We start from the raw sequence: 115,343 nt of genomic DNA, 5'->3' as shown, positions 1-115,343 counted from the left end.
CTTCGGCGAGCCGTATCGAGGGCGCTTCCAGGTCGGAGGTGTGGTCAGCCCGCAGGGCGCCGGCTAGCACCATCCGCGCGGCGACTACCAGCCTACTGCGGGCCACTGTCGAAATCTTGATCGAGAGTCGGTGCATGGATCCTTCGTTTGCAGTGGTGCCCGTGCCCTGGCGGAGGCTTGAGACTCAGGCTCGTGTGCAGATCGGTGGACTGGGCGTGGTGCTGATCGCGGAGATCCTCGACGGCCCACAACATCCGATTGAGGTCCGGTTCGTGGCCGTGGCCGATGCGGCGCGGATCGCGCACCTTCGACTGCCGGCAGCAGCGAAGCCTGCGCTTGCCGTCCCTGGCGGCCTGCCGGCCGGGACCGTTCTTGACGTGTTCACCGTCGAGGGGTTCCGCAGGTTAGGTGTCGCCCGCTCGCTGTGGTCGCATGCTTGTGCCACCGCGACCGCCGAACATTGGGCCTTTCAGCCGCGGCACTCTGCGTCGCGCACGCCCGAGGGAGAGCGGTATGCGAAGGCAGTCGGTGGCTTTGTCCCGCCGCTGGCTAGCGCTCGCTACGTCGAATGTCCGGATGGCGTCGACCCATCGAGCGCTCTCTGGCGCGGTCGCCTGCATCTGAACTTGGAGGCTGCCCGAGGTTAGGGCGTCGTCGTCAGCAGGCACCTGATGCTCCGCATCGACTGTGAGGTTGGGCTAAGAGCGGTCCTCGGTTAATGCTCGCGGCGGCAGTCGAGCAGCCGCCCTGGGCCGCTCGACCCGCGCGTGGCGGTCGGCTTGGGCAGCTGAGATCAATCGTCGATTTCACGATGGTGAGACACGCCGACGTCGTTCTGTTCGACGCTCTCGACTTTAGGAGCGGGTGGCCGTGCGGTTTCGCTGGGAGGTCGCGGGAGGATGTGGTTGACGGTGTCGCTGAGTTGTTCGACGCGCCTGGCGATCTGCTGCACGTAGCCGAGCACCTCACGGGTCAGCTTCTCAGCAGCGGGTGCCCTTGCGTGCTCGGCTTGCGCGACAAGGCTGTTCAGGATGGCGCCGACCTGGTGTTCCGTTGGCGCGGCGGAGTACAATACGGGTGAGGACATGGGCTGGGCTCTTTGGCTCAGGTTGTGGGGGTCGCGTTCGCCATCTGGTGGAGCGGCCCCACTCGCGTTGAGGCGCAGTTCGGTGCCGGTGCTCGCTTCGAGGATGGTGGCGACGTCGGCTATCCGGTTCCACCATTGCGGTTCGTCGGTGCGGATGGCGCGGCCTGCGGACCATGCGACGGCGTCAGCCATCCACAGTCCGGGGTCGTTGCGCCCTTCGACGTGGATGAGCCGCATTCGGTGGCTGATGGCTCCCTGTTCGAGGAGTCGGCGGTAGACGCGGATGTCGTTGCGGTCGATGCTGGGCAGCCGACTGCCGGTTTCCCGAGCGTTGCGCCACTCTGCGGGACTGCCCCGGGTTTCCAGGTACACGTCGCGGACTCGTTGGTCGTTGAGGTGGCGTAGGAGCCGTTCGGTGCTGAGTTGTCGGGCGTGTTCGCGTTGGCCTTCCAGGTGTGCGTGTACGTGGCGTGGGTTGTTAGGTACGGCGGCCGTGTTGCCTGGGTTGATGGGTACTTGGGCGGAGACGACGGACCAGCCGGCGTGTTCGGCAACGACGTCGAGCATCGCTTCGATGGTCCCGACGTGTCCTCGGTGGTACAGCGCGGTCGAGTGGTAGCCGTCGTGGATGCCGGCGGCTCTTGTCGCGGCGGCCTCGGCGGCGGGGACGCTGTCGTGGTCGATGATGACGGCGGCCATCAGGTAGGCGCCGGGGCTGTTGCGTTGCTGGAGCCAAGACTCGTCGACGAACGCGGTGGGATGCGTGGCCATCAGTCAATCTCCGCTTCCTCTACGGTCGCCAGGTCGCGGGTAGTGGTGCGTTCCCGGGCGGCGGTGGCTTGCTCGGGCAGGTGCTCGGTGATGGGTGTGACGTGTGGCTGCGGCCGGGTTTCGTCGATGGCTCGGACTCGCGCTGTGGTGGTGGCGATGGCGTCGGCCAGGGTGGTGCGGCGGGTTGTGGTGCGGCGGGTTTGTTCGGCTGCGGCGGCGAGTCCGGCGTAGCGGGTGGGCAGGGCGCTGGTGTACCAGCGGCTCCAGGTGCGGTGCCGGGATTCGAGGTCGGTGACCCGCGCTTGGCGCTGGTCGATGACCTCGCGCAGGCTGGTCAGCTTCGCGCGCAGGCTGGCGGCCCGGCCGGTGGCAGTGTCGATCCGCTGTTGGGTTTCGCGTTGGGCGGTGAGGATCCGGGTGCGCGATGGCCCGCGTTGCCACCAGCGGGGGTGCAGCTGTTGGGCGTGGGCGGTGGCGCGCTGGCCGGCGGCGTCGACGGCGGTGAGGAGGAGGGCGAGGTCGTGGTGGCGCTGTTCGACGTCGGTGAGGGTGAGGTGCGCGTCGCGCAGTTGGTCGGCGACGTACGGCGGCGCGGCGTCGTCGGCGGTGCGTTGCGCGGTGATGAGTCGGGTGAGTTCTTGGTCGTCGGTGGTGGTGAGGCGGCCGGCGAGGGTGGCGGTGCCGACGACGACGCGGGCGCGGTGCCATGCGTTCCACCGGGCGATGTCACTGGTGGAGGGTTCGGGGCCGATGGGGTGCTCGCTGGTGAGTTGGTATCGGTCGCGGTAGGTGACAACGACCTCGGCGCGGGCTAGCCACTGGTCGCGGCCGGCGGTGTCGTTGGGGACGTCGCCCAGGGCGCGGGCCCAGGCGGGCTGCTGCTCGGCGGCGAGGTCGGCCAGGGCGCGGACGCGGCGGTCGCAGATGCCGGCGACCTGGCGCAGGGCGTCTCCGATGTCGCCGGTGAGGTCGGCGGGCATGCGGTCGGTGTAGGTCGCGGCGAGTTCTGGTGTGGTGGCGATCGTGGGGTCGGCGGTCGCGCGGCCGATGATGCGGTCGATGCGCCAGGACAGCACCGCGGCGATGTCGTCGGCGGAGTCAATTTCGCGGGGCCGGATGGCGCGGCGCAGCACGTCGGTGGGGTTGTGGCCGGCTTCGCGCATGGTGGTGAGGCGGGCGATCAGGGCCGGCAGCGCGAGGTCCCGGGCGAGCCGGTCGGCCAGCTGCCGTCCGCTGATCTGCCGGACGATGGCGAGGTATTCGGGGATGCGGGCGCGGGCGGACAGGTCGTCGTAGATCGGCGTCCAGGCGTGCAGCGCGTCGACGTCGGCCCAGAGGTGCTGTTCGGTCTCGGTGGCGGAGTGGTCGGGTGTGGCGCGGCGCATGATGTCGGCGAGGACAGCGACGCGGGCGGTGGGGGGCTGCGGTGGGGTTCCCTCGCGGGGGTGGTCGTCGGTGACGACGTACGCCTCGTTGAGGGTGGTTCCGCGGGTGAGCATGACGTAGAGGCGGGCCAGGGAGGTGTTGTCGTCGACGACCGCGCGGGCGGTGTGCACGGTCTGGCCTTGGACGGAGTCGACGGTGAGGGCGTAGGCGAGCTGGACGTGCTGCGCGGCGTACGCGGCGGGCAGCAGGGCGGTCGCGGTGGTGCGGAGGTTGGTGACCTGCACCTGGCCGGCGCGGTTGATGGCGTCGACGCGCCATTGGTCGCGGTTCGCGACGTAGGTGCTGCCGGCGCTGATACGTCGGTCGTTGCGGCGGGTGACGATGATGTCGCCGACGCTGGCACGGTTGCCGTCGCGCAGCCGCACGGCGGGGCCAGCTCGGACGAGGCCGGCATGGATGAGGATGTCGCGGGCGCGACGGGCGATATCAGCTGCTTCGTCGCCGGTCTCGACGAGCATCATGCTGCGCAGACCGCCGGCCATATCGCCTGCCCACCGGTCCAGCATCTGGCCGACGAGCTGCGCCCGGTGCCCACCAACGAGCCGGCCCCGGCGGTCGTACTCGGCAAGGACGGTGAGGTCGCCGCCGCGCAGTCGCAGCGACGCCGCTCCTTCCCACGGTTGGGTGAACCGGTGGACCTGGGAGAGGTGGGTGGTGGTGCCAAAGCTGTCGAGGTAGCGGAACAAACCGCCGGGCCCGATCGCGGAGATCTGCTCGGGATCACCGACGAGGATGAGTTTCCCGTTGACCTTGTCGAGGAGGGTGACGAGACGGGCGAGGTCGTGGCTGGAGACCTGCGATGCCTCGTCGATGATGACCCACTGCCCGGGGCGGAACTGCCAGTCCGCGGCGGTGGTGCCGGAGGGCGGCCGGTGTTGGGCGTGCAGCCACCGGGCGATGTTCTCGGTCCGCAACACCTGCCCGTCGGGCGAGGCGGTGGCGTCGGCGAGCAGCTGCGCTGCGGACTGTCCGACGGTGAGGCCGACCACCGGCACACCGCTGTCGCGTGCGGCGGTAACGACGGCCCGTTGCAGGTAGGTCTTGCCGGTGCCGGCGGGCCCGACGACGCCGGTGACCCGCCGGTCGTCGCCGACGAGCCAGCGCAGCGCCGCCTCCTTCTCGGGAGACAACCGCAGGGCCGCTGCGGCGGAGGTGATCGCTGCCGCTGGGGCGGGGATGGCTCCGCGGCGGCCGGCGTAGGTGAGGACTTCCTTCTCGGCGGCGAGGACCGTGTGGGTGGTCATCTGCAGGTCGCGGTGCCGGGTGTATTCGCTGTGCCGGTCGCTGCCGCGCAGCAGGCTCGGCCCCCACTGCACGAGCGCCGGCGGTGTGAGAACGCGCAGCCCGGCCAGACCATCGGCGATGGCCCGGCCGGCAAGCGTTTGCACCCGTTGCCAATCGGCCTGCGGTGACTGGCCGGGGGTGATGTCGAGGACGCGGCCGATGGCCAACTCGAGATGTTCGCGGCCGAACACGGCCCGCTCGCGACCGAGGTTGCGCACGGCACGAGCGAGAGCGAGACGCACGTCGCTACGCACGGCCGCGTCGACGACGCGGTCGTGTTCGGCGGCGGGGACACCGAGCTGAGCGGCGACCTCACGGAGCACTGCTTCGTCGACGCCGTCCGGATGTAGCCGGTCCGCGCGGCGAAGGACCCGCCGCGCGGCGACGGCGATGTCGTCACGGGCGGCGCCGGTGAGGACGAGGCGTACCTGCCCGGCGGTGTCGAGTCGCGCAGTACGGTCCTCGGCCTGCCACCGCTGCACGGCCTGCTGGGTGGACTCGGCGCCCTTGTGCGGCCGGCGGGTCCGCAACGTCGCATCCTGCGCGCGGCGACGCCACTGCGCGGCCACGGATCGCGTCGCCGGAGCCTGCCTGTCAGTGCGGCGGTCCATCTCCTCAGTGATCGCGCCCCGCCGCTTACCGAAGTGACGCAGCGACGCCTCGCTGAAACCGACGATTTCACGGATACCGGAGTCACTCCGCGCGCCGAAGCTAACCCCGAGGCGGCGGTGAAGTTCGACTTCCACCGCGCGTTCGTAGGCGACCCGGGCGCCGACCGTCGCCCGGTAGAAGGCCCTGCCATCGAGGGACAACCACTGCGGATCGCCGTCCGCGGTCACCGTCTGGACCTTGCTGGAGACGACGACGTGCGAGTGCAGTTGTGGGTCACGCTCGCGGCTCATCCGGTGGTCGAAGACCAGCGCCGCCAGGCCCGCGGTGTCGAGTTGGCGGACGCCGCCCGCGCCGGCGCGGGCGAACGCACCGTGGCGCTGGAGGTGATCGAGGAGCGACCGCACCCCGGCGTGGTGCGCGGCCATAACATCCTGCTTGACCGCGTCGTCGCCGAACGCCCACAGCAGCGATACGGATTTAACGGGGGAGACGGTGACGTCGTATGCGGATACGGCCCGCCGCTCGGGCGCGTTCATGATGTCGTGCCATACCTTGTCGCGCTGCTCCATCGTGGCATCGGCGGGCAGGTGCGCCAGCGCCCGCTGGACTGCCTTCTCGCGGTACTCGTCGGTCATGGGCCTGTAGATCCGCCATTTCTGCCCGAGCCGATAACCGGCGAGCGGGTGACGTCCTTGGCCGATGAGGTACCGCATTTGCCGCTCGTTGACCCAGCCGGAGGCGCCAAGGACGGCGGCGCCCTTGCCGGCCCACCAGCCGGGGCTCTCTCCCCGCGCGGTGTGGTTGATGTAGTAGGGCGTTGGCCCTCCGTCGTCCAGCGGGCGCAGGTCATGGCGGCCAGCGGCGACCTGTTCGATGACGTAGCGGTAGCCGTCGCCGGGCGAGATGCGCGTGACGGACAACATGGCTCGACCGTAGAAGATCAACTTTGGAATGGCGATGGAGAATGCAAGGGGGTGTATCCCCCGTAAGCGAGCAAGAAATGAAGCGGTAGCCGTTTGGGCAGGCCGCAGCGTGCGTGGCTGAGCCTGAACGGTCGGGCGGGAAGATGATGAACTGCGGCCAGCATCGAACGAATAGACGAATTGGCGGGGTGCGTGATCTGGTGAGCTGCCGGGGGTGGTCGCTACGGTCGGGGAATGGCGAGTAAAACGGGGAATGATGCGACCTTGGCGCTGCGGCGGCGGCAGGAATTAGAGCTGCGCGCGGTGCGGGCGGTCGAGCAGGCTGCCGGAACGGTGCAGGATGCGGAGCAGCGTCGGCGTGAGGTCGTCGCGCGGCTGGATCAGGAAGTCGCGACGGCTGCGGCGGAACACGGGTTGGCCGTGGTGGTCCTGGCGACGGTGCTGCGCGATGACAGCCTGGCGGCGGACTTGACCGGGGTGGACGTGGCGCGGGTGCGGGCGTTTCGGCGTGGCGCGGATGGAGCGGCGGTGCGCGCCCGGATCGCTGAGTTGGGCGAGGTGGTGCCTCGTCGTCGGCGGACGGCTGTCCCGGTGCCCGGGAATGCCGGGCCGGCTTCCGCTGGTGATGTCTCAGGCGGTGCGCCGTCCTGAGGTGGTGGTGCTGGCCGGTCCGGGTCTAGCCCGGACCGGCCAGCGTTGCGGGCACCGTGGTTAGGTCCAGTCGAGTCCGCAGCCGGTGCAGACGAGAACCGTTCCGTCGGCGATCCATTCCATGAGTTCGTCGTCGGTGGCCGTGCAGTGCTCGGGGATGGCGGCGGGCCAGTTTCCTTGGATGACCAAATGGCCGGGGTAGACCCATCCCCGGGTCTGGCTGCCGTGGAACTTGACGGGCGGCCCGGGGTGCGGGTCGACCAGCGGCAGCGTGGCGCGGTGGCGTAGGTCGGTTCCGGTGAGGTCGGTTGGGGGTAGGGGCGGCAGATTGTTGTGCACGGCGCGGCGGTACCGGGTGAAATCCTTGAAGGTGGGCGAGGCCAGTTCCGCGCGGTCGATGAGCGCGAGCGCTTCGTAGGGCTCGCCGGCCTGGTGGTGGTGCAGGGCGGCGCGTAGGTAGGCGTCGGCGCGCGCGTTGCGTTCTGCCTCGCGGTTTGCGCGTTCGGCGCCGGTGGTGCGCGGCGCGGTGAGTGTGTCGGGGTGGGCGTCAAGGTGAGCGGTTACAGCGGCCCAAACTCTGGGGCGGCCGTATTTGTTGGTCAGCGCTTCGAGGTGGCTGTCTGCGATGTGGCGGATGGCTTCGTTCTTTCCGCCTGCGACTGGGCTGTTGCAGTAGTTGGGTGCCCAGTCGTCGCAGGCGTGGGCGATGGTGACGAGTTCGGGGCGGGTCAGCCTCATACCGGGTGCCTTCCGTGTGGTGCGATGGTGTGTGCTGCGGGATGCGGCGGGGTTAGCGCGCCGTCTTGATCTGTTGTGTTTCTGCTGGGCTGAGCAGGTAGGTGGGGAGTTGCGGCACCTGTTCGCGCCATGCGCGGTAGAGCCGGTGTGTGCCGTCGATCAGCAGCGGGGCGGGCTGCTGTTCGGTGATGGGGATCTGACAGACGATCACTGGTGTGGTGAGGTCGGTGGTCATGGCGTAGGCCCGGTTGAGGCTGTTGTTTGTCGGCCCGATGAGGTTGGTTGCCCAGGGGTTCGGGTTGTCGAGGTGGCGCAGGCCGTACGCGTTCGCCCAGGCGGTGACGTTGAGGGGTTGGGGCGCGCGGGGGGCTGCTGCGATCAGCGCTAGAGCGGCGTTGATGTCGAACACCCATGGTCCGAAAATGAACCGCTGTCGTGGCCGGTCGCCGGTCATGGCTTGTTGGCCTTCGCGTTGACTCGGGTGTAGATGGCGACGCAACGAAGGATCAGTTCGTGTGATGGCAGGGTGAGAAGTCGTTGCCGTTTGTCGTCGCGGATGTTGTCCCAGATGAGGACGGTGACGCTGGCCGACCAGATGTCGACGATCACGCCGTTGATCTTGGCGTGTTGGCGGTTGGCGACGATCTGGCGCAGGGTGTCGATGAGCGTGGCGTCGCCGGTTGGGTGGGTGGCGTCATCGGGTCGGCTGGCCTCGGGTAGCAGGGTGTAGCAGTCCTCGCAGGTGTAGTAGCTGCGTGGCGGGTGCTCGGTCTCCCATCGCTGTACGTCTGCGGCGGGTATGCCACAGACGGATTGGCGTGGGTCGCGGGGGTGGCGGATGTGCGGATTCATTGGGCCTTCCGGGCGGCTCGGCGATGAGTTCTGTCTGGGGCGCGCAGGGTGAGGGGCGGGAGCGGTAGCCGGCGGCGGCGTGCTCGATGCGCGTCGACGCCGTCTCGCGTGCGGTGCCCGGCCGGCGGGATGCCGGCCGGGCACCGGGGCTAGGCGGGCTGGCCTAGGAGGTAGTGCGGTCGCCCGGTGAAGACCCATGCGACGTAGTCGGCCAGCCATGCGGCGGCGCGTTGCGTGCGGTGGAACGGGAAGCGCTGGGGCTGGGTGATGTAACGGATGCACGCACGCCATAGGTCCAACCAGAGTTCGGCGAGTCGGGCGGCGGCGCGCATCTGGTGGTGACGGTTGACGCATCGGTCGCATCGGTCGTGGCGTGCGTGTTGGGCGATTTGGACGGCGGCGGCTCGGACCGTGCGCGGCGGGTAGGCCGTCGCTTCGGGGCCGGCTGGCCATGCCGGGACGTGGTCGCACAGGTCGAGCAGGGTCAGCGCGACGGAGACGGTGCGGGTCGCGCCGTCGAGCAGGGTGTAAACGTCGCGCCGCCGGTCTGTGGTGGGCAGGGTGCGTAGCTTCATCGTCGGCGCGGTGAGCGCGGTCATCCGAACTCCTTTAGGGGTGGGGCCGGTGGTCGGGTGGGGGTTGCCCGGCCACCGGCCCGGCGTGGGTTAGCGGCGGTAGGTGCGGCGGTGGCGCTGGGGGCCAGGGGCCGGCACGTCGGGGATCTCGTCGTGGTGCGTCTGGAGTGGTTCGCCGGTGCGCTTGGCTGCGTACATCGCGCGGTCGGCGCAGCGCAGGAGTTCCGGGAGGCTGATGCCGGCGGGGGCGTGGGCCACGCCTGCGGTCACGGCCAGCCGGACGGTGCGGCCGGTAGCGTCGATGCAGGCGCTCGCTATCGCGGCTTGCGCGGCGACTGCGTGAGCGGACCCGGTGCGGGGGTCGGCCGTGGTCACCATCAGGAATTCATCGCCACCGAGACGACCAGCGATCACGGGTAGTGCTTTGAGCTGGCGGGCGGCTTCGATGAGCGCTTTGTCTCCGGCGTCGTGGCCGTGGCTGTCGTTGATGGCTTTGAAGTCGTCGAAGTCGAGTACGGCGATGGTGACCGGGCGGCCGGCGTCGAGCTGGGTTTGCAGGTGCGCCAGGATGGCGCGGCGGTTCAGTAGCCCGGTGAGGTCGTCGTGGCTGGCGCGGTATTCGGCGATGGTCAAACGGGTGTGAAGCGTGGTCAGGGCGCGGCGCTGACGGTGCGCGAGCAAAAGCACAGCGAGGGTCAGGGCGACATTGAACGTGGCGAGGGTGTAAACGAGCATGGCGGGGCCTTCCGGTGAGGGCACCTGGGCGCGTCGTCGGCGAAAAATGGCCGGACGCGTGAGGGAATGTGGCAGGCGTCGCCAGCGGCGGCCGGGGCGCGGAATCTCTCCGGCCGCCGCTGGCGGTTGCGTGTCAGCCCTTGGTCACCGGGGCGAGGTAGACGTTCGGGTACCGCTCGATGTCGACCGAGTCGGCGGTGAGGTTGACGGAGCGGGACTGTTCCGTGTTTCCGCCCCTCGTGTCGAGGTAGAACCGGCCGTATTCGGTCCACCGAACCGTGTATTCGGTGGCCGCCCAGTCGATGCCGTTCAGCTCGTAAGCGGCGGCGGTGATGATCTGGTTGGCGCAGTCGGGGCTAACCGGGTGGGTCTTGCTGAGAACCAGGTGCAGGAAAACGATGACGATGCGGCGGTTGCGCTCCTGGTTGTCCTCGATGGGGAGGATGCCGCGCATCGCCTCGGTGGTGAGGCGCAGGTGCGCGAGGTGGCGGGCGCGAACGACTCGGGTGAGCGATTCGACGCGGTCGGCCTGTTCGTAGGTGGCGGGCAATTCACCCATCGTGCTGCCTTTCGTTGTGGGGTTGTTGGTTGTGTGGTTGGGGGCTGCCGTCCCCTCCCTCACATCTATAATCATACAGCATTAAGGGTTGAGCTGTCTATCTGGGAGCCGTTTCTCTGCGATTGGTTTTCGTCAAGATCACCCGGCGGACCGTGCCGGCCGCGATCAGTCCTGCGTGTTCGTCACGTCACGGCCCAACCCCTTTTTCGGCCGCCGGGGGCGAGCTTGCTCGCCCAGGTGTCGGGCGGCGGCAGTCAAATCCGACGCGGGGGTTTCGAGGAAAAGATCATGCGGTTTGTGCATGATGTTTTCTGAGCCCGCGGCGGATTTTACTTCCGACGTTCGACACCGATAATCCCGGCGCAGCCGGCGGCCGAAAAGGGGTAGGGCAGCGCGGCCGTAGGCCGCTCCGGCAATGTCTTGGCCCTGCGCCGGCCTTGAGGCGCGAGGGTGACTGGGCGCGGAGTCGGCAGGGCGGGCCGGACTCGGGGCGAGCGTAGCGAGCGTCCGGACCGTCCGGTGCTCGCGGGAGCAACGGTCGCCACCACCACGAACCGAGGACCCAAACGGGTTGCCTGAAGGCTCAGCGGCGGAGGCCGCCGACTGTTACTGCGTGCGGGTGCGGTGGTTGTTAGCTGTGCCAGGCCGATTAGCGGCGAGGCGTTGTGTCGGTGGTGGCGGGTTGGTCGCCGGCGCAGCCGGCGGCCGTGCAGGGTTGGGCAGCGCGGCCGTAGGCCGCTCCTGCAATGCCTTGGCCCTGCACCGGCCTTGAGGCGCGAGGGGGGCGACCGCGCACGCGGGTGGCAGCCAGCCCGGATGGATGACAGGCGCTGCGAGTGCCCCGGCCGTCCGGTGCTTGTGGGAGTCGGGGTCGCCGTGGCGGTAGATCGGGCAGGTGAACGGCGAGAGCTTCGGTGGCGGTCAGGCGGCGCGCTGTGTGTGGATGTCGATGGTGATTCGGTGGCTGGTTTCGGGGCCGCGCTCGACGGTGATCGTGGTGTGTGGTCCGGTGATGGCGACGACGGGCGCGGCCTGGTCGCCGGTGCCGATGACAACGGGTGCGGTTAGGTGCCGGCCGATGAGCGGTAGGGCGTGGGTGAGGTCGTCCAGGACGCCGGAGGTGGGTTGGTATGGCTGGCTGGGCATCGGGTCTCCTGCTGTTCGGGCCGCTGGGCGTTGGGCCGGGGGACACCGGCAACCGCCGGTGTCCCCCGTGGTTAGGCGGCGTCGGGTACGGCGGTGAGGCGGGGCGTCGGGGCGGGCATGGTGCAGGCGCTGCATCGTCCGCCGTCCCAGGTGTGGGCGGCGGGCGGGTCGGCGGCGGGGCAGGGTTGGTGTTGCAACTCGGTCAGGGTGGTGGCTGCGAGGCAGCGCGGGCACCGTCGCCAGGTTGCTGCGGGCGGGCCGGTGACGATTGAGGTGCAGGTGGTGCAGCCGAATCCGGCCTGTCGCAGGGCGTGTCCAATGGCGTCGGCGTGGTCGATGGCGCGCCGTGCTGTGGCGTTGACGCGGCTCCAGTCCTCGCTGGCGCGCAGGCGTTGCCATTCGGCGTCGGTGAGGCTGAGAGGGCTGATCCGGGCCTGCGCTTCGGCGCGGCCGATCAGGTAGCCGGTCCAGCCATAGGCGCGAGCGAAGGCGATGAAGACGTCGCGGGCGTCGGCTTCGGTGAAGGTGCGGGGTAGGCGTACGCCGTGGGGCAGTCCGATGGGTTTCTGCATGGTCCCTCCTGCGCGTGGGGTGCGGCCGTGAGGTGCGGCGCGGCAGCCCGGGTCGGCGTGCTCGATGCGCGCCGACCCGGTCTCGGGCCGCGAGGGGCGGGCGCCGAATGCTCGGTGCCCGCCCCCGGTGGGGTCAGCGGTGGGTGAGGGTGAGCAAGCGGCGGTGCGCCTTGCTCTTCAGCTCGTCGGCGCTGCCCTCCATGACGGCGGTCGCGCGGGCGGCGAGGTTGTTGCCGCGCAGGGATCCGGTGGGCCGGATGGTGGTCTTCCAGTCGGCGAACTCGGTGATGGCGCGCTCGGCGGCGTATGCGGTGCGGCCCAGGCGGGCGGCGTTGGTGTCGTAGAGGTCCGTCAGGAGCTCCACCCGCTTGGCGTGCTTGTTGCGGGTGCGGACGGGCGCGTCCTCGTCGGGGGTGGCCCACAGGTCGCCGATCACCTCGTGGAACTGGTCGATGGCGAGATTGGTGCGGGCGAGGGCTTCCTCTTCGGCGGCGAAACTGTCGAAGTATTCGACCGACAGGCGCAGGGTGCGGCGGGCCTCTTCGATACGGTCGCGGGCGTTGCGGGTGTGGCGCACACCCCAGCGGGTGACGGCGTCACGGACGGCGAATCGTTCGGTGTTGCCGCAGACGGGACGCCACGGGGTGACGACGACCTGGAACAGGCTTGACCCGTCGTGGCTGTTGAGTGCGACGATGAACGGCAGGATCTCGTCTTTGACGCCTTCGGCATCGATGATGACGGCCTGCGGCAGGCGCATGGAGACGAAGACCTTACGGCCCTCGCGCACCGCTCCGGCGGACTCCCACGTCACGGCGTAGTCGTTCACGAGGTCCTGAAGAAACTCGAAGTTCTGACGGTTCTGAAGTACCTCGTAGCGGGCTCCGACCACGCCCAGGGCGGCATTGGTGTCTTCGCGGATGTTGACGAACTGGTCCGGCACGATGCGGGGCTGGTCGGTGGGGTTGGCCTGGTAGAGCACGGGGCGGCGGCTGACGTTGAAGTTGATGCCGCCGAGGGTGAGCACGTCGTCGATGTCGGTCGTGCCGCCGGGGATGACGTTGCCGAGCTGGTGCCACGCGGGCGTGGTGGTGTAGAGCGCGACCTGTCCGGTCGTGACGTCCAGGCCGTGTTCGGGCAGCAACTCGCCCTGGTTCATGACCAGGACTTCGCCGTCGTCCCAGCTATCGGGGTCGGTGACCTGGTAGCGGCCGTTGCCGAGGTTGCGCAGCTTGCCGTCGGCGACCTGGCGGTCGATGCCGGCCTGCTTGTCGGTGGCCCGGTTGATCTGCGCGATGCGCTCGTCGGCGAACTTCTGGTTGACGTCCGGCAGTGCGAGGGTCGTCATGACTGGTGGGTGCCTTTCGTTGTGGGGTTGTTGGTTGTGTGGTTGGGGGCTGCCGTCCCCTCCCTCACATCTATAATCATACAGTATAAGGGCGTTTAGTGCGAGTCGGCATTGGGACGGTGGTAGCGGCTGTTCGCGCTCGCGGGTAGGTCGATCACGAGGGCGGTCGCGTTGTCGGTGCTGCCGGCCTGGCGCGCTGCCCGTATGAGGCGGGTGGCGGCGTTGCGGGGGCTCTCGTGCACGCGCAGAATTCGCGTCATCGCGTCGGGGGAGAGTTGACGGTGCACGCCGTCGCTGCACAGCAGCAGTCGGCCGACCGGGTCGAGGATGCGGACGCTGGCGATGTCGCCCCGTCCGACCGAGGCGCGGACGGTGTTCTCCGCGCGCGGGCCGATCCACTGGGCGGGCATGCCGGTGTCGCGCATGTGCTGCGCTTCGGTGTGGTCGGTGGTGATCTGCGTCAGCGTGGCGGCCTCGTAGGCGTACGCGCGGGCGTCTCCGCACCAGGCGATGTCGAAGCCGCCGCCGTTGGCGGTGTCAATCGGCGCGGCGACGACGGCAAGCGCGTTGCCCTCCTGGCCTGCCGGGGCGTGGTCGTAGTGGCGGTGCCAGATGGTGCGTGCGGTGTGCAGCCCGGCGGCGGCTCCGCCCGTCGCGGCGGCAGCCGCCGCCGACCATGCGGCCGTGTAGGCCGCGGTGGCCGGCTCGTAGTCGTCGCCGATGCCGTCGGTGACGCAGAAACCCTGCCGGCCGGTGCTCGGGTCGCGGTAGACCGCGGCGGCGTCGGCGTGAACCTGGCGGGGGCCCTGGTCGTAGGCGATTGCGGCTGAGTGCAGGAGGTTGTCCGGGTGGCGGCCTGCGGCGTCGGCGCAGTCCACGCACAGGTGCGGCCAGCGGCGTTCGGGAATGTGGAAGAACCATTCAAGCCCGCAGGCGATGCAGCGGGTCATGTTCTTCTGCCAGGTGTCGTCCCATCGGATGTAAGGATCGCGGTCAATGTTGACGTCCATGTGACGTGGCCTTTCCTTCTCGTGTGAGCGCGGGTCGTTTGGAGTGACGCTATAATCATACATTATTAGTCGGGATTTGAGAATGAGGATGGCCAAGGTGCTTTTTGGGCTGGCGGCGGTGCGACGCTGCTGCGCTGGGGCTTCGCACCTACGTCCGACTGTCGTCCCGTCTGCCGTCGACCCAACACCTGTGGAGTAGGTCAGGGGCAGGGTGACAAGGTGGAGCGCCCGACCGGACGAACGACCTTGTCGCCCTGCCCCTGACCTACTCGGCTTGCCTTGGGTCGATGGCGGGCGGGACGACAGTCCCTCCCCGCGTGAACCTGCAACTTTCGGTCGATCACCCGGAGCCCGAGCGCCCCCGCCGGAGGCGCTTGTGGACCGACGCGCCGCTTGTTGTGCGGCGACAGCGCGCTGTTCGGCTCCAGTGGGGGTACGGCGCGCGGCCGATCGGCCCCGGTGGTGGCTGAGGCGCGCGGACCGTGATTCTTCGGAGTCATCCGTCGCCGATTCGAGGTTCATCAGACGCCGCCCGTCGCGACGTATTTACGTAGCTGTCGAGGACCGCCAGGCCGTGCCACCGACGGAGTTTGTCGACGACCGGGGCAGTGTCGATCACGACTTCGGATCGTCGTCGGTGGGCAGGTAGGCCAGGCGCGCCCTGACTTCACCAATGGCTTCGGCCCCGGCGGCGTCCAAATCCAACTGGTACGGCAGGTCGGGTGCTCCACTACCCGACCCGGCCGCACGGCGTCGAGAGGGGGCATCGTGACACTGACCCGCGGCGTCGTGAGCCTGTCGCTGGTGACCGTGTTCGCCGGCCCCCTGCTGGCCGCCGCGCCCGCCCTCGCCGCGCCTCAGCCTGCCGCCGTCGCTCTCGCTGCCCCTCAGCCTGCCGCCGTCGCTCTCGCTGCCCCTCAGCCTGCCGTCGCCGGTCTCGTCGTGCCCGAGCGGGCTGTTGCCGTCGCGGTCGCGCCGCAGCCGGGGGGGCCTCACCGACGCCGGTGGTGGACATCTTCGTCGAGGTGAGCCCCAGCACGGTGCAGCCTGGCTATCTGGTCGGCATCCGGGCGTGTTGTCGGGACAACTCGGTGGGCGCCACCGTGGTCTCCGACGCCTTCGGGGCGGTCGGCGTGCAGCCGCAGGGCGGAGTGCTCACCGCCGCGCCGATGGTGCGCGAGCGCACCCGCCCCGGCAACTACCGGGTCAAGTTGGAGTGCCGGGACGGCGAGACCGCTTCGACCATGCTTCAGGTGGTCAAGAAGATCCCCGTCCAGCCCAGCCGTGGTCCGGCAACCGGCTTCGGTGGGAGCAGCGGCGGGATGACCGGCAAGCTGCTGCTGCCCGGCGGCGCGGCACTGACCATCACCGGGCTGATCCTCGCCGTGATGGCGTTGCGCCGGCCCCGAGCCGTGACGCGTCGCTGAGCCCGCCATGACGATCTTCCGCCCCACGCCGCCGCCGGCCGGTTCACGCCCGCCGTTCGCTGGCCGCCCCGCCTCGCCGCCCGATGACGCTCGGCTGTCCCTGGACGACGGTTGGCCGGGCTCCGACGGCCCGCCGGATGCCCAGCGCCCGCCAAATCGCCAGCGCCCGCCGGATCCCGACCGCCCGCCGGATCCCGACCGCCGGTCGGTGGCCGCGCGTCCGCCGACCGCCGTCGCCCCCCGGCGTAGTCGTCCCTCCGGCCGCGACCCGGACACCCGGTTTCGCTGAACCCGGGTGGATCAAGCGAGGGAGGCGCCGGCGGGTCGGGCCGGCGTCAGCTCAGGAAGGCCAGGAGCTGGCGGGTGGTCTCGTCGGGGGCTTCCTCCGGGATGAAGTGCCCGACCGGGACCGGTTCGCCGCGTACGTCGTCGGCCCATTCCCGCCAGATCGCGAGCGGGTCGTCGTAGAGCTTCGCGACCTGGCCCTCCTAGCTCCAGAGGAACAGCACCGGGCAGGCGATCTTCCGTTTGCCTCGGTCCGCCTCGTCCTGCTGGTAGTCCAGCGTCGCGGCGGCGCGGAACTCCTCGCAGATCGCGTGCACCGTGGCGGGGTCGCTGAACTGTTTGACGTACGCCGCCCGTACCTCGGCCGGGAAGGCGTCCTTCACCTTCGGCCAGGTGTCGAGCATGAAGTCGACGAGCACCGCGGGCACCGCCTTGATGAATTCCTCGGGCACCGGCGCTGGTGCCGCCAGGAAGGACCAGACCCAGTAGGAGAGGCTGAACGTTTTGTCGGCGCGGTTGTAGACGTCGCCGATGGGCACCACGTCCATGACGGCCAGCCGGGTGACCGCGTCCGGTGCGTCCAGCGCGAGACGGTACGCGCAACGCGCCCCACGATCGTGGCCGACGAGTCGGAACTGCTCGTAGCCCAGAGCGCGCATCACCTCGACCTGGTCGCGGGCGATGGCCCGCATGCCGTACGGCTCGTGATCTGCGGTGCTCGGCGGCTTACCGCTGTCGCCCCACCCCCGCAGGTCGGTGGCGACGACTGTGTAGTTCTCGGCGAGCCGTGGCGCGACCTGGTGCCACATGAGATGCGTCTCGGGGATGCCGTGCAGCAGCAGAACGGGCGGCCCGCTTCCGCCGCGACGTCCGTGGATCGTCGCGCCGGGCGTGTCGATGTCGAATTCCTCGAAGCCGTCGAACATGGCCAGAAGCCCCCCGGACCTTGGGACGCGCCCTGAGCGAACGGCGTGGAATGGCAGCTAGGGCGACTGGTGGCCAGCTACCGCTCAGGCCGCCTCAACGCTATCAACGGAGACATCCGGCCCGGTGCGATTCGGCTCTAGGCGGCATCCTCGGCACACGAAGAGACTGTCAAAGCCGCGGGGGGCCTCCCCTTGGCGCACCTCACCGTCCCGGGCGGTCCGTGTCTGCGGGCCGGTGTTGGGCTCGTCCGTGTCCGAGAGGTCGGCGGGGAGGTGGCTAGGGCTGGGGGACGTGCAGCGCGACCTCGAACTCCAGCAGGCTGGCGCCGCTGGAGACCGGGGGGCGGGGCTTGTCGCCGAGGGCGGTGGCGTGGGCGGCGCGTGCGGGTGGGACACGAATACCACCAGCAAGATTATCAACTATTGGGTGTACAGACCATGATCGTTAGCGTCTTGTCCGCCAAGCTGAATGGCAACATCGAAGTAGTGAAGGAGATTGTCAACAACCTAGGCGTTGCCAAGTTCAATCATCGTCGCTTCCCGACAGATACGGCCAGCATTCGTGTCACTGAGTACGGTCTAGCCGACATAACAGAAGGTCTAGACATGGTTCTTTACGAACCACACGTCAACAACAGCGACGAAGGTCTGACGCACTGGGATCGAATCGTCGCCTGCAAAGAGCGCATCGCGCCGGAAGCTGTGCTCACTCCGGAAGAGATACGCCTCAAGTTCGAAACCGTCGGTATCTCGGAGGACTGCTACCCAGCAGACGGGACCGACCCCGTAACCACAATTCTGGGGATGTGCACAATAGCGAGTCTAGGGGAGTAGCGGGTTCTGCCTTCGTCGTACAATGTCCGAACGGGGGAACGCCGATGTTGCGACCGTGCGAGATAATCCAGGGATGCCCGAACGTCCAAGGTGGTATAAGCGGATCAAGCTTGTCGGCTTCCTGTGGAAGAAGTGGTCTGAGCGCAAAGCCAAGCCCGAGAAAATCTCAAAGCCTCGCACCTACAAACCTATCCACCTTGCGACTTTGCTAGTTCTTGCTGTTTTCGCTCTTGCGATAACAGGTGTCGCTGCGTGGTTTATGTGGAATGCCGCTCAGGTTCCGGCGAGATTTACGAACTCGCCGGACCTAGCAGTCCGAGCGGCCCAACTTCGGGTTGACGTTATCCGGAACATTCTCGCCGTTGGTGCCGGTGCTGGCGGCCTCATCGCACTCTTCGTGGCGTTGCGCCGGCAGTACGTGAAAGAACGTGTTGACCACACTGATCAGGAGCACAAGAACCGAACGGCGGAAGATACGAAGCATGATGCGGCGGAACGCCGAGTAACAGAGCTTTATACCAAAGCGGCCGAACAATTGGGCTCTGAAAAAGCACCTGTGCGTATGGCCGCTCTCTACGCCTTGGAGCGTATGGGCCAGGGTAATCCCGAACATAGGCAGACGATCGTCAACCTGATATGCGCCTACCTGCGAATGCCGTTTGAGGTGCCAGCAGGTTGGCCTGAACTTTTGCCTAACGCGGCTTCTGATCAGGTGGAGCGTTATCAAGAACTACAAGTGCGGATGGCCGCCCAAGACATATTAAATCTTCACTTCGAGCACCCCTTCCATTTGCACATCGGGACAGCCGATTATAGACAACCCCCGGATAGCTACTGGGGGGAGTTGAACCTTGACTTGGCCAGGTCTGTCCTTGTGGATCTGTCGCTAGCATATTGTGTCTTCCGAGATCTGAACTTCCGTGGAGCACACTTCGTTGGCTCTTCGACTTTTACGGGACTCGCTACGTCCGGAACAGCAAATTTTGCAGAGGCTACATTCGATGGGTTTTCGGACTTTACTTTTGCACGCCTTAGTGGCTCGTTTAGCGACGCGACATTCTCTGGCGCTGTGCGCTTTGATCGAATCGATGTAAGCTGGTTTCTGACATTTCGCCGTACTGTATTTAAGGCAAGCGCGCAATTCGATCGATTGAGGGGAGAGGTTCCCTACCTGCTAGGTGCTCGGGCCGTTATAGATGGCTTTGATCAACATTCTTGGCCCCATGGGTATCAGCTAGTTCCTAATGCCCACGACGCTGAGATGGGGGATCTTCACTGGATTGGTGACCAGGAGAATGAGGAAGGGGCGAAGGAGCCTCTACCGTCCCCAAGGTACGTAGATATTCTGCCACACGCTCAGGCGCTAACTACTTTCGACCCTGATTTGCCCGAAGGTGTCCGCTGAGGCGAGTGTCTTACTGCCCCCAAGGGGGTTAGGGCTTGATATCTTCGCGGACGTACACGCCTCGACCGGGGACACCGACCACTAATCCCTGAAATTCTAGAACCCTAATACCCTTCTGAACCGTAGTTACCGCAAGCGCCCGGCGCCTCCGATATGCAATCCAACCGATTCCTGCTGAGGCCAGGCTCAACATCGAGACGACGGATAGCAGTGCGATGAAGATCCAGGTGAGGCGAACGACCCAGACGATGAGGTTAGATTCTGCCGCTGCTTCGCTGCTGTCGTCGAGAACATACATCGGGAACACCGCAAAGATGCTGACGAGGACAAGACCGACGACACCGCCGATAACGAGCTTGCGCAGGAGGAGCCGGATGTCCGCAGTGTGGTCAGGATGGTAGATGCGGCGCATCGTTCGAGTATCCCAGGGTTCGCAAGCCCTGCAGCGGCTCTCCGTCGCAGGATGGTCGTGCTACGCCACGGTGATGCCGTCGCTGCCTCGAGTCAGGACGCCCTCGCTACGGAGCTCGGCGATCGCGCGTTGGATGGTGCTCATGCTGACGCCGTACTGGGTGCTCAGCGCGTTCATGGAGGGTAGGCGATGCCCTGAGGTGAAGGTGCCCTCGGAGATGTCCTGCCGGATCGCGGCTACCACGAGGCGGTACTTGGCCGCAGTCGGGCCGGTCTCCTCGGTACGCACACGCGGGCCCGCCCCGGCACTGCGGCCGGGACGGCTGTTGATCCACTTCTCGACCCGCCGGCGCGTCCAAAAGCGGGTGACGCCGCGCGTCCGAGCAGGCTCTTCAAGGTCAGGACGGGGCAAGTACCCGTCCTCGCCGCGCTCCCAGGCTCCTTTGCTCATGTCCACATACTTGGACCAGGGGCCGGCCGTGGCGTCGATGAGTGCACGAAACTCGACGGCGGAGATCATCTCGTCGGGGTTGCCGTCGAGCGTGATCGAATGGACGCGCGCCCGAGCGGCTTCGGCGATGCCTTCGATCGTGGCGGCCAGTTCGTCGAGGGGATACAACAGGACGCCGTCGGGACCTTTGACTGGGGCGGGCCAGCCGGATCCGTCGGCGCGGCGCTGTGGGCTGGTCTGGATCGTGATGGTGTGCTCGCTGCGACCGGTGAACTCGGCTGCGCCGGCGCGGTCGGTCATCCGGCGTCCGTCGACAACCCGAATTCTCACGTCTGTTCCTGCTCGGGTGGGGGGCCAGAGTGTGCGGCGGCCGGGGATATGCACCCGCGGACGGGTGCCAGCAGCACCCCGGCCGCCAACCAACAACCTCGACAACGAGCGAGTGCTCGGCGTGAGATTGGTGCCGAGTGTAACAGCGGTGCACCTCGGCGCTCTCCTGCTGCCGTGGGTGTCCGATGCGGGTGTCATGGCTCTCCTGCTGGGTTGGTGGCGGGGCCGACCACCCCGCCCGTTGGTCCGATTTGATTGCTGCCTGACGATGTTGACGTCGACCCATGAAGGGCGAGTCACCCGGCGGTGGCCTGCCCCTCGTGGTTCCGATGCTGTTGGCGGCGCTGCTCGGTTGCTCCGCCGGTGAGCGCGGGGGATCCCGGCCTCTCGACTGGGCGGTGATCGCTCGGCGTTGAGCGGGAGCGCTGCGGCATGGGCCTGGCCGACCGTCACGACGTGGGACGTTCCGGTCACCGGCCGGCTCGGATCCGATCCGGCCGTCTGTCTATTCGTCAGCCTGGTCGCTGACGGCGATCGGCTGCCCTGCCCGCCCCGAGCGGCTGCGCGGGGCGGGGTGGGTGCCACGTCGGCGAGGTTGCGGCGCCGGCCAGCCGGGCTGGTCGACGTCGCTATAGAAGAGGCCCTCGACGCCAGAGCTCAGCGCCGACTTGCCAGCGGTGATGGTTCGTAGACCCGAGGCGCGCGGGTGGATCCGGCTGACGCAATGTGACCGCCTGCCGGGGACAGCTGCGTGTTTGAAACGGGCAATGGGCCGCGTGGGTCAGGGTCCTTCCGTGGGCGGCCAGGCAGAGGTCGGTAGGCGGGTTCGCCCTGCGCGACGATGTGGCGCTCGGGTTGCTGCCGTTGAGGCGCTAGATCTGGTAAATGTCGTCGCCGCCGTTGTCGACCTCGACGGCGAGTTCGGTCGGCCCGCGCCCCTCGTTCTCGATGTGCACGTACAGCTGGGGGCCGGTCCTTCGGGTTTGCCGGGGTCGCGCGCAGGCGGACTAGGACCGAGATGCCGGCGAACTTCAGGACATACCTGTCGCTGGCGTCGTCGCTGTCCGGATCGCGGTCGAACACGAGCACTTCGGCGTCGCGTGCCGGGAAGGCCTGGGGCATTGGTTGCCTCGCTTGGGATGGTGGGTGCTCGCGGTGGATGATCGGGGGCTTGAACAGGTGATCCGCGAAGCGTTCGCGGGCGAGTTAATGATCATTTATCGGTTGCCGGCTGGTGAGCGGGTGTGATTGAAGCGGGCTGCCGGCGTCGACGAGCTGGGTAAAAGACGATCCGCGATTCCTCGTATCGCAAACCCAGGCTCCGGAAGTAGGCGATGACCAGGTCCAGGCCGGCCTCGCTGCGGCAGGATGACGGGCTGTTGTCGAGGATGATGGTTCGCCGCTCCCCGGGGTCCTGTCCTCTCCACCTGCCGAACCAGGATCGGTCGATGGACAGCAGGCGCGACAGGCCGTGGAACTCGTCCTCGGTCAGGTCGACCCTGATGTACCGCTCGGTGACGGTGCCATCGAGGTGAAGTCGTTCCCACTCCTCGTCACCGCGCCACAACCCGAGTCCATCGAGGTCGATCCCGATGACGGGATGCCCGTCCAGGAGCAAAGTGACGGAGTCCTCGCCGGAGATCGATGAGGCGTGCTCGGCGTGGCCATTGCGCTGCACTACCAGCGAACGCGCGGGTCCGACGCCTGGTTCCAGGGCCGGGTCTGGCATCGGCGGGACGGGCGCGGGTACTGAGGGCCCCATCAGTTCCAGCTCCAACAGTGTCTCCATGCCGACGAGATTGTGGTCGTCCTGGCTGGTGGGGAAGCGCCACGGTGCCGCGTCGTACGCCCCGGTGAGACAGTTCTCGATTTCCTTGATCCCGTGGTGCCAGGCGGGCGCGACGCCCAACGCATGGGCGTCGGGATGGTGGCGGTAGCCGGTGGCCTCGTCGTACCAGAGCAGGGTGTCGTCGGCGTCGCGGACGGCGACGAGAGCGATGACTGCGTCGAAGGTGATCGGCATATGCCCCTTCGACAGCAGGGCGGTGCGCGCGCTGGGTAGGTGCGCGCTGATGAGATGAGCGGCGAGTTCGCGCAAGTCGTGGGCGTATCGGCCCGACGATCGCTCCAGTCGGAGCCGGGCGTCAGCGATGGCCCCGGTCACTGCTTCGTTGGCGTCGGATTGCGGGTGCGTTGAACGAGTGTTGGCGGCCACGATGGTGTTCCTCACGTAAGGTGACGGTCCGCCGCCACGGCGACTGATCAGGCGTGGTGAAGCGTGAGGGCGAGCCGGTGAGGGCGCCCGGACCAGCCGGGCACCCTCACCTTCGTCATGCGGCGGCGCGGTCCTGAGCTGCCGGCTCGATCGACTGATCGTCGGACCTCTGGTGCTGGACGGTCACGTCGGGCAGGGATCGGGCGGGCACCGTCGTCAGGTCGTCCTCAGCCGGGCTTTCCGCCTGCTCGCCATTGGGCACGAGATGCAGGCGCGGCGTGGCGTCATCCTCGTCATCCTCGTCTTCCTCGTCGCCGTCTTCCCCGGCGTCCTCGTCCTCGCCTTCCTTGATGTCGCTGTCGGCCTGATCGGTGGGCTTCGGCGTCAGCAGGTCGCGTAGTTCACTCTCGGCATCCGACAGGCCGTAGCCGGCATCAACGAGCCGGTTGAGCCAGCTCAGTGCCACATCGCGTCGGAAGCGGTACCGGGCCGCGTGGAAGTCGCTCAGGTTGCCCTCGTTGGCGGCGACCCAGCGACCGACCAAGAGGCGGATCAGTCGTGCCTCGCCCGCGTCGTTGACGTCGATCTTGTCCGGATCGATACCGACCAGCCCAGTCAGCAGCTCGTGATCGTCCCGCGCCCCGTTGATCAGCGTCGGATTCGTCAACGCAGCGCGAAGAGCGTAGACGTACAGCGCCTTGGCGGCCTTGGCGTTGCCGTACGTCTCGACCACGAACCTGCGGCGCAGTTCACCTGCGGTCTGCAACGCCACGAGGAAGGCCGTGGCCTTGGCAGCCTCGCTCTCCTTTCGTGCCACGTCGGCGGGGGAGACGTACGTGTTGTACACGCCGCTCCGCTGGAAACCGTGCGCGTCGGGGTTGAGGCAGATCACCACAACCGCAGCATCGTGCCCGGAGGTGTCGATGAACGCGGCGAAGCCGGGCTTGTTGCGAACCTCGGTGTCCTTCAATGATTCGCCCTCGGGGCCGCGCAGGTCCTTGATGGCTGCCTCGCGGCTGCTGTGCGGGAAGCCCTTCGGCTTGCCGACGACAACGACGCCGGCCTTGTCCAGCTCCGCGCGCAGCGTCTTGGCGATTTCTGCGACCCGACGCTTGCGCTTCTCGTTGGCGATCTGGTGACGCAGTCCCCACGCGCTGCCGCTCTTCTTGAGGATCCGATCGAGCGCGGCCTTGTCACCATCGAACGCGGCAATCTCTGCGGCATCTTCCAGCGTCAGGTCGCCGTTGTCGACCGCGCTCTGGATCTGCGCTCCCTGCTTAGCGAGCGTCAGTGATCCTTCGACGAGAGCCTTCTTTCGTCCGGTCCGCTTCACGATCTGCTCGGTGGTCCACCCTTCCAGGGTGAGCTGCTTGAAGCCGTCAGCCTCTTCACTGGCCGTAAGCGCCTTACGGTGCAGGTTCTCCTGCAACATCGAGGCGATCTGCTCGGCGGTCAGCCCGGCCATCGCGTCGTGCACCAGCACCGGCACTTCCATCGCCATGGGCGAACCCAGCTCGATGGCTTCGATGGCGGCGGCCCGACGACGCTGCCCCTGCGTGATGTAGATGATGCCGTCCCCGCCCGGAACCCCGAGCAACGCCTGAAGGACGCCGCTCTCTGCGATGCCATCGCGCAACTCGGTCAGGTCGCCCAGATCCTTGCGGATCTGGTGGGTAGGAATCCGCAGCTCCCGAGGGTCAGCCCACACCAGGTGCGGGCGAACAGGACGCTCCGGGTCGTCCGTCTGGGAACTGCCCGACTCGGGGCTGTCCTCGGTCTGCGTGCTGCCCTGGGAATCGGAGCTTCCCTCCGGCTCAGGGCGGTCCAGGATGCCGATCGCCTGATCCAGGCCGAGCGCTTCCGGCCGCACCAGTTCGGTCTTGGTCTCCATCTTGACGTGTCTCCCTCGTGGTGAGCTTGTTGGCCACAAACCCCGGGCTGCTGTCCGGTGCCTGTGCTCTAATCATACAGTACCAAAGGGAGGGTCGCAAGCATTTACCTTCGCGTACTGTCGCTCTCCGAGTGCCCGTGGCGAGAGGCAGGATTTTCAGTAGGACGTCGGGTCCTGACGGCCGTAACGCTTGCTCTGGCCTGCTCGTCGCGTTGGGCCTGCACTGTCGCTTGCCAGCCGAGGGGTTTTGTTCCCGCTTGATATCCCAACCGGGTCGCCGTCGAACTTTGTCCTTCATGAGCCGCTGAGGCGGCAGTGAAGTCGGGTTTGGAGTACCGTCAACGGGACGGCGCTGCTCGTTCCCCCGTGCGAGCAGCGCTGCTCTCTGCCCGGCTGCGGGCTCGGGGCGGGCTTCTCAACGCGATGGCTGCGCAATCGTCGCCGCCGATCCATTGTGTCGTGAGGCAACTGGGCTATCGGCCTGCCGAGCCAGCCAATGGATGAGGCTCGCTAACTCTCACCCCTCGGCTGGGCGAGGAGGTACAGCGCTGTCGTCGAGCCAACGGTCACACCCAGCAGCAGTGCACGGACGGCGTAGGCGCGTCCAATGAGTTCGAGTGAGCGTCGCGGGTGCGGTACTGCTTGACGGTGGCGTCACCGTCGATGCGAGCTGCGACGACGTCCTCGGTCCTCGGCGGCGCGAGCCTCCGGCCATCTGGTCCAGGTCATCCTCGAAGAGTCTGTGTACACGTCCGGCGTGAGGGCCACCGATAGCGTGCCCGAGCATCCGCAGCATCCTCGTCATGTTGGCGTCAGGACCGGGGCGAACCACCGGCTACCACTTGACGCGTACCCGAGGCTGTAGGCGCACCCTTTACCCTCGGTGCCCCACCCATTAAGTCGCCCTGCGATCGTATTCCGCCAGGGCAGCCGGCGACATCACCGCGCGGCCCTACTCGTGGGACAAGACGCCGCCCGTTGCCATGCCCTTGTCCTCGGTGTCATCGAACGACGGGCGGGCCAGTACTTCAACTCAGCGGTCGTCGTGGCCGGCGGTGCGCTCCTCGGCGTCTACCGCAAAACCCACCTCATGCCGGGAGAATCGCTCTTTACTCCAGGTCAGGACTACCCAACCTTCGAGGTTAATGGCGTGCGGTTCGGCATCAACATCTGCTCTGACACACGGGTACCTGCTGCGGCCGCGGCGGTGGCGGCGCAGGGCGCGCAACTGCTCCTCGTCCCAGCGCAGAACATGATGCGCCGCGCCTCCGCCCTGCGGTGGAAGGACCGGCACGCCCCGATCCGCGCCGCCCGGGCCCGGGAGAGCGGCATGTGGCTGGTGTCAGCTGACGTCATCGGTGAGCGTGGCGCGGACCGGATCGGCTACGGGCCGACGAACATCATCAGCCCGCAGGGCGAGGTCGTAGCGCAGGTCGCGCGGCGATGACGCCGGGCATGGCGACCGCCGACATCGGACGCTGTGAGCCGCCGGGTCAGGCCACGTGTGGGCGACGCTGTCGCTGACGCCGGTTAGAGCCCGAGGCGATCCCCGGGCGAACGCAGGTGCCCTAGTTAGGTGATCCGCCATCCGCTGCTCCAGCAGGGGAACTTCGTCGTGAAGACGTCGACGTCGAGGTTCAGGGTGTGGGCGGCGGGTGCGAACAGCGCCGCGTACTCGGCGTCGGGGGAGAAGAGGGTCCAACGGTGCCTTCGGGCGTCGAGCACGAAAAGCAGACCCCAATGGGCAGTGTCGCTGGCGGCTAGTTCCATCAGTTGCTTCCGCAGGCTGGCGGGAACGTGGGCGTGGTCGAATCGACCATAACCGACGATCATCAGCGGGAACTGAGGTCGGCCACGGTACAAGCCGCGTAAGTTCGGCACCACTGTCACTCCCAGTACGCTCGTGGCTGCGCGAATCGTCCACGCGGCGCGAATAGTCGATGCGACGATGCCCGATCCGCGTCCCATAGCCGCCAACCGAGCGGTGAAGGCATTCCGCAGTCGTGGACTACCGTCATTCCCTACGGCAAGCGGGGGACCGGGACTTGGTCGAGCCGGACGGGCCCCCCGGGCAGATGAATCAGCACATCGCTGGTGGTTTCGTCGACGCCGATCGGAGCGTCGCCGATGGCATCGAGCAGCGCCGTTAGGCGGGGGAAGGCGGTGGTCTGCCGGATGCGATCGGCGGCTCCTGCATCGCGGAACGCCTGTACGGCCATCGCGGCTAGGTTGACGGCGCCGCGCCGATACTGGACGTCGTTTCGGGCCAGCAGCGGCCCGCTCAGCAGCCTATCCCGATGCTCGGGCCGGACCGGCTGGTACTCGATGAGCAGGTCAGCGCGTTGGACGGCGAAGCTGGTCTCGCCGTCACGCAGCGCCTGCCGGTTCGGCTCAGGGAGCCGCCCGATGACCGGACCTTGTCGCAGTGCCCGGACCTCCGGTACCTGCTCGATGGTCGGATCCACCAGTCTGTCGTGTTCGGGCAGTAGCAGGATGGTGTGCCCGACCAGGGTGGTGTCGTCGTACCAGCTCGGCTCGTCGGTCGCGTACCGGGTACGACCGCCGTCCGGGTCGTGGATCACCACACCGACCGGCAGGATTTCGGCGGCAATCCCGAACTGTTGGTAGGCGTACCGCAGCTGCGTACACGCGTCGATGCACGCGTTGGCGCGCTGCCCCTCGGCCATCTTGATCCAGAGCAGGGGCAGGAACTGGATGGCGAGCAACTCGCCAGAGCCCTGCGTCAGCAGTGCCGGCAGGTGATCGTCATGCAGGGTCAGGGTGCCCGGGTCGAACGGCGTCCTGCTGCTGTGTCGTGGTGCTGGCACCCGACCGGGCCGCCGATTCGCGCTGGTCTTCTGATGCCGGACGAACGTGCGTTCACCCGGGTCGGGGCGGATCTCGGCGTGAACCCCGAGGACCACCCACGGGTCGAACCCGCTGTCACGCTCCAGCACGTCGAAGCCGTGGCTGCGGTAGAACCGCTCCAGCTCCGGGCTGTCGGCCATCTGCCCATACGTGATCATGTAGCCGCAGTGGGCGTAAATCTGCTGGCAGCGGTGTAGCAACGCACTGCCGATCCCGCGACCGCGCATCGTTTCGTCGACCGCGATCGCCTTGATCCGCACCATCCACATCACTCCGGCCATCACCAGCTGGAACAGCTGCTGACTGCCCAACCCTGCCTGCCGTTGATGCTCGACCAGCTGCTGGAGCACACCACCCGGCGGGTATGCGACCACCGCTCCGACAACGCCGCGCTGGTCGTGCTCGGCCACCAGCACCAGCGTCGCCGGCGGCAACAGCCTCCTCGGATCCATGGCCTGCGGGCCGGTGAACTTCTCGGCCATGTATCGCATGAACATGTCCGGACCGCCGTCCAAGCCGGCCCGCAACGCCGCCCCGCCGATACCGGCGTCCACGTCGTCGGCGACCTCGTCCTCGAGACGGACACCGGCCAGCGCGGTGAGCCGACGCACTGCGGCCATATCCGCGCCGCGGGCCAGCCGCACTCGCACCTGCTCGGTCACCGGCCAGCCGTCGACCAGGCGCTGCCCGGTCAGGTCGGTGACCCTGTCCGCCGAGGCGGACAGTCGTGTTGCTGGAATCGGCCGGCGAATCGGTTCCCTGCGCCGAGATCGGCTGCTGCGCTTGACCACGAGCAAGCTCCCTCCACCACAACAAACTGCCAGGAGTGACCGTACCGTCGCTGTACGACATTGTTCGATGGGTGGCGCCTGGTTCGGCGCCACTGTCACCTCTCGGTGCGGTTGTGGCTGCGCGGATCGTCCACGCGCCGCTGTCGGTAGATGGCGCCGTCGCGGGCGGTGACGCGCCAGGGGCGGGCGTGGTGTACGGCGATGCGCAATTCTTGGGCGTCACGGTCGAGCGTGGCGCAGACCATGTCGGCTGTGCCGTCGGGTGCGCAGCGGGCGAGCCAGCCGCCGTGCGGGCCGATAATTCCGGCGGGCATGGCGGTGCTGCATTGCGCGGGCACCGAGACGCTCATCCACTGGCTCATGGTGGCGGCGTGGCCCTGGGCGATCACGGCGAACATCGGGTCTTCGGAGAAGGTGGAGAACAGGACGCAGTCCACGCCCCTGTGCAGGTAGTCGAGGAACAGCTCCGGGAAGTTGATCTCGATGCAGAGTGCCAGGCCCAGCTTGAATCCCGCGATGTCGAGAACGGTTGGTGTGAAGCCGGGGGTGTAGAAGGTGGTGATCTCGGTGTGGGAGAGGTAGCGCTTGTCGTAGCGGTCGACAATGCGTCCCTGGTCGGAGATCACGTACAGGCTGTTGTGCGGACGGTGCTCGCCGCTGAGTCGGTGGTTGCTGCCTAGGACCACCCACAGGCCGAGTTCGCCCGCGAGCGCGGCCGTCGTTTCCAGTTCTCGCCGTAGCGTTGTCCAGTCGACGTTCCAGCCGGCGAAGTGATCCTTGGCCTGCCCGGCGTAGCCGGAGAGGGCGCCTTCGGGGAACTGCACCAGGTGGGCACCTTGCTGATGCGCGCGGCGCATGAGCGTACGGATTGCGGTGCCGTTGAGCGTGGCGTCGCAGGTGACCGGCGGTTGGGCGGCAGCGATCGTGAGAGTGGACGGGTTGTCCGTTCGGAGGGCGGCGGGCATTCGGAGTGAGCCTCCTGGCGTTGATCGTGGGTGGTCAGGTGAGGACTCGGACTTGGGGCCAGCGGTGGGCGGGGCGTTGCCGCGCCAGTCGTTGCGCGGATACGACCTGGCTGACTCGAGTCGGGTTGCGTTGCCAGATGCCGTCGAGAAGGTGATCGAGTCCGTGGGGTGCGCAGACAGCGATGTGCCCGTCGGCGTCGAGACGGATCGCGACGGCGGTGGCGTATTCGGGCCAGGTCGCGACCGCGTCGGCGATGCTCCGTAGCGCGGGGACGGGGTCGCCTCCGAATCGGGCGGGGTACCAGGTGTGCACGGCGGCCTGGTTCTTCGCCTCCCACGGCGGTCCCGGCCACATCGTCGCCAGACGGCCGGTGGCGTGCTCGTCGTTGGCCCGGGTCAGGTCGGTGGGGTCGAAGAATGCCACGTCGATGTCCCGGACTTGGGAGAAGTCGAATCCGTGCCCGTAGCGTTGGTCCCACACCAGGTCCCTGAGGACACCAGCGCCGATCCAGGCGTCCGGTAGGCCCGAGTCCCGCACGGTGCGCAGCGCCCGCATCAGCGGCTGGCTCCCGCCGACCAGGCCGCGTAACTCGTCATCGCGCATGCCCTCTTCACCTCCGACAGGTCCGGGTTGATCGAGGTCGGGTCAGCTGCGTGGGTGCGGCACCCAGCTGGCCGTGGGCAGTCGTGGCTGCGTGCTGGCTTGGATGTCTCCAGGCAGCTGCGCGGCGTCTGGGTGCGGTGGCGCGGTGTTGGTGTGCTGCTGGTGAAGGCGGTGTGCGAGGTAGTCGCTCAGCGAGGTTGCGTGTGGCACGTCCGGGTCGGTGGTGGCGCCGGAGGGGGTGTAGTGGGTGTGCCGTAGTGGGGCCACGAACTCGGGCAGGGGCGCGCCGGCTTGCAGAGCGGTCGTGATCGCCGTGGACAGCGCTTCGGTTAAGCCGGCCAGGGTGGAGCCGTGTTTGCCGACGCGCAGGTCGACGTGGGTGAGCTGACCGGATGACGTGGCCGTGGTGAGGCGTCCCGTGGTGCCGTCCAGCACGAAGTCGGTCGTGGTGCCGGTGTAGCGGCGGGGTGCTCGCCGCTGCGGGTTGTCATCGCTCATTCTGCGTTCTCCCTGGGTGTGGTGGCGGTGGCCGTGACGGCGGTAGGCAGGTCGGTGCTCGCGCTACCGGAACGACGTGCCGGTAGGCGACGTCCGCTGGGCGGGTTGGCGTCGGCGGTCATGGGCGGGCTGTTCGGGGTTGTCTTCCACGGCAGGAACGCGGCGCTGGTGAGGGTGAGGGCGGCGGTTGTTGTGAGGGCGGTGCGGGGGCTGGTGGCGGCGGCGAGGATGCCGGCGGCGGCGATGACGATGGGTTGGGTGAGTTTGCTGGTGATGGACCAGGCGGTCAGGACGCGGGACAGGCAGTGCTCGCTGGTGTGGTTCATGCGGTAGGCGGCGAAGGTGGGATTGAACGTTCCCGCCGTGAACAGCAGGAGTGTGTCGGCGAGGGTGATGATGATCAGGCCTGGTGTGCCGGGCGGTGCGAGGGGGATGAATCCCATCCAGAGGGTGCGGGCGACGCCGGTGGTGAGCAGAACCGTGCGCAGGCCGTATCGGGTGGTGAGGGGGCCGGCGGTGAGGGAGCCGAGGATGCCGCCGAGGCAGGGGAGTCCGAGGGCCAGGCCGTACTGCCAGGGCGCGAGGTGTAGGTCGCGGAGCATGAACACCGCGATGATGGGCGTGCTGGCCGTGATGGCGCCGCCGAAGATGATGGCGTTGACGAACAGGGCTCGCAGGCCAGCGTGGTGAAGGATGTGCCGCCATCCTTCGATGGCTTCCCGGCCCCGGCTCGGGGCGGGTTGCCGCGTTGGTGGCGGCGGTTCGGGGCTGCGGAGGCGGCGGATCCCGAGCGCGGACATCAGGAAGCTCGCGGCGTCGACGGTGATGGACGCGGTAGCGCCGAGCCAGGACACGAGGACACCGCCGATGGGTGAGCCGAGGCTGTTCGCGGTCCACTGGGAGGTCTCGAATCGGCTGTTGGCGGTGACACGTTGATCGACGGTGACCAGGTGTTTCAGGTGTGCGCCGCTGGCGGCGCTGAACACGATGGTGCCGGCGGTCTGCACGACGGCGACGACGCACAGCTGCTCGTACGTCAGGGCGCCGATCGCGGCGGCGACGGGGACGCTGGTCAGGGCCGCGCAGCGCAGCAGGTCGGCGCCGATCATCACAGGCCGTTTGCGCCGGAACTCCACCCAGGGACCCAGGGGTAGGACGATGGCTGCCGAGGCGAGGCCGGAGATCACCGCGAGCAGGGAGATCTGCAGAGCCGTTGAGTCCAGCAGCAGGATCGCGACCAGCGGCAGCGCGCCTGCCCCGACGGCGGATCCCAGGTGGCTGACCGAGTAGGCGCCCCACAGTCGGTGGAAGTCACGGCTCAGCGGGGGAGGTGCCGGTGAGCCGCCCGCGGGGCCGCGGTGGGCCCGCGTGCTGGCGGGCGTCCGGTTCAAGCCCATCGCATCAGCGCTTGAACGTCGTGGCGTGCCTGGTTCTGTAGCTGTCGCAGGTGGGCGAGTCGGGACGTGGTCGGGTCGCCTGCTGGCAGCGCGGTGTGCAGGCGGATCTCTCGGCAGGTCAGCAGGAGCAGGTTGACGGAGCAGGCCGTCGTGATGTCGGCGGTTCGGACGCGTTCGGCGATCGCGGCGGTGAGGGTCGGGCTGGCCGCGGCGCCGACGATGTGCAGCAGCGCGAGGTCGTAGCTGGGTAGGTAGCTGCCGGTGTGCTCAAAGTCGATGAGGGCGCAGTGCCCGTGGTCGAGGAGCAGGTTCGCGGGTAGGGGGTCGCCGTGTGCGGTGACCCGATGCGGGCCGAGTTGGTCGACGAGGGTGTGCAGGGCGTACTGGTCGGCGTCGTCGAGGAGCCCGGCGGCGTGTTCGGCGTCGATCCGGCCGTGGTAGTCGACAGGCTGCGGTAGTGGCGGTGCTGGCGTCCAGGCGGCGAGGGTGTTGAGGGTGTCCAGGATCAGCTGTGCGGTGGCCGGGCTGACGTCGCGAGTGAGGTGGCGTTGGTCGTCCAGGCGCTGTCCAGGTAGCTGCGTCAGGACGGTCAGGCGGGCATCGGCGTACAGGACCCGCGGCACGCGCACGGGGGGCGGCTGATCGGTGAACAGCTCGTACATGCGCAGTTCGTGCTGGCGTCGGCCTACCCAGTACGGGTCGTCGGTGGTCAACAGCTTCACGATCACCGGTTGGCCGTTGCGGCGGCCGGTGGCGACGACGGCCTTGTCGGTGCGGTGCACAACCCGGCCGGTGCCCACCCGTGCGGCAGCGGCACGGGCGATCAGCGCCGCGTACACGTCATCCGTCCCGTCCGCCACGAGACCGGCACTGCCTGCGCTGGCTGTCTGGGATGAAGTCATGGGACGGCCGGGAGCAGGTCGTCGTCGCGGCCGGTCAACGGCAGGCCGGCGGCGGTGGCGATGCGCTCGATCGCTTGCTCCAGGGTGGTGGTCTCCGGCAGGACGAGTTCGTCGGGCCAGCCGAGGACGTCGCCCGGGGCGTACACGCCGAGCATCGTGTCGGCACTGAACTCCTGCGCCTCGGGACGGGTCTGGTGTCGGCGCAGAGTCTCCGGCCACGACACGTCGAGGTACACGAACAGGGTTCGGCCTCGGTGCGTGTCGCGCAGTTCGGTGAGCATGCTCCGGTACCGGGCGGTGTGCATGATCCCTTCCAGGATCACGTGGTAGCCGTGATCAAGACAGAAACGGACGTTCTGCGCAATGAGCGTGGGCGCGAGACCACCTGGCTTATCGCGTTCCCTCAGAAGGATCCGCCTAATATGATCTTGGCCGACGAGGGCGCAGCCGCGGCCGTGCCGATACCGCAACTCGCGGGCAATGGTGCTCTTACCGGAGCCGGAGTTCCCCCGGAGGCAGATCAGGATCGGCAGCTCCGTGTTGCTCATCGGTTTGTCTCCGGCCAGGTGATCGCGGTCAGCGTGTGGCGGCGGGGCACGAGCAGCCGCAACCGTTCGGTGTCGGGCAGTCGTGTGCCGGCCGGGTGCACGGTGATGTCCGGGCCGGTGCCGGCCCGGTACTGCTGGTCCCAGGCCACTGTCAGGTCCATCAGATCGTTGGTCAGTCTGGTGGCGTGCGGGCCGAAGCCGTGCCCGCCGAGCTGCCACGTCGTCGTGTCGTGGCGGCGCATGGTCAGGTAGGCGAGGCTGTCACTGGTCAGCAGGGTGGGGCAGAAGAAGCGGTCCTGTGGATCCAGCAGGCCGGCGGTGCGGTCCCGATCGACTCTGAGTACGCCGTACGGGCGAGGTTGACTGGCCAGCCACAGGTGCAGGCCCTCGAGGTAGGTGCCCATGCTCATGTCCAGGGTCACCGGGAAGGACACCTCAACCCGTGGTCCATCAAGGGCAGTGCGGAGGGCCTCGGCGTTAGTTGTGGTGGTGTCGTCATCGAGGGTGAGAACGGCGTCGTCGCCGCGCAGCGTGACCCGGTGGGCCGGGTTCCGGCCGTGGCCTTGCATCGCGACGAAGCCGCACTGCACGGACGCTGTCGCGGCCAGGTGGTCACCTGCGGACTGCAGGGTGAGGCAGCGGGTGTTGCCGCGCATCCGCAGAGGCACCACCAGCTTGCCGGCTGGTGCGAGCTGGTCGGTCCACGCGGGTGGGAGGTCACTGGCCTCGACCGTGACGAGCACCGCGTCCCACAACCCGTCGGCGGGATGGCCGTGGACGCCATCGGCGTGGACCACCTCGACCTGTGTGTAGCCGGCCCGTGCCAGCGCCTCTTGCGCGTGGGTGACGACCTGCCCGTCGATGTCGACGCTGACGACCGTTCCGGCCGGGCCGACGACCTCGGCGATCAGCGCGGCGTTGTATCCCCCTGAGCCGATTTCGAGAACCCGGGCGCCGGGCCTCAGCCCGGCGGTCTCCAGCATGTACGCCTGCAACCACGGCGCGGAGATCGAACTGGTCGCCTTTCCGTCCGAGCCGCGTCGGGTGACGACAACATCATTCGCATACGCGCTCTCGATGCTGGTGCCGGCCGGAGCGAACAGGTGCCGCGGCACCGCGGTGAACGCCGCCGCCACCTCCGGTCGGGTAATCCAACCCTGACTGCGCAGCTGGTCGACCAGCTGCCGGCGAGCGTCCTCCGCCGTCAACGTCTCGGTCGTTCTGCTTTCAGGTGCCACGAGGACATCTCCTCCCTCGAACGAACATCAGGTAAGCAGCCGGCCGACCGCGACGAGTACCGGCCCGTTGCTGGAATGCGGCAGGTCGAGATCAGCAGACCGGTGCGCCTAGCGAGTCGGCCTGTCGACACGCGCCTGGAGGCGTACTCGCTGACGCGGCGGGCTAGCGGTGAATTCCTTGGGGTCAGAGGGCATGCGGGCACCGTAGAACTCCAGGCAGCCAACACGCCTGCAACGCCACGCGCCGACAATGTCGGCACATCGCGACACCAACTCCAACACCCCCACCTTGACCACGTCCGGCGACATCTGATGGTGCTACCCGCCACATGATGCGGCGACTGTCGGCCCGGAACATGTCACAGCGAGCCGCTACGGTGACTGCTCACCGTGAGCGCTCAACCCAGGCGTGGTGGCCGATGGGCGACAGCGACGACGTCGACCGGCTCGCCGGAGGTGCCGCCGCCTTGACAGTCAGCAGCCGACAGGCGCACACGTCAGCTCACCGTGTCTGAGCAGGCGACCCGGTAGAAAGTGTGCTCGGGCTTCCACCCACAACGGAGGCGAGTCGTGGCGATCAACAACTCGGACGTCTTGGCAGCCTTGTCTGCCTACCTCACGTCCTACCCCCACGAAGCCGCGTCGCTGTCGGTGCCGACGCGGCTGTTGTCCGAAGGAGCGAACGTCGCCTCTCGGTCTCATCTGCCCATGCACGTGACTGTCGGTGCGCTTCTGGTGCGCGGCGGCGCCGAAGTACTGCTTGTCGATCACCTCGCCTACGGGATACTGCTCCAGCCTGGAGGACACCTGGAGCCGGCTGATGCCGCGCTGATCGGCGCGGCGATGCGGGAGTTGGTGGAGGAGACCGGCGTTGATCCCGCCGGTATTGTCCCGACCTCGCAGGTGCCGGCTTATGTCGAATACGGGCAGGTTCCAGCGCGGCCCGATAGAGGGGAACCTGCACACTTCCATCTCGACTTCGGATTTCCGTTCGCGACGGCGTCTGCTGATGTAGGTCTGATTCAGGAGTCGGAGGTGCGAGGTGCCGCTTGGTACCCGCTGGCCGAGGCCGAGCGGCTTGTCGGCCGCCGCATCGCGCGGGCGGTGAGTGCGCCGGCTGACAGGTTGGCCAGGCCGGGTGACGTTTGCTCCCCCCGAACCGCCGCTGAGCTGACGCACCCCGGGCCCCTTCACCCAAGCGCGGCTGCGCTGGGCTGAGCCGGAGACGATGCTGGCCGCTGGCGTGCAGCCGTGGTCGGAGCTGCCGATCTGGATCCCGGACGGGTCACCGGTGCGGGGACTACACGAGACGAACGCCGATCGGGCACACGCGGCGGGGCTACGCTGCCGCCCGGTCACGCAAACCGTCGCCGACACCTGGGCCTGGCTGAACTCAACGCCGGACGTCCCGAACGCCAGCGGCCTCGACCCCGCCCGCGAAGCAGCCCGCCTGGACCGAACCGCCGCTTCCTGATCCACGAGGCACGGCCTAGTCGTCGGCTCCGGGTGTGCTGGCCGCGCCGCTCTCGAACTGCTCCGTGTCGCAGGCCATCGTCATCAGTCGGTCTCTGAGGTCGTCCGCTGTCTCACCGGTAGACGGATTGGCGCGTCCATCCTCGTCGAACTCGTACTTCAGGAGGCTCGCGCTTTCCGCCGTCGCCGGGCCGACCGGTCCGAGGCACGGTACGGCAAGAATGGTGGCCGTGACCGGTGTGTCGGGACCGGCAGCCAGGCTATCCGCCGTCACCGATGGATTCCAGCGTCCGGTGAACTGGCCGTTCTTGTCTGTCGGCCCGGAAGCGACCCATCGGATCGGGCTTCCGCTCCGGAGCGATTCAGGCGGAAGCGCGAGTGCGATCCCGATCCACGCGGCGTGGTCGGCCTGGGCGGCGAAGGAGATCTGGCCGTCGTCGCCGATGCTCGGAGTGACCGTCACCCGCGCCGGCATGGCATTGCCGTCCCGGCAGACCTCGTCTCCCAGGTATCTGAGAGCTCTGTTGGGGCTCTGTGGCTTGACGTACGCGAAGGTCATGAACCTCGGGTCGACCGGCTCACCAGAGAGCCCACGCGCTATCCACCGGCTGGGGCCTTCGGAGTGCTGTGCTGACAGCAGCCAGCGAGTTTCGACCCACGGCTTGGCGACCGGATCGGTGACCGGGTCTCCGACGCAGTACCCTTCGAACCCGACCATGCAGTTGCTTTCGAACCTGTCCGTCTGCGGAATGACAGTCCCGGACCGCTGCGAGTCGTGTTGCCGATCGGCCCGGTGGTCACCCCCGGAATCGGACGTTGTGCGTCTGGGCCTTTCGGCACGGCGATGCGGTCAGGTTGGCGGGCGTGGACGGGGCAATCAGGTTCAGTAGGGAGGTGAGCAGCACCGGGACGCCGATGACCGCGGTGGCGGTGGTCAGCAGGTCGTTGAACGGGACGTTCCCTTGCGTCTTGTCCTCGGACTTCTCCTGCTGCTGGTTCAGGCGGAATCTCGTGAATCCGATGCTGACGACGAAGACGGCACTCACCAGGAGGTCGACGAGAAATACGCGATCCGAGCCGAACAACCAACCCTGGTGGACGAGGAAAACGCGCAGGGCGCCGAGTGCGGCGGCCAGGACCAGTGCGTGTATCAGTAGGCGTGACATGCCCGACGTGGAACTTCGACCCCCGGCCGACCGTCGAGCACGGATGCGCTGTGCGAGTCGATTCACGCAGAAATGATGTCAACGTGAATGCGAGCCGACTGTCGAGTTTCGGATTCCCGACACACGCCTCGGCCCCCGTCACTCGATACCGCCCTCGGTCGTTGCGGGCGGCCTTCTTGGGCTGTGGATCAGCGGTGTTGCTGCCAGGGCAGCACCACCTCGCGGAGCACCAGTTGGATTGCCGCAACTGCCGGGACCGCGACCAGCGCGCCGATCACCCCGAACAGGGCCACCCCGAGCAGTGCCGCGACGATACGTGCTTGAGGCTATTCAGCCCGACCCGCCAGCTTGAGCGCTGCTGGTACCGAGACGGATTCGGCGAACCGGTCGACCATGTGCAGGCACTTCGCTGGTATCTGGCCATGCTCAACGTCGGCAGCGGCGACGGCATCCATGAAGCGCACGAATCGTGCTACGAATGACTCCCAACGAAATCCACGACGCCGGCCGGCTCTCAGACCGGCTGCTGGGGGCAGACCTCTTCGTAGAGCTTCAGACCCCTCATAGCGCGGTGTCCAAATGACCGATCGCCGCGGCAGGGCCGGCATAACCCGGACTGCTGTGTCCTTGCCCCCCACGCGTATCCGGATCTGTCGCAGGTGGTGCGCCGCCGACAACACGGCTGCGAGGCGAGCGTGCCTAGACTCGAAGTGGCCGCTGACCAGGACCGCCCGAGCCAAGTAGTTCGCTAGCGAGAACTGCTCTGGGTCGGTTGAGAAGTCGATGAAGTCGCTGGCCGCCATGAGCCAGGTATCGGCCGATGAGCCGAGCTACCGATCTTGGCCGGCGGTAGGACAGGATGTTGGCCCGAGTCGGCTTCTAAGTGAAGGTTCCTGTGGCGATTTCCGAGAGAACGTTGAAGATCGTCTGGTCGGAGGCCGGTGGCAAGTGCTGCATCTGCCGCGTGCTGGTGCTGACGCCCGGCACTGAGGACGACGACCCGTCGGTCTTCGGCGAACTGGCCCACATCGTGGCGAAGAGTCCTGGAGGTCCCCGAGCCGGCGGCCTGGACCCGTCGAAGCTCGACACCCACGAGAACCTGATGCTGCTGTGCAACAAGCACCACAAGCAGGTGGACGACCAGCCCAACCACTTCACCGTGGAGGAGCTGCATCAGATCAAACGCGATCACGCAGCTTGGGTGGCGTCGGAGTCCAGCGCCCCGGACAACATGAAACTGATGCGGGACCCTACGTATCCGGTGCCGAAGAAGCTGAACATCATCGCCACTGGACACGCCCTCTGGCCGATGATCCAGGAGTGCGTGGCGACCAGCTACATCATCCCCGACCGTATGCCAGATGAGGACGAGGACCTGATGGTCGAGTTCCTACAGGTGGTCAGGGACTACGCCGACATCCACGACGATCTTCACACCGTCCGTGAGCACCGCGATGCCGCCAAGGCCCTGGGCGAGTACATCAGCCAACTTGCCGAGCGCAACTACTTCGTTGGCGCGTACATGAGGCGGCTTCTTCTAATCGGAGGGGTATCCAAGGAGGGCTCGCCGTGGCCGGAGCTCCACATCGAGATTCACGCTGGCGACCAGGCCCAGATCGTGGACAAGGACGGCAAGCCGATGGGTGCCACGGCTGGCGCTGTCAGCCGCGAGGTCGGGCGTGTGATGTTCCTGCGATGGCTGGAGCAGTACAGCGTTGAGCATCCGGGTGATCCCGCGCCGCTGGCCGAGTTCTTCGGAGAGGAGCCACCTTCCGGACACCCGGAGGTGCTTTGGCGGGATCTGATCCGCGGCCTGCGCAACGAGGGCCTGATCCTCTGCTTCGAGAGCCTGGAGTTCTGGTCCAGCAGCGCCACGCTCACTGACAAGGGCAGAGCAGACCTGGAGTCGCGTCAGCCGTAGAGATGTCCGGAGACGCGTCAGCCTGCGCGCCGCTGACTTCATTGCTGGCGACGACTTCCTCCTGGTCGCTGGCGACGATCTCCTACTCCGCAGCGACGGCGGATCGGACCTGGCCGATCTCGCCGCTGCCCGGGCCGCCGCCGGAGTACCGGCCGCGCTCGCCGCCGCCACGGTGCCCGGCGCCGAGGCCCACCGCTACGGCATTCTGGCTCCGCGAGTAGCCGAGGGTCATCAGCTACTCGATCAGCTGCTGGAGAAGCCGGACGACTACGGCGAGCCGACCGCCTACATCAACATCAGCCGCACTCTGCTGCCCACTGACGCGATGGCCTACTTTCAGAAGCTGACCCCGGCCCCCAACGGCGAGTACCAGGCCACCGACGCTGTCTTCGCCTTCGCCCGCGACAACGACGTACTGATCCACCCCGTCACCGGTGAGTACCACGATTGCGGCAATCCCGCTGGCTGGTTGGCGGCCAACAACGCCGCAGCCCAAGCGATCGTGGCCTCTGGGCCGCACGCCTGATCACGATTCAGCCAACCGCGCCAACACCTGCGATGCCAACTCCGCTACCGGCAGCGCACCATCGAGCACCATCGTGTCAGCCGGCAACAAGCCGACAGCGGCAGCGCAGCGGTCCACCTGCTCCAGCCGCCACGTACGCACCTGCGCATCACGAGCGGGGTCATCCGGCCAGATCGACTGCGCCTCAATTCGAGCCTGTAGGACGCGGATGGGCACGTCGATGAAGAAATGGTCGACGCCCACGTTGTGGGCGCGCAGCCGGTCGAAAATTTCCTCAAGATACGACGGCACCACCACGGTCATCGGTACCACGAGCGTGCGTCCGTACTCCTCCAGTAGTGCTATAGCGGTGTCCGCCACGCTACGACGCCACACGCGCAGATCCTGGAAATCGCCGCTCGCGGGCAGCGGAACTATCTCGCGGACCATGAACCCCGGCAACTCCGCATCAAACATCAACAGCCGAGGATCCTCCGCAGTCAACCGCTGCGACAGAGTCGTCTTCCCCGCGCCGAACGCACCGTTGATCCAGATCACCCGCATGTACCGCTCCTCACGCGCCGGTGGTTCACGACTCAAGAGCCCGGTGAAGAACACTCCCGCTGCTCGGCGTCCGCCGAACGGTCTCCGTGAGACGCTCGGCAGCCTGGGCTAGGCAGGGGGTGGTGGCCGGTTGGGTGGTTGTCCCGGGCCCGATGGTGTTGCCGTTGCTCGTCTTAGCGCTGGCGGTCCACCCCCGGGGGCGGGTCTGGGTCGGGGTCCGATGGGCGGGGCATTTCGGGGCCACTGGCGTCCATGCGCAGTAGGGTCTCGATGCGGGTGATCCGGAAGTGGCGCCCGAGCACCGTGACGTTGTCGACGGGATTGGTATCGAGGTTGTCGGCGGCCTGTTGGTAGGCGACTGCCTGGTCGTCGGTCAGCCGCAGCAGGCGCGGCTCGATGTGGCGCAGACCGAAGGCGATCTCGTCGCGGGCCAGCTGCGGTGTGGCCACCGCGCGACTGTAGGGCCGCCACGACCCACCGATAGATTCAGCGGCGGCGTAGCGGGTCGGCAGGATGACCCCGACTGGGTGGGAGGCGACGGCGGCGACGCTGTCGGCGTATACGTCGGCGGGCACCTGGGCGCGGGGGTAATTCGCGGTCGTCAGCTCCACCCGCAGCATCGCCTCACTCAGGCCGGTCGCCCCGTCTGGGTCGATGACGATCTCTGGGGCGAGGAAGCTGTCTTTCTCATCGGCGTCGCGGGGGTCGCGGTCGGTGGGTCGGGGCGGTTCGGGCCCGTCCGGGCCGAACCGCGCGAACGTGTCCACCCGCACGACGCGGTGCATGCGCCCGGCGATCACCACCTCGTTCACCTTCTCCCGGTCCAGGACGCCGAGCACGGTGGTCAACTCCGCAGCCAACGGGGGGTCAGTGGTCTCGTCGAGCTGCTCCATAAGGTGGTGCGCCAAGTCGTCCCGCGCGGCTTGCGGCGTGTCCGACACAACGGCGTAGACCTGCCACCGCCCGCCATCTGCCTGCACGGCGTGGCCGAACAGCGGGGCGCCGATGCGGATCTTCGGGTAGGCCGCGCTTCGCCGTGCCGCGTCGTCCTCGGTGACCGCGCCGACTGGGTCGGTGGGCTGCTGCACCAGAAGGATTACTGGCGGCTGCACTTCGTCGGCACTCATGCCACGGATTGTGTGACGGCTCGATGGCCTGTGTCACGAGGGCGCGCCATCACCGCAGTGGGATCATCGGTACCGCTCGCATCCGTTAGGGCTTGCGGAGTTCTTCGGCGTCCGCTCGGTTCGTGGTGCGAGCCGGCAGGAACACGTGCCGTGGCACCCGAACGCCGCAGCCACGACGGAGTAGGCGATCATGCGGTCCGCGGTGAGCCGATCCACGAGGGCGCCTCAGAATCTTTCGATTCGATCCGAGGTAGCTGACACGGCCGCGAGTGGATCACTCTGCGTTCCGATTTTGTGCTTCTCCGGCTTTCAGCTGCTCACGAGGCAGGCGGGCGGCACCGTCGCGGCGCTCGGACGGTATGCCGGGAGGGTTATACGGCGGCCGGTCGAAACGCCCGCAGCACCCTGCGTCGACATTGTCGGCAGATGCCGACGTCAAACTCCGACAGAACTTCGACATTGTGGTCCTGCCACGGACTGTTGCCCCTCTCGATAATGAGCCGACGATTTCGCCCGATCCCGCAGCGACCATCGGCGCACCGGTACTTGCCTAGATGCTCCGATGCTTCGGCGGCCCGCGAGATTGTCACAGGCGGCGCTTGTCGTCTCCACGGATCATGTCCACATGTCTGCAGTCGACCGGAGGTAGCATCGATGGCTGACAGCGACGAGATCAAGACTGCCCGCCGCGCGCTCGGCCGTCGGCTCGCTGAATTGCGCGGGGCGGGCAATCTCACCCAGCACGACCTGGCGCGACTCGTGCAGTACGGCCGCAGTTCCGTGGCGAGCACCGAGACTGGACACCAGCACCCGGACCGTGCTTTCTGGGCGCAGTGCGACACGGTGCTGGAGACCGGTGGCGTGCTCGTGACTGAGTATGACCGCATCGCTGAGCTGGACCGTCAACGACGACGCTCAGCGGCAATCCAGACGGTCAGGAGCACGTCAGTGCCCGTGGCGCCCGATGTTGGCCACGAGTTCCCTGGAGTGAACGGCGGTGCTGTCCCCTGGGAGCCCGAGGACAGCATCAACGCCCGCCGTCTGGCGCTGAAATCTTCCCTCGACGACAACGTCCGTCTCGCCTACCTGGAAGCCGAGGTCCAGCAGGCGATCGCCGACAACGAGCGCCTTACCCCGGTAATCCTCATAGCGCGCATGCGACCGCTGCGCTCATACGTCGACCAGCTCATGGCAGGCCGGCAGCACCCACCGCAACGCGCCCGGCTCTACGCCGTCGCCGCTCATCTGTCCGGACTGCTCGGCGCACTCGCCCTCGACCTCGGCGCATTCGGCGCGGCGCACGCCTACGCCGCCGAAGCGTTCGACGTCGCCGAGGCTGCCGAGCAGTCCGACGCGCAAGCCTGGGCACGGGCCACGCAAAGCCTGATCGCCTTCTACGCCGGTGACTACCATGACGCGCTGGCCTACGCCCAGGACGGCCTACGCCGTGGCGGCACCAGCGGGCACCGTATCCGTCTCACGATCAACGGTCAGGCGCGGGCCCTCGCCCGTCTCGGCGACCGGTACGGCGTTGACCGCGCCGTCGACCACGCGTTCACCATGCTGTCCGACTACCCGGCCAGCTCATCGGTCAGCGCTAGCCTCGCCCTCGACCCGTACTGCCCAGCCAGGACCGCGGCCAACGCGGCGACCGCCTACCTGGCGCTGGGCCGTACCGCGGGCGTCACCGATCACCTGGCCACCGCGATCACCGCGTTCGACACCGCAGGGTTGGCTGGCCCACGTGCACTCTGCCGCCTCGACTTGGCCACCGCGCACCTGCACGCCGACAACCCCGACGCCGAGGAAGCAGGCGCACTGGCGGTAGAGGCGCTCACCCTCACCGCGGACCAACGTTTCGAATCGGTCCACCAACGCGCACGTCAGTTCCTCACCGCCGCCCATCCCTTCGTCCGGCACCCGCAGCTACGGCACGTCGCCGACCTGCTCGCCGATCGCACACAAGTCGCTGGCACCGGACAGGCCGCTTTACCATCGCTGTCATGAGCAGCCGGGAACTGGCCAGCCAGCACCAGCGCTGGACCGCCTACCAGGACCTGCCCGAACTCACCAACCACTGGTACTGGCGCCCAGGCTGGCGAGCCGACCGCCAGTTCTACACCTGGCACCTCACCTTCGAACACCAAGCTGAACTCCACCACCTCGTCACCGACGTGCAGCGCCAACTCGCTCTGCCCGGACTGGACTTGGTGCCGCTCGACGGGCTCCACCTGACCATGCAAGGTCTCGGCTTCGCCGACGAGGTCACCAATAGCGACCTTGAAGCAGTCGTCGCCGAGACCCGGCGACTCTGCGCCGGCCTGCCGCCGCTGGAGCTGTCACTTGGCCCGGTCGACCCTGACGCCGAAGGAATCGGCTTGCTCGTCCGTCCCTGGGACCGCGTCGAACACCTCCGCGCCACCATCCGTGATGCCATCGGCGCGGTATGGCAGACCGTTCCGGAGGCCGCAGAAGGATTCCGGCCGCACGTGACGATCGCCTACAGCGGCTCGCAAGCGCCGACCGCACCAATCCGCGAGCGCCTCAACGCCTTCCGTCACCAGCCACCAGCCTGGGTGACCATCCGACAGGCAACGCTGATCGCGCTGCGCCGAGAACACCGCAGTTACCGGTGGACAACCGTGGCGACCGCGCCCCTTGGCGTGTGACGCACGGGCCATGCTCCGCTTCAACAAACTACGACTCGGCCGCGAGGCCACCGCATCTTGTAGGTCGACCGCTCTACTATGCCCATAGCTTGTACTGGCTGTGAACCCAACCGGGAGATCCCATGCCGGTTGCGATGTCGAACAATGGACGCACTACGCGACGGTTTCCTCGTACCCGACGGGCAGAAACGACTCGCTTCGCGTCGACGACCAGAGGGGTAACCCGACCACTGCCGATGCGCAGGACGGCTGCCTTGGTGAGGTGACGATCCGTCGTCAGCTCGCCGTGCACGGTTCCGGACGGAGGTGAGTGGCAACACCGTCGCCGGTCGACTCGGGCTGGTCATTAGCCCCAATTCATGTCAGGTGCCAAGCGAGGCGCTGGGCAAGTTCCTCGGGCGTGATGATTTCGATGCCGAACGCCCGGGCCTTGTCGAGCTTGCTGCCGGCGTTCTCTCCGGCGATGACGAGGTGGGTGCGGGCAGAGACGCTTGAGGATGCGCGTCCCCCCGCATTGGTGATCAGTTCGGTCATCTCGGTTCGGGATCGGTTCGAGAGAGGCCCGGTCATCGCGCCGGTCACCACCACGGTCATCCCCGCCAAGGGCAGCTCGCTCTTCGCCTCCTGGGCGGACGTCTCGGCATCGCCTTCAGCATCTGTGGAAGCAGAGGGAACGAAGCCGGGCTGGTCCATATTCACACCTGCGGCGACGAGCTTGTCGATGACTGGTGCGAGGTCGGCCAGTTCCTCGACGATCACTGGAGCCTTCTCGTTGCCGATGCCGTTGACCTGCTCGAGAGCGACGGCGTTGGCGTCTCGGATGGCCTGCATGGAGCCGAAGTGCGCGGCGATGCGCAGCGACATGGAACGGCCGGTGCCGAGGATGCCGAGGGCGCAGAAGACGCGATTGAGGGGCTTGGTCTTGGCCGTCTCGATCGCGGCCAGGAGGTTGTCGGCGCTCTTGGCCCCCATGCGGTCCAGGGTGAGTAGCTGATCGCGGGTGAGGGTGAACAGGTCGGCGAAGTCCTCAATCAGGCCCTTGTCGACGAGTTGCACGATGATTTTCTCGCCGAGGCCGTCGATGTCGAGCGCGTCGCGGGCGACGGCGTACCGGATCGCCTCTTTCTGGCCGCAGGAGCGGCCCCGCGCGCAGCGCCAGCGCTCCTGGCTGCGGTCGATGCCGGAGCCGCAGCGCGGGCAGAGTGCGGGGAAGTCGATGGGCTGCTCGGTGCCGGTACGGAGGCCGGCGACCGCGCCTTCGACGCGGGGGATGACTTCGCCGGCGCGGTAGACGATGACGTGGTCTCCGAGCATCAGGCCTCGGCGGGTGATGTCGGCCGGGTTGTGCAGCGTGGCGTAGGTGATGGTGGTGCCGGCGACGTCCACGGGGTCGAGGACGGCCCGTGGGGCGATCACACCGGTGCGGCCCACGCTCCACTGCACGGCGCGCAGCACGGTGATCTTCTGGGCGGCCGGGAACTTGAAGGCGGTGGCCCAGTGTGGGGTGCGAGATCCCATCCCGGCCCGGATCTGGTCGGCGGGGCTGTCGGCCTTGATCACGGCACCGTCGAGTTCGATGTCGAGTCCCGCGCGCAGGGCGCCGATCTCGTGCACCCGGTTCACAACTTGGTCAAGGGTCGCGTAGGTCCGGGTGGCGAGCGGGGTGTCGGTCATCGTCCCCAGCCCGAGATCGGCGAGGCGGGCGATGAGCTGGGTGTGGGTGAGCGCGGCGAGGGCGGGGTCGTCGGTGTGCTCGGGGTGGGTCAGTGCGGCGTAGGCCAGGAAGGTCTGCCCGATTCGGTAGGCACGGTCCTTGGCGCGCAGTGAGCCCGAGGAGGCGTTGCGGCGGTTGGCGAAGGCTGTGGCGCCGTGCGTGATCCGGAGTTCGTTCGCAGCGGCGAACTGGTCCTCGGTCATGAGGACTTCGCCCCGCACTTCGATCGTGACCGGTTCGGTCAGGGTCATGGGCAGGCCGATGATGTCCCCGATCGCGTGGGACACGTCCTCCCCGGTCGTCCCGTCGCCGCGGGTGACGAGTTGAACCAGCCGGCCTTCGCGGTAGCGGGCTGCCAGGGCCACACCGTCGAGCTTGGGTTCCACCGCCCAGCCTGCCACTGCGGCTCCGCCCAGCCGCCGCTCCAGCGAGGCGGCCCACGCCGTCAGTTCCTCGTCTGAGAAGACGTTGCCCAGGCTGAGCATCGGAACGGGGTGCGCGACGTCGCCAGTTGTCACGCCTGCCGCGACCTGCTGGGACGGGGAGTCGACCGCGATCTGCCCGGGGTGCGCGTTCTCCCACGCGGTGATACCGCGTAGCAGCCGGTCGTAGGTCTCGTCGTCCAAGTCTGATTCGCCGGAGCCGTAGTAGGCATCGGCGGCCTTCCGCGCCTGCGCGACGGCTTCAAGGTAGGCGGCCTCGTCAGCGAGGTCGACAGCGGGCGCCGCTGCGGAAGGTGTGGTCATGCTGCCCATTCTGCTGACTGCCCCTGACAGCATGTCGGTAGCGCTGGTGGGATTCATCCGTGGTGTCGCGTCGGTGCCGTCGGGCGGGGTTCTGTCCGTTGGTCCGGTAGGCGGGGGCGGCTGAGCGGGGGCGGCTTGTCAGTTCCGGGTCGTGCCGGGGAGAGCCCGAGCGTGCGATAGAACGTGTCGTTTTCGAAGCGTCGGTGTGGGTCGAACGTGTGGAGAGCCTGCCGGAACTGGTGGAAGCCGTCGGTGTGGGAGGCGGGCAGCATCTCGGGAGTGAAGTACTTGCCCCAGTGTGGCCTGCCGCCCAGGTCGTAGAGCAGGCGCTGGATGTCGTCGAACAGTGGACGCGCTGCGGTGATCGACCCGGCGGCGGTCATGTAGGACACGAAGCCGAAGTAGGTGGCGGGGGCTGCCTGCGTGGGACTCAGGTGGCCGTGGGCTGGGCCGGTGGTGCGCAGGATGACGGGGTAGTGCAGCTTGTAGGGAGAGTCGCGCAGGAGTTGCTTGAGACCGGCGTATGCCGCGGGGACGGCGTCCAGGGCAACGGCGATCTCCATGTTCAGCTGTGGGGCCGGGATGCCGTTCTTGAAGATCCCGTGAAGTGTCCCCGTGGTGCCCGTCGCGCTGAGGAACTTCTCCAGCGTCTGGGCGGCTGGCGTCCGGCCCTGGCCGTCGCCGATGTCGGCCATCAGTTGGCGGCGGGTGCGGGTCACGATGTGGTCCAGGTCAGCCCGAGTTTGGGTCTCGTCGCCTGTGGGTGTCCAGTTGTCGTGGTGGACGATCCAGGTGTGCGTGACCTGGTGCTCGGTGAACCACCAGCTCTTGGCGGCCACGGATTCGTGGTTCCAGGCGGCGTAGCGCTCGGGCAGGCTGTCCTCGGCGACGGTGAAACGGGCGCAGTGCAGTTCCTGGGCCGGTCGACCGCGAAGTTCCAGGCCGACGACCACGCCGAGGCACCCGAGGTTGAGCACGGCCGCGTCGAACTCGGCGTCTGCGGGGGTGAGCCGGTGCAGGGTGCCGGTCCCGTCCATGAGCTCGACGGCGGCCACGCAGTCGGAGAAGGTGCCCCCGGACAGACCCTGTGCGTGGGTGCCGGTGGCGAGCGCGCCTGCGACCGTCTGGTTTGTGATCACCGGCGGGCAAGCGGCCGGCTCTAACCCGTGGCTGGCAAAAGCCCGCCACGCGTCTTCGAGAAGCGTGTCTCCCGTGACGTGCAGGTTCTCGCCACGCAGCTCACCAGTTCCGCGATCGGGCAGGTCGAGGAGGATGCCGTGAGTTCCGTCCGGGCACCGCAGCTGAGCGGGGTAGGTGAACCTGGATCCGAGGACGCGCACTGTTCCTTGCTCGCGCGTCAGCATCGACTCCAGCTGTTCCAGGGACGTGATGCGCGTCCAGCCGCCCTCGGCGGCGATGGCGACGTTGCCGGCCCAGTTGGTGAGAGTCATGGAAGGAGTCCTCAGCTGTCTCGGTCTTTGTTCGGGGCGGAGAGCACCCGTCGCACCTGGTACCTGCCTCTACCTGGCAACGCCGTCGTGCCCCGAAACGCGGGCCCGCAGTTGGCGGTCAGGCGCAGCGCGGGCCCGGCGGAGGGCTCGCGCTGCGCCCTGGCGCTCCGCCTCTTAGGCGGGGCCGAACATGTGCTGAATGGGTGGGTGCGGGTGGGAACATGAGGTGAAGCCGGGGCCGAAGCAGCAGGCATGGGCCGTCGTCCAGGTCTCAAGATCGGTGGAGGATCGACCCAGGAGCTGCGCGGCCGTCCGGGTCGCCGGGGCGTCCCCCTCAGCGCCGATGCGGCCCCACAGGCCGAGAACCTGCGCTGCGGCAGGGCGGCGCATCCCGTACTTGGCCAGGCTCGTCACGAAATGCTCGTCTGTCTGCCGCACGAACCTGATCGGCCGCCCGCATGCCTGGCTCAGGGCCGAGGCCCACTGGGCACAGGTCGCCTGCGAGTGGTGGCTCATCAGGGAGCCGCTCAGATCCACCGAGTCGGGAGACAGGATCTTGCGGCAGAACAGATCGGCGGCGTCGTCGCAGCTGATGTAGGAGAACGGGGTGTCCGCGTCGACGGGGAAGGTGAACGACCGCGTCTCGGCGATCGACTGGCACTGGTAGAGAATGTTCTCCAGGAACATGGGCAGTTGGACGACGTCGAACGCGATCCCGGATTTCTCCAGGAGGGCTTCCAGCGCTGCTGCTTCGTCGGCCATCGCGCATTGCTCCGGGGCGAACTGGATGCCCAGGCAGACGATCCTCTGCACACCGGCCCTCTGCGCCGCCTGCAGGTACATGCCGCCGATGTCGAGTCGCCGGTCGATTGGAGGCACCATCAGCATGGTCTCCGTGCCGGCCAGCGCTTCGACCAGCGAGGCGGGCTCCGCCGGCTCCCAGTCCCGGAGCTGAACCTCGATGTCGCTGACGGCCCGCCCGGCGGTCCGGGCTTCGGGGATGGCCAGGCGTAGCGTCATCTGCTGCGCGTCGGCGGCGAGTCGGCGCAGCGTGTAGTGACCGACCTTGAAGAAGTTCCGGGTCGCCCCGAGCACGGTCACGACCTGCGGTGAGTCGGTCATCACGCGCCCCAGCTCTCGCTGCTCGTCGTGTCCTTGTACAGGTCCACTGGGTTGACCGTGTTGGAGTGGTAGCCGAGCAGCCGACGGCTCTGGGAGGAGAGATGGCCGGCCGCGGTGGCGGGGTCGCAGGTGTGGTCGTACGGGCGCAGCCACGCTTGCCCGAAGCGGATGATCGCGGTGCGTCGCTCCTGGGTCCGGTTGGGCAGCACGGCATGCCACATGGTGTTGCCGAAGACGACCGCGTCGCCTGGTTCCGCGTGGATGCTCAGGGCGCCGTCGGGAAGCGAACCTTGGGCGAGGGCGTCGTTCGCGGCCTTCCAGTAGGCGTCGTCCATGTGGTTGGCCGGCCACCGGTGTGAACCGGGGATGAGTACGAGGTTGCCGCTGTCCTTGGGTCGTGTGTCGGTGAAGAACACCTGGGCTTTGAGGTGCAGCGGTCCGTTGAGTTCGTCGTACGGACGCTCCAGGTAGGGCCCGGAGTCGCGGTGCCACGGCTCGTGGGCCTCCTGGTAGATCCCCCGCCGCAGCGTCTCGGTGCCCAGGATCTGGAGCGACCCGTTGAGGATCTGGTGGGGTACGGACATCAGGGCGCCGCACTCGAAGAGCAGTTGGTACTCGGTGATGAGGTTCGCGGCGTCACGGACGTGGGTCAGGGCCGGGTTGGTGTTGAACGAGCTGTGCGTCAGTTCGGGGCCGCGGTCATCGGTAAGCCTGCGGACGGTCGCGTCCAGCGTGCTGACGACGCGATCGGGGACGGCCTGCTTGAGGAGCGCGAAGCCCTGCTCGGTGAACTGGGCGACGGCGTCGATCGGTGAGGTCATCATGGTTGGCTGCCTTCTGCCTTGGTCTTGGACGGCTGTGGGGCGTTGAGGGCCGTGCGCAGTCGTTGTGCGACCTCGTGCTTGTGGGCCGGATCGGCCAGTCGAGGGAAGACGACGATCGAATCGCCGTCGTAGCGCGGTACGACGTGGACGTGGAAGTGAAAGACGGTCTGATGGGCGGCCTGGCCGGTGGCGTGGACCAGATTGATGCCGGACGCGCCGCACGAGTCCCGCAGGGCATTCGCCACCTGCTTCGCGGTCGCCATGACGTTCTGGAATGGTTCTTCCGGGATGTCGAGTAGGTCCTGGAAGTGCTGCTTGGGAACAACGAGGACGTGCCCGTAGGTCGCCGGGAGATGGTCCAGGAAACACATGGTGTCCGCTGTCTCGGCTATGACGTGCGCTTCCACGTCGCCGGACGCAATGCCGCAGAACACGCAGGACGACACCGCGTCGCCGTCCAAATCCTGCGCCGGGTATCGAGATAGCCACTGGGGATCGAAGTTCAAGGACATGGGGTGGGCGACCTTCTCTAGAGGGCCCGCCCGCGAGTTGGAGGGTAGCCGGGCATGGCGACATGGCCCAGGGGCGATTGACGCGGGGCGGCGCTGGCTGGTGGGCCGGTTTCAGGCGGTTGGGCTGTGATCGGGAAGGGGGCCGTGCCGTGCGGTGCCGCGACAGCGCGGATAACCCGGCCCGGCCTTTCGGGTAAAGCCCATTGACCATCGCCGACCCCGACCGCTGTCGGGTAGGCCTGACACCCGATTACGACAATCCGCTGACATCGACATCGACATCGACAGCCGTCGCTCAGCTCAGCGCCCCAGCCGACGTGGCGCTCCCGCTGGCCGAGGCTTGCATGGTGGTTAGTTCCACGGGCGTGCTTCGAGGGGTCAGTTCGCCACCCCTGCACCAGCTGGCAGCAGACAACCACTGCTTCGTCAGAGCGAGGGGAACTCAGCCAAGATCCAGTCGCGCTGCCCGTGCCCGTGCCCGTGCCCGTGCCCGTGCCCCGTGCGACGATGGTTCTGTGAACCACAGCAGCGCCGGCTTGGTCATCTGGGACGTCGACGGGACGCTCATCCCTGCGGATTTGCGTTGGTTGACGCGCGCGATCGCTCGTGCGTACGGCATGGCCGAGTCCGAGGTTGCCTTCCCCGACAAGAAGGTGCACGGCTATACGGACGAGTCGATTGCCATCGATGCGGCCATCACCTCGGGCGTCGATTCGTTGGCTGCGGAGGCCGGCATACCCGCCTTCCGTGAGGCCATCGCCGCAGTCATGCAAGAGGGCCGGCGGGAGTTGGCTGAGGTGCAGCCACCGTATCCAGGTGCTGCGGCGAGCATCGCGGAGCTGCACGGCCATGGTTTCGACCAGACCGTGCTGACCGGCAACCTGCGTTCGGCCGCAGAGGTGAAGCTGCAGGTGTCGGGCTTGGACGAGTTTCTCGATCTCCGCATCGGCGGGTTCGGGTCGGACGCTCGAGACCGCTTCCAACTCCCGGCGGTCGTAGCTCAGCGCTACTCCGCGGTCTACGGCGTCCCGCTCGATTCCGCTCGGGTGCTCGTCATCGGGGATGCGCCGAACGATATCGCTTGCGCACGTCACGCCGGCTTCCGTGTCGCTGTCGTCGCTCACCGGATTGGGCGTCAGGAGCTGGCATCCTACGAGCCTGACCTGGTTCTCGACAGTCTCGACCCACCGACGGTGGTGGCCGCCGTGAGTTCGCTGGTGAGTTCGGGCGGGTCGCCGGCTGCCTGCTAGGCGGCCATCTGCTCCTCAAGTTCGAGGACAATTGGCTCGTCGCGCCATCGGACCAGTCGCTCTCGGGCACGTTGAGCTCGTGCGATGCCCCGATGGTTTCCGCCGGCTTTCAGCCGGTTGTAGGTGTCACCGAGCAGGGCACAGGATCGTTCCAGCTCGCCGGTCTCGGCGTAGGCGCTCGCGAGGTCCACTGCTGCTGCGAGGGCGACGTTGACGTTCGCGGGGTCGTGTTCGAGCGTTTGTACAGCACTTTCGAGCACCTCCACAGCCTGGTCGGGCTGGCCGAGAAGGAGATGGCACGTGCCCGCATAGACGTGGAGGCGGGCGTTGCTCCAGTCGCTGTAGAGACCGACACAGTCAGCCGGTGACAAGTCGTTGACCGCTGCTTCTGCTCGCTTCAGAGCGGCGGTAGCCTCGCGTGGAAGCCGCAGGGCGGCATAGGCCTGGGCCTGCTCGGCGGCTATCCGAGCTCGTGCGGCGGGGCTGAGATCTTTAGATGCCTGGTCGGCCTCGTCGAGCAGCCGCAGGCCGATCATGACGTCACCATCTGCTTCGATCAGCGTGGCAGCTTGGAGGTTGCTCTCGAAGATTCGTGCGGTCGCGCTGATCCGGCGGTCACCGAGCCTGTCGCCCAGCTGGCGGGCGTAGGCGCAGTGAGCGATTGCGAGAGCACGGTTACCCTGCGCGCTCCACAGTCTGCTGGCGACGACAGAGGCTTCGGCGAGCATAGCTCCAATGTCAGCACGGATGGGCGCGCGGCCGGCTTTGCGGTAGAGCGTCGACAGGCATTCACGGTGTGCCTCGATCAGCCCGAGAAGCGCGTCGGGTGATACAGCCTGGCGTTGCTGCGCAAGCATGCTGGTCAGAGTAGAGAAAGTGTTCCACTCGCCTACCAGGTAGTCGCCGCCGGGTCGGCGGGCAAACGTCGAAAGAGCTGTGGAGGACGGCGGTCCCGGAGTAGCCTCAAGCGGCTGAGGTGCAGGCATGCCGCTCGGCACCTGCCGGGCGCTGATGTGCCGGATTCGGTCGTATTCTCGGGCCAGGCTGCCGCCGGTGCTCAAGATCTCATCGCTTCGGGACCAGAAGTTTCGTCCCACTCGCTGACGTCCGGTTTCCACGTTCGCGATCGTGCTTCGTCCATAGTTGGTGAGAGGCGCGAACGTCTCTTGTGTGTAACCGGCGACTTTGCGGCTGCGGGCGAGCATCTGACCAAGAGCGAGCCATGCCGCGGCGATTTCCTGCGGTGAATCGTTCGGCATCAGCGGCTCCGGATCGATACGACGAACGTCCGCGCGAGGCGAGACGCGGTGGCGTGAGGGCACTGTAGCTGCAGAGGCGTCGTGCGTCGGGTAGTCGCCGGCTGGTTCCAACATTCTTCCGACAAAGTTCCGACATCACCGTCGCGGTGTCTCAAACCCGCGTGATCGCGATCCTCGTATGCTGCCTGCTCGTGACCCGCGCGCTAGCCAACAATGATCATGAGGTTGAAGCCAAGTACCACGTCAGCGACTTAGGAGAGCTGATCAAGGCGCTCGCCCAGCGGCAGGTGGTGTTGACAGAGCCGTCGGTACAGGACGACCAGGCGTATGCGCCAGCCGGCTGGTCGTACGGGATGTCGAAGATCGGTGTTCCGTTTGCGCGTCTGCGCACGCAGAAGGGTCGCCATCTGTTCACCGTGAAGAAGCCGATCGACAACGAGATGGCATGTCTGGAGCACGACTGCGTCATCCACGACCGTGACGCGATGCACGCTGCTCTTGCCACAATGGGTTGGGTGCCAACCGTGCGAATCGTCAAACAGCGGCGAACCGGCGAATGGGACGGCGCGACGGTATGCGTCGACGTAGTCGACGGCCTCGGTACCTTCGTCGAGGTGGAGCGACTGGTTAGCTCCCAGCATTCGAGTGAGCAGGTGCAGCACGGGCTCGATGCGATGATTCGTTCACTGGGCGTGCCGGTGCTGCGGGTCGTGGACACCTACGACACGTTGATATGGAACCTGGCGAGCGCTGCCGGCAGGATGTCAGCTCCGGTCTGACGTGGTCAATCGACGCCTGACGCCGTACCGGCTGTGAACTTGGCCGCCACGACGGCTCTGCGGATGACACCGGTCAGCCTGAGCTGCCGTACCCTCAATCGGGCGCCCCAACTAGCGCTTCGCCACGCCGCCGCCTTCGATCTCGTTCAAGCGAACTGCAGGGGTAACCGTGCCGACGCGGGTGGTCGACGTGATGGGAACGAACTGCTCGCCACCCCATCGGGCCTGCCAAACCACGGCCGTCGATCTGCCCATCGATGCGCTGCCACACCCTCTGATCGAGCACGTCAACTAGCTTTCTTCGTTCCGCCGACGTGCTCGAGTGTCTTCAGGGGAACTGTAGGAGTGGCACTCCGTAGAGGTCGGCTTGGCGGACGCGCGTCATCGTTGGTTCGACAATCTCCACGATGATCATTTCGGTGAGGAATTGAACGGTCGCGGTGAGCAGATGGCTGGTGTGGGCGGTGGCGCTGTGTGCTTTCAAGCCGACGGTGAGGTGGATGTGCGGCTCGACGGTCTCGGTGTCGGGGTTGTAGGCGAGGGTGCCGCCGCCGAGGGCCTCGATATTGGTCAGGTGGACTTTGGTCCACACGGGGGCGTCGGGGTTGTCGAGGCGTTCGCAGGTGCCAACGATGTCCGCGGTGGCGAGGCCCGCAATAAACGTGGGGATGTAGCCCTGGCGGATGCCATGGGCGCGGCAGGTGCGGTCGAGGGCGTCGTAGAAGTCTTCCCCGTGGTCGAAGACGGCGACGACGGTACGTCCGGTGACGACTTCGCGGCTGCGCAAGAGGGCTCCTTCAGGCGGTCGGGGCGTTGGTGGCCGGCTGCTGCGGCCATGGCCACGGCTCGCCGGGGTAGGCCACGGCGCGAAACGCCGCTGCCGTCTCGTGGGCGGTGGCGCCTGCGGCAAGGGTGAGATGGAGCAGGATCCGGGCCTTGTAGGGGTCGAGGAAGCCTGCAGGAATGAGTCCCCGTTCGGCGAGATCCCGCTCCGAGCCCGGGAAGCCGTAGGTGCTGGTGAGCACAGGCCCCGCACTGATGCGGGAGGCGAGGACCACGGGGATCTGCTGGGCGAGCGCAGTGAGAGTCGAGACCCAGGTGTCCGGGACGTGCCCGACGCCGAAGCCAGCGATGACGAGGCCATGAAAGTGGGCTGCCGTTGCGGACAGGTAAGTCGCGTCGTCGCCGACTGTGGCGGTGTAGAGGCCCACGCGCGGCTGGCGTACGGGTGTCGGTACAGCGTGGCGGGGGGCGGTGTGGCTGAGGAAGCGGGGTTCGCCTTCGACGACGTAGCCAAGTGGGCCGCCGTTGGGTGAGGTGAATGCCTGAGTGCTGACAGAGTGCGTTTTCCGGACACGGTCGGCGGCGTGGATCTCGTCGGCCATGACGACGAGAGCGCCCCGGTTTCGGGCATGAGGGCTGGCAGCGACCCTGGTGGCGGCGAGAAGGTTGGCGGGCCCGTCTGGACCGGCGAGGGTGGGGTTGCGCATGGCACCGGTGACGACGATGGGCTGCGGTCCGGTGTGCAGGAGATGCAGGTAGTAGGCGGTTTCTTCGAGGGTGTCCGTGCCCTGGGTGATGATGATGCCGGAGGTGCCTGCGGCGGCGGTCTGGTGGACGCTCCTGGCCAGGTCAGCCAGGTCGGCGAATGTCAGGGAGGCGCCGGGGCGGCTACGGAAGTTGACGACGTCGACCGCGATGCCGGTATCGGCAAGGCCGGGCACAGCGGCCACGAGATCACTGGCGGTCAGTGCGGGGACGACGCCGCCGCCCTTTGCGGTGGTCATGGCGATAGTGCCGCCAAGCCCGAAGACCGTCACCCGCGGCGATACTCGCTTCCCCGATGACACTGTTCTGGCCTCCCCACGGCGACGATCATCGCTGTCGGAAGACTAGTCGGTCGATGCAGCGGCGTCGGCGAGGTAGCGGCAGGCGCGGTCGATGCCGGCGGTTGACAGATGTCTGCTGCGGGGTTGCACAACGGCGGCGCACCCCTGGTCGGCGAGGTCTCGGCAACGCCGGGCGAGCGTCTCCCAGTTCAGATCCAGGTACTCGGTCAGGACACGCAGGCGTGCGGGCGGAGACGCAGCGGCGATAACCGACCGGCCGCTGGCGTGGTTAATGGCCGCGCCGTACTGGCGCACGGTGCGGTGGTCGTCGGTGACGTCGACATGCCAGATGCCCTGGGCGCCGACCCAGTTGGCGAGCACCGCGTGACGGTCGCTGTCAGTCACGAAGCCGGGTGTGCCTGCGTACTCTGGCTCGTCGGTGATGACGACCTCGATGCCGTATGACTCCATCAGTGCCACCGCCAACAGCAGGAGAATCCGCTCGCCGCGAGGGGAGGCGTCGACTGCCGCGCGAGGAATGCAGAACGCGCGGATGATGCGGTGACTTCCGGCACGCGCGGCGGTGAGGTCCAGATACCTCTGCTTATGGGCGAACAGCAGCCAAGTGCTGGCTTCCTCGCCACGCTGTTCGCGGGTCCAGTAGGCGGGGGTCGAGGTGAGGGCGTCTGCGTGTCGGTGGATGTGTCCGGCGCAGAAGACCGACCCGAGCCACATCCGGCCGACGTCGCTGAGATCCGCGGCAAGATCGTGGCTGACTGCGGATCTGCTCATCTGCTCGTAGGAGGCCAGTTCAGCGATGGCCTGCTCAATACGCGCGTCGTCGGCCAGCAGCGCCTCGTCAAGGTTCGCCACAGCCCACAACAGTGCGAGGACCAGTTCGTCAAGCTGATACGCCTGCGGGATGACGAGCCGCGCGTCAGGGGCCGCCTGGGCGAGGCGTTGGCGGGCATGACGGGCGTCCAAGCCGAACAGTTGGGCACCCTGATCGGTTTCGATCCGCCCTACCACCAGACTCCGTCGCGGTGTGCGCAATAGCCGGTCGTCGCAATAGCCGGTCGGTACCGCCGCGAGAACTCGGCCGTCCTCGGCCACCGCAGGATGAACGTAGGCCGGTATCGCCAGTCCAGGGAAGAACCTGCCGTCAGGTGCCCACAGGTCAACGACGTACGTCTGGGGGGCAAAATCGCCATCTGCTGCGTGGGGCGCGAGCAAGGAAAGCGCCGTTGGCCCATGTGTCTCTGCGCGGGTGGCGAACGCAGCCCCGCGTGCACGTCCACCGTCGAAATGTCCTGCGGTGTTGCGCGTTACCAATACTCGGAGCCGGTCGTACTCCGCTGCGAGCACACCGCCGGTATCCAGGATCTCGTCGCAACGAACCCAGAAGTCTCGGCCGATGCTCTGGCGACCGCGCTCTACATTCGCGATCGTGCTGCGGACGTAGTGCGTCAGCGGCGCCAGCGTCTCTTGCGTGTAGCCGGCGGACTTTCGCGCTTCGGCGAGTCTTCTGCCGAGGGCAGCCCGGGCTTGGGCCAGCTCCGGCGGCGGGGCAACGGACACGATCACGCTCCGAGGAGGACGAGCGGAACAAGCCATCGAAACATGAGCATTGCAGGTGACCTACCGTCACCACCCTAGCCGGCATCGGTATGAAAACGTGCCGGGGCAGTTCGGGTTCATGAGGCTCAGTCCGCCTTTTGCTCTGCTCGGCTCCGTGCCGCAGCAGGACGGGAAGCAGACTCGGCGATGACCGCAAGGAGTATTCGAGGCCCACACTGTTCAAAACAGTGCTGGCACGGCAGTAGTTAGCCGCTCAGCAACGGCGCGCGGGGTGACGTTGAGGCAGGCGGTGAGTGCCGCATGGTCGGTGAGCTTCGCCTGGCGGGGCTGGTGTAGGTAGGTGCTGGACACCACCGTAGGCATGAGCGCGGCGCCGGCGTGGAGGTAGTCGAAGCGGTAGCCGCTGCCGTTTCTACCGATCCAGCTGTACGCCTGCACGTCCGGGTGCAGGGTCCGGTGGACGTCGGTGAGCTTGACCGCGGCGAGGGCGTCGAGGAATTCGTACTCGAAGGATTGGAAGCCGGGGTAGCGGGGTTGGTGGTCGCGACTGATGACGTTGTAGTCCCCGCCGACTACTAGGTTTGCGCGATCGTCGGCGGATAGCCGGGTCAGGGCGTCGGTGACGGTGTTGAGGAAGGCTCGTTTCTTGGCGAGTTTGGCTGGTGCCCGGTCGCTGGAGGGGACGTATAGGCCGACGATTGCGACGCCGGGATGGGTATCGATGGTGACGGCGGGGGCGCGGCCGGGCAGGGTGATTCCGGCGGTGAGGTGTGGGGCGGGCCGGGTCGGGATGCGGCTGGCGATAGCGCAGCCTCGGTCGGCGTCGAGTGAGGGCTGGTGGGTGACGGACATTCCGGCCGCGCGAAGGCCGGCAAGTAGGTGCTGGGTGCCGGGTCCGTTGCTGGTTTCGGTCAGGATGATCAGGTGGTCGTCGCGCTGGAGTAGCCAGGTCAGCAGGTTCTGCGCGCGTGCGAGCGCGGCGGCTTGCACGTTGATCGTCAGGATGGACAGCACGGTGAGCCTCGCTGGTCAGGGGCCGTCGGCGGGTAGCAGGCCGAGGATAGTGTCCACGACCTGCTCGGGGGTGAGGCCGTGGCAGACGACGACGTGTTGGCGCCACTGCTGCCGGTGCAGGTGAGCCGCCGCGTCTTGGTAGAGGGCGAGTTCCTTCTCGGGTGAGCCGGCGAGCTCCAGCCTGGTCAGTTGTGGTCGGGCTGCCAGGCGGGTGCGGATGACCTCTGGGTGATCTTCGAGGTAGATGACGGTGGCGGGCAGGACGTAGCGGTTGTAGGACCAGATCTCGCCGAGGTCGAGCCCGTCGATGCGTTGCAGCACTAGTGAGGAGGCGACGTACCGGTCGGTGACGACGTGCAGTCCGTCGTCGAGGCGGGGGATGATCTCTGTTTCGATGTGCGCGGCCCGGTCGGCGGCCAGGGCGAGAGCCAGGGCCTTGCCATGCAGGAAGGATTCCTGCCGACGCAGGAGTTGGCCCAGCGGTGTGCGGGTCGGCTCGCCGGTCAGGTGGACCCCGGCCGATCCGTGTTCGGCGAGACGGTCGGCCAGGAGGCGGGCAATAGTGGTTTTGCCGACGCCATTCGGGCCCTCGACGGCGATGAACAGACTGCTCACCCCTTCGACAGGGACAGCGGCAGCAGGCGACGGCCGTTGGGTGCCGTGATGGGGCACTGCTCGGTGTCGACGTCGCCGATGCGTCCACCTGCGGCGACGACCGCGGCGGGGCAACCCTTGCCGCACTGTCCGACTATCTTGCAGGAGCCGCAGGTCGGGTTGGCGCCGAGTTGGTAGCGGGTGTGGAAGTCGTAGGCGTCGAGGCTGGGGGCGGCCTCCCCGTCGAGGATGTTGCCGGTCAGGAACTCGGTGTCACTGTGCGCTGAGGCGGGTGTGCGGGCGGCGAAGACCAGGTAGGGGCAGACGGCGACCTGCCCGTCGACGAAGACGTAGATCAGCTTGCCGGCGTCGCAGCCACCCAGCGGCAGGTTGTCGTTGGGGAAGCGGATGCGGACGAGATCGAGCTGGTCAGCGAAACGGTCGGTCACCGCCCGGATCGCGTCCATGGCAGCGGCGGTCGCGGCGAGCTTGCCGCGGCTCTTCACTCCTCGCCCGAAGGAGGAGAGCGGGTTCATCAGCACGTATTCGGCGCCGACGTCGACGGCGAACGCGCACAGATCGGCGAACTCGTCCGGCGTGGTTAGCGCGTTGGGCGTGGACAGCAGGCCCTTGAGCAGGCCGGCGTCGGCGAACTTGCGGGTGGTCGCGACGGTGGTGTCGAACGACGACCGGTCGCCGCGGAACTTGCCGTGGCTTTCGGGCCGGAATCCGTCGAAGGAGACGTTGATATGTACGTTGCCGAGGGCGGCCAGGGCGTCGATGTCGGCGTCGCGGGTCAGCGTCGCGTTGGTGCAGATGCTGACAGGTAGGTCTTGGGCGGCTACTGCCTGGCACATGGCGATCAGGTCGGGGTGCACGAAGGGCTCGCCCCCGGTGAGCGTGAGGCGTTCGACGCGTGCGTCGAGCAGCCGCGGCAGCACGCGGGTGGTGAAGTCGACCAGGGACAGGTCGGACCCGGCGGCAGTCGATGAGACGAAGCAGTGGGCGCAGTGCAGGTTGCACCGTTCGGTCACCTGCACCAGCGCCTTGCGCCCGTCGCCACCGACGGAGGTGCGGAAATAGCAGGACGAGGCGTGGGTGTCGACGATGAGGCGCTTCACGAGGATCTTCCTGCAGTAGGTGATGGGCGGCTGGCGCCGATGAGCGGCGGTGCTCCGAGTAGGTCCACTGCGGCCCGGAGTTGCCGGAGGACGAGTTGGGTATGGCGCCGATCGGCAGAAGCTTGGTGGTGGCCAGCGGCGGCGGTAGTGAGCAGCCACCAGGCTGCCCACACCCGGTGCCAGCCCAGCGCCCATCGGGCAGCGGGAAGCCCGCCCCGGTCGGCTTCGGCGTCGGGATGGCCGCCTGCGGCGATGTAGGCATGGATGAGTTTGGTGAGGAGCCGGGGTTCGGTGGATGTGCGGGTACCGAACCAGGTGGCCAGGTCGAGTAGTCCCGGTCCGGTGAATGCCTTGGCCCAGTCGATCAGGCGGCTGCCGGTGCGGGTGAGGTGCAGCGACGTGCGGTGGAATTCGCCGTGGCACAGCCCGAACGGTGGTCGCTCGGCACCGTCGGCTCTGTGTCGTGCGGTGGCAGCCAGTCGGTGCAGCGCCGCCTCGATCCCTGCCGCGTCGTGGATGAAGTGCCCTTGTCGACGGAGCTCGTCTAACGCATCGAGTCCTTGCCTCGGCAGCCGCGCCAGACCTGCTTCGTCGAAGGTCCGGAGGTTGGGGACGCCCGCAGTGGCGTGAGTCCACTGGGCGGCGGCGGCAGCTTCCGCGAACGTCGCGGTCCGGTTCGGCTCGCTAAGGTCTTCCATCAGCATGCCCAGCCCATCAGGGCGCATCGTGTAGCCGTCCAGCAGCGGGACTGGGGCTTGCTGGTTGTTGAGCGAGCGAAGGACGGTCGCTTCGTCGGTGAACGGTGCGGTGGTGAGCTTGCAGATCAGGCTGCTGCCATCGGGGAAGAACCAGCGCTCGACCGAGGACATCTCCCACTCGTGGATGATGTGTCGCCGCGCGGGTACCCGTCGGGATGCGGCGAGCAGGTCGCCTCGGAGTTGGGTGAGGATGTGCTCGTCGAGCATGGTGCTGTTCACCGTGCGCCTACGCGTAGCGCACAAGCGGTGGCAATCTCAAGCGGAGCGCAGGCGACGTCGAGGTGCCCCGACGTGCTGACTGTCTCCCGAGGTTGTGCAGCGCGTTCAAAGGCCCGGACGTGTGGCAGTGACCGATAGAGCACCGCTGCCATGGATGAACTGGCCATGGTGCATGCCCTCCCAAGGGGGTAGTGGACACAGCGGATCGCTTTGCCGCATCGCAGCTGCGGCCCCTCATCGCCTGCTGATTTCATGCAGCGGCGACGCAAGCATCAAATGCCGTTGCTGGCGCTGTCGATAAGGGTTGTCGTCAATCTCCGACAATCCGCCGACATTCATGTTTACCGGATGTTGCTGGCGTCGGGAATGTTGGCGGATTGTCAGAACCGCTTGGCAGGGCTAGCCGACATTGATCGATTTCGTCTTAGGTCGCTCTATGCCGGCGTCACCGCCGCCGCTGCGCTGTACTCACCAGCCAGCGATACCAACTCACCGAGGAAGGTTCGCCGTGCCTGTTGCCAGGAGGCTCATGCCTCTGCCGATCACGCCGCTGGTGGCGCATCTGGTCATCGCGCCGCACCTGCTGGTGTCGATCGGCCGGCAACTGTCCGCCGGTGGGCATGTCCACGAGCAGGTGCTTGGTACGGCGAACCGGTCGGCAACGAGTCGGCGTCCGTCGCGCGACACGGCGTCGAGTGGGCGTGCCCGCAGGGCCGTGCCCACGGGCAGCCGGGCGGCGGCCTGCTGTGAGCCACTTGGGAACTCCCATCGCTCGCAGACTCGGCCGCGGGCCGGATGTTCGCTGCGCCGACTTGCCGACTCACGAATCGGCCCACGCAGAGGTCGGGGTGACGGCTGCAGACGCGCCGGCACGGTACGGCCGAGACACGCCTCGGATCGCAACCACACGACGAAGGAGGCGCTGTGAGACGACCAGCCCTTCAAATGGCATCAGTTCGCCACCTGCCTCGGATACGGCTTCGAGATAGAAGGATCCGCACGAAGCTTGCGCTGCTGCTGGCACTGCCCGTGATGGCGACGATTGCGTTGGCGGGTGTTTCGGCGGCGGATGCGGCTTCTGCTGCATCGCAGACTGAGCAGGCACGGCAGCTCGTAGCGTTGGGAGGGACAGCCAGTCAGCTCGCAGCGCAGCTGCAGCACGAGCGGGTAGCTGCGGCTTTGGTCTTGACGCGCGGCAGCAACGCGCGGACGGCGGAGGAGTATCGCCGGCAGGCTCGGCTGACGGACATCGTTGCCGCTGAGTTCGCTGCCGGGCGGCAGGGTGTGCGGGCGCCACAGGTCCTGCAGGGTCCGCTTCAGCGGATCGAGGACCAGATGGCGAGCCTGGGGGCCTTACGCCAGCATGTGCAGACGAGACCGGATGCGATCAGCAGCTTGGTTGTGTTCCGGTACCGCGCGCTTGTGGCTGACCTCGTCGCTTACCGGCAGGGGCTCTCGCAGCTCGGCGTCGACTCGGAGACGGGTAATGATCTTCGCGCTGGTTCGGCGCTGTCGCAGGCGATCGAGTCGCTGGGACTGATGCAGGTCGCTGTCGTGCGGTCCGTCGGTGCGGGGCAGCTGACGTCGGCGGCTCAACAAGAGATTGTCAGCGCGGACGTCGGCTTCGTCGAGGCAATGGCTGCGTTTCGCTCTCTTGCGCCAGCGCGCTGGCAGGCCCGCGTCAATGCCGGTCTGAGCGGTGAACAGGTGCTCCAGGCCGAGCGCTTGCAGGGCCTGGTCGTGCGTGCGGCACCGGGCGAACCGCTGCGCCTGGGCGTAACTGCCTCCGGTTGGGCGGCAGCCGTGGGCTCCCGCATGGATCTTCTTCAGGCTGCCGAGCAGGAACTCGACGCCGAGTTGCTGACGTCGGTGACTCGCCAGCGTGATGAGCAGCGGCGCTCCATTTTCACGGTGTCGGGGGCTGTGCTGGCGTGCCTGGGCTTGATGGTGGCGGCGGGTTGGTGGGTCACCCGGTCGATGACCGGTTCCCTGCATGGGCTGCGCGCGGGCGCCACTGCGGTTGCGACGGATCGGCTGCCGCGGATGGTTGCCCAACTCAACCGCAGCGAGCTTGATCCGAGCGCCGTCGAGCGGTTGATGGCTGAGGCCGCGAAGCCGATCCCTGTGCTGGGCAGCGACGAGGTGGGCGAGGTCGCAGTCGCCTTCAACCAGGTGTTCCGGGAGGCAGTGCGGATCGCGGGCGAGCAGGCAGCGCTTCGCGGCACCGTGGGGGCCTTCATCCTGGCGCTGGCGCGTCGGCTGCAGTCACGCGCCGATCGGATGATGGTCAGCCTGGACGCGCTAGAGCGTAACGAGGAAGACCCAGATCGGTTGGAGAAGCTCTTCGACCTCGATCACGTCGCGACGCTGATCCGGCGAATGGTGGCCAACTTGCAGGTACTCGCGGGCGGCCGTGCTGGCCGTCCACTACCCGAGGACCTTGCGCTGCCAGATCTGCTGCGCGCCGCCGGGGGAGAGACCGACGATTACAAGCGGGTGGACCTCGGGTTCGTCGACGACGACGTTGTGGTGGACCGGGAGGTGGCCGAGGAGCTTGCGCACTTGCTCGCCGAGCTGATCGACAACGCTGCCCGGTACTCCCCGCCAGACACGCCGGTCGTGGTGGAGGGCGGCCAAGACGGAGATCTGCTGCGCATTCAGGTCCGTGATGTTGGCATCGGTATGCGGTCTGCGGCTTTGCAAGCCGTTCAGGATCGGTTGGCGTATCCGCACCGGATGGACAGCGCGGCAACTGAGCAGATGGGTCTGCCGGTGGTTGGCCGGATCGCTGAGCGTCTCGGCATCAAGGTCGAGATCGGTTCGAACCACGGTGAGGGCACCCGCGTCGATCTCACCGTCCCGGCGCGCCACTTCAGCAGAGCAGCGGCGCAGCGTCCAGAGCTAGCCGAAGCACCGCCACGCGCGGTGGTCGACGAGCGGACCCGGGAACTTCCGGCACTGTCGGCCCGCCTAACGGCACCGGTAGGAGGACCGCGGCCCCCGGCCTGGCCCGTCCCGGTCAGGACGATGCCCTCAACGCCGGCACCAACGGCAGAACCACCACCACCGCTGGCGATCTTCGAGCAGGTGTTGCAAGACCCCGTGCACTCCTGGTTCGCCACGGCCGGGGACGGCTCAGCCGGGGGTGGGCCTGCCGTGCCCGAGCAGTGGCGGGTGGCCGCGGAGCGTGCAATCGAGGCCTCACATCAGCCGGCGAGTGAGGTGACCAGGCACGGGTTGCCGGTACGCCGGCCCGGCTGCGGAGTCATCCCAAGCATTCCGGCGCAGATCCGTCGGACGCCCCGGCCGCTACGCGATCCGGAGGCGTTGCGCAGACAGATGAACTCAGTCGATCAGGCGCTCGGCGCGGCCGGGCGACGTACTCATCACTCACTCCCGGAGGAGTCTCCCCGATGACACGCCCGGTAGCCCCCACGACTCATCCAACGCGCGATCAGTGGGGCTTTCTCCTCGATGAACTGTGTAACACGCGGGGGGTCGCTCATGCCATTGCGGTTTCCACCGACGGACTGGTGATCGCCAAGAGCGCGACGCTGTCGAAGGACAACGCCGACCAGCTCGCCGCCTGTACCGCCGGTCTGGCCAGCCTGACCAGTGGAATGGCCAGGCTGATGATGGGCGGCACGGTGGAGCAGACGGTCGTCGACATGGCCGATGGTCGCGTGGCCATCATGTCGATCGGTGACGGCTCTGTGCTGACCGTACTCGCCAGTAGTGACGCGGAGATGGGCCAGGTCGTCTGGGAGATGGCCATGTTGATCAACCGGGTCGGTGGCGCGCTGCCGCCGGACCAGCGACCCGCCCCGCAGGCATGACCGGTCTCCAACAGCCGGTGGGAGAGCTCCGCCGCCCGCCCTCATCGTCCATCGCTATGGGCGAGCAACACATCGCGGGCGGCGAGCGGCGGGTCAGCTCCGCGAAGATCGTGGTGGCCGGTGGCTTCGGTGCTGGTAAGACCACCTTCGTCGGCGCGATCTCCGAGATTACGCCCCTGCGTACCGAAGCGGTCATGACGACCGCCAGCGTGGGGGTGGACGACACCGCCGCCGTGCCAGGCAAGACAACGACGACCGTCGCGATGGACTTCGGCCGGATCACCATCGACGACACGCTGATCCTCTACCTGTTCGGCACTCCTGGTCAGGACCGGTTCTGGTTCATGTGGGACGAGGTGTGCCGAGGTGCTATCGGCGCGATCGTCCTGACCGACACGCGCCGCCTGGATGACTGCTACGCCGCCATCGACTACTTCGACGCGCAGCGTTTGCCGTACGCGGTCGCGATCAACGCTTTCCCGGGAGCGCCCCGCTTTGACGACGGGGAGCTGCGCCAGGCGCTCAACGTGCCGGACACGGTCCCGCTGCTGCATGGCGATGCGCGCGACCGGGCGCAGGTCCGCCGGACGCTCATCGCCCTGGTCGAGCACGTCATCGCCCTGCGACGTGTCTCGGTCCGCACAGATCCCCAACCCTGATGAGGAGCCCCGTGAATCATCGACGACACCCGTCCCGTCTGCTCGCGTCCGTTATCGCGCTGAGCATGCTCGCCGCGCTGGCCGGTTGTTCCGGCTCAAGCCTCGACTCGAGCAGCGCCACCGGCGACACGATTCGCATTGGTCTGATGTTGCCGCAGTCCGGCCCGTACAAGGCCATCGGTGATGACCTGGCCAAGGGCTGGCAGCTCTACCTCGACACCCACGGCGGGAAGCTCGGCGGCCACCCGGTGCAGGTCATCACCGCCGACGAGGCCGAGGGCAAGCAGTCCGCGCTCAACGCCGCCCGCAAGCTGCTCGAGAAGGACAAGGTCGCGGTCATCGCCGGGACCGGCAGCGCCGACGCCGTCGAGTCCATCAAAACGCTGGTCACCGAGAAAAAGGTCCCGTTCGTTGGCACTGGTGGGCGGCCGTCGACGCTGACCGACGTCTCCTATATCTGGCACACCTCGTGGCTGTCGCGCGAGACCGGACAGGCAATCGCCGAGCACGTACGGACTGCGGTGCCTGGGCCGGTCTACGTGATCGGCCCGGACTACCAGGGCGGCTACGACCAGATCGGTGGGTTCGTCGACGCCTTCACGAAGGCCGGCGGGAAACTCGCCAACGACGACGGTAAGCCGGCCTGGACGCCGTGGCCGGCCACGACCAACTTCCTGCCGTACCTCAACAAGATCGCCGACACGGACGCCAAGGCCGTCTACTGCTTCTACGCCGGCACCATGGCGGTCGACTTCGTCAAGCAGTACGAGCAGGCCGGGCTCAAGGGAAAGGTCCCGCTGTACGCGGCGGGGTTCCTTACCGAGGGCAGCGTCCTCGCGGCCGAAGGGGCTGCCGCTGACGGGGTGCAGACGGTGCTGAACTACGCCCCGAACCTCGACAACGCCGCCAACCGGACGTTCGCACCGGCCTACCAGCAGAAGCACCAGGCGCCGCCGAACTTGTACAACGTGACCGGCTACGACGCCGCGCTCGTCCTCGACCAAGCCATCGCCGCCGCTGGTGAGAAACCGACCAGTGAGTCGATCAACGCGGCGATCGGGAGACTCGGCGCGATCGACAGCCCGCGCGGTCAATGGCGCTTCGGCAGCAACCACAGCCCGATCCAGCCCTGGTACCTGCGCAGAGTCGAGATCGACGGCCGCGCCCGCGCCAACGTCGTCGTGCAGAACCTGACCACCCTCGGCAGCTAGGAGATTCTCTGATGACCGCAGCACCCAACACCGACACGACGGCCAACGGCGGCGGCCGGTACACCTTCGACAACTCCTCCCCGGCTGCGGTCCGGCAGGTGAGGTTGCTCGCCGAGATCCTCGACGGGCACTCCACCGACGTGCTCGCCCGCAGCGGCGTGGAATCCGGGTGGAACTGCCTCGACCTCGGCACTGGCCTTGGCAGCGTCGCCCGGTGGCTCGCCGACCAGGTCAGCCCCGCCGGTCGGGTCGTCGCCATCGACGCCGACCCCCGACACGTCGCCACCCACGAGCTGATCGACGTGCGCACCGGCGACGTCACCACCCTCGACCTCGGCGAGGGCGTGTACGACCTCGTGCACGCCCGGCTGCTGCTGATGCACCTGACCCAGCGTGAGCAGGTGTTGCGGCGAGCTGTCGCGGCGCTCAAGCCCGGCGGGGTGCTGGTGGTCTCCGACTGGGACTGCACCCACCTCGACGAGATGCTGCTGCGCGGCCCGGTCGGCTTGGCCGAGCCGTTCGTGGCGTTCCAGAGGGCCCTCGTGGGCTTGGCTGAAGACAACGGCGCCTCGCCGAGCTGGGCCTACCGGGTGCCCGTGGCGATGCGCGACGCCGGGCTGGTCGACGTGGAGGCCGAGGTGCACAACCGGCTGTGGAGCGGCGGTGAGGCCGGATGCCTGCTGCATGCCAGCAACAGCCGCCAGATGGAGCCCGCGTTGATCGCGCGCGGCGTGAGCGTCGAACAGCTGGAGACGCTGCGCTCCGGGATGGACGACCCGGACACCCTCGCGTGGTCGTACCCGATGGTCACCAGCGTCGGCCGCCGGGCCGAGGACTGAACCAGACCACGCAAGGAGAGGAGGGGCGTGTCGTGGGGCAGGTAGCAACGTACGGGGTGACCGCGCTGGACGGATTGGCCTTCGGGCTGCTGTTGTTCGTCGTGGCCGCCGGCTTGGCGCTGATCTTCGGCGTCATGGACGTGCTCAACCTGGCCCACGGCACGCTCTACCTCCTCGGCGCCTACCTCGCCTATCTGTTCACCGACGGCAGCGTGCTCGGCCTGCTCGTCGCCCTCGCCGTCGGCATAGCAGCAGGTGCCTTCGGGGGCGCCGCGCTGGCTGCCGCGCTACGCCCGCTGGCCGGGCGGGGTCACCTCGACCAAGCCCTCGCCACGCTCGGCATCGCGTTCCTCGCCGCAGACGCATTCGCCGGCGTGTTCGGTGCGACGTCGCTACCCGCCGACCCGCCGATCCTCCTCGCCGGCCGCGTCGACATCCTCGGGCGCGGCTACCCGCTCTACCGGCTGTTGTTCATCGGCGTCGCCGCCGCGGTGGCAGTCGCCCTGCACTGGGCGGTGCGGCGCACCACGGCGGGCCTGATGCTGCGGGCCACCGTCTCCGACCCGGCCATGGCCGCTGCCACCGGTATCCACACGGGCCGGGTGCGGGTGGCGGTGCTCGCCGTCGGCGCGGTGCTCGCCGTCACCGCCGGGGTCCTCGGCGCGCCCCTGCTCGGGCCTGCCCCCGGGGTCGACACCCACGTGCTGGTGTTGTCGCTGATCGTCGTCGTCCTCGGCGGCGCCGGCTCGATCCCCGCGACGCTCGCCGCGGCGCTGCTGGTCGGTCAGGTGCAAACCCTCGGCGTGCTCGCCGCGCCCACTCTGGCCCCATTCGCCCTGTTCAGTGCGCTGTTCGCCGTCCTGGTCCTTCGAGGACACGTCGCGGCGCCGGCCGTCGGGAGGCCAGCATGACCACCGGTACTGCTACCACCAGCGCCGCGGTGCCGGCACACCAGACGGCACCGCCGGCGGCCGGCCGCCCACGACCCGGGCTCCGCGCGGGTCTCGCCGGGTGCGTCGGACTCGGCGCGCTGCTGCTGCCCGCGCTGACCGACGCGTACACCGTGTCTCTGGCCAGCACGGCACTGGTCCTCGCGGTGCTGGCCATGAGCACCCAGCTGCTCGTCGGTGTCGCTGGCCTGCCGTCATTCGGTCAGGCCGCCTATCTCGGAGTCGGCGCCTACACCGCGGCACTGCTCGCCGAGGCGGGCCTCACCATCGGGCCCGCGCAACTCGTCACCGCAGCGGCAGCCGGCGCGCTCACGGCCGCCGCGACAGCCCCGCTGGTGCTACGGACCCGCGCCACCGCGTTCCTCATGACGACCTTCGCGGTGCAAAGCCTCACCGCAACTATCGCCGCACAATGGAGCACCGTCACCGGCGGCGACGAGGGAATGCACACCCCGCCGGTCACCGTCTGGCCCGGCACCGCGCCGCTGACCGGCGCCGGGTACGTCTACTGGTACACGCTGGGCTGTTTCCTCCTGCTCGTCGCGGCCGTGGCGGTGCTGATGCGCTCCCGCCTCGCCCTGATGCTGCGCGGCTGCGCCGACCACGAAACCCGCATGGCCGCCCTCGGCCACCACGTCACCGCGGAGCTGGCCGCTGGCTACACCGCGGCCGGTGCGCTCGCGGGGGCCGGCGGGGCGCTCCTCGTCGCGGTCAACCGGTACGTATCGCCCGCCGACCTCGGCTTCGAGATCGCCGCCGTCGCACTCCTGGCCGCCGCGATCGGCGCCGGCACCATGACCGGCGCCGTCGCAGGGGCGATCGCCGTGGTCGCCGCCCGCGACCTGGTCGGCGGCGCCACCGGCGGCCACGCCCCCGCCCTGCTCGGCGCACTGTTCCTTGTCGTCGCCTACGGCCGGCCACTCGCCCGGCACCTCACCCGCCTGCGCCGTACACCCGCCGAAGGGAAACCGTCGTGAGCATCCACCCATGGGCATTGCGATGCCCCCACCCGACCAGGCCGTCCCTCGAACTCCGCGACGGCCACAACACCGGCCCGCGACCCAAGACCGCGACGGCCCCACCGCTGATCGCTGGCCCCCCGGGATCCCGGCGGTGGTGGTCGTGACCCTCCTTCGCCTCGACGCGGTGGGCCGCCGCTACGGCGGACTGCAGGCCCTGCACGACGTCAGCCTCGCCCTGCCTGCCGGGGCCCGGCACGCCGTCATCGGCGCCAACGGAGCGGGCAAGAGCACCCTGTTCGGGATCATCGCCGGCAGCGTGCGCCCGACCAGCGGCCGAATCCTCCTCGATGGTCGCGACGTGACCTGCCTCGGCCCGGCGGCCCGCGCCCGCCGGGGCATCGGCCGCACCTTCCAACACCCGGCCGTGTTCGGTCGGCTCTCCGCCGCCCGCAACGTCGCCCTGGCCATCAGCCGCCGCACCCCGCCCAGCGCCCGGTCCGGTCGCATCCGCTGCGGCGCTCTCACCGACCACGCGCACGCCGTCCTGGACACAGCCGGACTCGCCAAATACGCCCACCAGCCTGCCGGGACCCTGCCGTACGGGGTGCGTCGGCGCCTGGAGCTGGTGCTCGCGCTCGCCACCGCGCCGCGGCTGCTGCTGCTCGACGAGCCGTCGGCCGGTCTCGACCCCGGCGACGTCGCGCAGCTCGCGCAAATCATCCGGGCGCTTCCCCCGGGTGTCACGGTTCTGCTGATCGATCACCACCTTGAGCTGGTGTGGGAGGTCGCGGACACTGTCACCGTCCTGCACCACGGTCACCACGTCGCCACCGGCGCCCCGGACGTTATCCGCGCTGATCCGGCCGTCCAGGCCGCCTACCTCAGCGCCACCCCGGCCAGCGACGTGCCGGCCCCGAACACAGCGAGACCGGACGGCAACGGGCGGCGACCGCTGTTGCGTGTTCGCGGACTGCGGGTCGGCTACCAGGGCGCGCCCGCGGTGCGCGACGTCGACCTTGACCTATCAGAGGGGCAGATCCTGGCGCTGCTGGGCCGCAACGGCGCCGGCAAGACCACCGTGCTCAACGCCCTGGCCGGGCTCATCCCGCGGATGCCGCCTACCACCATCACGCTCGGGGGACGCCCGCTACCCACCGACGTGCACCGGATCGCCGAGGCCCGACTGAACCTCGTTCCGCAGGGCCGGCGACTGTTCGCCCTGACCGTCGACGAGCACCTCACCGTCGCGCGAGCGGCATCCCGCCGGGGCAGCGACCCCGGCCGCCCCTGGAGCCGAGACGACGTCCTCACCCTCCTGCCCGCCCTGCGCGAACGGCTCAAGCACCACGCCGCGCAGCTGTCCGGCGGTGAACAGCAGATGCTCGCGCTCGCCCGAGCCCTGCTGACCTGCCCCCGCGTGCTGCTCCTGGACGAGCCCTCCGAAGGCCTCGCGCCCGCCGTCGTGCAGCAGATCGCTGCCGCGATCACCGCGATCGTCTCTCACGGTGTCGGGGTCGTCATCGCCGAGCAGAACCTCACGTTCGCCCTGCCCCTCGCCGACCACGTTGTCGTCCTCGACCACGGACAGGTTGCACTGAGCACCGCCACTTCCCACCATGCCGAGCCTCTTGGTCGCCGCCTCGGCGAACTACTCGGCGTCACCCCGTCGGGAGCCGCACATGGAAACTGAGGACCTTGATACGCCGCCGGCTCCGAGTCGCTTCGCGCTTCTCGACTATCCCGACGACGAAGGCCCACCAACGATCGTGGGCTGGGGGCTGGCTCTGCCCGATGGGACCACCGTCGGCTTCAGCAAGCGCGGTGGCCACACCCTTTTCACCATGTGCGCCAGCCCCGACAGCTTGGCCCGCCTCCATAACGCCGACCCGGAGTGGATCGACAAGCCACCGCCCCTCCCGCCTCTCCCGCACAGCCCACCATGAGCCTCAGCGGCGGCGACCAGCCCAACGTCCGCCCTCTGGCCGCGGCCGGGCAGGCACGCGATTTCCTCGACGCTGCTCGCGCGGTACTAGCCGCCCACCGCGACATCGACGGCTTTTGCCACGGCTGCCGCACCGACTACCACCAGCTCAAACCCGCCCCCTGCGAGTACGCCCGCTGGGCCCAACGATCCATCACACAGCACAGGCCAGACAAGGAAGACATCCAGCCATGATCACGCGTTGCCAGCAGCGGTACGGGCGCCGAGCATCGCTCGCCCGTATCGCCGCCGTGGTCAGCGTCCTGCTACTGGCCACCACCCCGGTGCCGGGCTGCGCTATCCGCCCCCGCTGCCAGCTCTACGCCGACAACGTCCACCAGCTGACAGACCAGCTCCTCCACGACGGCGCGACGGCCGAAGACCTCGATCGTTTCGCGAAACTGATGGCCGACCTCACGACCTGACCACTGTCGTCGAGGTCACCGACGGCAGACCCGGATGCCGACGCTGAGGCGCCGGGCCAAGCCAGCACGCCATACCTACGTCCCACCGTCGTCCGCATCATTGCCCGCCAGTCGCGCTGAGCCCGCGCCCGGGGGTGCACAGGCCGGTCGCCTGCCCATCAAGGGGAGGGCAGGGGCGACCGACGTGGCCGGCGGCGACCGGCCCCCACTGCCGCCGCCGGCCACACCAACCCCGCAGACCATCCCTGCCTAATGCCGAACATGATCGGGAGCCAGAACGGACATGCCAACGCGGACGCCGATGCCCCGGACCCGTCAACCGGCGCACGAAACACACCAGACGCCCGCGCGCGCGGCGATCGACCACGCCGCAGCGCGGCAGACGCTCGGCGACCTCACGGACGCCTACCTTTGGGCCGTCTACGCCCGCACGCTCGCCCACCACGGCACGTCCGCAGCGGAGCAACTCGACGCGGCGGAGGTACTGGCACCCCTGGCCGCGCTGACCGGACACACCGACCAGGCCGTCACCGCCTACCGCGACCTGACCGACCTCGCCACCGCCGCACTCGGCGCCAGCCACGAGCGGGCCCTGCACGCCCGCGCCGGCCTGGCCGCCGCCCACCAGCGCATCGGCCGCTGCGGCCAGGCAATCCGGGACCTCGCCGACGTCTACACCACCGCCGAACGCCGCCACGGACCAGAAGCACCCGTCACCCTGAAAGCGCTCACCCAGCTCGCCTGCCTGTACCGCGACTGCGGATCACCCGACATCTCGCAGCGCTGCCTCAGGGTCGCCGCGACCATCGCCGCCCGCTACCTGACGAACGGCGACCCTCTTCGCAGCCTCGTCAGCGACATCGCGCGAATGCCGGCCAGCGAAAACCACCGCGCCGTCTGCACGCAGTTCACGCCGTCCTTGCCGGTGCCGGTCACCTCACTGGCCGCATAGCGACCTGATCAACAAGGGGAATGCACTATGCCGACGCGGTCCCTGCCGGTCGCTCCGTGGACGCCGGCGTTCGTCGCCAACACGGTGGCCGCGACGCTGAGACATGCCGCTGAGCGTGGCCTGCCTCCCGCGGTCAAGGAAGTGTCCAGCGAATGCGGCGTGTCACGGGCCACCATCGACGAATGGGTGGCGCGGGCACGAGCGGTGCCAGCCGCCCCGGTCCCACCAGGGCTGACAACCTGCCACCTCTGCGCCAACCGCATGATCCTGGTGCACCTCCCCAAAGGCCCACAGGTCTACCTGTGCATGCCCGCCTGCGGACGGGCACCTGTTCCGGCGCAGGCGTTGCGCGACGCGGTCGCTGAGGCGGTGCTGCACCGCGCCCCGCACCTCGTGCCACCCGGCAAGACCGAATTCGCTGCCGCGTATGCCCCGGGTGCCCTGCACCGTGTCGCAGTCGGGGCTGATCACACCGATCTGCACCTCACGTGGCGGTCTCACCCGCGGAAGCTCGTCGGGCCCCGGATGTCCATGGCGCAACGCCTCAGCTATGCCCGCGCCCGCGCTGATCACGGTGAGCACGCACGCGCCATCGAGGCCCTGCACACCGGGCTGCTGCTCACCGACCCCGCCGACGACATCTGCGCCCTGGACCTTGCCACCGCGCTCGCCGCCGCCCTGCTCGCGGAGCTGACCGTCGTCCACGCCGACCCCAGCACCGCACTGCCCTGGGCCGGGTGGGCGCACCGCAGCCTGCGCGGCCTGCTCGGCACCACCTCACCAGAAACGCACTCGGCCCTGCGGATCCTCGCCACCGCTCACCGCCGCACCGGCAACTTCACCGACGCCGCGAACTGCTACAGCGATCTCATCCGCCACCACCGCAAGGCCGAAGGCCCTCGGGCGCTACCCACCCTCGCCGCCCAAGCGACCCTCGCTCTCGTCCTCTATCAGGACGGGCACTGCATCCAAGCGCGTCAACTTCTCGCCCGCACCGCCGCCGACCACCAGGCCGCGCACCCAGGTCACCGCGACGGCCCGCGCTTGCGCCAAGAACTCGCCCGCCTGCGCGCCAGCTGCACAGAGCAAGGCCACGGCCACCTGGCCGGAATCGACGACCCGCTACAGGACTTCGCGGCGGCAACCACCGATGGGAGCTCAACGCCATGACTGATCGCACCAGCAGCGCCGATCAGAAAAACGACACCGACGCGCCGACCGGCGGACAGCAGTGGCGTACAGCGGCACGGACAACACTCACGCGACTACTGACCGACCAACTCGAGCGGGTCAACGTCAGCACCGGGAACCGAGTCTTAGACCTCACCGGCGCCGCCGACATCGCGCACGTGTCCCGCCTGGTCGGCGCAAGCGGACACGTCACTGCGGTCGACGCTTCAACCGGGACGGATTCGATTGCTGATCCACCGGGCTACGACATCGTGCTGGCCCACCGTCAGCCAGACCATCTCGACGCGCTCGCGCCGGTGGTCGCGCTGCTCCGCTCCGGGGGCTGGCTTATCCTCGCCGGAACCATCGTCGCTCCGCCGGTCGTCTACACCGCTGTCCCGGGTGGCACCGCCATCATCAACAAGGTCATCCGGGCGATCAACACCCTCACTCGTTCGCCGGCGGCCTGTCCCTCGACCGACGCCACCGTCGGGCTGCTCGTCGCCCTGGGCATGGACCAGGTGTGCGCCACCACGCATACCGAGACCAGCCGCGGCGGCGGACCCGGATGCGCCCTCTACCGCCACGCCGCCCGGCACCTGCGGGATCAGCTCACCGGCACCGTCGGGTTCACCAACGCCGAACTCGACCAGTTCGACAGCCTCATGCAGGACCCGGGGGTCCTGCTACGCGTCAGCAGCAACGTCACCGTCCACGCCCGCATGGCCACCTGATGCTGCCTTCCCCGAAGCCGGCAACCACGCCCGCCCGTCGGCATACCGCCGGGTGGGTGGCGGCCACCATCGGCTCACCGGCCAACGCCTCCGACCAGCCGATCCACGAGACGCCCGTCGCGACCGACATGTCGCTCAGTGACCGCAGCCCGTCCTGGGCAGCAGGCCATTCTGACTGAGGCGGTGAGGATTTGCGCTCGGACGGTGAGTCGATGGCGGGCAAGCGGCGCCGCATCTACTCGACGCTGCTTGAGGATCCCACGCGGACATGGACGGTGCGTGAGCTGGCCGCCACGGTGGATACCCCTTCAGAGGGCGCCAATCGTCTTCCAGAAGGCACCGTCCGCGACACCTTCAACGTGCTGCTCGCCGACGGACACCTGCGGCAGGTGCCACACCGGCGATCCCTGACGGCCATGCTCACCGACCGCGGGCAACAGGCACTGACCGACCTGCTCCGCACTGCCACGTAGCGCCTACAGACGAACGAACACAAACCCAGCGGCGTCCGCCGCTCACGTCCCGACTGTCAACCGCCCACACCAACGCCGGACCGCCTCAACGTCGAAGCGGGCCAGCATCAGCTCTCTGTCCACTTGCCTATCCAACGAGGAATCATCACCACGATGCCCATGCCCCGAACGACTACTCTCGCCCACCTGGCGACAGCGAGCGCTCTCGGAGTCCTGCTCACTGCCTGCCAATCGAGCACCCCCGCCGGCCAGACCCACCCGCAACCTGCGTTCGCATCACCACAGCAGCAGAGCACCACAACGCCTCCAAGGGCCGCCACCGATCCCGGCCTCACCCCGCGCGAACGCCTGCTGACCCTCGCCGGGAACGTTGGCGGCACACCCGCCGACGCCGCCACCGGACTGCCCTACACCTACCTGCACACCCAGTCGTGGACCCGCGCCACCAAAAAGATCACCCGCACCGACCTTCAGCGCTGGCGCCGCGACGCCGACGACTCCGGCCGCGAGGTGACCCGCCGGCTCCCCGACGTTCCTGGCCTCGCCCACCGCCCGACTCAGGCCGAGCGCGACGACTTCGCAACAGCTCGGAGGACGACCACCCCATACCGAGCGGGCGACCTCAAGGCGTACCTCACCGAACCGCTGCCCACCGACGCCACCGCGCTCGCCAGCGCGCTGGCCCCACGCGAACTGGCCGGTAGGCCCGCCTACCCGCGAATCCTCGTCCACGGCGTCACCGGCCTCGCCACCCATCAATACCTCAACCAGGACCAGCGCCGGACCACTCTGCGCGTCCTAGCCGCCGTACCGAACATCGCTTATCAAGGCGAGCAAACAGACCTCGCCGGACGGACCGGGCTCGGCTTCACGCTGACTGTGGACGGCTCCACGACGCAGCTCATCATCAAACCCGACACCGGTGAGCTCCTCTCCGCGCAGGAACAAGTGGCCGGCGCACGGCCGGGCCTGTTCGCCTGCGTGCTGATCCTTGACCGCGGCCACGCAGTCAATGACACCGAAACACCTTCCACCCAACCCTGATGTAGCCGGCTACTGACGGGTCGACGGGGCCAAATGTGCGCGAGTGGGACCGGTCTCGAAGCCGGCGCTCGGGGCGTCGCATGTCCCAGAGTCGAAGGGCTTACCCGGCTGTGGCCGGTGTGGTGTGGACGTACTCACAGAGAGTGGCGCATTTATCACCGCAGGTCCTCCCGGCCTGCCAAGGCGCGGACTCAACGTTATTCTCAGATCGCGCACGGTAGTGGTCCGTGCTCGTGCGCAGCCGCCCGCGCGCAGGCGGCAACTCCAAGGTGCCGATGTGTGCTGTGGATGGGCATAAAGACACTTTTGCATTGAAAATCGGCTAACTCGGTGAATACATTCGGCCAAGTCGGCAGTGCTCATGCGAAGGGAGGGATCATGCGTAAAGGGCTTGAGTGGAGCTGACGTCACCGGTCTGCTACTCTGAGCGACTTGAAAGCTGGGGGGCCGAATAGCCACGGGGGGCTAAATGGACGCGCTCCGCAGAAAAAGCGTCGCATTGGCTTTGTTTACTGCGACGCTGGTTGTAATGGCGCTGGTTGGCCTGGGATGGGCGCTCGTCCACCTGAGCGAGCCAGCGCAACACCATTTCGTCTACGTTCTCACGGGCGCATCGCTGATAGCAGTCGGGGCGATCTTCTCTGCGCCACTTCCTGCGCGAATCCCCATGAGAATAACGCTCACACCTACGGCGTGCCTTGTGTGCGCTTCGGCGCTGCCAGCGCCATGGGTCATCGTCTGCGTAGCAGTCGGCGCGTCCGCTGCAAAGGTGCTGACGAGATATCCCCGCTCGGCGAGCGTACATAAGGCTGTCCACAATATCAGCAAAGATATCGTGGCGGCGATGCTTGCCACTGCGGTCATGTCGCTCTACGATATTCGACCCGCGTTCGATAGAGCTGTTAGCGTTGACCTCCCGATTCAACGCTGTCTGTTCGCAATCGCCAGTGCAGCGCTCGTCATCTGGCTACTGGACGAGTTGGCTACCACGACGGCAGTATGCCTTTCCACGGGTCGTAAGTTCAAGGCGATGCTGCGATACATGTGGCAAATGAGGCTGATAGTTGGCGTGACGGAGGCGGTGATATCGGGCGTCGCAGCAACGCTAATCAGTCTTGACAAAAGGGCGTTCATCATCCTTCCTGTCGCCATGCTTGTGCTACATGGCGTCCTGTCGCTTCGGCTTAAGCTGCGTGAGGAGCGCCGAGTTTGGGAGAAGCTGGCTGCCCTGATCGATGCGTTGACTACTCGGGAGTTTGACGAGGTTCTGCGTACGGCGGCTCGGGGTGCAGTCGACCTTTTCGGCGCCCGCGCGGCGGAGGTAGAGGTCGGCGCGTCTAGAAGGCTGGTTCGAGCCGACGGCGACGCCTTGATCGTGTACGACGGCGCAGCGTCGGACGCACCCAGACTCGATGGCGTGGGCCCGCCATCGATCGTCCAAGAGGTCGGCGCGGAGGCCGCCGGCGTGCACGGAGTTCTGCGGATCTACCTGCAAGGACCCCGTGATGTGTTAACGCCTCGCGAACGCTCGACCATGCGCGCCTTGGCGTCGGCGATCTCGACTAGCGTTGACATCGCGTTCGCATATCAGCGGTTGAGCGAGGAATCAGCCGGCCATGCGCTTGCCGCGACTCAAGATGCCGTCACCGGCCTTTCGAACAGGATGGCGTTCACACGGCGAGTCGTAGCGGCTGAGGGCACTGACTCTTGTCACCTCATCGCCATCGGCCTCGAAAACTTCAAGTTCATCAGCGAAGCAATAGGTCGGGACCGCGCCGACAGCGTCCTGGCCAAGTTGGCGCAGCGTCTTGAGAGGTCGTTCCGCGAACACCAAGCGGCGGTCGGCAGAATCGGTGATCACGAGTTCGGGGTTGCGGTCTGGGCGTCCTCCGAAGCCACCGCCTATCAGCGGGCATGCTGGGCAGTCTCCAACCTTCGCCGAGAAGTGCAAGATGGCGGCCAAAGCGTAGCGGTGCGAGCCAGCGCAGGCATGGTCTCCGGGGCCCGAGCAGACGCTGAGGAACTTCTGAAGCTAGCCGAGAGGCGGATGTGGCGATCGGTGCAGCAAGGACGCGATCCTCTTGTCGCCACGACCGAACAACCTGGCCCGCTCACGCTCGGCGCGGAGCTTCGGAATTCCCGAATGTCGATCTCGTTCAGGCCGATTGTTGACCTCGCATCGGGAGCTACCGTGTTGGCGCAGGCACTCCCTCGGTGGCTGTACTCTCCCTACGAAGTCCTCTCGGCAGACGAATATGTCTATCAACTGATCGACGACCAGGAAGTGCTGGATGCCCTGACGCAGACCACGCTGACACGGTCGCTGGCCGCCGCCCAAACCTGGCGGCCCAAGCTGTCGCACGCAGGGCTGGTTATCCCCGTGCCGGGCCGGTCGGTCAACGCGAAGCTCGTCCAGGCCGTCCGGAATCTGCTCCGGAAGTTTGACGCGCCGCCCGCGACGCTGGTCTTGGCGATCGCACCGTCAGAAGGCATTCAGGACCTCGACGCGTACCGCGACCTTCGGCGCAGCGGGGTGCGGTTCATGTTGCAGGAGTTCGGTAGCGGCGACCGGGGCCTTGAGCTCTTAAGCGCCGCAGAGTTCGACTTCGTCTCTGTGCATGCTGCCTACGCCCTGGACGGCGGGTGGAGCACTGCCCGGTCCACTATTCGGGCGGCGGTGGACCTCGGCATGGACCTGGACATGAGCGTGGTCGTTCCAGGTGTCGTCGATGAGCAGCACCGCCGAGAGCTACTGCAGCTCGGGTGCTCGCTGGGGGCCGGACCACTGTTCGGTGACGAGACGTTTCCGAGCGAGTTCCGTGACAACATCAGCCGGCAGCGCAGGTTTGAGCCGGTCGGCGTGGATGTCCTTGCGGTGCGGCTGCGGCGGCACCGGGCTGGAGGCATCACCCAGACTGGCGGCGGCCGGCAGGCCGGGCGTGCTGGGCCCGGTTAAGCAGCAAACCACCAGCGTTGGCGGTCCTTATCCGGCGACGCGACATGTCGGTGAAGTCCGCCGCCTCTGGTCGCGGTGCCCCATCGCGCGAGTTCGGCGTGGACGAGCGGAGATTGATGAAGGGCGCGGGATATCTTGGCAAGGCGCCGTGTCTCCTTGCGGATGTCGAGGTGGCCCGAGTCGCGCTGAGGCAGCACGGATTTCTCGTCTGCGGGAGGCGCCCCGGCCTTCCGACGCCGAAGCGCGACGGCGATGACTGCTGCTTCGGCAACCGCCGCCGCGTCCGCCGGGCCTAACCGGCACCTCTCTGCGCGTCGCAGGGCGCTGACGCGAACATCCTCCGAGTACCACGGCCGCAGCCGACGCAGTTGCTCGTGAACCTCGACGACGCGACGGTAGGTGCGGCGGCTGCCGCCCAGTGCCGGCGCGGGCTCATCGTCGTGCGGCACGAGGATCAGCGGCGCATCGGGGGCTTCTGCTCTGAGCTTTACCCAGAGCAGATCCAGCTGCCAGCCGTCCCAGCGGTCGTTCATCCAGTCCCGGGTGCGCCAGTGCCGGTCGATCAGCTCCGCCTCCTGCGGCGATGCCGACACTCGTCGGGCGGCACGGGCCGCTCGCGCGAGCTGACATGACAGGATGTCTGCGGCAATCTCGGCGTCAGCCTCTGCGGAAGGGTCGATGTCTCCGTGCAGTGCGTTGCCTCGGTGCCCCAGGAGCAGATGGGCAAGCTCATGAAGAATGGTTTGTGTTCGAGTTAGCGATGGCAGTCTGACGTCGGTGAAGATGTAGTCAGCTTCGGCGCTGTTGAAGAAGAACCCCGGCGGCCAATCTGCTTGTAGCTCGGCGCAGTTGATCCGGATTGCGCGTCCCTGGGCTACGGCTATCGCCTCGCACCACGCCTCGACGGTGTAGGGCTGCGGTGGGTCGGGCACTCCGGCCCGGCGCAGGCGCCAAGCGACGCGTGCTCGTCTCCACCACACTGTGGACCTCCTGACACCGTGACCGCCAGTGTGTGACCAAAGATCGGAGTGTAGCGGCATCCGCTGAGTCACGGAGCCCCTACGGACACCGCCGCTTGCCGTCACGCCACTGTGGTCTTCTCCGCTAGGCTTCCGGTCCGCAACGGAGGTCACACAGGACGGCGCTCGCCGCCGTCCTGTACAGAACGGGGAGCGGCGCATGGTGAGCGACGAGACGGGCCAGGAGCCAGCATCTGCCGGGGGACGGGCAACCGTGGCTCGGATGTACGACTACCTGCTGGGCGGGAAGCACAACTTCCCAGCTGACCGCGCGGCGGCGCAGGCGCTTCAGCGGGTGGTACCGGAGAGCGCCGACATCGCGCTGTCAAACCGGCAGTTCCTCGGCCGAGCGGTTCAGGTGCTGGCGGAGCGGGGAATCCGGCAGTTCATTGACCTCGGCTCGGGAATTCCTACGCAGGGAAACGTCCACCACATCGTTCAACGTGTGGATCCGACGGCACGCGTTCTGTACGTCGACATCGACCCGGTCGCCATCGTCGCGTCCAACGAAATCCTCTCCGGCAACCCTTACTGTAGGGCGATCGAGGGTGACTTCACACGGCCAGATCTGGTTCTCGACGCCCTCGCGGAGGGGGATCTTGCGACGCTGTTCGATCTGGATCAGCCGGCCGCGCTGCTGTACTTCGCGGTCCTTCAGCAGGTCTCCCCGTCGCAGGTCGAGGCCGTCGTCGCCCCTCTGCGAGATCGCCTTGTCGTCGGGAGTGCCATCGCGATCTCCCACCTCAGCCATGTGGCGGTAGACACCCACGGCGAGGACTCCGTTCAGGTAGCGAAAGACGTGTACCGCACACAGGCTCGCACCGAGATTACCCTCCGGTCCCCAGAGGAGATCACCCCGCTCTTCGGTGACTTCTCGTTGCTGGAGCCGGGATTGACGCGCCTTTCCGAATGGCGTCCCCTCGGGGATGGATCTGACCCGTATGCGAGTGCGCCTGAGAGGTCGCCGATGGTGGGAGGCGTGGGGATCCGAGTCTGACTGTCGGCTGCCCGATTGGCCGGTATGAAAGCGCCGCATCCAGTGCAGGGACAGGGCGTGACGGTGGGACGCTGTAGCGCTAGTCGTCGCTATGTCGGTGCAGGCGTTCATACTCGGGATATGTCATCTCGTGTCGCTAGCCCGTGTTGTGGCGCCACCGGCGGTCGACGCCATTTGGCCTCGGTCTACGCCGCAGGGGTGAGGACGGCCCACACCCGCACCACCATGTTGGCACCGCGAGTTCTGGTGGTTCGGGGCCGCAGCGTGACGACGTCGACGACGGGGCTGGCGGACCTCCTGCGGCCGCCGGTTCAGCCGCGGTCGCCCCACCGGCCCATGGTGTTGGCGGGGGTCTGCGGCGGGTTGCTGTGTCTGCTGGCGTACGGCGTTGTCGCGGGACCAGCAGCTGACCGTGCGGCATGCGCCCTGATGATGGGTCTCGTCGGTTTGGTGGGTGCTCCTGCAGCGGTTCTCGCGCTGGCTCGGTTGAGTAGCCGCCGCAGCGGCACTTTGGCTGGCCGTGCGTGGCAGGTCTGGCAGGCGGGATCGTGGTGTGGGCGGTGCGGGCAGGCGACACTTCCCGTGCCGTGGGCGGGCCGAGAGGTCGTCGTACCGGCGGCGGAGGTGCATCACGCCGTCGAGGAGATCGCCGCCGGGCGGCTGCCCGCACTTGCTGGCTACCGCTGACCGGGCGTCGTGGCGGCCTGTGCCCACAGGTCGCGTAGTGGCAGCCACGAGGATGCCAGCTCAGCCCAGTAGCAGGTGAAGACTCCTGCGATGGGCTTTGTGGGGTCGCTCCACCAGATGGCGACAACGACCTGTCCCGCGCGGTCGCCGGTGGGGATTCGGTAGGCGTACTCGATGTACTGCACGGTGCGGCCGGCCGCGGTGCTCTGCTGCGTCGGCGGCGCCGCACCCGGTGCCAGGGTGGCTGCGTTCGCCGCCTGACTGCGGTATCGGGCCTCTGCGGCCTCCCGGTCGGCGAGGTTGCGGTAGGTGATCCAGTAACTGGTGACGATGCCTGCCGTGCAGCGGGTTCGAGTCGTCTCACCGTTGCCGCGCTGCGCTTCGCTGATGGCATCGACGGAACACCCTCCGACCTTGCCGAGCCAAGGACCGGCGAAGTCCGCGATGTCGGGCGTCGGCAGGCTAGCCCGGTTGACCGCTGCTTGGCGCTGCGCGAACGCTGCGCCAGCCGATGCGGTGGGCGCCGTAGCCGTCGGTGTGTGACGAGGCGGTGGCACGACCGTGTAGCGCAGGCCGAATCCGATGGATGCGCCCGTGAGCAGGGCCGCCAGAGCGAGCGCTGCGGGTCCGCGCGCCCATCGCCTCCGTCGGCCGCTTCTGTCACCGGACGGCAAGGACCGTATCGGGTCGGAGCCAGCGGGATGTGTGCCGGTGCGGATGCCGCTGTCAGGTGGGGTAGCGGTGCGGCGAACGGGTTCGACCGCAGGCGCCCGGCCGGGCGCGGTGGTGGGGACGTCCTCGATCGAGGATGGCCAGACCGCCCGGTCCGGGTGCTGCGTCGTCACTGGCTGCTCCTTCCGCCTGCGTCAGCTGGGCCAGCTTGTGCTCATCGTGGCTTGCGGCGGCCGGCCAGCAGCAGCGCGACGCCGGCGATGAGGGCCGCGCCCCCAGTGGCAGCGATAGGAGCGATACTCCCGCCGGTCACTGGGAGAGATGGCTCCGATGATTCCGCGGTACCGCCGTCGTTGCTCGGCCGGTCGCCACGGTCCGTGGCACCCCCGCCTCGCTGCTGCGGAGTCCGCACCCCGCCTGGCGCACTGCTCGACGGCCGAGGACTTGCCCGGGTTGGTTCCGGCGCGGGCGGAGAGTCGGGCGGGGGAGTACTCGGATCGGGCTCCGGCGGCGCGGTGGTGGGATCGGGCGGGGGAGTGGTGGGGTCGGGCTCCGGCGGAGGATCGGTCGGGTCGGGAGCACTGGTGGCGGTCGGCCCCGACGTTGAGGGCTCCGTCTCGACGGTGGACCGTTGCGGCTTCGGCTTGTCGGGGCTGGCCGTAGGGGTCGCCGAACTGGAAGGGCTCACCTCCGCCCTCGCCGGTGACGCGGAAAACGCGCCGATCGCCGCAAGGGCGAACGCCGAAGCCGCCAATGCCGCTAGGCGTTGCCGCACCTGCGATTCAGGTTGATTCACGATCTATTACCTCCCCGTGTTGCATGTTTCTGGCCGGCGGTCTTGCATCCCTCCGCCGCATCCAATGGCGGATTGGACGTTAGCGTTTCCACCACCAGGGCACCAGCTTCACCATCTCCGCGATCTACCTTTATAGCCACTGTTTGTGCAGCTCAAAACGGTTGCTGCTGGTCGATGTGGTTGTTTGGTATGCGGCTAGGTGTAGTCGCATTGGTAGACACACACAAAGGTGCTGTGGTGGATTCGATGCCGAAGAACCCAGTCCTCGACAACGGGGGAGGGACATGGGTTCGGGCTCGCCGCCGTATTGCGGTGGGCTGATGCGTTGTGCCCCCAGTTAGGTGCTGCCGAATGAACGGTCGAGCAAATCAATCCATCTCTGGCGTGAGGGGCAGCCGAGAACGGCAGGGAGCTCTCGCGCTGATGCCCCCTGCCCATGGCGCAGGGCACCGCGTGAGCCTGCCTGCTCGCCGAGCTGCTGCGGCTCTTGTCATGCTCCTTGGTCTTTCGGCGTCGGCACTGACCGGCTGCTCGGAGGCCGACGACACGTCCGTGACCGCGCCGGTGGCGTCGTCCAGCACCGCCGGGTTCGGCACTGCTGGGACATCCACGGGCTCGCCCGTGACTTACCGAAGCGTTGACGCGCTGTGTCCGGCGCTGGATCTCCGGCCGCTGAGCGAATTGTTCGGCCCGGTGGGACAGCAACAGCACCAGAGCCGTCCGGTCGGTGCCACCACCAACCTGACGTGTACGGCGACGCTCGGTCAACTGCCCCGAGGCGTCGTCGTGACCGTGGCGGCCGCCATCGGGGCGCCGGAGGCCGGGCGGGTCATGTACGAGGGACTGCGCCGCGTTCATGACGAAGCCGAGTCCGTTCGGGACATCTCTTCCCTGGGCGCTGGCGCCTACGCGTACACCGACGCGGCCGGAAGCCACATCGTCACCTACGACGCCAACCTCTACCTCACGCTGACGGCCGCTCCGCTGCGCCTCAACGCAACCCCGGACCCCGCCCTGGTAGAGCCGATGTCCCGCGTGGCCGCGTCCGCGCTGTCCGCGCTGCGCGCCTGACCCCTACCTCACGCCGAACCCCATACAGCGTCCCCGCCGTGCCGCGGCGTAACCGATCCGATCCATGCGGAGGACCACCCTTGTCCACGACACCCCTGGCCGCAGTGCTGCCTGGCACCGCAGCGACCGACTACGCCCGCTACATGCGTACCGACGTACTGCTCTCCCTGCAACGCAGCACCACCGAGGGGGCGCACCCCGACGAGCTCCTGTTCCAGGTCGTTCACCAGTCATCGGAACTGTGGTTCAAGCTGATCTACGACGAGTTGGCGCGCGCGCTCGACCACATCGCCGACGACCACCCCGGCGCTGCCGAGTTGCTTGTCCAGCGGGCCGCGCAGAGCCTGCGGCTGGTCACCCACCAACTTGACATCCTGCGGCACCTGCACCCGATGCAGTTCGCGTCCTTCCGCGCTGAACTCGGCAACGGCTCCGGCTTCGAATCGCCCGGCTGGAGACTGCTGCGCCAGGCCGCCACCGAACTCGACATCGCGCTGAGCCGGCTACTGGCCTCACTCGACCTCACCCCGATCGACCTTTACCGCGGACAGCCATCCGACCCGCTGTACCGGCTCGCCGACGCGCTCGTGTCTCTCGACGAGCAGATCGCGCTCTGGCGCACCCAGCACTACACCATCGCGACCCGCATCATCGGCCACGGCGTGCTCGGCACCCGCAACACCCCAGTCGACAGCCTCACCCGGCTCATCTCGCATCGCCACTTCGCGGCCCTGTGGGAGGCGCGCACCGAGCTGACCGAATCCAGCCCTCGCGGTCGCCAGAGCAGGCAGGCCCAGCAGTGAGCGCCCCAGCCGTCCGGATCCCGGCGGGCATCCGCGGCCGATTTCCGAGCCTGGAGCAGACGGTGCACCTGGCCGCGTGCAGCATCGCTCCGCGCAGCACCGCGATGGATCAGGCACTGGCCGCGATGTTAGACGACCTGTCCCGCCCCGGCTTCTGGAGCGCCGCCGAGGAACAGGTGACCGACGCCCGGCACCGATTCGCCCGACTCATCGGCGCCGAGGTCGACCAGGTCGCGATCCTGCCCAACGTCAGCGTCGCCGCCCACCAAGCGGTGTCCAGCCTGCGCTGGCGGCGCCGACGCGAACTGCTGAGCACCACGGCCGAATTCCCCGGCGTCGCACACGTATGGCTGGCCCAGGAAAGCCGCGGAGCGCGAGTGCGCTGGTGCGGCCCCCGCACCGGCCGGGTCAGCTCCACTGACTACCTGCGCGCCATCACCACCGACACCGCGCTGGTCTCCGTGCCCGCCGTCACTCATCAAGACGCGACCCGCCTGGACATCCGACGCGTCGCCGACGCCGCCCACGCCGCCGGCGCCGCCGTGATCGTCGACGCCTACCAGGCCGCCGGCGTCATGCCATTGCACGTCGACGCGCTGCGCTGCGACTACCTGATGGCTGGCACCGGAAAGTACCTGCTGGGTTTGCCGGGAATCGCGTTCCTCTACGCGCGCCACCCCAACGGACCCGTCCCGGCCCTGACCGGCTGGCTCGGCCGTATCGATCCGCACGCCTTTGACGCGACGCGGCTCGACTTCCCGGCGCACGCCCGCCGCCTCGAGACCGGCACACCATCGGTCGCCGCGGCGTACGCCGCAGTCGCTGGGCTGTCGCTGATCGAAGACCTGGACCTGACCGCGGTCCGTGAACACACGCAACGGCTCCTGGACTGCGCCGCCGACCGGCTCACACGGCAAGGCGAGATCGTGGACCTGGCGCGCAGCGTGGACGAGCGAGGCGCCCATCTCACGCTGAGAGAGCCACGCGCGTGGACGATGGCGGCCTGGCTTGAGGACCACGGCATCGCCGTCGCCCCCCGCCGCGGCGTTGTACGCCTCGCCGTGCACGCCTACACCAACGCAGGCGACATCGACGCGCTCTGCGACGCCATCGCCAAGTACCGAATCAAATCCCGCAGCGGGACGCCGATCGGAGCATCACGGTGACCAGCGCGCACCCCCTGCAGCGGTGGCTGGCGCAGCGCCGCCCCTCGGCCGACCGTTTCCCCTTCGACGCAGTCGTGACGGCCTACCAGCACTACGGCAAGCACTTCGTCCCAGACCAGTGGTCACAAGCGCTGATCGCCGCAAGGGACCGGCTCCCGCAGCTCAACGGCACCAGCACCACCTACTTGTCCGCGTTCCTCTCCGGCGCACTCGACAAGACCGATGGCACCTTCGACTACCGCTCATACCTCGGGCTGGCTCTCCTGCCGATTCCCGACCCGAACCAGGGTCCGGGCCCGGCCGCGCAACAGCTCGCCAACCGCGACCGCCTCCACGCGATCCTGCTGACAGACCTCATCGCCTTCGAGCTCCGAGCTGCCCACGACGACCAAGCGCCGCTTCCACAACTGCGCCCGACACCGCCCGTGACAGCCAAAAGACTGCGACACGCGCTCCGCGCGGTGATGCCAGCCCTGCGGCGCCTCAGCTTCGTCGAGGACACGACGGACCCCTCAGAGATCGCTCAGCTGCGACGCGTGACCGCCGCCGTCAACGTGGACCTCACCGCCGATGACCGACGTGCCTTGCAGGTCAGCATGCTGCCGGTACACACGATGCACGACGAGTGGATGTTTATTCGGGTCTTGCAGGCTTTCGAGACGACCTTCGCGTTGCTGGCGACGGACCTTACCGAGATCATCAACGCTGTCCAGGCCAGCCGGATGCCGCTCGCCGCGACCAGATTGTCCGCAGCGGCGTCGCTGCTGCGCGAGAGCGCTTCGCTCTGGCCGCTGCTGGCCACGATTCAGCCCGAAGCGTTCCACGCCTTTCGCCCGTACACCGACGGCGCGAGCGCCATCCAGTCCCGCCACTACAAGATGCTCGAATCGCTGTGCCGCACACCTGACGGCGAGCGTCTGAACTCTGCCGCGTACCTGTCGGTTCCCGAGGTCCGCACGGCAATCATGCAAGGCCAGGTCAGTCTCGATGACGCCCTGGCGGCGGCTCGGCAGTCAGCCTCCAGCGACACCTTCCTCACCGCCGCGATGCGCGAGTTCACCGCAGCGATCACCCAGTGGCGGCAGACCCACTACCGCCTCGCCGTGCGCGTCCTCGGACCCGAGCGCAGCGGCACCGGCTACACCCAAGGAACCCCCTACTTGCACGACGCCCGCAACGAGCCGGTCTTCCGCCACCACCCACCCGCCGACCCGAACGCCGGAGTCGACGGATGAACACCCCAGACGTCGCCAACCCAGCTACGTCGACGAGGCAGAACTCCGTTCTCGACGAAGCGCACGCGTTCCTCCGCCTGCTGCACCATGAAACCGGCCAAGCAGGGTTCACCCGACGCTGGCGCGATGTCCGCGCGGAGATCACCACCACCGGCACATGGCGGCACACCACCCACGAATTGACCTACGGTGCCCGGGTAGCGTGGCGCAACTCCGCCCGCTGCATCGGCCGACTGCGCTGGCAGAGCCTGCAGGTACACGACCAACGCTGCACGACCGACGTCACCGCCGTGCATCGCGCACTCGTCAGCCACCTGCATCAAGCAACCAACGCCGGCCGCATCCGGTCAACCATCACCATCTTCCCGCCCGTCCTGGCAGGCGGCCCCGCGCCCGTACGAATCATCAACCCGCAGCTCGTCCGGTACGCCGCCTGGACCGATCGCGAACACATCCTCGGCGATCCCGCCAATCGCACACTCACACGCCTGGCTACCGCCCTTGGCTGGCCCGGCCCACCTGATCGCGGACCGTTCGACATCCTGCCGTGGATCGTCGCCACCGACGACGGCCACCTACACGCGCTACCCGTCGACCAGACCGACATCCTCGAAGTTCCGATCCAGCACCCGCAGCACCGCTGGATCGCCGACCTCGGACTGCGGTGGCCGGCGGTGCCCGTCATCAGCAACATGCTGCTCTCAATCGGCGGCGTGCAGTACCCCGCCCCGTTCAACGGCTTCTTCATGGGCTCCGAGATCGCCGCGCGCAACTTTGCCGACGTGGACCGATACCACCAGATACCCGCCGTCATCGACGGCCTCAAGCTCGACGAGAACGACCGCCTGCGACACGACAAAGCCTTGCTCGTGCTCCAGGAAGCAGTCCTGTACAGCTACGACCGCGCCGGCGTGACGATCACTGACCATCACCGCGAAAGCGAGCACTTCGCGCGGTTCGTCCGCCGCGAAGAGGCCGCCGGCCGCACCGTCGTCGGTGACTGGACCTGGTTGAACAGCTACCCCATGACCCCACAGGACCCGTCCTGGAAGCGCTACTACAGCCCGGCCGCCCCACGGCCGGCCCTTTGCCCCGATCCCGCCGCGGCCATCCCCGCCGCCGGGAACGGTCTGAAAGTCCCCCACGCGGGCTCGACGGCAACCGTCGCCGAACCCAACCACCAGCGCGCCGCTCCCTCCACGGCCGCTGCCGTTTGTCCCGCACACACCTAGGAGGATCAATGTCCGAATCAATCCAGCCGCTCTACGAGCGCGATCCGCGGAGCGCTGGCAGCAGAGCCCGGCGGACCATTTCCGCCGTACTCGGCCTGATCGTCATCGCTGCCACGCTCGCCGTGGCGGCGGCACCGGCGCAGGCAGCGTCCGGCTGCAGAAGCGCGCCCTACAGCGCCAGCTTCAGCATCTACGACACCTATGGCGAATTCGCCGGCGTCGAGGTCGCCTCTTTTCCGTCCGGGGGCACATACCGGACCACTACTCAGTGCCGCGACATCCAGGTCAAGAACGCCGGAAATGGCGGCTCAGGAGGCGCACCGTTCTGGGCATGCGTCGTTCACCCCGGCCAAGCGACCTGCGCCAACGGCTGGACCTACGTCCCAACGCAGTCATGGCGAAACCTGGCGACCAACGTCAAGGACGGCACTCGCTTCAACGTCTGGCTCAGCGTCAACCTCGGTACCTACTTCGGTGCGAAAGCGGTCGGTGACTGGTGAACCAGCCGCTGACCATGCCGACCGATCAACGTCGGCCGGGCGGCGAACGGGAGGCAGCGTCGGGACTTCGGTGCCGCGCTGCCCTCCGGGCAGCCAACAAGACCCGACGGGCACCAATCGACGCGCGCGGCAAGATCGCCGTGATCACCGGCGTCAACGCCGGCATCGGCTACCAGAGCGCGGTGGCCGGCGGTGCCTGTCATCAGCAACACACCGTCGTCGGTGACTGGACCTGGTTGAACAGCTACCCCATGACCCCACAGGACCCGTCCTGGAGGCGCTACTACAGCCCGGCCGCGCCCTCCGGCCGGCCCTTTGCCCCGATCCCGCCGCGGCCATCCCCGCCGCCGGGACCGGTCTGAACGTCCCCCACACGGGCTCGACGGCAACCGTCGCCGAACCCAACCACCAGCGCGCCGCTCCCTCCACGGCCGCTGCCGTTTGTCCCGCAAGAACCTAGGAGGAGCAATGTCAGCATCCATCCAGCCGCCGCCCGAGGTCGACCAGCAGCCGACGACCGGCAAGATCCGGCAGATCCTGTCCGCCGTCGTCGGCCTGATGGTCATCGCTGTCGGACTCGCCGTGGCGGCGGCACCGGCACAGGCAGCGTCCGGCTGCCGCAGTGCGCCCTACAGCGCCAGTTTCGGCCTGGCCGACAACTTCATGGTCTTCGACGGCGTGGAGGTCGCATCAGCACCGCGCACGGGTACCTACCGCACCACGAGCCAGTGCCGCGACATCCAGGTCAAGAACACCGGAGACGGCGGCAGCTGGGGTGCACCCTTCCATGCGTGCGTCGTCTACTCCGGCCGGGCGACGTGCGCCAACCGCTGGACCTACGTACCGCCGCGGCAGTGGAGAAATCTGGCGACCAACGTCAAGGACGGCACCCGTTTCAGCATCTGGATCAGCGTCAACCTCGGCACCTACAACGGTGCCTCCGCGGTCGGTGACTGGTGAACCAGCCGCTGACTATGCCGACCGATCAACCTCGGCCGGGCGGCGAACGGGAGGCAGCGTCGGGACTTCGGTCCCGCGCTGCCCTCCGGGCAGCCAACGACACCCGACAGGCGCCAATCGACGCGCGTGGCAAGATCGCCGTGATCACCGGCGCCAACGCCGGCATCGGATACCAAGCCGCCCGTCAACTCGCCGCAGCAGGAGCAACCGTCGTCCTGGCCTGCCGGCACCCGGGCCGGATGGCAGAGGCGGCCCGAGCCATCCGCGATGAGTTCCCCGACGCTGTCATCGATGAGGTCAGCATCGACCTAGGAAGTCTTCGTTCCATCAGAGCCGCGGCCAGTGCGATCATCGACAGTCACCCACACGTCGACATCCTGATCAACAACGCGGGGGTGATCGGTGAGCCCGGATGGCGAACCCTCGACGGCTTCGAAGCCTGCTTCGGTATCAACCACCTGGGCCACTTCGCGTTGACCGGACTCCTGCTGGACAAGCTGATCGGCGCAGCTGACGCGCGGATCGTCACCGTCAGCAGCACCGCCCACCGCGCCGCGCGTCTGAACACGCAAGAATGGCCCAGCCCACAGAACCCCAACATCTACCACGCCTACAGTGCGAGCAAACTCGCGAACCTCCTGTTCGCCTACCACCTCCACAGCCTGATCGCCGCATCCGGAGCCCCGATGCGCAGCATCGCCTGCCACCCGGGCTGGGCAGCAACACAGCTGCTGTGGCCCAGGCCGCGAAGCCCGAAACACCGAGCAAGCGTGGCTGCCCTACAGGCAATCGGCGCCATCATCGCGCAGCCGGCAGAAGACGGCGCGCAGCCCCTACTGCGCGCTGCCACTGCCGACGTTCCATCCGGCGTATACCTCGGGCCAAGCCGTTGGTGGCGAACGCGAGGCCCCGCCACAATCGAGAAATCAAGCGTCAACTCTCACGACGCGCAGGCGGGCCGCCTGCTGTGGGACCTGTCGGTCGAACTGTGCGGTGTGGACTACGCAGCTCTCGCGGGATCCGCGGCAGCCGGCCTCACTCCCGATCTGCCCGGAGATCGCGGCGCCTCCGAACAACGGAAGGTGCCTAATCAGCCGGACGTGAGACCAGAACCACTTGCCCTCGCGAATGGTGACGTCCTCACCGTGCGGCCCTCCACCTCGTGAGTGATGACCGGTCAGAGCACGGCCAGCCGATCATTGCTGTGGCAAACCTGATCGCTCAAGGTGTTGATGCAGAGGTCGGTCTCCTTGTGCGAGAGGACTGGCAGCGGCGTGGCATCGGGACGGGCCTGCTGCGGCGTCTGCTGGACTACGTAGAGAAGTGCGGCAAAAGGGCCGTTGTCATGCATATCCAATCACAGAACACGCCGATGCTACGAACCGTGGCGCGGATCGGCCGTCGATCTGAAGTCAAACGAGAAGGTTCAGTTGCTTCTCTAAGGATTCCCTTGACTGTGGTCTCTAACTCCCGCGAAGGCAACAAAGCGGAAGGAAGAGCAGCATCGAAGTAGCGAGCGATGCTGCCGTTTGGCAGCTGGCCGGGCCCGGCGTTCGTCGAGGCCGGCCCGGCCAGCGGAAGGAGAGAGCAAACCAGCAGACAATTACTGCTGTCCTAGGACGGTCTAGCGCCCGTTCGGTAGTTCACGATTATGAGAGGGTGCATTTTCAAGTCTGGTTCTCGAAGCGAACCTAGCCAGAGCCGACGAGCGGGCTGGGGGCAGCGTGGCACTTCTCTGTGGGAGAGGCCCCTACGGGCGCCGTGGGCCGGTGGCGGACGAAGGGAGGCGACGGAAGTGGGAGGAGTGCTTCCGTCAAGCGAGGATTGGCCCAATTGGGAGGATGGCGAATTTGGCGATCAACGCGGCTCGGATGACGCTGAGGCCTCCATTCGAGCACGCCATCGAGGCTTTCCCCTCGCCGAGCTGATCGAAGAAGTAGAGAAATCGCCATTCTACTATTGCGTGACCCCTATTAATGATCGGGGCCGCTTGGCCGACCGATCGGCGCTCCGCCTTATGCAGTGGAGCGCCCTTCAACCAATCGAATACGAGGTGGAACCCGGGTCCCTCCGCGTGACAAGGTCAGGGTCAGGCATGTGGACAGTCACCCGGCAAGGCCACCTGTTCATTCCGTCAAGCGTCCGACTCGCCGTCGGAATCAGGCCGATAGATCGCCTCCTGATGGTAGCGGACTTGCGAGGCGTGGAACTCCGGCTATTTACCATGAATAGGCTCGACCGCGCGCTCGGGCTCCAGCAATCTCTGAGAAGGGTGACAGAGCATGGCTGACGATGTAGGTGGACGCCTGAGAGGCGGCGCGGAGTTGGAGGCAGTGCGGTTTTTGATCGACCGGCTGGGGGTGAGTGCCGAAGAAGTCTTCAAAGGCGCTGCACCGTCGAAAGAAATTCCAACTTTTAGCGAGCATATTTCAAGAGTTTCCGGCGCTGTTGCCGAAGGCACGCGTCGGGTGTATGGGACCTACTGGCGAAAAATTGAAGAAGTTTGGGGTGATCGGCGCATAGACGAACCTTCGGCCATGGAGATAAGGCACCTCGCCGAGTTCATCAAGAAGAACGTCGTCGTGCGCCGGAATTCACGTGGCGGACGAACCGCAGTGGAACATTTCATATCAGCCATGCGTTGCCTGTACGGCTACGCGGTGGCTGATGGGCTGATTTCGGAAACGGCGAATCCCGCTGCGAGGGTCGCCAAGCCTCGTCGCATTGCAAGCACTCGCCGGGCGCTTTCTGACAATCAGTTGGCTGGGATAAACAAGATGGTGGCAAATACCGGAAATGATCCCCGGCTTGATTCGATTCTGCTCAGGCTTCACGAGGAGACGGCCTGTAGGCGAGGTGGTGCTCTCGCGCTTCAACGAGAAGACCTAGACCTCGACGGCTGTCTCGTGCAACTGCGAGAGAAGGGTGAGACGGTGCGGTGGCAGCCGATCTCGCCAACGCTGGCCCGTTCGCTTGCGCAACTCAACAAGGATCGAGGGTCTGGCGGCCAGCTGCTGAGGTATCGGAATGGGGCACCGATCACGCGCCGTCGTTACGACTACATCTGGCAGCGGCTAGGCAAATCGCTGCCTTGGATCGCTGCGCAGCAAGTCAGCACTCACTGGCTCCGCCACACGACTCTGACCTGGGTAGAGCGCAACTTCGGCTATGGCATCGCTCGCGCTTACGCTGGGCACGACGGCAGATCTGCCGCCGGGACGACAACGACCTACGTTAAGGCGGACATATATGAGGTAGCGAGAGCACTTAGCGCGCTTTGCGGTGAAAAGCACCCACTAGTCGCTGAGCTTGCGTCCGGCACTGTACGACCACGGCTCTCACGAGATGCCGGCGATGCCCCGGCCGCGCCACCGTGGCTGGATGAGCCCCAGTTCTAGATGGTTCCGCGACTGGCAATGCAGATCGTCTTCGAGGGCATCCGGCGCTCCTCCCGCCGGCGGTTGTCGTCGACCAGGAACGTCACCGCTGGATCCAGTTCCAACCGGCCGCCGGCCCGCAGGCTAGCGACGACGGCCAGCGTGAACGGCTAGCCGGACTCGTCCGTGTCGTCATCCGTCCACTCAAGCCAGCGCAGGAACCCGCCACTGGACGGTGCGGTCCGACGCCTCGTCCCCGGTTGCCATCAGGTGACCCTTTCGCGGCGCCGCCCTGTCGACCATCTCGACCGTGTAAGTCCAGGCTGGAAGGCGTCTCACCGTACGCCCTCCTACGCGGCTGCTGCTATCACCGTCCGCGAGCCCCCGAAGAAGGTCGACACCCTGGCGGCGTTGCTGCTCGCCCAGATGGCGCGGTCGCGTGATCCCGGAAGGCGTGCTCGCAAAGCGTCGAAAGACGACCGGCCGTCTGTTCGGCGTCTAATCGCCGCTTGCTGGGGCGGCGTCACGTCGGCCTGAAGACGCACCAGGGGAAACCCGCTCAAGATTTGCACCGCGCGGACAACTCCTGTTCCTTTGTGCCGTCGAGTGGCATCCCTGCCGCTCGTTGCATATCCACCACCACGATCGTCGGCAAATTTTGTTCACTGGCTTCCGCTCTTTCGACCTCCGCAGACGTCGGATAGGAAGTCCGCAGCTCGGCTCGGTGCTTCTGCCAGTCCATTAGAGTTCCAAGGCCAGACTTGAGCAGAGCCATCGCTACCACGGCATACCCGAGGGGCTTTACGTCGCTGGCGGCGACGAGCACCGCTTCAAGCGGGCTTGCGAGGCGCAACCGGTGGACGGCGATGCCTTCGCGGGGTCGGGTAAGCCGTCTGAAGCCAGATCGCCTGCGGCTCCAGCCCCCGGCTACGCCCCACGGCGATGGTGGCGAAGGGGATGGGGCAGCACGGCTGCCCGGCGCACGCGACGAGGTCGTCGCAGCCGGCGTCCACCGCGGCGCGCAGGGTGCCGGCGATGACCTGCAGGTCGGCGATCTTCGCCTCGACCTCGGCGAGTTTTGTTTGGGCGCGGACCCGCAGACCAGTGTCGGGGTTGCGGCCGTGGCGGTGCTGGCCCGCGTCGAGCAGGTCGGCGACCTCGTCGAGGGTGAACCCGAGCCCCTGCGCCGCCTTGATCACTTTCAGCACGGTGACCACTTCGGCGGGGTAGAGGCGATGCCCGCCCAAGGTGCGGTCCGGTTCGGCGAGCAGTCCGCGGCGCTCGTAGAGACCCAGCGTCCTGTTCGCCTGCGTCCACAACGCCGGCCGTTCCCAGATGGCCGCCGGCTGGCTGCGCCACCTGGCCGGCGACACCGTCGAGGTCCGCTCCGCCGGCTCCGCCCCCGCCGACACCGTCAACCCCGCCGCCGTGCAGGCCATGCGCGAGGTCGGCATCGACATCACCGACCAGACGCCCAAACTCTTGGAGTACACCACTGCGGAGTCGTCTGACGTCATCATCACCATGGGCTGCGGCGATGCCTGCCCCGTCTTCCCCGGCAAGCGCTACGAGGACTGGAAACTCGACGACCCCGCCGGCCAGGGCGTCGAGGCCGTGCGCCCGATCCGTGACGACATCCGCACCCGGGTGCAGGCACTCCTCACCGACCTCATCCCCGTCGCCTGAACCACGCTGTCGCCGCGCCTGCCGGTCTGAACTCGTCCGGCAGGCGCACAGCGTCTATGCGCGGCGGCGGTGACTCTCGGCAAGGCACTCTTCGTAGCTCATCACCGCGACCCGCACAGGTCAGCGCAGGCCAATCGCCGCCGGGCCCGTCGTCACCACCGTGCTCATCGGCGCCGATTCCTGTGGCTCACAGTCCGGTCCGCGCTCAGCGGCGGCGCTCATCAGCAGTTCCTCTCGCAGCCGGTGCTCGATGAGCCGTAGGTTGGGCAAGGCGCGACCTCATGGCCTGTGGCGGCGAGGAGTCCCTCGGCAGGGTGAGTAGGTCGAGTAGTCCCAGGCGGGTCAGGGCGTAGAAGCATCTACCGGCCTTCCGGTCGGCCAACGATCAGGCCGCAATCCCGCAGGCAGGCCAGGTGCGCCGACACGCTGGACTCTGCCAGTTCCAGCTCCCGGTCAGGCAACCACTCGCGCTTCGCCGCCGACGAGCCGGCGCAGAATCGCTAACCGGAATCGGCCAGGCCATGAAACAGCGCCGCCGCGGGCGTCAGGTTCTCACAGGGCCGCATGGGTGCAGGGTCCTTCTCATCGCCATGTGGCGATGATAGCGTCATCTTCCAATCATCGACGATCGGTGGTTATGGCGGCACATGGCGATGGCGGCGATAGCGGGAGGTTGACATGGAGGGATCGGACAAGCGGCGATGGTGGGGGCTCGCGGCCATCGTGCTTGCCGCGTTAACCCTGGGTTTCGACATCACGATCATGAACGTCGCGTTGCCGACGATCGCCGGGGAACTCTCGGTCGGCACCAACGGGCTGCAGTGGATGGTGAATGCCTATGTGCTGGTGATGGCCGGGTTGATGCTTACGTGCGGAGCGCTGGGTGACCGTTACGGGCGTAAGCGCCTGCTGATAGTAGGGCTGGCGTTGTTCGGCATTGCGTCGGCCTTGGCTACCTGGGCCGACTCCGCAGGAGTGGTGATCGCCGCCCGTGCGGTGATGGGCGTCGGTGGGGCGATCATCATGCCGGTCGCGTTCGCGGTGCTGCCGGCACTGTTCCCGCCACACGAGCGGCCTCGGGCGGTGGCAGTCGTGGTCATCGGTACTGGTGTGGGCATCCCGCTGGGGCCGCTGATCGGCGGGTTCCTGCTCGAACACTTCTGGTGGGGTTCGATCTTCCTCATCAATGTGCCGATGGTGGCGATCGCGCTGGCCGCCATTGGGCTGCTCCTGCCGGAAACGCGCGACCCTCATCCTCCGCGACCCGATCTGCCCGGCGGTGGGCTGTCGATCGCCGGTCTGGGAGCCCTGGTGTATGGGTTGATTGAGGCACCTGGTCGGGGCTGGACGGATTCTCTGGTTCTCAGCGCGCTGGGGCTCGCCGTAGTGCTGTTGTCAGGATTCGTGTGGTGGGAACTGCGTACCGCACAGCCGATGATTGACCTTCGGTTGTTCAGGCGACCCCAGTTCTTATGGGGCAGTGTGGCCGGAGTGCTCGTCACGTTCGGCCTGCTCGGAATGCTGTTCGTGGTGCCGCAATACCTGCAGCTCGTGGCGGGATTCGACGCCTTCGGCACTGGCCTGCGGCTGCTGCCGATGATCGCTGGCCTGGTTGTCGGCGCGCCACTCGGGGAACGGCTTGCCGCTCGAGCCGGCTACCGGGGCCCAGTCGCGCTGGGTCTGCTCATCCTTGCCTGCGGCCTAGCAGCTGGGGCGACCACGGACACAGCGACCGGATACGGGTTCGTAGCCGCCTGGCTGGCGGCGGTTGGATTGGGAATCGGTATGGCCCTGGCCTCGGCGATGGACGCCGTCCTGGGTGCACTACCACCCGAGAGGTCCGGATCGGGTACCGCCATCACCATGACTCTCCGCCAGGTCGGGGGGGCCCTCGGCGTGGCATTGCTGGGCAGTCTCCTCGCCCAGGGCTACGGCGACCGCCTCGACACCACCGGCCTGCCCGCACCAGCCGCCGATGTCGCCCATGATTCCATCGCCGGAGCCTTGGCTGTGGCCACCCGCCTCGGAAATCCAGCGCTGGCTCTGGATGCGAAGACCGCGTACCTGCACGGTATGACCCTTGTCCTCGTCGCCACCGCGATCATCGCTTTGGTCAGCGCCATCCTCACCGCCGTACTTTTACCCGGCCGACCCACCGCGCCCGCAGCGGCCGACACCGAAGTGTCGCAACCGGAGCAGCTCGCACAGGGCGGCAGCCACTGAGCCTGACGGTGCCCGGCGTCTGAATCGCTGACCGTCGACTCGGGTTGCTGGCATCCGTCATTGCAATCGAGTTCGCGGCAATTCGGCGCCGGGCGGTCGCTCTGCGCGATGGTGGCGGCGGCGACTCCCAGGCTTGCGGCGATCATCCCCATTTAGGTAGGTCAGGAGGCACGCGCAGAATCCGCCGCTACCCGGCCTGTTCGCTTCCTCGACTCGGCCAACCCGACCGCGCCGGGTTGGCCGCCGACACGTCCACACCGATCCACGCCGTCGGGATTTGGATGCCGGGCACTGTCACAGGCGAGAACGACCTCGGAGCGTGGGTCCGTGCACGCTTGGCTGAACCGGACGCTTCACCGTGACCGTGGGACGGCACTCCCACATCCCGCCCTCAACGAGGCCGTGTCCCACGCCAGTGCGGCCGCCAAGTCATCTCGTCTGTCGATGGTCCCGTCCGGGTGCGCGGTCTCTTTGCGGGGCCAACAGGGTGCCGCTGTCGTCCCTCCTGCCCGCTGTCACAAGCAGGCGCCAAGATCGAGCGGGTGGTATGCGGCACTCATGGCTGGTGGACTGCCGCGAGCGCGATCCCGTCCCGCAGACGACGGCGCCATCCCCGCGTAACTCATTGGTCGCGTCAGCGATACAGAGTGTTCGGTAATCCGGGCCTAACATCGGTGGAACCCGTTGACATTGGGATTTGACGATGTTCATGATGGGATCTGGCTGGCCGCCCTGGCCTTCCGACGGCCCATCGATCAGGTTGGTCACGGGGTAGGACCGGGCTGTCGGAGGGGCGCAAGGCCACAGGGGAGGGCCTGGTGGATGACGTGAACGGGACCTGCGTAGGTCGATTGGTTGACAGATCCACACAAGGCGGGATGGGCGGCGGATGTGTTTTGAGCCCTCGCGGACCTGCCGCCGGCCAGTGTCAAGGCGATCGACAGCGGCCTAGGCGCGCTGCGGGCACAGTAGCTCGGTCGCGTCCTAGATGAACGGTGAGCGGCTATAGGGACTGATTCGACCCGCTTCCGCGCCCCGCCTTGGTTCGCGCCCCGGATTGGGTACCTGACGGTGCCGTCCGCTCAAATTCCTTCATCTGTTGCTTTCCTATCCCCATCTTCTTTGGGGATGGGTTGAGCCCTGCTTTAGGAGACCTCTCTTGGTGTTTGCCGCGCCTGTCGCCCCGGTTGCCGCCCACTATTTACTCGTCTTCCTTCTCCAAGTCAGTATCTTGCTCCTCCTCGCACTGCTGCTTGGCCGACTGGCCACTCGTTTTGGGATGCCAGCGGTCGTTGGGGAGCTGTGCACCGGGGTCCTGCTGGGTCCATCGCTATTGGACCATGTTGCACCCGGCGTTGCCGACTGGCTGTTGCCTAAAGATGCAGGGCAATTCCATCTGCTTGACGCGGTTGGGCAGATCGGGGTGTTGCTGCTGGTCGGAATCACAGGCACGGAGATAAACTTCGCACTGGTGCGACGTCGTGGAGCGACCGCTGCCCGTGTCAGTATCGGCGGATTCGTTGTGCCGTTGGGACTCGGCGTCGCCACCGGGTATCTCCTGCCTGCGTCATTCCTCGCTGACGAAGGTGATCGGACTGTATTCGCGCTGTTCCTCGGTGTGGCAATGTGCGTAAGTGCCATTCCGGTCATTGCGAAAACGCTGATGGACATGAACCTCATGCACCGCAATGTGGGTCAGCTCATTCTGTCCGCAGGCATGGTCGACGACGTGTTCGGCTGGCTGATGCTGTCGGTCGTGTCCGCGATGGCCACCACTGGTTTACGCGTGCAGCAGGTCGGCCTGTCCCTGCTGTACCTTCTCGTCGTCATCGGGTTCGCGGCGTTCATCGGGCGCCCCCTCGTGCGGTCGGCGCTGCGGCTCGCGGCACGATCTGCTGAGGCTGGACCGATCGTAGCGACGACCGTTGTCATCGTGTTGCTCGGTGCGGCCGCCACCCACGCGATGGGACTTGAGGCGGTGTTCGGCGCCTTCGTTGCGGGCATCCTCATCGGCGTGTGCGGCAGGACCATCCGCGACCGGACCGCGATCCCGGGCGTTGTCGACGCGCCGATCGGGGATCGCGTCCACAGTGGGGTCGACCTGGGAAGACTGGCCCCGCTGCGCACCGTGGTGCTGGGCGTGCTCGCCCCACTGTTCTTCGCCACCGCAGGGCTGCGGATGGACCTCACCGCTCTCGGTGACCCAGTCGTGCTAGCCGCCGCCGTTGTCGTGCTCTTGATCGCCATCCTCGGAAAGTTCGCCGGCGCGTACATCGGAGCCCGCGCCAGCAGGCTTACCCGCTGGGAGGCTCTGGCGCTCGGCTCAGGCATGAACGCGCGCGGTGTGATCGAGGTGATCGTGGCCATGGTGGGTCTACAACTCGGGGTGCTCAGTACAGCGGCGTACACGGTTATCGTGCTGGTCGCGATCGTGACGTCGCTGATGGCGCCACCAGCACTGCGCTTCACGATGCGACGGGTTGAGCACACGGCCGAGGAGCAGCTGCGTCAACGGACGCCGGGCGAGCCGGACGAGGACCGCCCAGTCGTACAAGGCGTTCAGAGTGAGGACCGGTGATCTGGCTCGATCACATCGTGCAGATCGCGTCTCGGCAGCAGCTAGGCAAGGCGGCGGGTCTACGGGGCGGAAATACATGGTCGGGCGGGCACGCCTCATGCTGCCCGGATCGACTGGTTTCGGTGCCGTTGTGCTGGTCCTCCCGTAAACGCCACCGTCGCACTGGATTTACCTGCTCGGGCCCGCCGCGCGCTCCGATGTCGAGGGCAACACATCGAAATCGGTCTTGACGCGCGACGGGTAACGCCAGTACCTTTTGATCACGATGACAGCGTGATCCACCACCAACATCGCCAGGTAACGATCATCTTTTGGCAGGGATGGTCGGTTCAGATTTCGGACGCGATCGGTTTCTGGCAACGAGCCAGCCCGCCGCAATCGCGTGCGGTCGTCCGATATGGACGTAAGGGAGCGAACTACGACGTTGTGGTCGTGACGCCAAGTTCCAGGAGCCGAGGGTCGTGGCTCCTGGCGGCGACGGGCCATATTGCTGCGGCCGATGTTCCGCTCTAACGGGGGAAGGCGTGACGGGCCTTGGACTTCGATATCTCCACCGCGCAAAAAAAGCGCTACGACGAGATTTTCGCCGCCGCGCGTGACCTAGGTCATGCCAGCGCCGGCGGCCATTTCACCCGCGAGGAGTGGCGGGCGGTGGCGTGTGTCGGTCTGACCGGGCTGTGCCTGCCGGCCGAGCACGGCGGGACAGGTCTCGGCGCGCTGGACACGGCGCTGTGTATCGAGGCATTTGGTCGCGGCTGTTCCGAGACAGGGCTGGTCTTTGCGGTCAGCGCGCACCTGCTGGCCTGCGCGGTGCCGATCCGGGACTTCGCTGCTGACGAGGTTCGGGGTCAGTTGTTGACCGGACTCAGTTCGGGCGAGCTGGTCGCGGCAAACGCGATGACCGAGGACGGGGCCGGCTCGGACGTGGGCCTGTTGACCGCCACCGCCGTCCGCGACGGCGACATGTACATCCTGGACGGCGAAAAGTCGTTTGCGAGCAACGGCCCCATGGCCGATGTGTTTGTGACCTACGCGGTCACTGATCCCGCCGGTGGATTCCTCGGCGTCACGGCCTTCGCTGTCCCACGCACCGCCGACGGCCTGAAGGTCGGGGACCCCTTCGAAAAAATGGGCCTTGGCAGCTGCCCAGCGTCGCGGGTGCGGTTCCAGAGCTGCCGGGTGCCGGCATCTCACCGGCTGGGGGAGGAAGGTCAGGGCAGCGCCATATTTCAGCACTCGATGGGCTGGGAACGCGCGTGCCTGTTCGCCGGTTACGTAGGCCTGATGGAGCGGCAGCTGCAGCAATGCGTCGAGCACGCCCGCTCACGTCGACAATTCGGCAGACCCATCGGCGAGTTCCAAGCAATCTCACACCGCATCGCGACCATGCGTCAGCGACTTGAAGCAAGCCGCTTGCTGCTGTACCGGGCATGTTGGCTGCTGGACCGCGGTCGTGACCACGTCGAGGCGGCGTCGCTGGCCAAGGTGGCCGTCTCCGAAGCAGCGGTCGCCAACAGTCTTGACGCGGTGCAGATCTTCGGCGGTTCCGGCTACCTCACCCCCACCGGGGTGGAGCAGCAGCTGCGCGACAGCGTGCCGAGCACAATTTTCTCCGGTACCAACGAGATCCAGCGGGAGATCATAGCCAGGGCGGTGGGGCTGTGAGCCTTCACCAACTCGTCATCGACGCCGCCGTGAAGGACCCAGACAACCTCGCCGTAGTGGGGCCGGACGGTGCATTGACGTACGGTTGCCTGGACCGCAGAGCCGACGCGTTGGCCGCCCGGCTGCGTGCCGTCGGTGTTGGGCGCGGCGACCGGGTCATCATCTGGGCGGACAAGTCCCCCACAATGGTCGTGGCGATGCAGGCCGTGCTGCGGATGGCCGCCGCGTACGTCCCCTGCGAGGGGACCACGCCGTCGGCGCGGGTGGCCACCATCGCCCGAGACTGCCAGGCGCGTGCTGTGCTCACCACACCGGAAGACATGGCACACGTCCGCGCCGCCCTCGGCGCCGATGTCATCTGCCTTCCTCTGACCGTCGAATTGACCGACCGAGCCGACCCGGTCAACCAGGCGGTAAACGACGACGACCTCGCGTACATCCTGTACACCTCGGGCTCGACAGGCACTCCAAAAGGCGTGTGCATCAGCCACGGCAACGCGCGCGCGTTCGTCGACTGGGTCGTTGACGAACTGCGGCCGGGTCCGCAGGACCGGTTCGCCAACCACGCACCACTGACCTTCGACCTGTCGGTGCTGGACCTCTACGCGGCGTTCGCCGCCGGCGCCTGCGTGCACCTGATCGCGGGGCAGTTGGCCTACGCACCCACCCAGCTCGTGGAGTTCCTCCACCGAGAAAAGATCAGCATCTGGTACTCCGTGCCCTCCGCCCTCGCCCTGATGATCCGCGACGGACGGCTGCTGGATGGCCCCCCACCTGGACCGTTACGCGCCGTCCTGTTCGCCGGCGAACCCTTTCCGATCACATACGTCCGGCGACTGGCGGGCTGGACCCCTGCGCGGCTGCTGAATCTCTACGGTCCGACCGAAACGAACGTATGCACCTTCCATGAGGTGGCACCGGACGACCTAGACCGGATCCTTCCCGTGCCGATCGGAAGGGCCACCTGCGGCGACCGGGTATGGGCTCAGCGACCTGACGGCGGGATCGCCGACCCAGGCCAGGAGGGCGAACTGGTCGTCGATGGACCGACCGTAATGCTCGGCTACTGGGGCCGCCCACGGCACCAGGGGCCATATCCCACCGGCGACATCGTGCGCGTACTGCCCGGCGACGTGTTCGAGTACGTCGGCCGACGCGACCAGATGGTCAAGGTGCGAGGTCATCGCATCGAACTCGGCGAAGTAGAGGCTGCTCTCACCGCCCACGGCGATGTCGCCGAGGCCGGCGTTGTCGTCGTCGGCGCAGGCATGGACGCCCAACTCACCGCGTTCGTGGTGCCACAGCCAGGTCGGCAGCCCGGGGTCCTGGCCCTCAAGGGGCACTGCGCCCTGCGGCTGCCCCGCTACATGCTGCCCGATCAGGTACGTCTGCTGGCCCGACTGCCACGCACCGGTAACGGCAAGCTCGACCGGGCCGGACTAACGACCCTCGCCTCCCAGCAGGCCGCACCGCCGGAGACCCGATGAACGCCCGCGAAGCGGCCATGGCCATCCCTGGGCGGGCGCCACCATGGTCGGTCGACTGGCGGCCCGGGTAGGAACAAGCCCGTTCCGTCCGTCCCGCCGTCGCTCACCCCGCGCAGCGAGCATGAAGCACAAGGCGACACCGGCCACGGATACGCCGCTACGCCCGGCCGGTTCCAGCGCCACAGGCAAAGCCGACAAGCAAACCCTGGGGAAGGGATACCAGATGACCGGTGACGACGTATCGGCTCGGATCACGGCCTATATACGAGAACGGTTTCTCGACGGGGACCCACAAGGTGAGCTGCGGGTGGACACCCCGCTGCTCGAATGGGGAGTCCTGAACTCGATGAACACGGCGTTGCTGTTGATGTTCATCCGGGAGGAACTCGGCACGCCCGTGCCGGCCAGGAACGTCAACGCCAAGTACTTCAAGAACATCGCCACCATCACTGCCATGGTGCTGGACCTGGCACGGGAGCAGCAGACGACCGGCGTGGGAACGGAGTGACTGTCGCATGAAGCCTGACTACGACGTTGTGATTATCGGTGGTGGGCCGGCAGGCTCATGCGCCGCTGCCTACCTGGTAAAAGGCGGCCTTTCCGTCGCACTGTTCGAGGGAGAGACTTTTCCCCGCGAGCACGTGGGGGAGTCGCTGGTTCCGGCAACCACCCGGGTGCTGAGCGAAATCGGCGCCATGCCGAAGGTCGACGCGGCGGGCTTCCCCCGCAAGTACGGCGCTGCCTGGACCTCGGCGGAGTCGCGTAACATCGTCACGAACGACTTCAGCAAGTTGGCGCATGACTTCGGGGCCGCGGAGATTCTGTTCAATGAACGGGATCAACCAGGCGTTGACCGTGACTACACCTATCACGTGGATCGCGGGCGGTTCGACCAAATCCTGCTCGACCACGCCGAGAGCCTTGGCGCGGCGGTGTCGCAGGGCACCCGCGTGCTGCGGGCCGACTTTGACAACCCAGACCGCGTGTCCGTCACTTGCCGTAATGCCTCCGGCGAATTCGACGTCTCGGCACGGATGCTGGTCGACGCCTCCGGTCGGCAGACGATGCTCGGCCGGCAGTTGAAGATTAAGGTACCGGATCCGGTCTTCGACCAATACGCCATTCACGCATGGTTCGAGGGCCTGGATCGGACGGCGCTGACCGTCAACACCGCCAAAGCCGACTACATCTACATCCATTTTCTCCCGATCAAGGACACCTGGGTCTGGCAGATCCCGATCACCGACACGATCACCAGCGTCGGGGTGGTGACCCAGAAGCATCGCTTCGCCTCGGCGAACACCGACCGCGAGAAGTTCTTCTGGGACTTTGTCGCCAGCCGTCCCGAGTTGGCCGACGCGCTGAAGCAGGCCAGCCAGGTACGGCCGTTCAAGGTCGAGGCCGACTACAGCTACGCAATGGAGCAGATCAGCGGCGACCGGTTCGTCATGATCGGCGACGCTGCCCGATTCGTCGACCCGATCTTCTCTAGCGGTGTGAGCGTGGCGATGGCCAGCGCCCGGTTCGCCAGCCAGGACATCATCGCTGCCCATGAAGCCGGCGACTTCTCCCGGGCCCGGTTCGCCAGCTTCGAACGAACCATCCGCAACGGCGTACGCAACTGGTACGAGTTCATTTCGGTGTACTACCGCCTGAACATCTTGTTCACCTCGTTCGTGCAGGACCCCCGTTACCGGCTGGACGTCGTCCGTCTTCTGCAGGGTGACCTGTACGACGAGGAGGAACCGAAGGTGCTGCGGGCCATGCGGGAAACGGTGACAGACGTGGAAAATGACCCCACTCACCTGTGGCACCCGTATCTGGGTACGCTGCGCGCCCCGACCGCAGCGCCCATGTTCTAGCCAGGCCGAGCCACATCTGGCTCGTTGCGCCGGCGCACGCACCAGCCCGTGTATGACGGGCGGCGGTCGGGCCGGTAGCGGTCAGAGCCGTGGCTACGGGTCTGGTTGGAAGTTGGCGCGCGCCGACGTCCGCAGGGGCATCGGTCAGCTCTCCACGACCAGCACACTTTCGGTGCCGGACCTGGTGTGACAGTCATGCCAGGTCCGGCATCCAAGACACCGAAGTAGGCAACCGACACGGCGGCGGCTACCCGCACGCCAGCCCGTCGACTCGTCCCCACCCTGGCCGGTCTCGTCCTTTCCGGGAGGCACACGCATCATGGCCACCCTCGCTGCTACACCATCGGCGACCGCTGAACCCATCGCCGTCGTCGGTATCGGCTGTCGATACCCCGGGAACGTGCGTGATCTGGACTCATTCGGCGCCATCCTGGCCGGTCCCGACAGTCTCGTCACCGATGTGCCCGCAGACAGGTGGGGACCGGAGTTCTCGGACCCGACGCGCTCCCGGCCAGGCACCACCTCCAGCCACGTGGGCACCTTTCTGGACGGCATCGACCGGTTCGACCCCGCGTATTTCGGTATCGCGCCCAGAGAGGCGGGCGCCCTCGATCCGCAGCAGCGGATGATCTTGCAGGTCGCTTGGGAAGCGATGAGCGACTCGGGCCGGCCTCGAGACGCCTGGGAAGCAACCCGCACCGCCACGTACGTCGGCATCCTGGCCAACGACTATGCCCTGCTGCACAGCAAGACGCTGGGAATCGCCGGGATCGGGCCGCACTACGCTCCCGGCACCGAGTTCAGCTTTGCTGCTGGTCGGCTGGCGCACGCCTTCGATCTGCGGGGTGCCGCAGCGGCTGTGGATACAGCCTGCTCCTCGTCGCTGTTCGCCGTGCAGATGGCCTGCCAGAGCCTGCGCAGCGGGGACAGCGACGTCGCCCTCGCCGGCGGCGTCAACCTGATGATCGCACCCGAGCTGAGCGTGTTCATGAGCCGGGTCGGGGCGATCTCCCCAACGGGCCGGTGTCGACCGTTCCACCCCGGCGCCGACGGGGTGATTCGCGGCGAGGGGTGCGGCTTCGTGGTCCTCAAACGGCTGTCCGACGCGGTCGCCGACCGCGACCGAATCTACGCCACCCTACGCGGGTGGGCGGTGAACCAGGACGGACACAGCCTGGGCGTCACCGCACCCAACGCGGCGGCGCAGATCGACCTACACCTGGCAGCCCTACGGCATGCCGGCCTCGGCCCGGACGACATCGACTTCGTCGAGGCCCACGGCACCGGAACCCCGCTGGGCGACCAAATGGAACTCCTCGCCCTCGCCGAGGCATACCAGACCCGGGCGCGGACAGCACCGCCGGTGCTGGTCGGTTCCAGCAAAGCGGTGTTCGGGCACACCGACGCGGCTGCCGGCGTGACCGGGTTACTCAAGGCGCTGTGGATCGTGAACGCCGCCCGCGTGCCTGGCCAACCCGACCTTGATCAGCTCACGTCGGCGGTGGATTGGGAAAGTGCCCGGATCGCCGTTCCAACGGTCGGTGTTGACCTGTCAGATTTGTTGCGGCCGGTCCGCGCCGGCGTGAGTTCCTTCGGCCTCAGCGGCACCAACGTGCACGTGATCGTCGAAGCCGCCCCTAATCACGAGCGTGTGGCCACCCCGCCGATGGGTCCCTACGTGCTACTGGCGTCGGCCACCCATGAGCAGGGCCTGGTGGAACAGATCGCGCTCACGCGGCAGCGAGTCCCCGACAACCGTGACGACCTGGCGGACCTGCAGGCATCGGCGGCGACCCGCCGCACCCACGAAACCCACCGTTTCGCCGCCGTCGCCGCTGGCCCCACCGAAATGCTCGCCGCGCTCGGCGACCCCTGCCAGCTACCTCAAGGCGCCTACACCGGGACTGTTGATCCCGGCAATGTGCCCCCACCGGTATTCGTCTACTCCGGGCAGGGGTCCCAGTGGGCAGGCATGGCCACCGACCTGTACGACACGGTGCCGCTCATCCGAGACACGCTCGACGAGTGTGACGCGCTGATCCGCGACCACGTTTCTTGGAGTCTCGTTGAAGAGCTTCGCCGGACCTCGGACACCGCACTGGATCGCACGGACATCACCCAGCCGGCGATCTTCGCCGTACAGGTCGCACTCACACGGTGGTTGGCTCAATTGGGGGTCCGGCCGGTGGCGGTCCTTGGGCACAGCGTCGGCGAGGTCGCCGCGGCCCACACCGCCGGTTGCCTGACGCTGGCCGACGCCGTCGCCCTGATCGTGCACCGCGGGCAGATCCTGCATGAGACCGCTGGTGCGGGCCGGATGCTGGCGGTGGACGCGGCACGAGCCGACGTCGAGGAGGTCTTGACGAACATCGGTGGCGGGGTCGTCGTTGCCGCGGTAAACGGGCCGGCCTCTGTGGTGGTGGCCGGGCCGGTCGAGGCCATCGACGCCGCGCATGCCGTCCTCATGCAGCGGGGTGTGCGGTGCAAGCGCCTCGAGTTGGACTACGCGTTCCACAGCCCGGTCGTGGCCGACTGCGGACCGCAGCTCGCCGCTGCGATCAGCACCCTGGCTTCCAGCCCGGCGGCGCTGCGGATGCTGTCCACCGTGCAACCGGACACCGACTTGGAGCAGGCCGATGCCACCTACTGGGGCCGCAACATCAGCCACCCAGTGCTCATGTGGCCAGCCATTGACCGGCTGCTGAGCAGCAGCGATCACACCCTTGTTGAGATCGGCGCCCATCCTGTCCTTACTCGCCCTCTGACCGAGGCGGTCCGCCACCGCGGCCGGAAGGGTCGGGTGCTCGCCACCCTTCGCCGTGGCGAACCCGGACCGCTCGGGCTGCGCAAGGCTCTGGCCCAATTGCACGTCGCCGGGGTCCCGGTCGATTGGGAAAAGGCCACTGGCCGGCCCAACCGGTACCGATCGCTACCGGTTCCGTCGTGGGCAGGCGAGCCGTACTGGCTGCCAGGGGTGCCGCGTGGCCGGCAAGACGGCGGTGCTGCACCAGCGCAGGTGAGGCTGAGCCTGCTCGACGCCTCAGGCGGCGTCATCACTGAGATGCTCGCCCAACCGACACCGGCCGCCGCGCCCGCTACGACACTTGGGGCCGCCCCTGCGCCGGCGGTCCCGTCCGTCCTGGCATCCACCGCAGCCCTGCCGGCCCCGACGGCGGCGGCCATCCCACCGGTCGCACCAGCTACCGTCGCACCACCTGCCGCTGCAGCTGAAGCAGCCACGCCGAGCCGGGGCGTGGTCGACGACGTGGACGCCATTGTCCGTATCGTCCTCGGCCTGCCTGACAGCGAGCTGCTGCCCCGCCGCCGTGGGCTGTTTGAGCAGGGCATGGACTCCTTGACTGCGGTGGAGTTGCGTACCCGTCTGGAGGCTGCGTTCGACCTCACGCTGCCGGCCACGGTCGTGTTCGAGCACCCCACCGTCGGCGCCCTTGCCGCGTACCTTTCCGAGCTGCTAGCGGCGCGGCCCGCGCCCGCCCTGACCACAACACCCGGCTCAGTCGAGGCGATAGGCGATGACGATGCCAACGCCCGAGCAGCAGCGGGTTATATCGAGGATTCTCGACCAGATGCCGACGCTGTCGCGGTGGTCGGAGTCGCCTGCCGATTGCCGGGGGCCGCCGATCCGGAGCAACTATGGCGGCTGCTGACCGAGGGCCGGCATGCCATCGGCGACCTGCCGGCCGACCGGCGTAATGATCCGATCTGGGCCGAGGCCGGACCGAACGTGCCCACTCGCGGCGGCTACCTCCCCGACGTCACCGGTTTCGACGCCGACTTTTTCCGCATCTCACCGCGGGAGGCCAGGTCGCTGGATCCGCAGCAACGGCTCATGCTCGAGGTCGCCTGGGAAGCCCTCGAGGACGCTGGTCACCCGGCCGTAGCCCTGCACGACCAACCTGTCGGGGTGTATCTCGGCTTGAACACCGCCGATTACCAGCAACTGTTGACCCGCGACATGCGCCAGGTGGACCATTTCTACGGCACCGGAACCTCGTTCGCCGCCACCGCCGGACGCCTGTCGTACTTCCTCGGCCTGCGCGGACCCAGCATCGCCGTCGACACCGCCTGCTCGGCGTCGTTGACCGCGGTCCACCTGGCCTGTCAAGGCCTGCGCGACGGCGACTGCGACATCGCAGTCGTCGGCGGCGCCAATGTGATCGTCGCCCCCACCGTGTCGGTGTCCATGTCCGCGGCCGCTGCCCTGGCGCCTGACGGGCGGTGCAAGACATTCGACGACGACGCCGACGGCTACGGCCGAGGTGAAGGCGCGGTCGCCCTTATCCTTAAGCCCTTGTCGGCGGCGACCCGCGACGGCGACCGCGTCTACGCCGTGCTGCGCGGCAGTGCGGTCAACCAGGACGGCGCCAGCGGCGGGATGACGGTGCCCAGCGCTGCCGCTCAGACCGCCGTCGTTCGGCAAGCCCTCCGTCGGGCAGGGTGGGAGCCGCACGAGGTCGACTATGTGGAGGCGCACGGCACCGGCACACCGCTGGGCGATCCGATCGAGGTGCGCGCGCTCGCCGCCGCTCTCGGGCCTGGCCGTAGCCCGGCCACACCTCTGCTGGTCGGCTCCGCCAAGGCGAACCTCGGGCATTTAGAGGCCGCGGCCGGCGCGGCCGGACTCCTCAAGGTCATCCTCGCCCTGCATCACGGCGAGATCCCACCCCACCCGATCAACAAGCCCTCGACCCGCATCGACTGGAACTTCCTGCCGATCACCCTCGCGGCCAGGCGGCAGGACTGGCCTCAACGGCATCGCCCGGCGAGGGCCGGGGTCAGCGCGTTCGGGTTCAGCGGGAGCAATGCCCATGTCCTGGTCGAACAGGTGCCGCAGCCGGCCACGCCAGCACCCGGACCCGGACCTGGCCGCACCATGCCATATGTGCTGCCGGTCACCGCCGCCACACCTACGGCGCTGGCCGCAGCCGCTGGCCGAATGGCCAACCAGCTTCGTGCCGGATCTGACGACCTCGATGACCTCGTTTACACAGCCGCGTTCCGCCGCTCCCGGCTTTCGCACCGACTTGCCGCCGTAGGGCAGACCGCCGCCGACCTAGCCGCAGCCCTCCAAATGGCAGCCGACGGCGCCACCGACCCTCGAGTGCGCGTCGGTCACGTCGTCGATGACGAGCCCACCCCAGTGGCGTTCTGGTACGGCCCGGATCTTCCTCCCACCGCACTGCGCATCCGACTGCTCGGGTCGGGCGAGTACCGCACCGCACTGGACACCTGCGCGCAGACGCTCTCCACCATCACCGGCACCAGCCACGACCTGAACACCGAACCACCGGTAGAGCTCCGTGCCGCGTACCTGTTCTGTTACCACGTCGCGGCGACCATGCTGTGGACCACGGTCGGGGTCCACGCCCACGCCGTCATCGGGCTTGGCGCGGGCCAGGTCAGCGCAGCCTGGGCTGCCGGCCAAATCACCACGACGGACGCGCTGCGGATCCTCACCCACCGTGACAGCGGCATGCAGCTGCGGCCCGGGCGGATACCCGTCCTGCCAGTCGAACACGTGCAGCCCGCCACCACCACCGACGAGCTGACACGCCGGCTGACCCCTGACCCCAACCCGCCCGTGAGCGGAACAGCCCTACAGAGCCTCACCGACAGGCTCGCTGATGCCGACCTCGACCGGGTCATCGACACCCTGCTCGGCGAACTGCCCCGCCCGCTCGGTAACCAGGTCGACATCGCGGTCAACGCCGACGACCCACTGCTTCGACTCGCGCTGACCGCGGCCGAACTGTTCGTTACCGGCGGCATACGCGCCGCTGCATCGGGATCGGGGCGGCGGCCGGTAACTCTGCCCGCCTACCCGTGGGAACACCGCCCGTACTGGTACCGGGAACACGTGAGCGGCTTCCTTTCGCTGACGCCGTGGGTACTGGCTGGGCCGAGCCGGGCGGCGGTGCGCGGACACGCGGACCGACTCAGTGGCTTTCTGAACGACCGGTCGGGCGTACGCCCGATCGACGTGACCGCGACCCTGGCGGGCAGGCCCATGTCGCATCCGTACCGCGCGGTGGTACTCGGCCGGGACCAGGCAGGCATGCTGGCCGGGTTGCACGGGCTGGCCCTCGGCAGCGCAGACGACCAGGTGGTCGAGGGTGCTGGCGTACCAGGGTCGCGACCGGTGCTGTTGTTCCCAGGTCAGGGCTCACAGTGGCACGGAATGGGCGCCGACCTGCTGAACCGTTCACCGGTCTTTGCCGCACAGATAGACGCCTGCGAGCAGGCGTTGGCACCATACATTGACTGGTCATTGCGAGACGTCCTCCGCGGTGCCCCCGAGGCGCCGTCCCTGGAACGGGTCGACGTAGTCCAACCAGCCCTGTTCGCGGTCATGGTGTCCCTCAGCGCGCTGTGGGCCTCCCACGGCATCACACCTGCCGCCGTTGTCGGACACTCGCAGGGCGAGATTGCCGCTGCCTATGTCGCAGGAGGGCTGTCGCTGCAGGATGCCGCTGCTGTCGTCGCCCTACGTAGCCGAGCCCTACGCGGACTTTCCGGACAGGGCGGCATGGCCTCGACAAGTCTCGATTTGAGCGAGACGCACCGGAGGCTGACCCCGTGGGCGGACCGCTTGTCGATCGCCGCGGTGAACGGCCCGCGCAGCATCGTCGTCTCCGGCGACGTGTCCGCCCTGGATGAATTCGTCACTGCCTGCGCCGCAGAGGGTGTTCAGGTCAAACGCATCGGCGTGGACTACGCCTCGCACAGTCTGCAGGTGGAGCAGGTCCGCGATCAGCTTCTAGCCGCTCTGGTCGGTATCGCTCCCCGCACCGGCACTATCCCTTTCTATTCCACAGTGACCGGGAAAATACTCGACACCGCCGAACTCGGAGCCCAGTACTGGTACGACAACTTGCGCCGCACCGTCCAATTCGAGGGGGCCACCCGGGTCCTGTTGACCCTCGGGCATCGCGTTTTTATCGAATGCAGCCCCCATCCCGTCCTGACCCTCGGCGTGGAACAGACCATCGACGGCAGCGACCAGCAGGCGGTGGCGATCGGAACGCTCCGCCGAGACGAGGGAAGCCTGGATCGGTTCACCACCTCCCTTGCTGAGGCGTTCGTCCAGGGTGTCGACGTGAATTGGCCTGCCACGTTCGCCGGATCCTCCGTCACCCATCTTGACCTTCCCGACAGCATCGTTGACCTCGCCCACGGTCCTGGGCCGGCATCGCCCGCCGAAACCACCTTCTGGCAGGCCGTCGAGCGGGAGGATCTGGCGGTCCTGTCCGCCACCCTTGGCGTCAACGGTGGCGACACCCGTTCTTCGCTGTCTGCCCTCCTGCCTCTTTTGTCGTCCTGGCGACGCGGCCAACACACCCGCACCACCCTAGATTCCTGGCGATACCGAGTAACATGGAAGCCGGTTTCGGCAGGAGGCACCGCCGCATCAGGAACCTGGCTGCTTGTCACACCCGAGCAGCATGATCAGGAGTGGGTGCACGCCACCACCCGAGCCCTCACCGATCACGGCATCACCGTTCGCCACCTCGCAGTCGACGCCGCAACCACCGACCGGGCGCAGCTGAGTAGCCAGCTCCACGACCTCACCGAGCACACCCCGGAATTGGACGGCGTGCTGTCACTGCTCGCCCTGGACGAGGCGCCACATCCGCAGCACCCCGCGACCCCCGCAGGCCTGGCCGCCACCGTCACCCTGCTGCAGGCACTCGGCGACACCCACGTCGATGCGCCGCTCTGGTGCGCCACAGCCGGGGCAGTAGCGGTGCGCCCACACGATAGGGTGGACAGGCCGATACAAGCCCAAATTTGGGGAATTGGCCGAGTCGCCGCTCTCGAACACCCGCACCGCTGGGGCGGACTCATCGACCTACCCGAACACGCCACCGCCGAGGACATCGCCCACCTGGCCGCCGCCCTACGAGGCATCGACGACGAAGACCAGCTAGCCCTCCGTCCAGGCGGAATCTATGTACGGCGACTAATCCGCGCCGCGTATCCGCACCCTGCACCGAACCAATGGCAGACCCGCGACACCGCCCTGATCACCGGCGGCACCGGCGGCGTCGGCGCCCACCTCGCCCGCTGGCTCGCCAGCGGCGGTGCCAGCCACATCGTGCTGACCAGCCGGCGAGGAACCGATGCACCCGGCGCAGCCGCCCTCGAGGCCGAACTAGCGCAGCACGGAGTCGGCGTCACCATCGCCGCATGCGACGTGGGCGACCGCGCCGCGCTCGCCGCACTCATCCGGCAAGTCGAAGCCGATGCCCCGCCCATCCGAACGGTGATACACGCCGCCGGCGTCGGACACTTCGGGGCCATCGACGACATCACCGCCGCCAACCTGAGTCACGCACTCGATGCGAAAGTCGCCGGTGCCGCGAACCTCGACAGTCTGTTCGACGACCAGCTCGACGCGTTCGTCCTCATCTCGTCCATCGCCGGCGTTTGGGGCAGCACCGCCCACGGCGCGTACGCGGCTGGCAACGCCTTCCTCGACGCGCTCGCCGAACACCGCCGCCACCGTGGCCTACCCGCCACCTCGGTTGCCTGGGGTGCCTGGGCTGGCGGCGGCATGACTCAAGGCGAAGGAGTCGAGCAACTCCGACGCAACGGCATCCTGCAAATGCCGGCGGATTTGGCCACCGCCGCGCTGCAAGAGGCACTTACCCACGACGAAACCGTTCTGACCATTGCCGACGTGGACTGGAACCTCTTCGCACCCACCTTCACCATGTCCCGGCCCCGGCCGCTGCTCAACGACCTGCCCGACGTCCGACAGATCCTCGCCTTCGACAAGACCGAATCACGCACGCCCCCAACCAACTCCGACCTCACACGACAGCTGGCCGAACTCAATCGAAACGAGCAGGACCAGACGCTGCTCGACCTGGTCCGCGCCCACGCCGCGTCGGTCCTCGGCCACCCCACCCCCGACACGGTGCTACCCGAGCGGGCGTTCCGTGATCTCGGCGGTGACTCCATTACCGCGGTGGAACTCCGCAACCGTCTGAACACGGCAACCGGACTGCGGCTACCGGCAACCCTCGCGTTTGACTATCCGACACCGGTCGCCATCGCCACCTACCTACGCGCCACGCTGGTTGGCGAGTCGGCCGCCGTCACGCCCTCGGTACCCCAACAGTCACGGCCCGACCTAACCGAAGGCGACGACCCAATCGCCATTGTGGGCATGGCATGCCGCTTCCCCGGTGGAGTGCAGTCCCCAGAGGACCTGTGGCGCCTGGTAACAGGCGAAGGCGACGCCATATCCCCGTTCCCCACCGACCGAGGTTGGGACGTCGACGGCCTGTACGACCCAGACCCAGACAGACTCGGAAAGACCTACGCCCGACACGGCGGATTCCTCCCCGACGTGGGCGAATTCGACGCAGCCCTGTTCGGGATCTCCCCACGCGAGGCCCTGGCCATGGACCCTCAACAGCGCCTCCTGCTGGAAACCGCGTGGCAAACCCTCGAACAGTCCGGCATCAACCCTATGGCCCTGCGCGGCACCCAGACCGGCGTCTTCGTCGGCGCCGTGGCCCCCGACTACGCCAGCGGCGCCCCCCAGGTACCGCACGTCGCCGAAGGCTATGCGGTTACGGGTAGTGCGGCGAGTGTGATTTCGGGGCGGTTGTCGTACACGTTTGGGTTGGAGGGCCCGGCGGTGACGGTGGATACGGCGTGTTCGTCGTCGTTGGTGGCGTTGCATTTGGCGGCGCAGGCGTTGCGGGCGGGTGAGTGCACGTTGGCTCTTGCTGGTGGGGTGTCGGTGATGTCGAGCCCGAAGGCGTTTGTGGAGTTCAGCCGGCAGCGGGGATTGTCCGCGGACGGCCGCTGCAAGCCGTTTTCGGCATCCGCCGACGGTTTCGGACCCGGCGAGGGCGTAGGTCTGTTTCTGGTGGAGCGGTTGTCTGACGCTCGCCGTAATGGTCATCCTGTGTTGGCGGTGGTGCGTGGTTCGGCGGTTAATCAGGACGGGGCGAGTAATGGTCTGACCGCACCGAACGGCCCGTCGCAGCAGCGGGTCATCCGCCAAGCCATAGCGAATGCCCACATGCAATTTGACCAGGTTGACATCATCGAGGCCCATGGCACCGGCACGACACTCGGCGATCCGATCGAGGCCCAAGCCATCATCGCTACTTATGGCCAGCACCGTCCTGCGAACCGTCCGGTGTGGCTCGGCTCGGTGAAGTCGAATATTGGTCATACGCAGGCGGCGGCGGGTGCCGCTGGTGTGATCAAGATGGTGGAGGCGATGCGGCATGGGGTGTTGCCGCGGACGTTGCATGTGGATTCGCCGTCGCCGCATGTGGATTGGTCTGCGGGTGCGGTGGAGTTGTTGACCGAGTCGCGGGTGTGGCCGGATCTGGGTCGTCCTCGGCGGGCTGGGATTTCGTCTTTTGGGATATCGGGGACGAATGCGCACGTGATTTTGGAGCAGGCGCCGCAGGTGGAGGTGAGTGGTCCGGGCGTCGGGGTTGATGGTGGGGGGTTGTTGCCGGTGGTGCCGTGGGTGTTGTCGGGGCATCGGGAGTCGGCGTTGCGGGGGCAGGCTGGTCGGTTGGTTGAGCGTGTGGCGGGTTCTGAGGTTGCTGTGGGGGATGTGGGTTTGTCGTTGGTGGTGGGTCGTGCGGTG

General features: G+C 67.5%; 95 protein-coding genes and 4 pseudogenes (1 of these 99 running past the window's edge). 51 read left to right on the top strand and 48 right to left on the bottom strand.

Annotated features, from left to right (window positions below; all coding sequences use genetic code 11):
- Nucleotides 1–67, top strand: the end of a protein-coding gene (locus tag AB0A90_RS17445) for a PIN domain-containing protein (RefSeq protein WP_357248347.1). It extends 1,052 nt beyond the left edge of the window; 67 of the gene's 1,119 nt are visible here — the last part of the coding sequence; its start codon lies off the left edge, out of view; its stop codon occupies nt 65–67.
- Between the two features lie 67 nt (nt 68–134).
- On the top strand, nt 135–647 hold the full coding sequence (locus tag AB0A90_RS17440) for a hypothetical protein (RefSeq protein ID WP_357248346.1): 513 nt from the start codon (nt 135–137) through the stop codon (nt 645–647).
- A 146-nt stretch (nt 648–793) separates the two neighbouring features.
- Here AB0A90_RS17440 and AB0A90_RS17435 read toward each other — a convergent pair whose 3' ends face one another.
- Entirely contained in the window at nt 794–1,858 is a 1,065-nt protein-coding gene (locus AB0A90_RS17435; protein WP_357248343.1) for a hypothetical protein, read from the bottom strand.
- Nucleotides 1,858–6,123 (bottom strand): MobF family relaxase, encoded by a 4,266-nt coding sequence (gene mobF, locus AB0A90_RS17430; protein WP_357248339.1) that lies wholly within the window; start codon nt 6,121–6,123, stop codon nt 1,858–1,860. The genes AB0A90_RS17435 and mobF overlap by 1 nt, the downstream gene beginning before the upstream one ends.
- A gap of 234 nt (nt 6,124–6,357) precedes the next feature.
- Between mobF and AB0A90_RS17425 the strand changes: the two genes are divergently transcribed.
- Nucleotides 6,358–6,774, top strand: coding sequence for a hypothetical protein (locus tag AB0A90_RS17425; RefSeq protein WP_357248336.1), 417 nt, complete (start codon nt 6,358–6,360; stop codon nt 6,772–6,774).
- Nucleotides 6,775–6,834: 60 nt separating this feature from the next.
- On the opposite strand, the gene AB0A90_RS17420 is transcribed toward AB0A90_RS17425, so the two are convergent.
- From AB0A90_RS17420 to AB0A90_RS17375, 10 genes are all read right to left on the bottom strand, one after another.
- Complete coding sequence (locus AB0A90_RS17420) at nt 6,835–7,512, bottom strand: hypothetical protein (protein WP_357248333.1); 678 nt, start codon at nt 7,510–7,512, stop codon at nt 6,835–6,837.
- 52 nt (nt 7,513–7,564) lie between these two features.
- Nucleotides 7,565–7,921: a hypothetical protein gene (locus AB0A90_RS17415; RefSeq protein WP_357248331.1), complete on the bottom strand. Its 357-nt coding sequence runs from the start codon at nt 7,919–7,921 to the stop codon at nt 7,565–7,567.
- 41 nt (nt 7,922–7,962) lie between these two features.
- The gene (locus AB0A90_RS17410) at nt 7,963–8,364 is read right to left on the bottom strand and encodes a hypothetical protein (RefSeq protein WP_357248328.1); all 402 of its coding nucleotides are present in this window, start codon (nt 8,362–8,364) and stop codon (nt 7,963–7,965) included.
- Nucleotides 8,365–8,513: 149 nt separating this feature from the next.
- Entirely contained in the window at nt 8,514–8,963 is a 450-nt protein-coding gene (locus AB0A90_RS17405) for a hypothetical protein (RefSeq protein WP_357248325.1), read from the bottom strand.
- Between the two features lie 66 nt (nt 8,964–9,029).
- Entirely contained in the window at nt 9,030–9,674 is a 645-nt protein-coding gene (locus tag AB0A90_RS17400; RefSeq protein WP_357248322.1) for a GGDEF domain-containing protein, read from the bottom strand.
- A gap of 133 nt (nt 9,675–9,807) precedes the next feature.
- Entirely contained in the window at nt 9,808–10,233 is a 426-nt protein-coding gene (locus AB0A90_RS17395) for a hypothetical protein (RefSeq protein ID WP_357248319.1), read from the bottom strand.
- Between the two features lie 921 nt (nt 10,234–11,154).
- The gene (locus AB0A90_RS17390) at nt 11,155–11,379 is read right to left on the bottom strand and encodes a hypothetical protein (protein WP_357248316.1); all 225 of its coding nucleotides are present in this window, start codon (nt 11,377–11,379) and stop codon (nt 11,155–11,157) included.
- Between the two features lie 71 nt (nt 11,380–11,450).
- On the bottom strand, nt 11,451–11,951 hold the full coding sequence (locus tag AB0A90_RS17385) for a hypothetical protein (protein WP_357248314.1): 501 nt from the start codon (nt 11,949–11,951) through the stop codon (nt 11,451–11,453).
- 133 nt (nt 11,952–12,084) lie between these two features.
- Entirely contained in the window at nt 12,085–13,299 is a 1,215-nt protein-coding gene (locus AB0A90_RS17380; RefSeq protein ID WP_357248311.1) for a DUF932 domain-containing protein, read from the bottom strand.
- 95 nt (nt 13,300–13,394) lie between these two features.
- A complete protein-coding gene (locus tag AB0A90_RS17375; protein WP_357248308.1) occupies nt 13,395–14,405 on the bottom strand; it encodes a hypothetical protein in 1,011 nt (336 codons plus the stop codon).
- Between the two features lie 669 nt (nt 14,406–15,074).
- On the opposite strand from AB0A90_RS17375, the pseudogene AB0A90_RS17370 reads away from it, so the two are divergent.
- Nucleotides 15,075–15,736: pseudogene (locus AB0A90_RS17370) on the top strand (hypothetical protein).
- 488 nt (nt 15,737–16,224) lie between these two features.
- Here AB0A90_RS17370 and AB0A90_RS17365 read toward each other — a convergent pair.
- Nucleotides 16,225–16,947, bottom strand: a complete 723-nt coding sequence (locus tag AB0A90_RS17365) for an alpha/beta hydrolase (protein ID WP_357248304.1) — start codon at nt 16,945–16,947, stop codon at nt 16,225–16,227.
- Nucleotides 16,948–17,334: 387 nt separating this feature from the next.
- On the opposite strand from AB0A90_RS17365, the gene AB0A90_RS17360 reads away from it, so the two are divergent.
- Together AB0A90_RS17360 and AB0A90_RS17355 are read left to right on the top strand one after the other, a co-directional pair.
- Nucleotides 17,335–17,781 (top strand): hypothetical protein, encoded by a 447-nt coding sequence (locus AB0A90_RS17360; protein WP_357248301.1) that lies wholly within the window; start codon nt 17,335–17,337, stop codon nt 17,779–17,781.
- Nucleotides 17,782–17,854: 73 nt separating this feature from the next.
- On the top strand, nt 17,855–19,186 hold the full coding sequence (locus AB0A90_RS17355; protein WP_357248298.1) for a pentapeptide repeat-containing protein: 1,332 nt from the start codon (nt 17,855–17,857) through the stop codon (nt 19,184–19,186).
- A 28-nt stretch (nt 19,187–19,214) separates the two neighbouring features.
- On the opposite strand, the gene AB0A90_RS17350 is transcribed toward AB0A90_RS17355, so the two are convergent.
- From AB0A90_RS17350 to AB0A90_RS17335, 4 genes are all read right to left on the bottom strand, one after another.
- Entirely contained in the window at nt 19,215–19,598 is a 384-nt protein-coding gene (locus AB0A90_RS17350; RefSeq protein WP_357248295.1) for a hypothetical protein, read from the bottom strand.
- 60 nt (nt 19,599–19,658) lie between these two features.
- A complete protein-coding gene (locus tag AB0A90_RS17345; RefSeq protein WP_357248292.1) occupies nt 19,659–20,348 on the bottom strand; it encodes a winged helix-turn-helix domain-containing protein in 690 nt (229 codons plus the stop codon).
- 1,243 nt (nt 20,349–21,591) lie between these two features.
- Nucleotides 21,592–22,608 carry a hypothetical protein gene (locus tag AB0A90_RS17340; protein ID WP_357248289.1) on the bottom strand — a complete coding sequence of 339 codons (1,017 nt, stop codon included), beginning with the start codon at nt 22,606–22,608 and terminating at the stop codon, nt 21,592–21,594.
- A 100-nt stretch (nt 22,609–22,708) separates the two neighbouring features.
- Complete coding sequence (locus AB0A90_RS17335) at nt 22,709–24,484, bottom strand: ParB N-terminal domain-containing protein (RefSeq protein ID WP_357248286.1); 1,776 nt, start codon at nt 24,482–24,484, stop codon at nt 22,709–22,711.
- Between the two features lie 883 nt (nt 24,485–25,367).
- Here AB0A90_RS17335 and AB0A90_RS17330 point away from each other — a divergent pair.
- Nucleotides 25,368–25,931, top strand: a complete 564-nt coding sequence (locus AB0A90_RS17330; RefSeq protein WP_357248282.1) for a carbon-nitrogen hydrolase family protein — start codon at nt 25,368–25,370, stop codon at nt 25,929–25,931.
- 125 nt (nt 25,932–26,056) lie between these two features.
- Here AB0A90_RS17330 and AB0A90_RS17325 read toward each other — a convergent pair whose 3' ends face one another.
- From AB0A90_RS17325 to fxlM, 9 genes are all read right to left on the bottom strand, one after another.
- The gene (locus AB0A90_RS17325) at nt 26,057–26,317 is read right to left on the bottom strand and encodes a hypothetical protein (protein ID WP_357248279.1); all 261 of its coding nucleotides are present in this window, start codon (nt 26,315–26,317) and stop codon (nt 26,057–26,059) included.
- Between the two features lie 188 nt (nt 26,318–26,505).
- Nucleotides 26,506–28,143 carry a GNAT family N-acetyltransferase gene (locus AB0A90_RS17320; RefSeq protein ID WP_357248277.1) on the bottom strand — a complete coding sequence of 546 codons (1,638 nt, stop codon included), beginning with the start codon at nt 28,141–28,143 and terminating at the stop codon, nt 26,506–26,508.
- Between the two features lie 95 nt (nt 28,144–28,238).
- The gene (locus AB0A90_RS17315; protein ID WP_357248274.1) at nt 28,239–29,108 is read right to left on the bottom strand and encodes a carbon-nitrogen hydrolase family protein; all 870 of its coding nucleotides are present in this window, start codon (nt 29,106–29,108) and stop codon (nt 28,239–28,241) included.
- Between the two features lie 34 nt (nt 29,109–29,142).
- Nucleotides 29,143–29,712, bottom strand: a complete 570-nt coding sequence (locus tag AB0A90_RS17310; RefSeq protein WP_357248271.1) for a nucleotidyltransferase family protein — start codon at nt 29,710–29,712, stop codon at nt 29,143–29,145.
- A gap of 42 nt (nt 29,713–29,754) precedes the next feature.
- Complete coding sequence (locus tag AB0A90_RS17305; protein WP_357248268.1) at nt 29,755–30,210, bottom strand: hypothetical protein; 456 nt, start codon at nt 30,208–30,210, stop codon at nt 29,755–29,757.
- Nucleotides 30,207–31,607 (bottom strand): MFS transporter, encoded by a 1,401-nt coding sequence (locus AB0A90_RS17300; RefSeq protein WP_357248265.1) that lies wholly within the window; start codon nt 31,605–31,607, stop codon nt 30,207–30,209. The genes AB0A90_RS17305 and AB0A90_RS17300 overlap by 4 nt, the downstream gene beginning before the upstream one ends.
- The gene (locus tag AB0A90_RS17295) at nt 31,598–32,467 is read right to left on the bottom strand and encodes a phosphotransferase (protein ID WP_357248263.1); all 870 of its coding nucleotides are present in this window, start codon (nt 32,465–32,467) and stop codon (nt 31,598–31,600) included. The genes AB0A90_RS17300 and AB0A90_RS17295 overlap by 10 nt, the downstream gene beginning before the upstream one ends.
- A 38-nt stretch (nt 32,468–32,505) precedes the next feature.
- On the bottom strand, nt 32,506–33,057 hold the full coding sequence (locus AB0A90_RS17290) for a kinase (protein WP_357248260.1): 552 nt from the start codon (nt 33,055–33,057) through the stop codon (nt 32,506–32,508).
- Entirely contained in the window at nt 33,054–34,295 is a 1,242-nt protein-coding gene (fxlM, locus tag AB0A90_RS17285; RefSeq protein WP_357248257.1) for a methyltransferase, FxLD system, read from the bottom strand. Before fxlM ends, AB0A90_RS17290 begins: the two co-directional genes overlap by 4 nt.
- 570 nt (nt 34,296–34,865) lie before the next feature.
- On the opposite strand from fxlM, the gene AB0A90_RS17280 reads away from it, so the two are divergent.
- Entirely contained in the window at nt 34,866–35,513 is a 648-nt protein-coding gene (locus AB0A90_RS17280; RefSeq protein WP_357248256.1) for an NUDIX domain-containing protein, read from the top strand.
- Nucleotides 35,494–35,769: pseudogene (locus AB0A90_RS17275) on the top strand (reductase); the annotation flags it as partial. The gene AB0A90_RS17280 and the pseudogene AB0A90_RS17275, both read left to right, overlap by 20 nt.
- 15 nt (nt 35,770–35,784) lie before the next feature.
- On the opposite strand, the gene AB0A90_RS17270 reads toward AB0A90_RS17275, so the two are convergent.
- From AB0A90_RS17270 to AB0A90_RS17260, 3 genes and pseudogenes are all read right to left on the bottom strand, one after another.
- Nucleotides 35,785–36,486 (bottom strand): hypothetical protein, encoded by a 702-nt coding sequence (locus AB0A90_RS17270; RefSeq protein WP_357248253.1) that lies wholly within the window; start codon nt 36,484–36,486, stop codon nt 35,785–35,787.
- Between the two features lie 79 nt (nt 36,487–36,565).
- The gene (locus AB0A90_RS17265; RefSeq protein WP_357248250.1) at nt 36,566–36,934 is read right to left on the bottom strand and encodes a hypothetical protein; all 369 of its coding nucleotides are present in this window, start codon (nt 36,932–36,934) and stop codon (nt 36,566–36,568) included.
- Nucleotides 36,935–37,122: 188 nt separating this feature from the next.
- Nucleotides 37,123–37,254, bottom strand: a pseudogene (locus AB0A90_RS17260) (AI-2E family transporter); the annotation flags it as partial.
- A gap of 575 nt (nt 37,255–37,829) precedes the next feature.
- Here AB0A90_RS17260 and AB0A90_RS17255 point away from each other — a divergent pair.
- Entirely contained in the window at nt 37,830–38,855 is a 1,026-nt protein-coding gene (locus tag AB0A90_RS17255) for an HNH endonuclease (protein ID WP_357248247.1), read from the top strand.
- Between the two features lie 172 nt (nt 38,856–39,027).
- Nucleotides 39,028–39,381: a hypothetical protein gene (locus AB0A90_RS17250; protein WP_357248245.1), complete on the top strand. Its 354-nt coding sequence runs from the start codon at nt 39,028–39,030 to the stop codon at nt 39,379–39,381.
- On the opposite strand, the gene AB0A90_RS17245 is transcribed toward AB0A90_RS17250, so the two are convergent.
- Nucleotides 39,382–39,924: an AAA family ATPase gene (locus AB0A90_RS17245; RefSeq protein WP_357248242.1), complete on the bottom strand. Its 543-nt coding sequence runs from the start codon at nt 39,922–39,924 to the stop codon at nt 39,382–39,384.
- 173 nt (nt 39,925–40,097) lie between these two features.
- Nucleotides 40,098–41,051: a DUF5954 family protein gene (locus AB0A90_RS17240; RefSeq protein ID WP_357248239.1), complete on the bottom strand. Its 954-nt coding sequence runs from the start codon at nt 41,049–41,051 to the stop codon at nt 40,098–40,100.
- 654 nt (nt 41,052–41,705) lie between these two features.
- Here AB0A90_RS17240 and AB0A90_RS17235 point away from each other — a divergent pair.
- Both AB0A90_RS17235 and AB0A90_RS17230 read left to right on the top strand, forming a co-directional pair.
- Complete coding sequence (locus tag AB0A90_RS17235) at nt 41,706–43,058, top strand: helix-turn-helix transcriptional regulator (protein WP_357248236.1); 1,353 nt, start codon at nt 41,706–41,708, stop codon at nt 43,056–43,058.
- Nucleotides 43,055–43,720 carry a 2'-5' RNA ligase family protein gene (locus AB0A90_RS17230; protein ID WP_357248232.1) on the top strand — a complete coding sequence of 222 codons (666 nt, stop codon included), beginning with the start codon at nt 43,055–43,057 and terminating at the stop codon, nt 43,718–43,720. Before AB0A90_RS17235 ends, AB0A90_RS17230 begins: the two co-directional genes overlap by 4 nt.
- 357 nt (nt 43,721–44,077) lie before the next feature.
- On the opposite strand, the gene ligA is transcribed toward AB0A90_RS17230, so the two are convergent.
- The 5 genes from ligA to AB0A90_RS17205 all read right to left on the bottom strand — a co-directional run bounded on the left by ligA (nt 44,078) and on the right by AB0A90_RS17205 (nt 50,089).
- The gene (ligA, locus tag AB0A90_RS17225; RefSeq protein ID WP_357248229.1) at nt 44,078–46,180 is read right to left on the bottom strand and encodes an NAD-dependent DNA ligase LigA; all 2,103 of its coding nucleotides are present in this window, start codon (nt 46,178–46,180) and stop codon (nt 44,078–44,080) included.
- Nucleotides 46,181–46,233: 53 nt separating this feature from the next.
- Complete coding sequence (locus tag AB0A90_RS17220; RefSeq protein ID WP_357248226.1) at nt 46,234–47,631, bottom strand: D-arabinono-1,4-lactone oxidase; 1,398 nt, start codon at nt 47,629–47,631, stop codon at nt 46,234–46,236.
- Nucleotides 47,632–47,805: 174 nt separating this feature from the next.
- Entirely contained in the window at nt 47,806–48,753 is a 948-nt protein-coding gene (locus AB0A90_RS17215; protein WP_357248223.1) for an NmrA family NAD(P)-binding protein, read from the bottom strand.
- Entirely contained in the window at nt 48,753–49,577 is an 825-nt protein-coding gene (locus AB0A90_RS17210) for a phytanoyl-CoA dioxygenase family protein (RefSeq protein ID WP_357248220.1), read from the bottom strand. Before AB0A90_RS17210 ends, AB0A90_RS17215 begins: the two co-directional genes overlap by 1 nt.
- Nucleotides 49,574–50,089 carry an HIT family protein gene (locus AB0A90_RS17205; RefSeq protein WP_357248218.1) on the bottom strand — a complete coding sequence of 172 codons (516 nt, stop codon included), beginning with the start codon at nt 50,087–50,089 and terminating at the stop codon, nt 49,574–49,576. Before AB0A90_RS17205 ends, AB0A90_RS17210 begins: the two co-directional genes overlap by 4 nt.
- A gap of 515 nt (nt 50,090–50,604) precedes the next feature.
- Here AB0A90_RS17205 and AB0A90_RS17200 point away from each other — a divergent pair.
- A complete protein-coding gene (locus AB0A90_RS17200) occupies nt 50,605–51,339 on the top strand; it encodes a haloacid dehalogenase-like hydrolase (RefSeq protein WP_357248214.1) in 735 nt (244 codons plus the stop codon).
- Here the strand turns inward: AB0A90_RS17200 and AB0A90_RS17195 are convergent.
- Entirely contained in the window at nt 51,336–52,598 is a 1,263-nt protein-coding gene (locus AB0A90_RS17195; protein WP_357248211.1) for a helix-turn-helix transcriptional regulator, read from the bottom strand. The genes AB0A90_RS17200 and AB0A90_RS17195 overlap by 4 nt on opposite strands.
- A 161-nt stretch (nt 52,599–52,759) precedes the next feature.
- Between AB0A90_RS17195 and AB0A90_RS17190 the strand changes: the two genes are divergently transcribed.
- Entirely contained in the window at nt 52,760–53,377 is a 618-nt protein-coding gene (locus AB0A90_RS17190; RefSeq protein ID WP_357248208.1) for a CYTH domain-containing protein, read from the top strand.
- Nucleotides 53,378–53,705: 328 nt separating this feature from the next.
- Here AB0A90_RS17190 and AB0A90_RS17185 read toward each other — a convergent pair whose 3' ends face one another.
- From AB0A90_RS17185 to AB0A90_RS17155, 7 genes are all read right to left on the bottom strand, one after another.
- Nucleotides 53,706–54,164, bottom strand: coding sequence for a DUF296 domain-containing protein (locus AB0A90_RS17185; protein WP_357248204.1), 459 nt, complete (start codon nt 54,162–54,164; stop codon nt 53,706–53,708).
- 10 nt (nt 54,165–54,174) lie between these two features.
- Nucleotides 54,175–55,197: an asparaginase gene (locus tag AB0A90_RS17180; protein WP_357248201.1), complete on the bottom strand. Its 1,023-nt coding sequence runs from the start codon at nt 55,195–55,197 to the stop codon at nt 54,175–54,177.
- A 72-nt stretch (nt 55,198–55,269) separates the two neighbouring features.
- Nucleotides 55,270–56,790, bottom strand: a complete 1,521-nt coding sequence (locus AB0A90_RS17175) for a helix-turn-helix transcriptional regulator (protein WP_357248198.1) — start codon at nt 56,788–56,790, stop codon at nt 55,270–55,272.
- A gap of 213 nt (nt 56,791–57,003) precedes the next feature.
- A complete protein-coding gene (locus AB0A90_RS17170) occupies nt 57,004–57,798 on the bottom strand; it encodes an endonuclease/exonuclease/phosphatase family protein (RefSeq protein ID WP_357248195.1) in 795 nt (264 codons plus the stop codon).
- 15 nt (nt 57,799–57,813) lie between these two features.
- Nucleotides 57,814–58,413, bottom strand: coding sequence for a dTMP kinase (gene tmk, locus AB0A90_RS17165; RefSeq protein ID WP_357248193.1), 600 nt, complete (start codon nt 58,411–58,413; stop codon nt 57,814–57,816).
- Nucleotides 58,410–59,513 carry a radical SAM protein gene (locus tag AB0A90_RS17160; protein WP_357248190.1) on the bottom strand — a complete coding sequence of 368 codons (1,104 nt, stop codon included), beginning with the start codon at nt 59,511–59,513 and terminating at the stop codon, nt 58,410–58,412. Before AB0A90_RS17160 ends, tmk begins: the two co-directional genes overlap by 4 nt.
- Nucleotides 59,510–60,490: an aminoglycoside phosphotransferase gene (locus AB0A90_RS17155; protein ID WP_357248188.1), complete on the bottom strand. Its 981-nt coding sequence runs from the start codon at nt 60,488–60,490 to the stop codon at nt 59,510–59,512. The genes AB0A90_RS17160 and AB0A90_RS17155 overlap by 4 nt, the downstream gene beginning before the upstream one ends.
- Nucleotides 60,491–61,522: 1,032 nt before the next feature.
- Here AB0A90_RS17155 and AB0A90_RS17150 point away from each other — a divergent pair.
- The 16 genes from AB0A90_RS17150 to AB0A90_RS17075 all read left to right on the top strand — a co-directional run bounded on the left by AB0A90_RS17150 (nt 61,523) and on the right by AB0A90_RS17075 (nt 78,682).
- The gene (locus AB0A90_RS17150; protein WP_357248185.1) at nt 61,523–63,907 is read left to right on the top strand and encodes a sensor histidine kinase; all 2,385 of its coding nucleotides are present in this window, start codon (nt 61,523–61,525) and stop codon (nt 63,905–63,907) included.
- Entirely contained in the window at nt 63,904–64,326 is a 423-nt protein-coding gene (locus AB0A90_RS17145; protein WP_357248184.1) for a roadblock/LC7 domain-containing protein, read from the top strand. The genes AB0A90_RS17150 and AB0A90_RS17145 overlap by 4 nt, the downstream gene beginning before the upstream one ends.
- A gap of 56 nt (nt 64,327–64,382) precedes the next feature.
- On the top strand, nt 64,383–64,985 hold the full coding sequence (locus tag AB0A90_RS17140; RefSeq protein ID WP_357248181.1) for an ATP/GTP-binding protein: 603 nt from the start codon (nt 64,383–64,385) through the stop codon (nt 64,983–64,985).
- Nucleotides 64,986–65,050: 65 nt separating this feature from the next.
- Nucleotides 65,051–66,196, top strand: coding sequence for an ABC transporter substrate-binding protein (locus AB0A90_RS17135; protein ID WP_357248771.1), 1,146 nt, complete (start codon nt 65,051–65,053; stop codon nt 66,194–66,196).
- 11 nt (nt 66,197–66,207) lie between these two features.
- Entirely contained in the window at nt 66,208–67,035 is an 828-nt protein-coding gene (locus AB0A90_RS17130; protein ID WP_357248178.1) for a class I SAM-dependent methyltransferase, read from the top strand.
- A 32-nt stretch (nt 67,036–67,067) separates the two neighbouring features.
- The gene (locus AB0A90_RS17125; protein ID WP_357248175.1) at nt 67,068–67,946 is read left to right on the top strand and encodes a branched-chain amino acid ABC transporter permease; all 879 of its coding nucleotides are present in this window, start codon (nt 67,068–67,070) and stop codon (nt 67,944–67,946) included.
- The gene (locus AB0A90_RS17120; protein ID WP_357248172.1) at nt 67,943–68,962 is read left to right on the top strand and encodes a branched-chain amino acid ABC transporter permease; all 1,020 of its coding nucleotides are present in this window, start codon (nt 67,943–67,945) and stop codon (nt 68,960–68,962) included. Before AB0A90_RS17125 ends, AB0A90_RS17120 begins: the two co-directional genes overlap by 4 nt.
- 145 nt (nt 68,963–69,107) lie before the next feature.
- Nucleotides 69,108–70,637: an ATP-binding cassette domain-containing protein gene (locus AB0A90_RS17115; RefSeq protein WP_357248169.1), complete on the top strand. Its 1,530-nt coding sequence runs from the start codon at nt 69,108–69,110 to the stop codon at nt 70,635–70,637.
- Nucleotides 70,627–70,890, top strand: a complete 264-nt coding sequence (locus AB0A90_RS17110; RefSeq protein WP_357248166.1) for a hypothetical protein — start codon at nt 70,627–70,629, stop codon at nt 70,888–70,890. Before AB0A90_RS17115 ends, AB0A90_RS17110 begins: the two co-directional genes overlap by 11 nt.
- 229 nt (nt 70,891–71,119) lie before the next feature.
- Nucleotides 71,120–71,353: a hypothetical protein gene (locus tag AB0A90_RS17105; RefSeq protein WP_357248163.1), complete on the top strand. Its 234-nt coding sequence runs from the start codon at nt 71,120–71,122 to the stop codon at nt 71,351–71,353.
- A 283-nt stretch (nt 71,354–71,636) separates the two neighbouring features.
- On the top strand, nt 71,637–72,305 hold the full coding sequence (locus AB0A90_RS17100; protein ID WP_357248161.1) for a hypothetical protein: 669 nt from the start codon (nt 71,637–71,639) through the stop codon (nt 72,303–72,305).
- A gap of 27 nt (nt 72,306–72,332) precedes the next feature.
- The gene (locus tag AB0A90_RS17095; RefSeq protein ID WP_357248158.1) at nt 72,333–73,475 is read left to right on the top strand and encodes a tetratricopeptide repeat protein; all 1,143 of its coding nucleotides are present in this window, start codon (nt 72,333–72,335) and stop codon (nt 73,473–73,475) included.
- Nucleotides 73,472–74,209: a hypothetical protein gene (locus tag AB0A90_RS17090; RefSeq protein WP_357248155.1), complete on the top strand. Its 738-nt coding sequence runs from the start codon at nt 73,472–73,474 to the stop codon at nt 74,207–74,209. Before AB0A90_RS17095 ends, AB0A90_RS17090 begins: the two co-directional genes overlap by 4 nt.
- Nucleotides 74,210–74,421: 212 nt before the next feature.
- Nucleotides 74,422–74,682, top strand: coding sequence for a hypothetical protein (locus AB0A90_RS17085; RefSeq protein ID WP_357248152.1), 261 nt, complete (start codon nt 74,422–74,424; stop codon nt 74,680–74,682).
- Nucleotides 74,683–74,835: 153 nt separating this feature from the next.
- On the top strand, nt 74,836–75,726 hold the full coding sequence (locus tag AB0A90_RS17080; RefSeq protein ID WP_357248149.1) for a hypothetical protein: 891 nt from the start codon (nt 74,836–74,838) through the stop codon (nt 75,724–75,726).
- A gap of 469 nt (nt 75,727–76,195) precedes the next feature.
- Nucleotides 76,196–78,682 carry an EAL domain-containing protein gene (locus tag AB0A90_RS17075; RefSeq protein WP_357248146.1) on the top strand — a complete coding sequence of 829 codons (2,487 nt, stop codon included), beginning with the start codon at nt 76,196–76,198 and terminating at the stop codon, nt 78,680–78,682.
- On the opposite strand, the gene AB0A90_RS17070 is transcribed toward AB0A90_RS17075, so the two are convergent.
- Entirely contained in the window at nt 78,679–79,614 is a 936-nt protein-coding gene (locus AB0A90_RS17070; protein ID WP_357248143.1) for a DUF6545 domain-containing protein, read from the bottom strand. The genes AB0A90_RS17075 and AB0A90_RS17070 overlap by 4 nt on opposite strands.
- Before the next feature lie 247 nt (nt 79,615–79,861).
- On the opposite strand from AB0A90_RS17070, the gene AB0A90_RS17065 reads away from it, so the two are divergent.
- On the top strand, nt 79,862–80,698 hold the full coding sequence (locus AB0A90_RS17065) for an SAM-dependent methyltransferase (RefSeq protein WP_357248140.1): 837 nt from the start codon (nt 79,862–79,864) through the stop codon (nt 80,696–80,698).
- Nucleotides 80,699–81,375: 677 nt separating this feature from the next.
- Here AB0A90_RS17065 and AB0A90_RS17060 read toward each other — a convergent pair.
- Entirely contained in the window at nt 81,376–81,942 is a 567-nt protein-coding gene (locus tag AB0A90_RS17060) for a hypothetical protein (RefSeq protein WP_357248137.1), read from the bottom strand.
- Nucleotides 81,943–83,546: 1,604 nt separating this feature from the next.
- Here AB0A90_RS17060 and AB0A90_RS17055 point away from each other — a divergent pair.
- The 11 genes from AB0A90_RS17055 (at nt 83,547) to AB0A90_RS17005 (ending at nt 93,218) form a co-directional block, all read left to right on the top strand.
- The gene (locus tag AB0A90_RS17055; protein WP_357248135.1) at nt 83,547–83,924 is read left to right on the top strand and encodes a hypothetical protein; all 378 of its coding nucleotides are present in this window, start codon (nt 83,547–83,549) and stop codon (nt 83,922–83,924) included.
- A gap of 80 nt (nt 83,925–84,004) precedes the next feature.
- Nucleotides 84,005–84,727, top strand: coding sequence for a tryptophan 2,3-dioxygenase family protein (locus tag AB0A90_RS17050; RefSeq protein ID WP_357248132.1), 723 nt, complete (start codon nt 84,005–84,007; stop codon nt 84,725–84,727).
- A 125-nt stretch (nt 84,728–84,852) separates the two neighbouring features.
- Complete coding sequence (locus AB0A90_RS17045; protein ID WP_357248768.1) at nt 84,853–85,893, top strand: aminotransferase class V-fold PLP-dependent enzyme; 1,041 nt, start codon at nt 84,853–84,855, stop codon at nt 85,891–85,893.
- Nucleotides 85,890–87,128, top strand: a complete 1,239-nt coding sequence (locus AB0A90_RS17040; RefSeq protein WP_357248129.1) for a tryptophan 2,3-dioxygenase family protein — start codon at nt 85,890–85,892, stop codon at nt 87,126–87,128. Before AB0A90_RS17045 ends, AB0A90_RS17040 begins: the two co-directional genes overlap by 4 nt.
- On the top strand, nt 87,125–88,360 hold the full coding sequence (locus AB0A90_RS17035) for a nitric oxide synthase oxygenase (RefSeq protein ID WP_357248126.1): 1,236 nt from the start codon (nt 87,125–87,127) through the stop codon (nt 88,358–88,360). Before AB0A90_RS17040 ends, AB0A90_RS17035 begins: the two co-directional genes overlap by 4 nt.
- 8 nt (nt 88,361–88,368) lie before the next feature.
- A complete protein-coding gene (locus AB0A90_RS17030; RefSeq protein WP_357248124.1) occupies nt 88,369–88,860 on the top strand; it encodes a hypothetical protein in 492 nt (163 codons plus the stop codon).
- Entirely contained in the window at nt 88,857–89,222 is a 366-nt protein-coding gene (locus AB0A90_RS17025) for a hypothetical protein (protein WP_357248122.1), read from the top strand. Before AB0A90_RS17030 ends, AB0A90_RS17025 begins: the two co-directional genes overlap by 4 nt.
- A gap of 106 nt (nt 89,223–89,328) precedes the next feature.
- Nucleotides 89,329–89,820 carry a hypothetical protein gene (locus tag AB0A90_RS17020; RefSeq protein ID WP_357248119.1) on the top strand — a complete coding sequence of 164 codons (492 nt, stop codon included), beginning with the start codon at nt 89,329–89,331 and terminating at the stop codon, nt 89,818–89,820.
- Nucleotides 89,817–90,986: an oxidoreductase gene (locus tag AB0A90_RS17015; RefSeq protein ID WP_357248116.1), complete on the top strand. Its 1,170-nt coding sequence runs from the start codon at nt 89,817–89,819 to the stop codon at nt 90,984–90,986. Before AB0A90_RS17020 ends, AB0A90_RS17015 begins: the two co-directional genes overlap by 4 nt.
- On the top strand, nt 90,983–91,333 hold the full coding sequence (locus AB0A90_RS17010) for a GNAT family N-acetyltransferase (protein WP_357248113.1): 351 nt from the start codon (nt 90,983–90,985) through the stop codon (nt 91,331–91,333). Before AB0A90_RS17015 ends, AB0A90_RS17010 begins: the two co-directional genes overlap by 4 nt.
- Nucleotides 91,334–92,102: 769 nt before the next feature.
- A complete protein-coding gene (locus AB0A90_RS17005; RefSeq protein ID WP_357248110.1) occupies nt 92,103–93,218 on the top strand; it encodes a site-specific integrase in 1,116 nt (371 codons plus the stop codon).
- Between the two features lie 809 nt (nt 93,219–94,027).
- Here AB0A90_RS17005 and AB0A90_RS17000 read toward each other — a convergent pair.
- Nucleotides 94,028–94,516, bottom strand: a complete 489-nt coding sequence (locus AB0A90_RS17000) for a MerR family DNA-binding protein (protein ID WP_357248107.1) — start codon at nt 94,514–94,516, stop codon at nt 94,028–94,030.
- Between the two features lie 16 nt (nt 94,517–94,532).
- On the opposite strand from AB0A90_RS17000, the gene AB0A90_RS16995 reads away from it, so the two are divergent.
- Complete coding sequence (locus AB0A90_RS16995; protein ID WP_357248105.1) at nt 94,533–94,883, top strand: arsenate reductase ArsC; 351 nt, start codon at nt 94,533–94,535, stop codon at nt 94,881–94,883.
- 221 nt (nt 94,884–95,104) lie between these two features.
- Here AB0A90_RS16995 and AB0A90_RS16990 read toward each other — a convergent pair.
- Nucleotides 95,105–95,449, bottom strand: a pseudogene (locus AB0A90_RS16990) (metalloregulator ArsR/SmtB family transcription factor).
- Nucleotides 95,450–95,561: 112 nt separating this feature from the next.
- On the opposite strand from AB0A90_RS16990, the gene AB0A90_RS16985 reads away from it, so the two are divergent.
- From AB0A90_RS16985 to AB0A90_RS16955, 7 genes are all read left to right on the top strand, one after another.
- Nucleotides 95,562–97,106 (top strand): MFS transporter, encoded by a 1,545-nt coding sequence (locus AB0A90_RS16985; protein ID WP_357248102.1) that lies wholly within the window; start codon nt 95,562–95,564, stop codon nt 97,104–97,106.
- A 1,162-nt stretch (nt 97,107–98,268) separates the two neighbouring features.
- Nucleotides 98,269–99,684: a cation:proton antiporter gene (locus AB0A90_RS16980; protein WP_357248765.1), complete on the top strand. Its 1,416-nt coding sequence runs from the start codon at nt 98,269–98,271 to the stop codon at nt 99,682–99,684.
- 534 nt (nt 99,685–100,218) lie between these two features.
- Nucleotides 100,219–101,349 carry an acyl-CoA dehydrogenase family protein gene (locus tag AB0A90_RS16975; RefSeq protein WP_357248099.1) on the top strand — a complete coding sequence of 377 codons (1,131 nt, stop codon included), beginning with the start codon at nt 100,219–100,221 and terminating at the stop codon, nt 101,347–101,349.
- Entirely contained in the window at nt 101,346–102,836 is a 1,491-nt protein-coding gene (locus AB0A90_RS16970) for an amino acid adenylation domain-containing protein (protein ID WP_357248096.1), read from the top strand. The genes AB0A90_RS16975 and AB0A90_RS16970 overlap by 4 nt, the downstream gene beginning before the upstream one ends.
- A gap of 121 nt (nt 102,837–102,957) precedes the next feature.
- Entirely contained in the window at nt 102,958–103,344 is a 387-nt protein-coding gene (locus AB0A90_RS16965) for an acyl carrier protein (protein ID WP_357248094.1), read from the top strand.
- 7 nt (nt 103,345–103,351) lie between these two features.
- A complete protein-coding gene (locus AB0A90_RS16960; RefSeq protein ID WP_357248091.1) occupies nt 103,352–104,698 on the top strand; it encodes an NAD(P)/FAD-dependent oxidoreductase in 1,347 nt (448 codons plus the stop codon).
- A gap of 319 nt (nt 104,699–105,017) precedes the next feature.
- The coding region (locus AB0A90_RS16955; RefSeq protein ID WP_357248089.1) for an SDR family NAD(P)-dependent oxidoreductase at nt 105,018–115,343 on the top strand (10,326 nt) is incomplete at its 3' end.

This window comes from Micromonospora sp. NPDC049204 (assembly GCF_040647935.1).
Classification (GTDB): Bacteria; Actinomycetota; Actinomycetes; order Mycobacteriales; family Micromonosporaceae; genus Micromonospora.
This window is presented reverse-complemented; position numbering and strand designations above follow the sequence as displayed.

Bases quoted from the DNA above. Each gene is read 5' to 3' on its own strand.
- AB0A90_RS17325 (WP_357248279.1), bottom strand. From the start codon at position 26,317: ATGATCGTCGGTTATGGTCGATTCGACCACGCCCACGTTCCCGCCAGC.
- AB0A90_RS17300 (WP_357248265.1), bottom strand. From the start codon at position 31,607: ATGGGCTTGAACCGGACGCCCGCCAGCACGCGGGCCCACCGCGGCCCC.
- AB0A90_RS17065 (WP_357248140.1), top strand. From the start codon at position 79,862: ATGGTGAGCGACGAGACGGGCCAGGAGCCAGCATCTGCCGGGGGACGG.
- AB0A90_RS16985 (WP_357248102.1), top strand. From the start codon at position 95,562: ATGGAGGGATCGGACAAGCGGCGATGGTGGGGGCTCGCGGCCATCGTG.
- AB0A90_RS17240 (WP_357248239.1), bottom strand. From the start codon at position 41,051: ATGAGTGCCGACGAAGTGCAGCCGCCAGTAATCCTTCTGGTGCAGCAG.
- AB0A90_RS17020 (WP_357248119.1), top strand. From the start codon at position 89,329: ATGTCAGCATCCATCCAGCCGCCGCCCGAGGTCGACCAGCAGCCGACG.
- AB0A90_RS17005 (WP_357248110.1), top strand. From the start codon at position 92,103: ATGGCTGACGATGTAGGTGGACGCCTGAGAGGCGGCGCGGAGTTGGAG.
- AB0A90_RS17205 (WP_357248218.1), bottom strand. From the start codon at position 50,089: ATGTCCTTGAACTTCGATCCCCAGTGGCTATCTCGATACCCGGCGCAG.
- AB0A90_RS17270 (WP_357248253.1), bottom strand. From the start codon at position 36,486: ATGGTCGGGTTCGAAGGGTACTGCGTCGGAGACCCGGTCACCGATCCG.
- AB0A90_RS17335 (WP_357248286.1), bottom strand. From the start codon at position 24,484: ATGGAGACCAAGACCGAACTGGTGCGGCCGGAAGCGCTCGGCCTGGAT.
- AB0A90_RS17355 (WP_357248298.1), top strand. From the start codon at position 17,855: ATGCCCGAACGTCCAAGGTGGTATAAGCGGATCAAGCTTGTCGGCTTC.
- AB0A90_RS17145 (WP_357248184.1), top strand. From the start codon at position 63,904: ATGACACGCCCGGTAGCCCCCACGACTCATCCAACGCGCGATCAGTGG.
- AB0A90_RS17265 (WP_357248250.1), bottom strand. From the start codon at position 36,934: ATGTCACGCCTACTGATACACGCACTGGTCCTGGCCGCCGCACTCGGC.
- AB0A90_RS17130 (WP_357248178.1), top strand. From the start codon at position 66,208: ATGACCGCAGCACCCAACACCGACACGACGGCCAACGGCGGCGGCCGG.
- AB0A90_RS16960 (WP_357248091.1), top strand. From the start codon at position 103,352: ATGAAGCCTGACTACGACGTTGTGATTATCGGTGGTGGGCCGGCAGGC.
- AB0A90_RS17095 (WP_357248158.1), top strand. From the start codon at position 72,333: ATGCCGACGCGGTCCCTGCCGGTCGCTCCGTGGACGCCGGCGTTCGTC.
- AB0A90_RS17405 (WP_357248325.1), bottom strand. From the start codon at position 8,963: ATGACCGCGCTCACCGCGCCGACGATGAAGCTACGCACCCTGCCCACC.
- AB0A90_RS17080 (WP_357248149.1), top strand. From the start codon at position 74,836: ATGCCCATGCCCCGAACGACTACTCTCGCCCACCTGGCGACAGCGAGC.
- AB0A90_RS17030 (WP_357248124.1), top strand. From the start codon at position 88,369: ATGTCCGAATCAATCCAGCCGCTCTACGAGCGCGATCCGCGGAGCGCT.
- AB0A90_RS16995 (WP_357248105.1), top strand. From the start codon at position 94,533: ATGGCCGCCGGCTGGCTGCGCCACCTGGCCGGCGACACCGTCGAGGTC.
- AB0A90_RS16965 (WP_357248094.1), top strand. From the start codon at position 102,958: ATGAAGCACAAGGCGACACCGGCCACGGATACGCCGCTACGCCCGGCC.
- AB0A90_RS17090 (WP_357248155.1), top strand. From the start codon at position 73,472: ATGACTGATCGCACCAGCAGCGCCGATCAGAAAAACGACACCGACGCG.
- AB0A90_RS17400 (WP_357248322.1), bottom strand. From the start codon at position 9,674: ATGCTCGTTTACACCCTCGCCACGTTCAATGTCGCCCTGACCCTCGCT.
- AB0A90_RS17385 (WP_357248314.1), bottom strand. From the start codon at position 11,951: ATGCAGAAACCCATCGGACTGCCCCACGGCGTACGCCTACCCCGCACC.
- AB0A90_RS17075 (WP_357248146.1), top strand. From the start codon at position 76,196: ATGGACGCGCTCCGCAGAAAAAGCGTCGCATTGGCTTTGTTTACTGCG.
- AB0A90_RS17210 (WP_357248220.1), bottom strand. From the start codon at position 49,577: ATGATGACCTCACCGATCGACGCCGTCGCCCAGTTCACCGAGCAGGGC.
- AB0A90_RS17100 (WP_357248161.1), top strand. From the start codon at position 71,637: ATGCCAACGCGGACGCCGATGCCCCGGACCCGTCAACCGGCGCACGAA.
- AB0A90_RS17315 (WP_357248274.1), bottom strand. From the start codon at position 29,108: ATGCCCGCCGCCCTCCGAACGGACAACCCGTCCACTCTCACGATCGCT.
- AB0A90_RS17035 (WP_357248126.1), top strand. From the start codon at position 87,125: ATGAACACCCCAGACGTCGCCAACCCAGCTACGTCGACGAGGCAGAAC.
- AB0A90_RS17310 (WP_357248271.1), bottom strand. From the start codon at position 29,712: ATGCGCGATGACGAGTTACGCGGCCTGGTCGGCGGGAGCCAGCCGCTG.
- AB0A90_RS17150 (WP_357248185.1), top strand. From the start codon at position 61,523: ATGGCGACGATTGCGTTGGCGGGTGTTTCGGCGGCGGATGCGGCTTCT.
- AB0A90_RS17135 (WP_357248771.1), top strand. From the start codon at position 65,051: ATGCTCGCCGCGCTGGCCGGTTGTTCCGGCTCAAGCCTCGACTCGAGC.
- AB0A90_RS17085 (WP_357248152.1), top strand. From the start codon at position 74,422: ATGGCGGGCAAGCGGCGCCGCATCTACTCGACGCTGCTTGAGGATCCC.
- AB0A90_RS17220 (WP_357248226.1), bottom strand. From the start codon at position 47,631: ATGACTCTCACCAACTGGGCCGGCAACGTCGCCATCGCCGCCGAGGGC.
- AB0A90_RS17350 (WP_357248295.1), bottom strand. From the start codon at position 19,598: ATGCGCCGCATCTACCATCCTGACCACACTGCGGACATCCGGCTCCTC.
- AB0A90_RS17410 (WP_357248328.1), bottom strand. From the start codon at position 8,364: ATGAATCCGCACATCCGCCACCCCCGCGACCCACGCCAATCCGTCTGT.
- AB0A90_RS17365 (WP_357248304.1), bottom strand. From the start codon at position 16,947: ATGTTCGACGGCTTCGAGGAATTCGACATCGACACGCCCGGCGCGACG.
- AB0A90_RS17390 (WP_357248316.1), bottom strand. From the start codon at position 11,379: ATGCCCAGCCAGCCATACCAACCCACCTCCGGCGTCCTGGACGACCTC.
- AB0A90_RS17215 (WP_357248223.1), bottom strand. From the start codon at position 48,753: ATGACCGACTCACCGCAGGTCGTGACCGTGCTCGGGGCGACCCGGAAC.
- AB0A90_RS17435 (WP_357248343.1), bottom strand. From the start codon at position 1,858: ATGGCCACGCATCCCACCGCGTTCGTCGACGAGTCTTGGCTCCAGCAA.
- ligA (WP_357248229.1), bottom strand. From the start codon at position 46,180: ATGACCACACCTTCCGCAGCGGCGCCCGCTGTCGACCTCGCTGACGAG.
- AB0A90_RS17245 (WP_357248242.1), bottom strand. From the start codon at position 39,924: ATGCGGGTGATCTGGATCAACGGTGCGTTCGGCGCGGGGAAGACGACT.
- AB0A90_RS17420 (WP_357248333.1), bottom strand. From the start codon at position 7,512: ATGAGGCTGACCCGCCCCGAACTCGTCACCATCGCCCACGCCTGCGAC.
- mobF (WP_357248339.1), bottom strand. From the start codon at position 6,123: ATGTTGTCCGTCACGCGCATCTCGCCCGGCGACGGCTACCGCTACGTC.
- AB0A90_RS17045 (WP_357248768.1), top strand. From the start codon at position 84,853: ATGTTAGACGACCTGTCCCGCCCCGGCTTCTGGAGCGCCGCCGAGGAA.
- AB0A90_RS17395 (WP_357248319.1), bottom strand. From the start codon at position 10,233: ATGGGTGAATTGCCCGCCACCTACGAACAGGCCGACCGCGTCGAATCG.
- AB0A90_RS17345 (WP_357248292.1), bottom strand. From the start codon at position 20,348: ATGACCGACCGCGCCGGCGCAGCCGAGTTCACCGGTCGCAGCGAGCAC.
- AB0A90_RS17110 (WP_357248166.1), top strand. From the start codon at position 70,627: ATGGAAACTGAGGACCTTGATACGCCGCCGGCTCCGAGTCGCTTCGCG.
- AB0A90_RS17120 (WP_357248172.1), top strand. From the start codon at position 67,943: ATGACCACCGGTACTGCTACCACCAGCGCCGCGGTGCCGGCACACCAG.
- AB0A90_RS17230 (WP_357248232.1), top strand. From the start codon at position 43,055: ATGAGCAGCCGGGAACTGGCCAGCCAGCACCAGCGCTGGACCGCCTAC.
- AB0A90_RS17290 (WP_357248260.1), bottom strand. From the start codon at position 33,057: ATGAGCAACACGGAGCTGCCGATCCTGATCTGCCTCCGGGGGAACTCC.
- AB0A90_RS17195 (WP_357248211.1), bottom strand. From the start codon at position 52,598: ATGCCGAACGATTCACCGCAGGAAATCGCCGCGGCATGGCTCGCTCTT.
- AB0A90_RS17140 (WP_357248181.1), top strand. From the start codon at position 64,383: ATGGGCGAGCAACACATCGCGGGCGGCGAGCGGCGGGTCAGCTCCGCG.
- AB0A90_RS17380 (WP_357248311.1), bottom strand. From the start codon at position 13,299: ATGACGACCCTCGCACTGCCGGACGTCAACCAGAAGTTCGCCGACGAG.
- AB0A90_RS17235 (WP_357248236.1), top strand. From the start codon at position 41,706: ATGGCTGACAGCGACGAGATCAAGACTGCCCGCCGCGCGCTCGGCCGT.
- AB0A90_RS17105 (WP_357248163.1), top strand. From the start codon at position 71,120: ATGATCACGCGTTGCCAGCAGCGGTACGGGCGCCGAGCATCGCTCGCC.
- AB0A90_RS17305 (WP_357248268.1), bottom strand. From the start codon at position 30,210: ATGAGCGATGACAACCCGCAGCGGCGAGCACCCCGCCGCTACACCGGC.
- AB0A90_RS17425 (WP_357248336.1), top strand. From the start codon at position 6,358: ATGGCGAGTAAAACGGGGAATGATGCGACCTTGGCGCTGCGGCGGCGG.
- AB0A90_RS17440 (WP_357248346.1), top strand. From the start codon at position 135: ATGGATCCTTCGTTTGCAGTGGTGCCCGTGCCCTGGCGGAGGCTTGAG.